Here is a 111088-nt window from a genome sequence, read left to right as displayed (position 1 = left end):
AAGCGGCCAAGTCCATCGGCATGCCACGCCTGCTGGCGCTGCGCCGCATCATCCTGCCGCAGGCCATGCGCGTGATCGTGCCGCCGATCGGCAACGAGTTCGTCGGCATGATCAAGCTGACCTCGCTGGCCAGCGTGATCCAGTTCGCCGAGATGCTGCACAGCGCGCAGAACATCTACTACGCCAACGCCCGCGTGATCGAGCTGCTGATCGTCGCCGGCATCTGGTACATCGTGGTGGTGACGGTGCTGTCGCTGCTGCAGTCGCGCGTCGAAGCGCGCTTCGCACGGGGCGCCGGTCGCGCCTCGGCCCGGCAGTGAACGCGATGGAAAACACCATGGCCCCCATCGTCCGCGCGGTCGACCTGCGCAAGAACTTCGGCGACTTCGCCGCGCTGCAAGGCATCACGCTGGACATCGCCGCCGGCGAGGTGCTGTGCGTCATCGGCCCGTCGGGCTCGGGCAAGAGCACCTTCCTGCGCTGCATCAACCAATTGGAGACCGTCACCGGCGGCGCGCTGTGGGTCGACGGCGAACTGGTCGGCTACCGGCGCGCCGGCAACAAGCTGCATGCGCTGTCAGAAAACGAGATCGCACGCCAGCGGCTGAAGACCGGCATGGTGTTCCAGCGCTTCAACCTGTTTCCGCACCTGACGGTGCTGGAGAACGTCATCGAAGGCCCGCTGCGCGTGCAGCGCCGCCCGCGCGACGAGGTCGTCGCCGAAGCGCGGGCGCTGCTCGAGCGCGTCGGCCTGGCGCACAAGAGCGACGGCTTCCCCATCGACCTGTCGGGCGGCCAGCAGCAGCGCGTGGCCATCGCCCGTGCGCTCGCCATGCGGCCCCAGCTGATGCTGTTCGACGAGCCCACCTCGGCGCTCGACCCCGAGCTGGTCGGCGAGGTGCTGTCGGTGATGCGCGACCTGGCCACCAGCGGCATGACGATGGTCGTCGTGACGCACGAGCTGGGCTTTGCCCGCGACGTGGCGACGCGCGTGATGTTCATGGACAAAGGCCAGGTCGTCGAGACCGGCGTGCCCGCCCAGGTCCTGTCCGACCCGCAACACCCGCGCACCCGCGAGTTCATTTCCGCCGTTCGCGGCTGAGCCTTCTCTTCACTTTCTTTGACCCACCGGAGCCTCCCCATGACCTGCAGCACCACCCCTGTGTCGATCCGTCTCGGCCTTCTCGCCGTGGCCCTGGCCGCCGTCCTGCCCGTGGCGCAGGCCCAGACCGGCCGCGCCAAGGGCGCGCCCATCACGGCGGCCGTGGTGTCCAACTACCCGCCGATGGAGTTCAAGGACCCGGCCACCGGCAAGCTGACCGGCTTCGACATCGACATCGGCGAAGCGCTGGCCGCCAAGGCCGGCACCACGATCAAGTGGGAAGAGACCAGCTTCGACCAGATGCTCAGCTCGCTGGCCACCGGCCGCGTCGACATCATCCTGTCGGGCATGACCGATCTGCCGGCCCGCCGCGAAGCCGTGAAGTTCATCGACTACCTGAAAACCGGCCCGCAGTTCTACGTGATGAAGGAGCGTGCAGCCGACTTCCCCAACATGGCCGCGCTGTGCGGCAAGAAGGTGGGCGCCAGCCGCCGCACGTCCTTCCCCGCAGAGATCACGAAGTGGAGCGACGAGCAGTGCGTGAAGGCCGGCAAGGCGGCCATCGTGGTGACCGGCACCGACGGCTCGGCCGATGCGCGCACCCAGCTGCGCCAGGGCCGGCTCGACGCCGCGGTGCAGGGCGGCGAAACCATGCCCTACATCATGGGCCAGGAGCCGAACACCTACATGACCGTGGGCAAGACCTTCGCCTTCCAGTACGTGGGCCTCGCGACCAACCGCAAGGACGAGGCCATCGCCGCCGAGCTCTCCGCCGCCATGACCAAGCTGATCGCCGACGGCACCTACGCGAAGATCGTCGCCAAGTGGGGCCTGGCCGACTTCGCGGTCACCAAGCTGATCATCGACAGCGCCGACTGAGCACCGCCCGGCGAGCGCGATGAACGACAGTCTCTGGCCGACGGGCGTGCAGTCGGCGGTCGCCCTGGCCTTCGACGTCGACGGGCCCACCGGCGGCGCGATGCTCGATGGCTCCATCTGGCGCAACCCGTCGTTCTTCACGCTCGGTGCCTACGGGCCCTGGCGTGCCGTCGGCTACCTGCTGGACCTGCTCGACGACCACCGCATTCCCGCCACTTTCTTCGTGCCGACCTGGGTGCTCGAGACCTGGCCGGCGCAGATCAAGGCGATCGTCGACCGTGGCCACGAGATCGGCTACCACGGCCACCAGCACGAGGCCTTCTGGCAGCTCACACGCGAGCGCCAGCAGCAGGTGATGGCACAGTCGCTCGCGCTGTTCCAGCGGCATCTCGGGCTCGCGCCGGCGGGCTTTCGCACGCCGTCGGGCGACTGGGGCGACGACACCATCGAGGTGCTGCTCGACGCCGGCGTGACCTGGTCGAGCTCGATGCGCGGCGACGACCGGCCCTACGTCATCGACCACGCCGCGAGTGGCCGCCAGCTGGTCGAGATCCCCGGCAAGTGGGAGCTCGACGACTACGCGTCGCTGGCCTACCAGCGCAACCCCGACTACCCCGCCGGACTCGACCGCATCGCGAGCTACGACACCACCTTCGACAACTGGCGGCGCGAGTTCGACGGCTCGCACCGCGACGGCCTGTGCCTGACGACGCTGTTCCACCCCAAGGTCTCGGGCAGACCCGGCCGCATCGGGCTGCTCGACCGCCTGTGCGCGCACATGCGCGCCCAGGAGGGCGTGTGGTTCGCGCGTTGCGGCGAGGTGGCGCAGTGGTGGCGCGAACGGCACCTGTCTGTGGAAGGCACGTCATGAGCACGACCCCGGGCCGCTGGCCCTCCGGCAAGCGCATGGCCTTCGTCGTCACCGTCGACTTCTTCGACGACGCCGCCATCCTCGTGCAGGAGCCGCGCATGGCCGGCCGCGAGAAGAGCCTGTCGGTGTGGCAGTACGGCGCCAAGCGCGGTGTCGACCGGCTGCTCGACCTGTTCGACGAGCTGAAGCTGCGCACCAGCTGGTTCGTGCCCGGCCGCGTGGCGCAGACGCATGCGTCGCTGGTGCAGCGCATCCACCGCGCGGGGCACGAGATCGGCAACGCCACCTTTGCCTGCGAGAACTTCGACACGCTGACGCTGGCGCAGCAGGGCGACAGCCTGACCCGCGCACAGGCCGTTCTGGCCGACCTCATTGGCGAGCGGCCCGCGGGCTTCCGCGCGCCCTTCGGCAACTGGGCGCCGGGCTTCACGCAGCAGCTGCGCGAGGCGGGCATCGACTGGTCGTCGTCGTGGCGCGGGGACGACCTGCCCTACGTCCATCCCGGCGCGGCGGATGCGTCCCCACTGATCGAACTGCCGCTGCACTACGAGCTCGAAGACGAGCCCTACTTCGCCTTCAACCTGTTCCCGCCCATCCCCGTGGGCCAGCCGCGCATCGCGTCGTACCGCGAGGTGCTGGGCAACTGGCAGCAGGACTTCGCGGGCTTCCACCGCTTCGGCCTGTGCCTGCCGCTGCGGCTGCACCCGGAGGTGATCGGCACGGCCGGCCGGATCGACCTGCTGCGCGAATTCCTCGTGGGCACGATGGCGCGTCCGGACGTGTGGTTCGCCACCGGCGGCGAGGTGGGCGCCTGGTGGCGCAGCCAGCACGTCGGCAACGCACCCGGCCATCCGGTCGACGTGCTCGCACCCCTTCACCAGCCCAGCGTTTCATGACCGACAGCACCGCCCTGCGGCTCGCCCGCTTCTGCGCCGACACGCGTTTCGACGACCTGCCCGACGACCTGGTGGCGCGCGCCCAGCGCCACATCCTCGACACCGTCGGCGCCACGCTGGCCGGCAGCGCCGCGGCCGAACCGCGCGCGGTGCTCGGCATGCTCAGCGCCGAACGCAGTGCCGGCAGTGCGCCGGTCTGGGGCACGGCCGAGCGGCTGGGCATGCGCGACGCGGCCTTCGCCAACGGCGTGGCCGCGCACGCGCTGGAACTCGACGACACCGGTGGCTGCGACCACTCCGGCGCCGTGGTGCTGCCGGCGGCCCTCGCCGCGCTCAGCGCGCCGGGCCACGGCGGCGTGCCGGTCAGCGGCCGCGACCTGATCACCGCCGTCGTGCTCGGCTACGACGTCGGCCGCCGCGTGCTCGAGGCCTGCGGCGGCTACTCGCCGCACAACGGGCAAGGCTGGCATTCGACCGCCACCTGCGGCACCTTCGCGGCGGCCGCAGCCGCAAGCAAGCTGCTGCAGCTCGACGCAGCGCAGACCATGGCCGCCTACGGCCACGCCGCCAGCGCCAGCGGCGGGCTCTGGGCCTTCATCCACGACGCCTCGCAGACCAAGCGCCTGCATGCGGGCCGCGCGGCCGAAGGCGGCCTCACCGCGGCGCTGCTGGCAGGGCGCGGCATCAGCGGGCCGAGCCGGGTGTTCGACGACGTGTGGGGCGGCTTCTTCAACGCCTTCGCACCGCAGTCACGCCAACCCGAGGCCTTGCTGGCCGACCTGGGCAGCCCCTGGAAGCTGATGCGCTGCTCGATCAAGCCCTACGCCTCGTGCCGCAGCAACCACGCCACCATCGACGCGGTGCGCGCGCTGATGGCCGCGCACCCGGGTCTGGCGCAGCGGGTCGCGCGCATCGACGTGCGGCTGAGCCCCTTCGTGATGGACATGTGCGGCGGCCGCGACCTGTCGACGCTGTCGAGCGCGCAGATGAGCATGCCCTACGCCGTGGCGCTCGCCTGGGTGTTCGGCGACGCGGGCCTTGCGCGCTACCTCGCACCGGCCCGGCGCGATGCACGGCTGACTGCCGCGATGTCGCTGGTGCACCTGCACGCCGACCCGGCCATGCCGGCGCTCGAGGAGCCGAGCGTGACCATCACGTCGACCACTGGCGAGACGGTGTCACACCACGTGCCGGTGGCGCTCGGCGCGCCGGCCCATCCGCTGGACGACGACGCCCTGCAGCGCAAGTTCGCCGAACTCGCCGGCGTGGCGCTGCCGGCCGATGGCGTCGCCACGCTCGCCGAATCGCTGCTGCACCTGGACCGCCTTGCCGACGCGCGCGCGCTGCTGCCCCTGCTGGCGGGCCAGGCTGCGCTGCACGAGCTCCTCTGCTGATTCCCCCTCCCCCACGTCCTCGAACTTCCCCTCCGGAGCCCTCCCTTGACCTTCCTTCGCACCCTCGCGCTCGGCGCCCTCGTCGCCGGCGCCACCCTCGCGGCCCAGGCCCAGACCCTGCCGGAACGCATCGCCAAGACCAAGACGATCAAGATCGCGGTGAACGCCATCTACCCGCCGATGGAATACAAGGACCCGGAGAGCGGCAAGCTGATCGGCTTCGATGTCGACCTCGGCAACGCGCTGGCCAAGGAGCTGGGCGTGACGCTCGACTGGCAGGAGTCGGCCTTCGAACAGCTCATCCCGTCGCTGCAGACCGGCCGCGCCGACATGATCCTCAGCGGCCTCAACGACCGCCCGGCGCGCCGCGAGACGATGGACTTCGTCGACTACCTCAATTCGGGTGTGCAGTTCTATACGCTGGCCTCGCGCAGCACCGTGAACCAGCCGCTCGACCTGTGTGGCAAGACCGTGGGCACCAGCCGCAGCACCGCCTTCCCGGCCGAGATCAAGACCTGGAGCGACGCGAACTGCGTGGCCGCCGGCAAGCCGCCGATCACGGTCGAAGGCACGAGCGACAACGCGGCCGCGCGCGCGCAGCTCAAGCAGGAGCGCTTCGAAGGCGGTGCGCAGGGCAGCGAGACCGTGCCGTACGCGATGACGCTGGAACCCGGCGTCTACAAGCCACTGGGTGCGCCCTTCGGCGGCGCGCAGCAAGGCATCGCCTTCGCCAAGGCCGACACGCAGCTGCGCGACGCGGTGCTCGCGGCCTTCAAGAAGCTGATCGCCGACGGCACCTACGCATCGATCGTCGCCAAGTGGAAGCTGCAGGCCAGCGCCGTGAAGCAGGCGGCGGTCAACGGCGTCGCCGTGCCCTGAGCGACGGTCTGGCAGCATCGGCGGCCCGACACTTCTCGAAAGGCCCAGCCGATGTCCTGGCGATCTCCTTCACCGCCGGTGAGCGCGGACGCCCCCCGCCTGCGGGGGCCATCGATGTCCGCCGAAGGCCGTCGGCTGGTACTGCTGCTGAGCCTGAGCTACGCCGTCTCCTTCGTGGACCGGGCTCTGGTCGCGGTGGCCGGCGCGCCGATCAAGCAGGCCTTCGCGCTGAGCGACACGCAGTTCGGCCTGCTGCACGGGCTGGCGTTCGTCGCGATGTACTGCCTGTGCGGCATCCCCTTCGGCTGGCTGGCGGACCGGGCGGACCGGCGGCGCATCCTGGCCGGCGGCCTGCTGTTCTGGAGCCTGATGACGGCGGTCTGCGGGCTGGCGGACTCCTTCGCGCTGTTCTTCGTCGCGCGCATCGGCGTCGGGCTGGGCGAGGCCTGCCTGGTGCCCGTGGCGATGTCGATGCTCGGAAGCGCGATCCCGCGCGAGCACATGGCGCGGTCGGTGACGGTCTTCCTGATGGGCGCCACCCTGGGGAACGCCGCGGCGCTGATCGGCGGCGGGCGCCTCTTGGCATGGATGGCCGACAGCGCGGCCTGGGAGGCGTGGGTCGCCGCGCCGGACGCCTGGCGCGTGCTCTTCGTGGTGGCCGCCGTGCCGGGCGTGCTACTGGGGGTCCTGGCGCTGTGCATGGCCGAACCACCCCGCACGGCGGACGCGCCGCAGGCTTCGGCGGACGGCGGGCTGGCGGCCGCGGCCCGCCACCTGCGATCGCACGCATCGGCCTACTTCTTCCTCACCGCCGCCACGGCGTGCAGCGTCACGCTGGCGCAAGCACAGGCCGCCTGGATGCCGATGTTCTTCTCGCGGCGCTTCGGCTTCGGCAGCGGAGAGAGCGCCATGATGGTCGGCCTCATCTTCCTGGCCACGGCCCCTACGGGGCAATGGGTGGGCGGCCGCGTGCTCACGCACCTGCAGCGCCGCGGCGCGCCCGCGCCGTCGAACCTGCTGCTCGCGGCGGCCGCCCTGCTGTGCCTGCCCGCGGCCGCGGTCTTCTGCCTGGCCGACGACCCGGACACCAGCCGGGCCGCCTATGCCGTCTTCAACTTCCTGGTGTTCTCCGCCACGCCTGCGGGCCTCACCGGTTGGCAACTGCTCACGCCCGACCGGGTGCGCGGCGTGCTCATCGCCCTGCTCGTGTCGGTGGTCACCCTGGTCGGCGTGGGCATCGGCCCGGGCGCCGTCGGCCTGCTCATCGATCGCGGCTTCGGAGACCCTCAGGCGATCAACCTGGCGTTGCTGTCGGTGATCTCGCTCGCGGCGCTGGCGTGCGCCGTGACCGCACTGGCGGGCCTGCGCAGCGTGGCGCAATCGTCGCGACGCCAAGAGTGAAGCACGGGGCGTGAAGCAGCCGCGCCAAGCGCACTAGCGCTGGCGCAGGCGCCGCCAGTTGCCTGGCGTGTCGCCCACCAGTCGCGCGAAGACGCGATTGAAATGGCTCTGATCCGCGAAGCCGCAGAGCGCTGCGATGGCCGCCAGGTCGACGCGTTCGCCCAGCAGCAGCGCCTGGGCGCGATCGATGCGGTACTGCTGCCGCCATGCGTGCGGCGTCAGCCCGGTGGACAGCTTGAAGGCCTTGCCGAAATGGCTGCGCGACAAGCCGCATGCCTGCGCCAGGTCGTGGATGGACAGCGTCTCGGCGACATGGGTCGCCAGCAGTTCCTTGGCGCGCGATGCCATGGCAGGCGACAGTCCGCTCGCGGCCGGCAACAGGGCATTGCGCTGCCCGCCGTAGTGGCCGGCCAGGTGCGCACAGACCGACAGGCACACCTGGTCGATGAACAGCGAATTCGCGACCTCCGGCATGGCGAGCGTGGCGGACAGCGCGCCCGCCAGATGTCCGACCACCGGATCCACGAGCCCCGGTTCGCACGCCAGATGCCCGACGCGCGCGAGGCCCGCATCGTCGGTGAAACCATCGAGCGCCAGCCGCGGAATATGGAAGACGAGGGTCTCGTGCGGTTGCAGCAGGTTGGCGGCGTACTCGTCCTGCAGATTGACGATGCGCATCGATTGCGCGGCGTAGCCTTGCCTGAGCACTGGACGGCCGCGGCTCCAGAGCTCGTGGTCGGCGAGATCGTGCAGATAGACCGCCACGACGAAAGCGTCTTCGGCGGGCACGGGCCGTGTCAACCCGAGGCGGTCGGCCCCGATCGACAGCCGGCTGACCGTCATGCGAGATCCCTTGATCGGCCGTGTGGACAGGGACGACGCGGTGTCCAGCCCGATGCTTCGGGCAATCGGGTCCCGAGGGGCCGGGCCCCGCCTGTCGCTCCGCTCCTGCGCAACGCGATCGGGGTCCGCTCGGACGGCGATGCGGGTCGGGAGCGTGTCGCTGTAGCGCTGCATCATTTGATCATTGCACGGGAGTCCATGCCCCGAACGCCGTGAGGCAATACCGACGTTCAGCGCTCGGCGACGCCCAGGTAGCGACGCACGTCCTTGGCCATCACGCCGGCCGCCGCGACGGCCGACCGAAGCTTCTGTTCGGTCACGCCGAAGACACGGGTCCAGTAGCGCATCTCGTACGCCTCGTTCACGTTGATGCGTGCCGCGTCGGCGGGGCCGCGCTCGGCTTTGTCGTCTGCCATCGGTTTCTCCTGATTTGAAGACCTCAGCGTCGCACTCCCCCACCGCACGCGAGGACGGACAGCGACGACGGCCGATGCAGGAAATCGACGGCCCGGCGGCACGTTGCGCCGTTGGCGCGCAAGCGCCATCGCCCCCGGCTGACAAGCCGTCATGCGACGCGCCGCGACAGTCCTGTCCATGACGCACTTCTTCGCCACCGTCCTCGCCTCGCTTGCCGCGGCGGCCGTGTTCACCCTGTCGATTCCCGCCGACGCCGCCACGGCCGAGTGGGAATTGCCCTTCTCCGCGGGTCGCTGAACGACGGTCATCGCTGCGCGGTGCCATGGCCCGGGTCATCCGGCCGGGCGGGAACAGTGTTGTCGGCGCCTGACAGCGGCCTTTGTGCATGTCCGCCTATTGCGCAGGTGCCGATGCTGTGCAAGGGTTGCCCCCTTGTTTTTTGGAGTGACGATGGGCGTGCAACTGTATTTATCTGCCGGCTTGATCGGCCTGGTCTGGCTGGTCTGGATCGCCATCAACTACCACGGCCGCGAAGCGATGCGGATGGCGCGCGAAGTGGACGACCGGCTGCGCAAGTCGGCCGAATTGCTCAGCACGATCCCCGGCCATCTTCGCCGTTGACGCGGCGTCGGTCGGCGCCACCGCGAGGTCATCCACCGCACGGGCGGTGGGTCGCCGTCAGCGCCGGCTGACGACCACTTCGAGGTACTCGCTCGGCACCACCAGCGCGCCGGGGCCGGCGCGGTTGAGGCGCTCGAGCAAGGCGGTCAGGTCGCGTTCCAGGGCCTGGGCCCCGTCCGGCGGCAGCGCGGCGAAGGCCTTGTGCACCGGCCCGTACCAGGTGCGGAACACCTCGATGAAATGCGCCGCCGACCGGTAGCGAAACTGAAAGAGCCGGCGCGTCACATCGATCTTCGCGGCCTGTTCGCCGAACAGCGCCTGCAGGTGCGCCTCGGTGCCCCAGAGCGACGGCGGCTGCACGCCGGCCGGCGGCGGCATGTGGCGGCCCAGCACCTTGAAGACCTGGCCGATGAAGCCCTCGGGCGTCCAGTTGGCCAGGCCGATGCGCCCGCCCGGCCTGCACACGCGCGCAAGCTCGCCGGCGGCGCGTGCGTGGTCGGGCGTGAACATCACACCGAAGGTCGACAGCACCACGTCGAAACTCGCCGGCTCGAAGGGCAGCGCCTCCGCGTCGGCGGTCTGGAACTGCACGTTGAGCCGCTCGGCGCGGGCACGCTCGGCGCCGCGCTCGAGCAGCGCGCCCACGTAGTCGGTCGAGGTGACGCGGCAACCGCGCCGCGCGGCCGCCAGCGTGGCGTTGCCGTTGCCGGCCGCGACGTCGAGCACGCGCTCGTCGAAGCGCAGGTCGCAGGCCTCGGCGAGCTGCTCGCCGACGATCTGCAGGGTGGTGCCGATGACGGCGTAGTCGCCGCTGCCCCACGCGGCCATCTGCCGCTTCTTGAGGGCCTCGAGGTCGGTGGCGGGAGCGGTGGTGAGGGTGTCGGTGGGCATGGTGATCGTCTCCTGTCGAGTCGTTGGATGGAGACCGGACTGTCGCGCCGCCGCGCGCTCGCGTCCTGTCTGCGCGTCGGCGATGCTTGCCCCATCGTCCAGGCGCGCGCCGCCACACGGCATAGCCCGGCACGGCATTGCATCCGCCAAGCGGCCTAGCCCGTTTCGGCCGTGGCCGCGAGGCGATGCGCGTTTCAGAATGCGGGTTTCAGCACGACCCCGGAGGTGCCCCCCATGGCCCATGACATCGCCGACGCCCTGCAGCGCGTGGCCTCGGTGCTGGAACGCCGGCCCGAAGCGGGGGTGCACGACGACGCGCCGGCCAGCGTGCGCTGGGACGGCGGCACGCGCTTCGTGGCCCGCCACCCGAACGGCGCCGAGGTGCCGACCGACATGCCGCGCGAGTTCGGCGGCGGCGGCGCCGAAGTCACACCCGGCTGGCTGTTCCGCGCCGGGCTCGCCAGCTGCGCGGCCACCTGCATCGCGATGCTCGCCGCACGCGAAGGCGTGGTGCTGCGCGCGCTCGACGTGCGGGCCGCGAGCCGGTCCGACACGCGCGGCATCCTCGGCCTGCGCGACAGCGACGGCGGTACCGTGCCGGCCACACCGCAGGACCTGCAACTGCAGGTCCGCATCGCCGCCGACGGCATCGCGCCCGCGCAGCTGCGCGACCTGGCCGAGCGCGCCTGTCGGCAGTCGCCGGTGCCCTGCGCGGTGCAGACCGCGCTGCCGCTCGACCTGCGCATCGCCGCGGGCGGCTGAACGCGAGGATGCGCCGATGGATGCGTTGTCGGAGACGCTGCGCGTCGTGCGCCTGGTGGGTGCTATCTTCATCAACGCGCGCTTCACCGCCCCGTGGTGCTACCAGTCGCCGCATGCCGACCAGGCCGCGCCCTTCCTCGAGCCGGGCGCCGAGCGCGTCGTGATCTTTCACCTCATCACCGAGGGCGAATGCTTCGTCGAGATGGGCCACGCGCCGCCGACACGGCTGGCGGCCGGCGACGCGTTGATTTTTCCGCAGGGCCATGCGCACCGCATGGCGTCCGAACCGGGGCTGCCGCCGGCCAGCGGCGCGCGGCTCGATGCGGTGCTGGCGCGCCGGCCGCGCACGCTGGCCTACGGTGGCGGCGGGCCGACCACGCGGCTGGTCTGCGGCTACCTCGCCTGCGACGCGCGGCTGGCGCGGCTGCTGCTGGCCGGCCTGCCCTCGCTGATGAAGGTGAACGTGCGCGGCTCCCCGGCCGGGGCCTGGCTCGAGGCCTCGGTGCGCTACGCGCTGGCCGAAGCACGGTCGCCGAACCGCCCCGGCGGTGCGGGCGTGCTCGCGAAGCTGGCGGAGGTGCTCTTCATCGAGGTGCTGCGGCTCTACATGAACGAACAGGCCGAAGGCCGCACCGGCTGGCTGGCCGGCGTGAACGACCGCGTCGTCGGCGCCGCGCTGAAGGCGATGCACGCCCGCCCCGGCCACCCGTGGACGCTGGACGAACTGGCGCGCACCGCGAGCAGCTCACGTTCGGTGCTGGCCGAGCGCTTCCAGCAGCTGGTCGGCAGCTCGCCGATGCAGTACCTCACGCAATGGCGCATGGTGATTGCGGCCAACCTGCTGCGCGGCAGCAACGCGCCGCTGGCGACGATCGCCGAGGACGTGGGCTACCAGACCGACACGGCCTTCAGCCGCGCCTTCCGCCGCGAGTACGGTGCACCGCCGGCGGCGTGGCGGCGCAGCCAGCTGCAGGTGGCGCGCTGAAAGAAGGGCTCAGGCCGCTGCCAGTTGCGCGGGCGCTGCGGTCACGGCCTTGCGCTGCGCGTCGATCTGCTCGGCCAGGTACGCCGCATCCCGCGCCACGCCCGAGAAGCGCCCCGAGCCCCAGGTGTGCAGCCACGGCAGGCCGAGGAAGTACAGGCCCGGCACCTGCGTCACGCCGCGCAGATGCACCGGCTCGCCGCGGCCGTTGAACACCGGCGCGTCGACCCAGGCGAAGTCGGGCAGGAAGCCGATGCACCACACGACGCTGGTGATGCCCGATTCGCGCAGGCTCAGCGTGGTGCGCTCCTCCTGCGGCTCCCACACCGGCTCGTACACGCCGCCCGGCGGCGCGTCGATGCCGTTGGCCGCGATGAACTTGTCGATGGACGCGTTGATGCCGTTGAAGATCTGGTCCGCATGGTCGAGGTTGGCGCGCAGGTTGGGCTGGAACTGCAGCGTGTCGCCGTCCAGCCCGGTCATGAGGCCATAGAGTTCCATGCCTTCCAGCGCGAAGCGGCGCAGGTCGATGTCGCGCCCGCCGTCGCGCCCGGTCACGTAGTGGTTCGTGTTGTCGCGCACGCCTTCGCGCAGCGGGTGCTGCGTCACCGGCATGTCGTAGTAGTTCATGTCGGCCAGCCAGTCGACCACGTCCTTGCCGCGGTAGAAGCGTGCGCAGCGCGGCGCGTTGCCGGTGGCGAGGAACACCTTGCGCCCCGCCAGGTGCAGGTCTTCGGCGATCTGCGCGCCCGACTGGCCACAACCCACCACCAGCACCGCGCCTTCGGGCAATTGCGCCGGGTTGCGGTACTGCGCCGAGTGGTACTGCACGATCGACGGCGGCAGCCGCTCGGCCATGCGCGGCACCACCGGCTTGTGGTAGCCGCCCGAGGCCACCACCACCTGGTCGGCCGTGAAGCGGCCGGCGCTGGTGTCGACGGTGTAGTGCGCGGCCTCACCCGCCTTCGACACCTTCTCGACCGTCACGCCCTCGATCGCCGGCGCCTGCACCTGCTCGACGAAACCGGCCAGCCACGCGTTGATCTCGTCCTTCACCATGAAGCCATGCGGATCGCTGCCGCTGTACGACCAGCCCGGCAGCTTGCACTGCCAGTTGGGCGTGACGAGGCAGAACGAATCCCAGCGCTGGCTGCGCCACGAATGCACCAGCGTGCGCTTCTCGATCACGAGGTGGTCGATGCCGCGCTGCTGCAGGCAGTGGCTCAGCGACAGGCCGGACTGGCCGCCGCCGACGATGACGACGCTGTAGTGGGTGGTCTTGGGGGTCATGGGGTGTCCTTGAAGGGATGTCAGTCGAACGCGACGACGGTGACCTGTGCGTCGGGCTGGTCGGTGAAGCGGGTGGCGATCTGCTCGATCTCCGCGAGCTGGTCCATCGCCTGCGAGCAGGCGAAGCCGAACTTGGCGCGCACCCGCTCCGACGCGATGCCCAGCGCCTCGCGCGTGCGGCCCAGGAAGTCGGGCAACGCGTAGGCCTGGCCGGGCGTCAGGAAGTCCTGCACGACGAGCGAGGGCGAATAGCAACGGGTCTCGCTCTGGTCGGGCCAGCGGACGTGGAAATGCATGACGGGCATGGGAGGGGTCCTCAACGCAGGTGGGTTCGTGCAACACCCACGGTGGCGCCTTGCGACAGGCCCTCGCGGTAGAGCTGCACATGACAGGTCGCACTGGCGGCCCAGCTGAAGGTCTCGCCGAGACGCGCGGCGCTTGCGGCGATGCGCGCCGACGAACGCGCCGCGAGCGCGGCCCGCAAGGCCTCGGCGATCGAGGCCGACTTCAACGGGTCGGCCCAGTGGCAGTCGCCGTCGCGCAGGTACTCGGTGAAGGGCGCGATGCGCGAGACGACGATCGGCACGCCGCTGGCCAGCGCTTCGAGCGTGACCAGCCCGAAGCCTTCGTTGAGCGAGGGCATCGCGACCACGTCGGCCAGGCGGTAGAGCGCGGGGATGTCGTCGTCGGGCAGCGCGCCGGTGAGCACGATGGGTGCGCCGGGGCCGATGGGCAGATCGCTCGCCTGCGCCAGCGCCGCGAAGTCGCGCCCGTACTGCGCATGATCGAGCAGGCTGGCGCCGCCGGCGATGACGAGCTGTGCATCGGGCCGATGCGCACGCAGCAGCACGAAGGCCTGCAGCAGCCGCAGCGTGTTCTTGCGTTCCTCCACGCCGCCGAGTGCCAGCACCACGGGTGCGCCGGTGCGGATGCCCAAACGCTGCGCCAGCAACGCATCGCCGGGCTGGCGCTCGGGGCTGAAGCGTCCGCGCTGCACGCCGTTGCGCACCTGCGCGGCGCGCACGCCATGCTTCGTCGCCAGCAGGTTCTGCCACAGCCGGCTCACGCAGAACACCTGCCGCGCGGCCCGGAAGCCGCGCGCCTGCCAACGCATCAATTGCACGTCGGCGAACACCTCCAGGTGGTGGACCGTGCGCACGAAGCCGTCGATCAACCCGGCCTCTTGCAGGTTCGCGAGCGCGTTGCCGCCGATGGGGTCGTGCGTGTGCAGCACGTCGAAGCGCGTGGTCGCCATCAACTCACCGATGGACGCGGTGAGCGCGTCGATGCGCGATCCCACCATCTCGACCGTGTCGCGCGGCGTGGCGCCCACCGGGATCAGGCGCGTGGCACAGCGCACCGGACGGAAGAAGCGCTGGCCGGCCGAGGCGGGTGCCATCACGGTCACGTCGTGGCCCGCGTCGTGCAGCGCATGTGCAAGTTCGAGCGTGTGGACCACGCCGCCGCGTGGGTTGACCGAGTGCGTGAGCAGCCCGATCTTCAGCGGCCGTGACGCAACCGACTCATGCATGGTGGACCTCGCCGGCCTCGCCGATGAACGCGTCGGTGTTCAGGTCCCACAGCAGCTGGCGCTCCTCACCCTGGCGCAGCACCAGCGTGCGGCTGTCGTCGACCTGGCCGACGACGTTGCAGGCGATGTCGCGCGCGGCGAAGCGGGTGAGCACCTCGCCCAGCGCCTCGGGCCGAACGCTCAGCACGAAGCCGAAGCTGGGAAAGGACGTGAGCCAGCGCAGCAGCGGCACGCCCTCGGGCCGCGGGATGGCGTCGAGGTCGATGGTCGCGCCCACCTTCGAGCACTCGAGCAGCATCAGCGCCGTGCCGATGGCACCGGCCATGCTGATGTCCTTGGCCGCGTCGCACAGGCCGGCCTCGGCCAGCGCGGGCAGCACTTCGAGGTCGGCGCGCAGGCGGGCGCCAGGCGCGGTGGTCGAGGCGTTCCAGTACGGAAAGGGCTCCTGGTAGGCGCCGCGCAGATCGACCGCCATCACCAGCAGGTCGCCCGGCCGCGCGGTGAAGCTGGTCAGCAGCTTCTTCGCATGGCCGAGGATGGCGACGGCGAGCTGCGGGCGCACGCTGCGGTTGTTGCTGTGGCCGCCGACGATCGGCACGCCGTATTTCGACGACGCTTCCGCCATGCCCTTGAGCATCTCGTCGGCCGGCCGCATGCCGGCGCTCCACAGCGCATCGACCACGGCGGTCGGGCGGCCGCCCATCGCGTAGATGTCGCTCACGTTGACCATCACGCCGGCATAGCCGGCGAACCAGGGCATGCGCTCGATGAAGTCTTCCACCAGCCCTTCGATGGCGAAGAGCAGATAGCCACCGTGACCGTCGGGGATGGCCGCGCAGTCGTCGCCCACCGGCACCGCCTGCGCCAGGTCGGCGCCACCACCGGGCAGCGACTGGCCCAGCGCCGTGACGATGTCGCTGATGTCACGCTTGTGCGCGAAGCCGCGGCTGTCGCGCAGCGCGGTGGTGAGCTCGGCCAGCGTCATGTGCGGCTCCTGGCGCGCGAGACGAAACCGCTCACCGGGTCGTGGCACGGCGGATAGAAAGCGAAGTCCGGCTGCATCTCGACATGCGGGCGGCCGTGGATGGCCAGCGTGCCGGTCGTGCGCCAGTGCAGCTTGTGGAACAGCGCCTCGTTCTGCGCCTGCACGTGCGCCATGAAGGTGTGGGCGCCCTGCGCATGCGCGCGCGTCACCGCCAGCCGGATGAGCGTCGCACCCAGGTGCCCCTGGCTGCGGAAGGCCGCATGCACCGCGAGCCGGGAGCCCCACCACACGCCCGGCGATGTCTCGTGGATGCGCACCGTGCCCACCACCTGGTCGGGCATGCCGCCGATGCAGGACATCGCGACCAGCAGTTGCGCGTCGTCGTCGATCGCATCGCGGTCGTCGCCGACGAAGAGGCCCTGCTCGATGCAGAACACCGCGCGGCGCAGCGCATGCGCCTCGTCACGCTCCCAGGGCTGCGCGGCCTCGCGCACCAGGAAACCGGCCGGCGCGTAGTGCACGACCGGGTCGACGACGTCGTCGATGCAACTCATGGCTCAGCTTTCGTAGACCGAGAGCGAGGAGCAGGCGCCGCACTTGCCGCACCCCGCCTTGATGTCGCTCGAGCGCAGGTGGGCCGCAGCCACCCGCTGGCCCAGCGGCTCGAGGATCGACTGCATGAACGCGGGCGTCGGCGCGGGATGGTCTTCCAGCGGCGTGCCGCTGATCGGCACGAAGGGCACGACGAAGGGGTACACGCCCAGCGCCAGCAGCTGGTCGCAGATGTCGAGGATGGCTTCACGCGTGTCGCCCAGCCCGGCCAGGATGTAGGTGCTGACCTGGCCGCGGCCGAACACGCCGACGGCCGCCTCGAACGCGCTCATGTAGCGCGCGATCGGCACGCTGGCCTTGCCCGGCATGATCTTCTCGCGCACCGATGGCGTCACCGCTTCGAGGTGCATGCCCAGCGTGTCGATGCCGGCCGCCTTCATGCGGTGGAACCACTGGTCGTCGTCCGGCGGCTCGCACTGGCCCTGGATGGGGATGTCGACCGCGGCCTTGATCGCGAAGGCGCTCTCGCAGAGGATCTGCGCGCCGCGGTCGGTCGCGTTGGGCGTGCCGGTGGTCAGCACCATGTGCTTCACGCCGTCGAGCAGCACCGCGGCACGCGCGACTTCGGCGAGCTGCTCGGGCGTCTTGCGCGCGATGGTGCGGCCGGCCGCAAGCGACTGGCCGATCGCGCAGAACTGGCAGGTCTTCCGGCGGCTCTCGTAGCGGATGCAGGTCTGCAGCACGGTGGTGGCGAGCACGTCGCTGCCGTGCAGCGTGGCGATGTGCGAATAGGGCACGCCGTCGAAGGTCTGCATCTTCGTGAAGCGCGGCTGCTTCGGGAATGTGATGCTGGCGATGGGAATGGTGCCGCGCGTGATGGTGCTGTTGCCCATCGCGTCCGGCGCCTGTGCCGTGAAGGGCGAGTTCCATGCGGTCGAGGTGTGCACCGGCACCATGATCGTGTGGCCGTCCACCGTGACGGCCTTGTGGTCCGACGGCCCCGCGCCGCCGCGGCGGCTGGCCGCGCCGGCGGAAGGGTCAACCAGCCGCAACCCGAAGGACTGCAACTCGGTCATCAACTGACGGCTGGACGGCGAGGCTGTCGTGGTCATAAGGGGTGCTTCCGGTTGTGGATGAAAGAGGCGCGCCGGCCGGCATCGCGAAGGTGGTCGCGGCGGGGCGTTCGTTGATGGCCAGGCTCAGCAGCTCGGGGCGCGCGTAGTGGCCGACCGAATCCATCATTCGCTTGCGTTTGGTGATGAGCGCCATGTCGAGGTCGGCGACGACCATGCCCTCGCCGTCGGTCAGCGGCGGCGCGAGGTGCTTGCCTTCCGGCGAAATGATTGCTGTGTGGCAGCCGCCGCGCAGCGCCTTCTGCAGCCCCGCATCGGGCGTGATGGCGGTGATCTGTGCATCGGTGAGCCAGCCGGTGGCGTTGACGACGAAGCAGCCCGATTCGAGCGCGTGGTGGCGGATGGTCACTTCCATCTGCTCCGCGAAGATCGGCCCGACCAGCGAGCCCGGGAACTGCGCGCAGTGGATCTCCTCGTGCTGCGCCATCAGGGCGTAGCGCGCGAGCGGGTTGTAGTGCTCCCAGCAGGCCAGCGCGGCGACGCGGCCGACCTTGGTGTCGACCACCTTCAGGCCCGCCGCATCGCCCTGGCCCCAGATCATCCGCTCGTGGTACGTCGGCGTGATCTTGCGGCGCTTGAGCAGCAGGCTGCCGTCGGCATCGAATACGAGTTGCGTGTTGTAGAGACTGCCGTGGTCGCGCTCGTTCACGCCGAGCACGACCACCATGCCGTGGGCCCGCGCCCGTTCGGCCACCGCCAGCGTGACCGGCCCCGGCACCACCACCGCGCGCTCCATGAGGCGGAGGTGGGCCGGGCCCTGCAGCACCGGCGGCTGCACGAACGAGAAGTAGGGGTAGTACGGCAGGAAGGTCTCCGGGAAGACGATCAGCTGCACGCCCTTCGCGCCGGCCTCGTCGATCGCCGCGCACACCCGGTTCAGGGTGCCGTCGACGTTCTCGAAGTCGGGCGCGATCTGGACGGCGGCGGCGCGGACGATCCGGCTCATGTCAGAGGGTCCAGGTGTCGAGGATGACGGCGCCGGCCTTCTTGTGCAGCAGCACGATGTCCAGCACGTCGAGCGGGTTGATTGGCGTGATGCCCGGGATCAGCGCGCCTTCGCCGTGGCCGTACAGGGCCTGCAGCGCGAAGCGGCAGGCGTAGACCTTGCCGCCCTCTTCCATGAACTTGACGATCTGCTTGTTGAAGTTCTGGTGACCGGGGAAGGCTTCGTCGCCCAGCGTGGGGAAGCCGCGCTGCACGCCGAGCGTGACGCCGGGGCCGTAGAGCAGCACCGAGGTCTCGTAGCCCTTGCGCTTCAAGCGCGTGGCCTGCAGCAGGTTGACGAAGCCGATCGAGCCTTCGAAGGCCACGGTGTGGAAGGTGACCAGCGCCTTCTCGCCGGGTTCGGCCTTCACGTCCTCGAAGACTTTCTCTTCGTAGTCGACAAGGTGTTCGCCGGCGACGTTCGGGGCTTTGGTGACTGCGGGCATGGGGGACTCCAGTTGAAAAACGTTGGGGATGGTTGATTGCGCGCCCTTCTCCTTCGCATGCGATGTGCCACCCCGCAGACGCCTGCGTGCGATCAATGCACGATCAATCAGCAGGCATGCGCCGCGCGGGCTCGAAAAAATAGTTGCGACACCCTGCGGGGCGTTTTCCGATGGGCGCGGTCGTGGCTTTTCGCACCCGATTGATGCGCCGGACGTGCAATCAATGCACCCGATCAATGGGTTTGAATGCACGCGATCAATGCATGAACCCTCTCCGTGGCCGGCATGCTTCATGCGTCCATCCATCGATACCGATGCAATCAATGGATGCGATCAACTTCCCATGATCAAGATCACCCAGCCCTGGCAAAAGCGCCTCGAAGCCAGCGACAAGCCGGCCTACCTGCTGCTCGCCGACCTCATCGCCGAGGACATCCGCACCGGCCGCCTGACGGCCCGCGACAAGCTGCCCACGCTGCGGGACCTGGCGGCCGAGCTAAGGCTGAACTACACGACGGTGGCGCGTGGCTATGCCGAGGCGCGCAAGCGCGGGCTGATCGATTCGCGCGCGGGGACAGGAACCTTCATTCGCGGCACCAGCCCGGCCGTGCCGCTGCGCGGCGGCGGTGGTGCCGAGATGACGATGAACCTGCCGCCCGAACCGCAGGACACCGGCCTGCTCGACCGCATGAAGGAGAGCGCGGCGCGCGTGATGGCCGACACCGACCCGTACGACCTGCTGCGCTACCAGGACTTTGGCGGCACCGTGCGCGACCGCGAGGCCGGCATGGCGTGGATTCGACCGCGCATCCCCGATTGCCGGCTCGACCAGATGCTGGTGTGCCCCGGCATCCACAGCGTGCTGGCCGCGCTGTTCTCGCAGCTCGCGCGGCCGGGCGAGCTGATCTGCGTGGAGGCACTCACCTACCCCGGCGTGAAGGCGATCGCCACGCAGCTCGGCGTCCAGCTGCACGCGCTGCCGCTCGACGAGGAAGGGCCGATGGGCGAATCCTTCGAGCATGCCTGCAAGACGCTCAAGCCCAAGGCGCTGTACGTCAACCCGACCATCAACAACCCGACCACCGCGACCATCTCGCGCGCGCGGCGCGAAGCGCTGGCCGACATCGCGCTGCGCTACGCCATCCCGATCATCGAGGACGATGCCTACGGCCTGCTGCCGCGCCAGATGCCGCCCACGCTGGCGTCGATGGCGCCCGACCTCACCTACTACATCACCGGCTTCTCGAAGACGCTGGGCGCGGGCCTTCGCAATGCCTACGTACGCTCACCGAGCGCGCGGCAGTCGCAGCGGCTCGCAGGTGCACTGCGCGCGACCACGGTGATGGCTTCGCCCATCACCAACGCGCTGTCGACGCTGTGGGTGGAAGACGGCACGGCCGATGCGATGCTGCAGGCCATCCGCACCGAATCGAACGTGCGCCAGGCGATGGCGCAGAAGCACCTGGGCGCCTACGGCATGGCTGCGCCGAGCGAGAGCTTCCACCTCTGGCTGCCGCTGTCATCGGCCTGGAGCATGGTCGAGTTCGCATCGTTCCTGCGCACGCAGAACGTCGGCGTGGTCGCGAGCGCGGCCTTCTCGACCGACGGCAACCCGCCCGAAGCCGTGCGCGTCTGCCTGGGGGGGCCGATGTCGCGCGACGACTGCGACCAGGCGCTGCGGCTCATCGCCGACACGCTGGCGCACCCGCTGCATCCGCACGCGACCGTGATGTAGCGGCCGGCGGCTGTAGGCAGGGGACCACGCCATTGCCGTGTCTTCTCCCGCAGGCCGCACGACGACCGCGCGCCTAGGCTGGAGCCTCACTCATTCAAGGCTCGGAGGCCATCATGAAAAGCATCATTCTCTGGCTGTGCGGCGTCCCCCTCGTCGCCATCATCGCCCTGAAGATCTTCGGCATCCTCTGAGCCGACCCGGTTGGGAAGATCCCTCCTCGCGGCGCCGCAAGGCGTCGTTCTACAGCGCCCTTCGGGGCGCTTTTTTTGGGTTTGGCAACGGCACGGTGAAAGGCTCTAGAGTTCCGCCATGCCCTTCGACTCGCTCCAGACTCTCGACACCCCCGCCGCCCTCATCGCGCTGCCGCGCATGCAGCGCAACATCGCGCGCATGCAGCAGCAGGCCGACGCACTGGGCGTGCGCTTCCGCCCGCATGTAAAGACCACCAAGTGCGCGCCGGTAGCGGCCGCACAGATCGCAGCCGGCGCGCGCGGCATCACCGTGTCGACGCTGAAGGAGGCCGACCAGTTCTTCGCGGACGGCGTGACCGACATCCTCTATGCGGTCGGCATGGCGGCGCACCGGCTGGACCACGCGCTGGCGCTGCGACGGCGCGGGTGCGACCTGAAGATCATCACCGACAGCCTCGAAGGTGCCCGCGCCATCGCCGACTTCGGCCGCCGCCACGACGAGGCCTTCGAGGTGTTGATCGAGATCGACACCGACGGGCACCGCTCCGGCATCCGCCCCGGCGAAGACGCCCTGCTGGACATCGGCCGCGTACTGCACGACGGCGGCATGCGCCTGGGCGGTGTGCTGACCCATGCGGGCTCGAGCTACGAACTGAACACGCCCTCCGCGTTGGCCGCATTGGCCGAACAGGAACGCGCCGGCTGCGTGCGAGCCGCCGAGCGGCTGCGCGCGGCCGGGCTGCCTTGCCCGGTGGTCAGCGTCGGCTCCACGCCCACCGCGCTGGAGGCCACCCGCCTGGACGGCGTGACCGAGCTGCGCGCCGGCGTGTACGTGTTCTTCGACCTGGTGATGCACAACGTGGGCGTGTGCCGCACCGACGACATCGCGCTGAGCGTGCTCACCACCGTGATCGGTCACCAGGCGGAGAAGGGCTGGGCGATCGTCGACGCCGGCTGGATGGCGATGAGCCGCGACCGCGGCACCGCGCGCATGGGGCAGGACTTCGGCTACGGCCAGGTCTGCACCGTCGACGGCGCGCTGCTGCCGGGCTACCTGCTGTCGGGCGCGAACCAGGAACACGGCATCGTGTCGCGCGAAGGCACGCCCGAGCCCGACGTCACCACGCGCTTCCCGATCGGCACGCGCCTGCGCATCCTGCCCAACCACGCCTGCGCCACCGGCGCGCAGTTCCCCGAATACCACGCACTCGCCGACGACGGCACGGTGCAGACCTGGAGCCGCTTTCATGGCTGGTGATGCATCGACCGACCTTCAAGCCATCGACGTGCCGGCGCTCGCGCCGCCCGGCGGCCACTACAGCCATGCGACCGTGGGGGCGGGGCTGGTGTTCGTCTCGGGCCAGTTGCCGGTGCGGCCCGACGGCACCCGCCTGACCGATGCGCCCTTCGAGACGCAGGCGCGCCAGACGCTCGCCAACCTCGCTGCGGCGCTCGCGGCCGCGGGCAGCGGCATCGACCGCCTGCTGCAGGTGCGGGTGTATGTCGACGACATCGCCAACTGGCCGGCTTTCAATGCGATCTACGCCGAATGGGCCGGCACCGCGCGCCCGGCCCGGGCGGTGATGCCCACCGGCGCGCTGCATTTCGGCCTGAAGGTCGAGGTCGAGGCGATCGCGCTGGCGTCAGCCTGAGGCGGCGCCGGCCTGCTCGAACACCAGCACCGCCGCCGCCAGATCCTCCAGCGCCGTACCCACCGACTTGAAGACGGTGCGGCCGTCGCCATCGCGCCGGCCTGGCACGCGCCCGCTGCACAGGTCGGCCAGCGTGCCGGCCACGTCCGCGGCCGCGAACACGCCGCGTGCCATCGGGCCGAGCAGCTCGCCGCTCTTGTGCAGGGCCTCGGCGGTGTCGACGACCAGGCGCGCACCGCCGCCGAAGCAGGCGTCGTCGGCCTCGCGCATCGCCGGCGTGAAGCTGCCGATCAGGTCGAGGTGGCTGTCGGGACGCAGCCAGGCGCCGTGCATCACCGGCTCGGTCGCGAGCGTGGCACAGCTGACGATGTCGGCCTCGCCCGCAGCGGCCGGCAGATCGATGACCGCACGGGCGTCGATGCCCTCGGTGCGCCACTGCTGCGCCAGCGCCTCGGCCTGCACTGCGTTGCGCGCCCAGACGCTCACGCGCTCGATGTGCCGCACGGCCCGGTAGGCCGCCGGCAGCAGCGCCGACACCCGGCCCGCCCCGACCACCAGCAGGTGCCGCGCATCGGCCCGCGCCAGGTACGACGCCGCCAGTGCAGAAGCCGCCGCAGTGCGGCGCGAGGTGATCTCGTTGCCGTCGAGCTGCGCCAGCGGCACGCCGGTCTGTGCGTCGAACAGCAGGTAGGTCGAATGCAGGCCCGGCAACCCGCGCTGCGCGTTGCCCGGGAAGATGCCGACCGTCTTGATGCCCAGGTACGCGCCCGGCTGCCACGCCGGCATGATCAGCAGCGTGCCGGCCGTACCGCCCTCGGCATCGCCCAGCGTGTGCGTGTGCCGCGACGGCACCTCGCAACCGGCGACGAACAGGGCGCGCAGCGCGGGGATCAGGCGGTCGAAACCGAGCGCTCGCCGGGTGGAATCGCTGTCGACGAAGCGCATCGTCACGTCAATGCGTCACGCGCCCGCGCATCGCCGCCGGGTGCCCGGCCAGGCCGAAGGACTTGCCGGTGTCGACCAGCATGTCGCCGTCGACCCGCAGGATGCTCACGTCCTGGTCGATGAAGTTGCCCACGTAGAGGTACTTGCCGTCGGCACTGAACACCGCGCCCTCGGGCAGGCCGCGCACCACGACCTCGTTGCTGCGCGTGACCTTCTTGCCGTCGATCTTCAGCGCCACCACCGAGCCATTGCGGTTGTAGAAGTACGCGCTCTTGGACGAATTGCTGCCGCGCAGAAGCACGGCCACCGCCAGCTTGCCGGTCGGGCTGACGGCCAGGCCTTCAGGGCCGTCACCGACCACCACCTTGTCGATCACGCGTGGCGGCGTGGCTTCAAGGTCGATCACGCTCACCGTGTCGACCTGGCCATCGGACGCGCCCGAGTTGCCGTTGTCGGCCGTGAGCGCCAGCTTGCCGTCGGGCGTGACGTCGACGTTGTACGGCCACAGGCCGGCCGCGAGGTCGACCTTGTTGTACGTGACCTTCTCGCCGTCGACGTCGAGCAGCGCGATCTTGTGGCTCGGGAACTTGGCCGCCAGCGCGCGGCGCCCGTCGGGCGTGAAGCGCACATGCGCCACCGATTCACCGATGACCACCGTGTCGATCAGCGTCACCTTCTGTCCGGCGATGCGCAGCACGCTCACCGAGTTGTCGGCCCGGTTGGCCACCAGTGCCAGCGTGCCGGCCCTGTTGATCGACAGACCCGACGGCTGCTTGCCGATGGCCAGCGTGTCGATCAGCGTCGGCGGGTTGGCCTTCAGGTCGATCACGAAGAGGCGGTTGTCGGGCACCTGCTTGCGCACGCCGTTCTCTTCCACAACGTTGAGCGAATTGGCGACCAGCGCCAGCGTCTCGTCGGCGTTGATGGCCAGGTTGGTCGGCGGGCCGGCGATGGTGTTGTCCAGCGCGAGCGTGCCGACCACCTTCGGCGCCAGGGGGTCGGTGCCGATGTCGAGGATCTGCAGGCTGTCGCGGCCGCGCGGCGCGAGCACCACGGCGCCGGCGTCGGTCCACGACTGCTTCTCGTCGTTGGCAACCAGCATCAGCTGGCGCTGCGCGCCCGGTGGGGGCATGCCGCCGCAGCCGGCGAGGAAGGCCGTGGCCGCGAGGGTGGTCAGGCCAAGGCGAAGAAATGGCTTGCGCATGAAGGTCGTCTCCTGTTGTTGTACGTTCGTGCGGCACGCGCCGCGCACGCATCCTAGCCGCGCGACCGCAGCATCGACAGGGGTCTAACCAGCGATGCGCGTGGCGTCACGCAGCGCCACCACGTCGGCGTGCAGCGACTGCGCCCAGGCGCGGCGGTCGCGGTCGGCCGCGGGCTGCGGGTCGCCGAAGCGCACCACCGCCAGGAGCGGCGGTGCCGTGAGCGTGCGCCACAACGAACCGACCAGGCTGTCGTCGCCCACGTAGAGCGGGGCCGGGCTGGTCTCGCCCGTGGCGGCGTCGGCGAAGCGCAGCGCGGCCGGCAGCACCGGCGCGCCGGAGACGATCGCCGCCTGCAGCAGATTGGCGTGGAAGGGCAACACGCCCCGGCCGTCGCTGGTGGTGCCTTCGGGGAACACCGCCACGAGGTCGCCGTTGCGCAGAGCCTCGGTCATGTGATGCACCACGCGCAGGGCATCGCGCCGGCTCTCGCGCTCGATGAAGAGCGTGCCGGCGCCGACGGCCAGCGTGCCGACGATCGGCCAGTGGTGCACGCCGGCCTTGGAGACGAAGCGCACATGGCGCGCGGCATGGACGGCCACGATGTCGAGCCACGAGAGGTGGTTGCACACCACCAGCGCCGGCCCGGTGGCCGGTGGCGTGCCTTGCACCTCCAGCCGGATGCCCATGATGGCGAGCATCCGTTCGGCCCACCGCTGAACACGGGCGTCGCGCTCGGGCTGCGACAGCGCGGCGAAGCCGAAGCGGATGGTCCACCAGCCGCCCACCATGTGCGCGACGGCGCGCAGCAGCTTCCAGCAGGCGAGGAGCGAACGCATGGCGTCAGTCGGCGCTGATGGCCTCGTGCACGACGCGCCCGCCCACCAGCGTGAAACGCGCGCGGCCCTGCATCGCGTAGCCGATGAAGGGCGTGTGCTTGCCCTGGCTGCGCAGTGCGTCGGCGTCGACCTGCCATTCGATGGCGGGGTCGATCACGCACACGTCGGCGGCAGCGCCGGCGGACAGTGCACCGACGCCGGGTGCGCCGATCAGCTTCGCGGGCGCCGAGGTCACGACCTCCAGGGCACGCGCCAGACCGGCGCCGCTGCGCTCGCCCCACTGCAGCGCGAGCGGCAGCAGCAGTTCCAGGCCGGTGGCGCCCGGTTCGCTCTCGGCGAAGGGCAGCGTCTTGGCGTCGGCGTCGACCGGCGTGTGGTCGGACACCAGCACGTCGAGGGTGCCGTCGGCCAGCGCGGCCGACAGCGCGTCGCGGTCGCGCTGCTGGCGCAGCGGCGGGTTCAGGCGGGCACGGCTGTCGAAGAAGCCGATGTCGGTGTCGGTCAGGTGCAGCGAGTTGATGCTGACGTCGCAGCTCACCGGCAGGCCCTCGGCCTTGGCGGCGCGCACCAGCGCCACGCCGGCCGCGCTCGACAGGCGGCACAGGTGAACGCGGGCGCCGGTGCTCTTCATCAGTTCGAAGATGGTGAAGAGCGCGATGGTCTCGGCCGCGACCGGCACGCCGGCCAGACCGAGGCGCGTGGCGAGCGCGCCGCTGGCGGCCACACCCTTGCCCAGGTCGCGGTCCTGCGGACGCAGCCAGATCGTGTAGCCGAAGGTGGCAGCGTACGACAGCGCGCGCTGCAGCACCTGCGTGTTGGTCAGCGGCACGTCGGCCTGGCTGAAGCCGACGCAGCCGGCTTCGGTCAGCGCGACCATCTCGGTCAGCACCTCGCCGGCCAGGTTGCGCGTGACGGCGCCCAGCGGAAAGAGGCGCGCACGCTGCAGCTTCTCGGCGCGGAACTTCAGCATCTCGACCAGGCCGGGCTCGTCGAGCACCGGGTCGGTGTCGGGCGGGCAGACCAGGCTGGTCACGCCGCCGGCCACCGCGGCAGTCATCTCGCTGTCGAGCATGCCCTCGTGCTCGTAGCCCGGTTCGCGCAGGCGCGCCGCCAGGTCGACCAGGCCGGGGGCAACGATGCAGCCCGATGCGTCGAGCGTGCGCTCGGCCCGGAAGTCGCTCGGCGTGCTGCCAATGGACAAGATCTTGCCGTCGGCGATGGCAACATCGCACAGCCGGTCGAGGCCCGAGGCCGGGTCGATCACCCGGCCATTCGTGATGAGGAGGTTCATGCTTCGTTCCCGGCCACGATGCTCATCACGGCCATGCGCACGGCGATCCCGAAAGTGACCTGCGGCAGGATCACGCTCTGCTTGCCGTCGACCACGGCCGAGTCGATCTCGACGCCGCGGTTGATCGGGCCCGGGTGCATCACGATGCAGTCGGGCTTGGCCAGTTGCAGCTTCTCGGGCGTGAGGCCGTAGGTCTTGAAGAATTCCTGGCTCGACGGCAGCAGCGCGCCGCTCATGCGCTCGTTCTGCAGCCGCAGCATGATGACGACGTCGCAGTCCTTGATGCCCTCTTCGAGCGTGTGGCACACCCGCACGCCCATGCCGGCCATGTCGCCGGGCACGAGCGTCTTGGGGCCGACCACGCGCACCTCGGCACAGCCCAGGGTCGTGAGTGCATGGATATCCGAGCGCGCCACGCGCGAATGCACCACGTCGCCGACGATCGCGACCGTGAGGTTCGAAAAATCTTTCTTGTAGTGCCGGATGGTGAACATGTCGAGCAGCCCCTGCGTCGGATGCGCATGGCGGCCGTCGCCGGCATTCACCACGTGCACGTGCGGTGCCACGTGCTGCGCGATCAGGTAGGGCGCGCCCGACTCGCTGTGGCGAACGACGAAGATGTCGGCCGCCATCGCCGAGAGGTTGGCGATGGTGTCGAGCAGCGACTCGCCCTTGCTCGCGGACGAGCGCGCGATGTCGAGGTTGAGCACGTCGGCCGACAGCCGCTTGGCCGCGATCTCGAAGGTGGTGCGGGTGCGCGTCGAGTTCTCGAAGAACAGGTTGAACACGCTCTTGCCGCGCAAGAGCGGCACCTTCTTCACCTCGCGATCAGAGACGCTGGTGAAGTTCGCGGCCGTGTCGAGGATGTGCGTGAGGATGCTTTTCGGCAGGCCCTCGATCGAGAGCAGGTGGATCAGCTCGCCGTGCTGGTTGAGCTGTGGATTGCGCTTGTAAAGCACCTCAGACCTCCTTCACGTCGAAGCTGAAGGCGCCGCTCTCGCTGCGCGCCAGGGCCAGCGATTGCGTGGCCGGCAGCGTGAGTGTCGCCGCCGCGAAATCGGCCGCCACCGGCAGCTCGCGACCGCCGCGGTCGACCAGCACCGCCAGCCGCACGCACGCCGGCCGGCCGAAGTCGAACAGCTCGTTGAGCACGGCGCGGATGGTGCGGCCGGTGTAGAGCACGTCGTCGAGCAGCAGCACGTCGGCGCCGTTCACGTCGAAGGGCAGTGCGGTCTGCGCGCTCGACGACAGGCCGCGGCGCGCGAAGTCGTCGCGGTGCATGGCGGACGAGATGACGCCGGGTGCACCCGCCAGGCCCAGGTCCTTCTGCAGGCGCTCGACCAGCCAGGCGCCGCCGGAGGTGATGCCGACCAGGCGGGTGTCGGGCCGCATCAGCGCGGTCACGCCGGTCAGCAGGTCGCGGTACAGCGCCTGCGCTTCGGGGATGGCGTTCAAGGAAGGCTCCTCAGGAATTGCTCAAGGATGATGCAGGCCGATGCGGCGTCGGCGTCGCGAGCGCCGGAGGCGAGCGCCTCGGTCGTGCTGTAGCGTTCGTCGACCTCGTACACCGGCAGGTTGAAGCGGCCGCGCAACTGACGCGCGAACTTCTGTGCGGCGCGGGTGTTGTCGTGGGCGGCGCCGTCGGGATGGAAGGGCACGCCGATCACCAGCGCGTCGGGCTGCCACTCCTTGATGCGCACGGCCACCTGCACGAAGCGCGCGTCGCCCTCGGCCTTGATGGTCGGCTGCGGCGACGCGGTGCCGAGCAGCCGGTTGCCGGTGGCGACGCCGGTGCGCTTCTGGCCGTAGTCGAAGGCCAGGAAGCTCTGGAAATGGGGCGGGACGGGAGCGGTAGGCGCAGGAGCGGAGGCAGACACAGAGGCATCTGGCATGACGGCCTTCATGCGTGGCCGGCGTCCGGCGACAGCTTCCAGGCCTCCAGCCCCAGCAGCAGCAATGCCTTGTCGTAGCGCTGCTCGACGGGCGTGTCGAAGATGACGGCCGGGTCGGCACCGACGGTGAGCCAGCTGTTCTCGGCCAGTTCGCTTTCGAGCTGGCCCTCGCTCCAGGCCGAATAGCCGAGCGACACCAGCACCTTGCGCGGACCGGCGCCGGTGGCCAGTGCCTCCAGCACATCCTTCGACGTGGTCATCTCGAGGCCGCCGGGGATCGTCATGGTCGACGCATAGACCGATTCCTCGGGCTTGTCGGCGTCGGCGAAGACCGGCTCGTGCAGCACGAAGCCGCGCTCGGTCTGCATCGGGCCGCCCTGGAACACCGGCGCGTTGCCGAGCTCGGGGCGCGAGAGGTGCAACTCGATCTTCTCGAACAGCACCTTGAGGTTGATGTCGCTGGGCTTGTTGATGACGAGGCCGAGCGCGCCGCGCTCGCTGTGCTCGCAGAGGTAGACCACGCTTCGGTTGAACACCTGGTCCGCCAGCCCCGGCATCGCGATCAGGAAATGATGCGTGAGGTTCATCGGGGCAGAATCGGAAGACATGCCTCCGATTTTACTGGCCGTCGACAAAACCTATCCCAAAGGTCTCATGTGGTTCCGCCGGGACCTCCGCGTGGACGACAACGCGGCCCTGTGGCGCGCCCTGCGCACCTGCCGCGAAGTGGTCTGCGTCTTCGTCTTCGACAAGGCCATTCTCGACAGCCTTCCCCGCGCCGACCGGCGCGTGGAGTTCATCCGCGAATCGCTGGTCGAACTCGACGCGGACCTGCGTTCGCTGGGCGGCGGGCTCATCGTGCGGCACGCCATCGCCGAAGACGAGCTTCCCGAGCTGGCCCATGCGCTGGACGTGCAGGCGGTGTTCGCCAACCGCGACGACGAGCCCGCGGCCATTGCGCGCGACGCGAAAGTCTTCGGTGCGCTGGCGAATGCCGGCATCGCCTTCCACACGGCCAAGGACCAGGTGGTGTTCGAGCGCGACGAGGTGCTGACCAAAGTCGGCCAGCCCTACACCGTGTTCACGCCCTACCAGCGCGCCTGGTTGGCCAAGGTCGACGATTTCTTCCTCAAGCCCTACCCCTCGCGCGGGTACGCCGAATCGCTGATCGCACCGCCCGCCCGCTACGACGCGCCGGTGCCTTCCCTGCAAGACATCGGCTTCGAGGCGACCAACCTCCGGACGCTGGAGATTCCCACCGGCGCGCAGGGCGGTGCGGCGCTGTTCGAGGACTTCTTCGACCGCATCGACCGCTACGACGCGGCGCGCAACTTCCCGGCCGTGCGCGGGCCGAGCTACCTGAGCGTGCACCTGCGCTTCGGCACGGTGTCGATCCGCCAGCTGGCGAGCGTGGCGCACCAGCTGTCGCTGCAGGGGAACGCCGGCGCCGCGACCTGGCTGAGCGAACTGATCTGGCGCGACTTCTATTTCCAGATCCTGGCGCACAACCCACACCTCGCCGAAGGCAAGAGCTTCCGGCCCGAGTACGACAAGATCATCTGGCACCACGGCAAGCATGCCGACCAGCTCTTCGACGCCTGGTGCCAGGGGCGCACCGGCTACCCGCTGATCGACGCCGCCATGCTGCAGATCAACCAGAGCGGCTACATGCACAACCGCCTGCGCATGGTGGTGGCGAGCTTCCTCTGCAAGGACCTGGGGCTGGACTGGCGCCGTGGCGAGGCCTACTTCGCGCTGCACCTCAACGACTTCGAGCTGTCGTCCAACAACGGCGGCTGGCAGTGGGCGAGTTCCAGCGGCTGCGACGCGCAGCCCTACTTCCGCATCTTCAATCCGGTGACGCAGAGCGAACGCTTCGACCCCGAGGGCAAATTCATCCGGCGCTACCTGCCGCAACTGGCACCGCTGTCGAACAAGGTCATCCATGCGCCGTGGACCGCCTCGCCGGTCGAGCTCGAAGCGGCCGGCTTGACCCTTGGCGAGCACTACCCCAAGCCGATCGTCGACCACGCCGAGGCACGCGAGCGCACGCTGCAGCGCTACGGCGTGGTGCGCAAGGTGGCCGCGGGCCACTGAGGCCTAAACGCTGCAGGACGTCATCACTTTGGATGATGCCGTTGCAGCGCACAACTGAGACGCTCCGGGGCCACTGCGCGCCCATGTACGCCGATTCCTACATCCCCTGTTCGAGGGATTGACGGCGCACCGCGGGCGCGTAGGGTCCGTGCAGGGAGGCGACTGATCGAGGACAGCCTGCGGAGGTATTCGTGATCCAAGACCCCGTGCTCCATCGCACCCTGGAAGCGGCCCATCACCTGAGCGACGCCGTGCCGCCTTGGGGGGACGTGCTGGAGGGTGCCCGCCAGTTGATCGGCGGCGACAGCGCCAGCTTCGTCCTCTTCAGCCGCACCGGCGAGCTGCTCGACTGCCAGCAGCGCGGCATCTCGGCGGCCGCCGAGCAGGACTACGTGGCGCACTACCACGCCCACGACATCGTGACGCCCGCGACCACCGGATCGCCGGAGGGCACCTGGTTTGACACGGCGGAGCTGTTCAGCCCGAACACGCTTTCGCGCAACGGCTACTACGTCGACTTCATGTGCCGACACCGCATGCGGCAGATGCTCACGCTGCTCGTGGAACAGTCGCCGACCCGCCACGGCGGGCTGACGGTGCAACGCGCCGAGCCGCGCGAGACCGGGCGCCGGCAGCTCGGGCAGGGTGCGGGGGCGGCACTGGCGAGCGCCATCGGCCAGGCCGTGCAGCAGCGCCGGACCGCCACGGAGCATTGGTTCGCTGCCACCGAGTCGGCCTTCGACGGTTTCGAGGAAGCCCTCTGCGTGGTCAGCCGCACGGGGACCGTGCTGCGGCAGTCGCCGCGCGCCCAGGCCTGGTTCGCGCTGAACCAGATCCTGCGCATCCGGCAGGGCCGGCTGTGGCATGCCGCACCCGCCCTGCGCGAGGCGCTCTACGGCGCGCTGGCCAGCGTCGCCGAGCGCGACCGCCGGCTCACGCTGACCTTGCCGGACGAGGGTGAGGTGGCGGGTTGCCAGATCGACCTGGCGCCGGCGGCGCGGATCGCGCGACTGGGCAACGAGGCGCTCTTGCTGCTGCGCATCCGACCTGCACCCGATTCGATCGACGCCCGGCTGCGCACGCTCGGGCCGGCCTACGACCTCACGGCCGCCGAGCAGCGGGTGCTCGGTGCGCTGATCGCAGGCCAGTCGCCGGCGCAGCATGCAGAAGCGCGCGGCGTGTCCATCCACACCGTGCGCAAGCAGATCGCGATGATCAAGGACAAGATGGGCTGCAACCGGCAGGTCGACCTGGTGCGGGCCGGGCTGCCCACGTAGGGGCCCGCCCGACCCTCGGCCTTGCCGCGTCAGGCCGCGGCCGGGACCTCGACCTGCGCGTAGGTGCGCACCAGCCGGAGCAGTTCGTCTTCCGAGTAGGGCTTGCCCAGGTAGTGGTTCACGCCCAGTTGCGCCGCGTGTTCGCGATGCTTCTCGGCGATGCGCGAGGTGATCATGATGATCGGCAGATGCGCCAGCGCCGCGTCGGCGCGGATGTTGCGCGCCAGGTCGAAGCCGTCCATGCGCGGCATCTCGATGTCCGACAGCACCACCGCCGGACGCTCGGTCTGCAGCCGCTCCAGCGCCTGCAGGCCGTCGGCGGCGAGCGACACGCGGTAGCCTTCGCGCTGCAGCATGCGCTGGGTGACACGGCGCACGGTGATCGAGTCGTCGACCACCAGCACCAGCGGCGCCTCCTGCACCACCACCGGCGCGGCCGCTGTCTGCGCCCCGCCCGGTCCCGCGGCGGCAGCGGCGCTGCCCGCCTGCTGCATCGCCCGGGCCTGGTCGCCATGCACGGCGGCCAGCGCCACGGGGTTGTAGATGAGCGCCACCGCGCCGGACGCGAGCACCGAGATGCCCGCCATGCCCGGCAGCCGCGACAGCTGCGGGCCGAGGTTCTTGACCACGACTTCCTGGTTGCCCAGCACTTCGTCCACGTGCAGCGCCACGCGCTGGGCGGCGCTGCGCACCACCACGATCGCGTGCGTCTTGCTGCCCGACGCGTCGCTGCGGACGGACGACTGCAGCAGCGCGCCGGCCCAGTAGAAAGGCACGGGCGTGCCGGCGAAGAGGTACTGCTGGTTCGCGTAGGCCACGTCGAGCTCGGCCGCGCTCACGCGCTGCACCAGCTCGACCAAGTTGGACGGCACCCCGATCGACGTGCCGCCTGCGCGCAGCATCACCACGTGCGTCACGGCGGTGGTCAGCGGCAGCACCAGCTTGAAGCTCGTTCCCTGCCCCGGCGTGCTGTGCGTTTCGATACGGCCGCCGAGCGCTGCCACGTCGGCGCGCACCACGTCCATGCCGATGCCGCGGCCGGCCAGTTCCGACACCTGCTCGGCGGTCGAGAAGCCGGGCTTGAAGATCATCTCGGCCGCCGCTTCGGGCGACAGCACCTCGCCGTCGGCCGCGAGACCCAGGGCGCGTGCACGCTGCGCGATGCGTTCCAGGTTGAGGCCACCGCCGTCGTCGCGGAAGCTGACCGAGACGTCGTTGCCTTCCTGGTGCAGCTCGATGGCGATCAGGCCGCTCGGCTCCTTGCCGGCCTGCTCGCGCGCCGCGGCGCTCTCGATGCCGTGGGCCACGCTGTTGCGCAGCAGGTGCTCGAACGACGGCGTCATGCGTTCCAGCACGCCGCGGTCCATCTCGATGGAGCCGCCGACGATGTCCAGGCGCACCTGCTTGCCGGTGTCCTTCGAGGCCTGGCGCACCACGCGGTAGAGGCGGTCGGAGATGCCTTCGAATTCCACCATGCGCGTGCGCAGCAGGCCGCGCTGCAGCTCGCGTGTCTGACGCGCCTGGGCCGACAGGTCGTCTTCCGTCGCCTGCACCGTCTTTTGCAGCGTGCGCTGCACGGTGGCCACGTCGTTGACCGACTCGGCCATCATGCGGGTGAGTTCCTGCACGCGGGTGAAGCGGTCGAACTCGAGCGGGTCGAAGCCCTGCTGCGAGTCCTTGGCCTGGGCCAGGCGCGACTGCATCTGGCTTTCGGCCTGCACCTCGATGTCGCGCAGCTGCTGGCGCAGGCGGTCGAGGTTGCCGGTCAGGTCGCCGAGCGAGCCGCGCAGCTGGTTGAGCTCGGCTTCCAGCCGCGAACGCGTGATGATCACCTCGCCGGCCTGGGCCACCAGGCGGTCGAGCAATTGCGTGCGGATGCGCACCGCCTGCTGCGAGGCGCTGCTGCGCAGCGGCACGAGCATCGACGGCAGCGGCACGGCGACGGTGCCGGTGCGCACCGCCGGCGCTGCCGCTGGCGACTCGTTGGCGGCGGTCGTCTCCGGGCTCGCGACACGCGTCGCGGCGTCGACCACCGGTGCGGCCACCGGCGTCGGCGCCACGAAGGGCGCGTCGTCCGGCGGTGCGTCGCCGTCGCCGATGCCGCGCAGCCCATCGAAGGTGGACTGGAGGGCGTCGAAGCGGGCGAGCAGTGCCTCGACGGCCATGCGGTCGGCGCCCTGGGCACCGATGGCCTCGATCTCGGACTCCATGCGGTGCGCACGTTCGCCCAGGCGCATCGCGCCGGCCAGCCGGGCACTGCCTTTGAGCGTGTGCAGCGTCCGCAGCACCGACGCCCGCGGCGCATCGCTGGCGGGGTCGGCCAGCCAGTCGCGCAGCGCGCCGCCCAGCTTGGGCATCAGTTCGGCGGCCTCTTCCTCGAAGATCGGGAACAGGTCGACGTCGACCGAATCGGCCAGGTCGTAGGCGTCGTCGGAATCGTCCAGCAACACGTCGGCGCGGGTGGCGGCGAAGCCCAGCGGCGCCGGGCCACTGTCCGGTGCGTCGGCCGGCAGTTGCGACGCGGCGACGTCGCGCAGGTCCTGCAGCGTCTCGTCCGACGGATCACGCAGGAAGCCCGCGGCGAACTGGTGCAGCAGGTAACGCACCTCGTCGGCCGCCGCCACCAGCACGCGCCCCTGCTCCGCCGTGCCGCGGCCTTGCCGGTGCAGGTGCTGGAGCGCGGCTTCGAACAGCCGGGCCATGCCCGACAGGCCCTGGAAGCCGACCGTGGCCGAGCTGCCCGCCAGCGAATGCGCCAGCGCGACGGTCGAATCGCCGATGCGCAGGTGCGGCTCCAGCGCCCATTCGCCGACGTCGGTGGCGAGCTGGCGCGACCACTCGTCGGCTTCGTTGAGGTAGACGTTGTAGAGCGCGATGCCGATGCGCAGCGGGCCGATCGCCTTGACGGCGTCGTCGGCGCTGGACGCGGCGGGTTCGGGCGCCGGCTCGACGTCAGGGATGCCGAGCGCGTCGGTTGCCGGCACTTCCACCGGCGCATCGACGGGTGCCGCCGGCGCGGCCAGCAGGCTGGCGAGTGCGTCGAGTTCTTCCTGGGCCGCATCGGGCTCGTCCGGCGTCTCGGCAGGTGCCGATGCCGGCGTCGCGAAGGACAGGTCGGGCAGCGGCGGCAGCACGGCCGGTGCCGGCGTGGCGCGCGGCCCGACGGGGGCTTCCAGCGGTGCGGACTCGCTGAGGTCGAAGTCCAGCGTCATCGTCGGCACGCGGAACGGGTCGATGGACGCGTGCGCGGTCTCGAAGAAATCGATGTCCTCGCCGCCGACGGGCGGTGGCAATTCGGCCGCCGGCGTCACGTCCCGCGGTGCGAAATCGAGGAAGTCGGTGGACGCGAAGTCGTCGTCCATTTCGCTGGCGCGGCGCGCGTCGGGTGCGGGTGCCTCCGCGACTGGCGCCTCGATGACGGGCTCGGGCGCAGCTTCTTCGACCACCGGCAGTGGTGCGGGCGGCGCTTCGGCGGCGATGTGGCGCGCCGCGACGGCCAGGGCATGGGGCGCGATGGCCGCGGGCGGCGGCAGCGGATCGCCGCTGCGCAAGGCCTCGGCCACACGGCTGAAGGCCGAGGGCTCCCAGTCGTGCGGCTGGCCGGCGGCGATGGCGCCGACCCAGGCGGAGAAGTCCTTCAGCGCGCGTTCGGTGGCACTCAGCAGCTCGGGCGTGGCCGGGCGCTGGTCGGCCAGCCAGGTGTTGAACACCTGCTCGAAGGACCAGGCGGCGTCGCCGAAGGCCGTGAGGCCGACCATGCGCGAACTGCCCTTGAGCGTGTGGAAGGCGCGCCGCAGGACGGTGAGCTCGCTCACGTCGGTCGGGTCTTCGGCGAGCAGCGACACGGCGGCGTCGCCGTTCTCCAGCACCTCGCGCGCCTCGTCCAGGAAGATGTTCTGCAGGTCGTCTTCGTCGAGTTCGTTGACCTCGGTGTCGGGCAAGGCCGTCGGCCCGACGATCTTGGCGGTCCAGCTGTCGGCGGCGCGGCTGAATTCCTCGATCGGGGTGGCCGCCTTGCGGCTCGGTGCGGCCAGCGCCGCGAGCTTGGCGGCGATCTGCGCGTCGACTTCCTCGACGCTCAGCACCGGCCCGGCGGCAGCCGCCGCGGACGTGGCGGCGGTGGCATCGGGCACGCTGGCGTCGGCCGCCGCGGCCTCCGCGCTGCGGCCCATCAGCGGCTTGAGTTCGCCCAGCTCGGCGTCGAACACGAAGAGACGCTTGGCCAGGGCGGGCTGGTAGCCCAGCATGTCGATCAGGAAACCGAGGGCGCCCAGGTTGTTGCCGAGCGAGTCGAAGTCGCGGGCCTCGTCGGTGGGCGACGAGGTCTCCAGCAGGTGGTCGACGTTCTCGCGCATGCGCTGCACGGTCTGCGCGGCCTGGTCGAGGCCGAGCACGGAAAACACGCCACGCATCTGCAGCAGCTGGCTCGGCACGGTGCGCAGCGCGCTGCGCTCGTGCGGGCGGCGGAAGAACTGGTCGAGCGACTTTTCGAGCTCGCCGAGGTGCGCGCGCAGTTCGTCGACCACGGTGCCCATGGACTGGCGGTCGCTGACGCGGCGGTACAGCTCTTCCATCCACGGCTCGAGCGGCTCGGCCTGGCCGCCGTCGCGCACGCGTTCGATGCGGCCGGCCAGTTGCACCGTGCGTGCGGTGAGCTGGCGGTCGTGCGGGTCGAGGTCTTCGAAGGCGGCCTCGAGGTAGAGCACGGCCGTCGCCACTTCGAGGCCGAGTTCGGTGCTCGGCGGCACGCCGGAGCGCAGCGACGCATCGACCGCGTTGTTGAGCGCCTGCGCCATCGGCAGGCTCGGCGGATGCAGCTTCTGCAGCGATTCGCCCAGCTGCACGAAGGTGTCGGCCACCTGGCGGGTGCGCGAGACGTCGCCGGCCGAGAGCGCCGACCACATCTCCTTGGCGGCTTCGATGCGCTTGCGCGCCTGGACCAGCACCAGCGGGTCGAAGCGGCCGAACTGCTCGACGGTGTAGTCGACCGTCGGCTCGTCGTCGGCGATGCCCCAGGCCTGGCGCACCTGGCGCAGGGTCGCAACCTCGTCGCGCGCGGCGGGCGCGGCCTGCGCGCAGAAGAACAGCAGGTCCTGCCCGAGGCGTTCGGACACGGCCGAGTCGCCCCGCGCCAGCGTGGCGTACTGCAGCAGCACGCGCGAGGACGCACGCTTCACGTAGACGTCGACCGGCAGCAGCGCGGCGCCCAGCGCCTCGAAGAAGCCGGCGGCGAGCGTCCAGAAACTGACCACGCGCGGCACCGACGAGCCCCGGGCCAGGCCCAGGCAGAGCTCATACAGGCGGCGGGCGGCGCGGTCGTCGCCGCTCTTGACGATCTTGAGCACTTCGCGGTCGAGCTTGGAGCGCACGGCCGGGTCGTAGACCAGCGCGGTCTGCGTGGGCGACGGCTTGATCTCGGCCCAGCGCCAGGCGTGGGTCCAGAGGTCGGCCGGGTGCACGCGGTCGCTGCTGGCCATCTCGAGCACGTCGCGGTACTGCGGGAACAGCCCGACCGAGGACACCTGCTTGCCGCCGAGCAGCGCATGCAGGTAGTCGGCCACGGCGAAGCCGGCCCGGTCGAGTTTCAGCACCGCCGCTTCGCTGCAGCCGGCCGGTTCGTCGATGTAGCGCTGGACTGCGAACTCCATCGCGCCCACCACCAAGGCCGGCGCCTTGTGGCCGACCATCGTGAGCGCGCCCACGGTCTGGTGCAGTTGCTGGCGCGCCAGGCGCAACGGGCCGGTGTCGGGCTCCGCGGCACCCTCGCGGGCAAAGCGGCGCAGCGCCTTGCCGGCGCCGTCGAGCGTCTTCTGGATTTCGTCGATGACCCAGGCCAATGGCCCGAGATCCTGGGTGGCCGGCGACGTGCCGGGGTTCGGGGCGTTGGCGGGCACGGGCATCGGCACGTTGGGCGCTCGGCGGGTCAGGCGATCTTGAAGCGCGCGACCGACTGGCGCAGCTCCTCGGCCATGTGCGAGAGCTCCCGCACCTGCTGGGCCGTGGTGCGCGTGCCCTCCCCGGTCTGCTCGGTCACCGCGAAAATGTGCTGGATATTGGCGGCCACCACGTTGGCCGAATCGGCCTCGCGGGACGCCGACTGCGAAATCTGCTCGATCAGCTCGGCCAGACGGCGCGACACGCGGTCGATCTCGGACAGCGCGGTACCCGCGGTGTCGGACAGCTTGGCCCCTTCGACCACCCCCTGCGTGGAGCGCTCCATGGCGCCCACCGCGTCCTGCGTGTCGGTCTGAATCGCCTTCACCAGCGCCGAGATCTGGCGCGTGGCGTCGGCGGAGCGTTCGGCCAGCCGCTGCACTTCTTCGGCCACCACCGAGAAGCCGCGACCGGCTTCCCCGGCGGAGGCGGCCTGGATGGCGGCGTTCAGCGCCAGCACGTTGGTCTGCTCGGTAATGTCCGAGATCAGCTCGGTGATTTCACCGATCTCCTGCGACGATTCGCCCAGGCGCTTGATGCGCTTGGAGGTTTCCTGGATCTGGTCGCGGATGGCGTTCATGCCGCCGATGGCGTTCTGCACCGCCTGCAGGCCCGACGAGGCGGCCTTCAGCGACTGGCGCGCCACCGTGGCCGATTCCTGCGCCTGCGAGGACACGCCGTTGATGCGCTCGGCCATGGTCAGCACCGACTGGCCGGTTTCGCGAATCTCGCGCAGCTGTTCGGTCGAGGCCGCCAGCAGTTCGGTCGAGGTGTTTTCCACCTGCGACGTGGTGTGTGCCACCCGGGTCGCCGTGTTCTGCACGTTGCCCACCAGCAGGCGCAGTTCTTCCACCGTGTAGTTCACCGAGTCGGCGATGGCGCCGGTGATGTCCTCGGTCACGGTGGCTTCCTGCGTCAGGTCGCCTTCGGCCACCGTCTGCAGTTCGTTCATCAGCCGAAGAATGGCGGCCTGGTTGGCGCTGTTCACGCGGCTGGCTTCTTCGCTCAGGCGCTCGGCCTCGACCCGCTCCTGCTCGGCGGCCAGGGCACGTTCGCGGCCTTCGCGCACCTGCACGAAACCGATGCCGCCGGCCAGGGCCAGCGCGGCCAGCGACAGGATGAACAGGGTGGCGATGGTGCCGACACCCAGACCGGTGCGCTCGGACAGCTTGACCTGCAGCTCGCCCAGCGCCAGGCGCAGCGGTTCGCTGTCCGCCAGGATGGTGGACTGGCCTTCGCGGGCGGTCACCAGACCCTGCAGGTTGCCCAGGATGGCGCCGGCCTGCGTGCGGGTCTGTTCGTAGGTCTTGAGGATGGCTTCGAGCTGCTGGCGGGCCTGCGCGTCGCGCGTGCCCGGCAGGCGCTGCTGGGCATTGCCGTCGAGCAGGCCACGCGAGACCTCCTGGAAGGTGTTCAGGTCCTTGCCGAGCAGGAACACGGCGTCGGGGCTCACGCCTTCGACCGTCAGGAACTCGTTGGCCGACTTGCCGATGCGCTGCGTCAGCATCACGAGCTGACCGGCGGCGGCGATCTCGGGGATGGTGGCGTTCTGCTGCATCTTGATGGAGGCGACCGTCTCGGCCATCTCGAGCAGGTCGGAGGACTGGCGGTTGATGTCGCGCAGCGCGGCGCCCACCTGCGTGAGGATCTGCTGCTGCGCGAGCACCGCCTTGGCGCTCTTGTCGGCCCGCTCGACCAGCGGCGTGATCTTGGCGAGGTCGGCGTCGTACTGGCCGCCCACGCGCTCCAGGTTGAGCGCGTCGTCGCCGTTGGCCAGGCCCTGCACCCGGCGGGCCAGGTCGTCCGAACTGTCGCGCACTTCGGCGAAGGCGGCCGCGTTGCCCACCAGGGCCTGCGACACCGACTTGGCAAGGCGCTGCGACTGCATCAGCGACTGGCCGGTCGATGCCACCTGCTGCGCCAAGCGGTCGGCGCGCAGGATGGCGGAGCCCGCCACCAGCAACAGCAACAACACGACCACGGCCAAGGCGATGGCGAAGATGCGCTGCTGCCTGGCGGGGCTGAACCTCGAGGGCGCAGCGGCTGCACCGGCATCGCCGCCGCCGCTCGCAACGGGCGCCTCGACAAGCGGCGGCATCGGCTCGTTCATGGCCGGCGCGTCCAGGACGGCTCCGGTCGGGAAGGCATCGTTCTCCGTACGCGGGAAATGCACCGTTCGCTCCTCGGGGGGTTGCATGGTTTCCACATTGTCCAGCGACAACGTCGAATCGCCGTGCACGCGGACGCTCGCGTTGTCGTCGTTGGCGGGCAGGTACTTCTTTAACTTGTCGGCGATCGAACTCACGGTCGGTCCTTCACGTTGATGTCAACGCCCGGCAAGCCCTCAGGCGCCGATGCTCAGAAAACGGGATTGCTGCGAGAGGAATTGCAGGTTGATTTCCTGCCATTGCTCCCCCGCCGCGTCGATGTAGGCATGCCCGAGCCAGGCCGGCGCGTCGGCGGCCGGGGCGCGGGAATCGGTGAAGGCTTCCACGCCGCGCAGCCCGACCAGACGATCGATCAGCAAGGCGCAGTTGACTTCGAGCAACTCGTTGAGGGCCACCAGGCGCGACTGGGCGCGAACGCCTTCGACGGCCGGGGCCGCCGCGGCCGGCGCCCGGCCGGTGGCGAAGGTCGACAGCTGCACCACGCCGTACAGGCCGCCGCGCAGGTTGGCGACGCCCAGGAACCAGGGCTCGGTGTAGGGCACGGGCTGCGGCGGCGTCCAGGGAAAGATCTCCCCGGCGTGGCCCAGCGGAAACAGGTACTTGCCATCGCCGGCCTCCACGGCCAGCCACGAGGCCGACACGTCCGAGGTGCGCGCCGCTTGCAGACGGGAAGCGAGCCGGGACTGGAAAGCGCGGAGAGCGTCGCGGTTGGCCATGGGCGGCGGGTGTCGCTCAGGCGAGCGCGTTGATCTTGGCCATCAGCTCGGCCGCGTTCACCGGCTTGACGATGTAGTCGCGCGCGCCCTGGCGCATGCCCCAGACGCGGTCGGTCTCCTGGTTCTTGCTGGTGCACAGGATGATCGGCACGCTCGCGTACTGCGGGTTGCGGGCAATCGCGCGCGTCAGCTGAAAACCGTTCTGGCCGGGCATCACCACGTCCATCAGGATCAGGTCGGGCTGCTCTTCCTCCAGGCGGCGCATCGCGTCGTCGGCGTTCTCCGCCGTCTTGACCGAGAAGCCGTTCTTCTGCAGCAGGTCGGTCAGGAACACCAGTTCGGTTTTCGAGTCGTCGACCACGAGGACTTTGTGGATGGGCATTTACTGCACTTCTTTCTGCTGGACGATGCCGAACTGCTGCACGGCCTGCAGCAGCTGGTCTTTGGTGAAAGGCTTGGTGAGGTAATCCTGGGAGCCGACCATGCGACCGCGCGCCTTGTCGAACACGCCGTCCTTGGACGACAGCATGACGACCGGCACGTTGGAGAAGTCGACGTTGCGCTTGATGATGGCGCAGGTCTGGTAACCGTCCAGGCGCGGCATCAGGATGTCGCAGAAGATCAGGTGCGGACGATGGTCGTTGACCTTGGACAAGGCGTCGAAGCCGTCCTCGGCCAACAGCACTTCATGGCCGCCTTGCTTGAGGAAGATTTCGGCGCTGCGCCGAATGGTGTTGCTGTCGTCGATGACGAGCACCTTGTACCCGGACCCATTCGTGCTCATTGCCACACGCTCCTCGTTAGAGACTTCCGTCGACCACCGCACATCGACCCGTGCGGCGGGTGTCACCCTATGCCATGCTTCAGATCTCGACCATTTCGAAGTCTTCCTTGCGCGCTCCGCATTCCGGACAGGTCCAGTTCATCGGAACGTCCGCCCAGGCCGTGTTGGGCGCAATACCATCTTCAGGTACCCCAACCGCTTCGTCGTAGATCCACCCGCAGATCAGGCACATCCAGGTTTTCGTATTCATCGCAGCTTAAAGTCCCTGTTCATAGAATGCAACGATTGTATCTAGACGTATCACTTAATTGTGGGGCGACCGTCTCACATCTGCCACCATGGCCCCGGCTTGGAACGGCGTTTGACAACTTACCTATTACCCGCGGAAGGCGCCTGCAGCATGGGTGATCTTAACGAACCGAATCTCGACGACATCGCCGCCGCAGAGGCCGACCTGAATCCGCCCTGCGTGCTGGTGTTCAACGCCAGCGACCCGAGCGGTGCCGGCGGACTGGCCGGCGACACGCTGGCCATGGCGTCAGTCGGCGCTCACATGTTGCCGGTCGTGACCGGCGCGTATGCACGCGACACCGCCGAGATCTTCGACCACTTCGCCTTCGACGAAGAGGCCGTCGCCGAGCAGACGCGCGCCATCCTCGAGGACGTCGAGGTGCAATTGATCAAGGTCGGCTTTGTCGGTTCGCCGGAGACGCTCAGCACCATCGCCGAGACCGCCACCGACTACCCCGACGTACCGGTCGTGGCGTACATGCCCAACCTGTCGTGGTGGGACGAGAACCAGATCGAGGCCTACCTCGATGCCTTCCGCGAACTGTTGCTACCGCAAACCACCGTACTGGTGGGCAACCACAGCACGCTGTGGCGCTGGCTCCTGCCCGACTGGGCCGGCGACAAGCCGCCGACGGCGCGCGACATCGCCCGTGCGGCCGGCGAGCAGGGCACGCCCTACACCCTGGTCACCGGCATCGTGCTGCCCGACCAGTTCATCGACAACGTGCTGGCGTCGCCGCAGGCGGTGCTGGCCAGCGAGAAGTACGAGCGCCTCGAGGCCGTCTTCGCCGGCGCGGGCGACACGCTGTCGGCCGCCCTGGCGGCGCTGCTGGCCAGCGGCACCGACCTGGTCGCAGCCACCTCCGAAGCGCTGAGCTACATGGACCGCTGCCTCGACGCGGGCTTCCGCCCCGGCATGGGCCATGTGCTGCCCGACCGCCTGTTCTGGGCCCAGCCCGAGGACGACGACGAAGACGATGGCGCCGACGTGCCGCCCGACTTCGCCCTGCCACCCCACGACACCCGCCACTGATTTCATGACCATCGACATCGACAACAACCAACGCCTCTTCGAACGCGCCCGCGCCGTCATCCCCGGCGGCGTCAACTCGCCCGTGCGCGCCTTCAAGGCCGTGGGCGGCACGCCGCGCTTCATCACCCGCGCGCAGGGCGCCTACTTCTGGGACGCCGACGACCAGCGCTACATCGACTACATCGGCTCCTGGGGACCGATGATCCTGGGACACGGCCATCCGGCCGTGGTGGAGGCCGTGCAGAAGGCCGTGACCGAGGGCTTCTCGTACGGCGCGCCGACCGAGCGCGAGATCGAGCTGGCCGAGGCCATCCTCGCGCTGGTGCCGTCGATGGAGATGGTGCGCCTGGTCAGCTCGGGCACCGAGGCCGCGATGAGTGCGCTGCGCCTGGCACGCGGTGCCACCGGCCGCAAGTACATCATCAAGTTCGAAGGCTGCTACCACGGCCATGCGGATGCGCTGCTGGTCAAGGCCGGCTCGGGCCTCGCGACCTTCGGCCATCCGACCTCGGCCGGCGTGCCGCCCGAAGCCGTGCAGCACACGCTGGTGCTCGAGTACAACAACATCACGCAACTGGAAGAAGCCTTTGCGCTGCATGGCCACGAGATGGCCTGCCTGATGATCGAGGCGATTGCCGGCAACATGAACTTCGTGCGCGCCACGCCCGCCTTCGCTCAACGCTGCCGCGAACTCTGCACGCAGCACGGCGCGCTGCTGGTGTTCGACGAGGTGATGACGGGCTTTCGCGTCGGCCTGCACGGCGCGCAGGGCGTGCTGGGCATCACGCCCGACCTCACGGTGCTCGGCAAGGTCATCGGTGGCGGCATGCCACTGGCGGCCTTCGGCGGGCCGCGCGCCATCATGGAACAGCTCGCGCCCATCGGCGCGGTCTACCAGGCCGGCACGCTGTCGGGCAACCCGGTGGCGACCGCCTGCGGCCTGGCCACGCTCAAGGAGATCGCCAAACCCGGCTTCTACGAAGCGCTGTCGGCCAAGACCCGCGCGCTGGTCGGCGGGCTGAAGGCGGCCGCGGCCGCCGAAGGCGTGCCCTTCAGTGTCGACAGCGAAGGCGGTATGTTTGGCTTCTTCCTTTTCAACGAACTGCCACAGAACTACGCCACAGTCATGACCACGGACAACGCGACCTTCAACACGTTGTTCCATGGCCTGCTGGACCGCGGCGTCTACATCGCGCCGGCGCTGTACGAAGCGGGCTTCGTGAGCGCGGCGCACAGCGACGACGACATCGCCGCGACGATCGACGCGGCCCGGCAGATCTTCAAGACCCTCTGACCCCTGCAACCCATGCGACTGCGTTCCCTGCTGCCGACCACCCTCCTGGCCTTGAGCCCGATCCTCACGTTCGTGCCGGGCGTGGCGGCAGCCCAGTCCGAACCCAGCCGGCTCTGGCTGAACCCGGGCTTCTATTCGTACCATTTCGATCGCCACAAGGGCCTGGAGGACGTGAACCCCGGGCTCGGCGTTGAGTGGACGCTGGATTCCACGTATTCCCTCACGGCCGGCATCTTCCGCAACAGCGACCGCGAGACCTCACGCTACCTCGGTGTGTACGTGATGCCCTTCGAGCTCTACGGCGTGAAGCTGGGCGCAGTGGTCGGCGCGTTCGACGGCTACCCCAACTTCCGTAACGGCGGCTGGTTCCCTGCGCTGATTCCCACGGCGGCCATCGAAGGGCGCAACTGGGGCCTGAACATTGCCTTCATCCCCAGCTACAAGGACCGCCTCTATGGCGCCTTGAGCTTCCAGCTCAAGTACCGCTTCGGCGGTGATTGAGCAAAGGCCGCGCTCAGTGACGGAAGTGACGCACGCCTGACAGCACCATCACCACACCGCGCTCGTCCGCCGCATCGATGACTTCCTGATCACGCATCGAGCCGCCGGGCTGGATCACGCAGCTCGCGCCCGCATCGACCACCACGTCGAGGCCGTCGCGGAAGGGGAAGAAGGCGTCGCTCGCGACCGCCGTGCCCTGGAGCGACAGGCCCGCGTGCTCGGCCTTGATGCTGGCGATGCGCGCGGAGTCGAGGCGGCTCATCTGGCCGGCGCCCACGCCCATCGTCATGCCGTCGGCGCAGAAAACGATCGCGTTGCTCTTCACGTACTTCGCGACCTTCCAGGCGAACAGCAGGTCGTCGAGCTGCTGCGGCGTCGGCTGCTTCTTGCTGACCACCTGGAGGTCGCTCGCGGCCAACTCGTGGTTGTCGGCGGTCTGGATCAGCAGGCCGGAGCCGACGCGCTTGACGTCCATCATGTTGCGGCCGTTGTCCCAGTCGGTGGCGCCACCCTTGGGCAGGGCGATCTCGAGCACGCGCACGTTGAGCTTGGCCTTGGTGGCCTGGAAGACCTCGAGCGCCTCGGGCGTGTAGCCCGGCGCCATCAGCACTTCGACGAACTGCTTGGCGATGGCCTGCGCCGTCTCGGCATCGACCGGGCGGTTGAAGGCGATGATGCCGCCGAAGGCCGAGGTCGGGTCGGTCTTGAAGGCTTTCGAGTAAGCCTCGGCCGCGTCCTTGCCGATGGCCACGCCGCAGGGGTTGGCGTGCTTGACGATCACGCAGGCGGGCACGTCGAAGCTCTTCACGCATTCCCACGCGGCGTCGGCGTCGGCGATGTTGTTGTAGCTCAGTTCCTTGCCCTGCAATTGCTTGGCACTCACCAGCGAACCGGGCGCCGGATACAGGTCGCGGTAGAACGCGGCCTGCTGGTGCGGGTTCTCGCCGTAGCGCAGGTCCTGGATCTTCACGAAGCGTCCGTTGCTCTGCGCCGGGAACAGCGCGCGCTTGGGCGCGGGCTGGCCGATGCTGGCGTCGAAGTCGATCGCCGAGAGGTAGTCGCTGATCGCGCCGTCGTAGTCGGCGATGCGGTTGAACGCCGCCACGCTGAACGCGAACTTGGTCTTGTCGCTGAGCTTGCCGTCGGCCTTCAGCTCAGCCAATGCGACGGCGTACTGCGACGCGTCGGTCAGCACGCCGACGTCCTTCCAGTTCTTGGCCGCGCTGCGGACCATGGCCGGGCCGCCGATGTCGATGTTCTCGATCGCGTCCTCGAGCGTGCAGCCGGGCTTGGCCACGGTGGCTTCGAAGGGATAGAGGTTGACCACCAGCAGGTCGATGGTGTCGATGCCGTGCTCCTTGATGGCCGCGACGTGCGCGGGCAGGTCGCGCCGTGCCAGCAGGCCGCCGTGGATCTTCGGGTGCAGCGTCTTCACGCGGCCGTCGAGCATCTCGGGGAAGCCGGTGTGGTCGGCCACCTCGGTCACCGGCAGGCCGGCGTCGGCCAGCAGCTTGGCGGTGCCGCCGGTGGACAGCAGCCGGATGCCCAGCGCGTTCAGCGCCTGTGCGAATTCGAGGATGCCGGTCTTGTCGGAAACGGAAAGGAGTGCGGTCAGGGCCATGGGGGTCTTCGTCATTTCAAAAGTTTGTGTTCGACCAGCTTCTTGCGCAGGGTGTTGCGGTTCAGGCCGAGCCATTGGGCCGCCTTCGACTGGTTGCCTTCGGCGCGCGCCATGACCACGTCGAGCAATGGCTTCTCGACCACGCGCACCAGCATGTCGTACATGCCGTCCGGCTCGGTGCCGTGCAGGTCGCGGAAATAGCTCTCCAGACTGTTGCGGACACAGTCCTCGATGTTCTTCTTGCTCATGACGCTCTCTTGTTGTCAATGCGCGGCGGTGGCCGCTTTCTCGTCCTCGCCGCCGTTCCACCCGTCCTGCACGTCGGCAGGTTCGCGGTGCGCAGGGATGCGGTCCATCCCCTCGGCCAGCCCCTCGAAATAGTCGGACACCGCACGCAGCTGCTGCGCGCAGTCCTCGATCGCGTTCATGCGTCCGCGGAAGTCTTCGCCCCCCGGCAGTGCACGCACGTACCAGCCGATGTGCTTGCGTGCGGTGCGCACGCCGCTGTAGTCGCCATAGAGCCCGTAATGCTCCTGCAGATGGTCGAGCAGGAGGCGCCGCACTTCCGCCACCAGCGGCGGTGCAAGGTGCGTGCCCGTCGCCAGGAAATGCGCGATCTCGCGGAAGATCCACGGCCGGCCCTGCGCCGCGCGGCCGACCATCACCGCGTCGGCGCTGGTGGCGGCGAGCACGTCGCGCGCCTTCTCGGGGCTGGTGATGTCGCCGTTGGCCACCACCGGCACGCGCACCGCGGCCTTCACGGCGGCGATGGTGTCGTACTCGGCAGCGCCTTTGTAGCCCTGCTCGCGCGTGCGGCCGTGCACGGTGAGCATCTGCACGCCGGCCGATTCGAAGTCGCGCGCCAGCTTCACCGCGTTGCGGTGGTCGGCGCTCCAGCCGGTGCGCATCTTGAGCGTCACCGGCACGCCGTGCGGCGCGGCGGCGGCGACCACGGCCTGCACGATCTCCAGCGCCAGCGGCTCGTCGCGCATCAGCGCCGAACCCGCCCACTTGTTGCAGACCTTCTTGGCCGGGCAACCCATGTTGATGTCGATGATCTGCGCACCCCGGTCGATGTTGTAGTGCGCGGCCTCGGCCATCATGGCCGCATCGGTGCCGGCGATCTGCACCGCGATGGGGCCGGGCTCACCGGCGTGGTCCGCCCGGCGCGAGGTCTTGAGCGTGTTCCACAGCTCCTTGCGGGAGGTCACCATTTCGCTGACCGCGTAGCCCGCGCCGAGCGATCGGCACAGCATGCGGAACGGCCGGTCCGTCACGCCGGCCATGGGCGCGACGAACAGGCGGTTTTCCAGCGCAATGGGGCCGATCTGCATGGTGAGGGAAGAGGAGGAGCGAGCGCGTGGCTGCTGAAAAATGAGGCACGATTGTAGCCAACCCGCATTTCAGGCGCTGAAACGAATGGCGTAGGGGCATTGCCTCTTGCGCGATGCGTGGCGGCGTCCTATCCGACGAGACGGACCGGCGCGCTTTCCTATACTCCGGCGCACATGCAAGCCTGGCTCGACTCCCTTCTGGCGCTTCTCGCACTGCCCCAATACGGGCTGTCGACCGTCTTCATCGCCGCTTTCGTCTCGGCCACGCTGCTGCCCGTCGGCTCGGAGCCGATCCTGTTCGGGCTGCTGAAGCTCAACCCCGACATGTTCTGGTCGGCCATCGGTGTGGCAACGCTTGGCAACACGCTGGGCGGCGCGCTCGACTGGTGGATGGGCTACGGCGCGCACAAGGTGGCAGACAAGTACGCGCATTCGAAACACCACGTGCGGGTGCTGGCCTGGCTCGAACGGCTCGGCCCCAAGGCCTGCCTGCTGAGCTGGTTGCCGCTGGTGGGCGACCCGCTGTGCGCCGTTGCGGGCTGGCTCAAGCTGCCCTTCTGGCCCTGCCTCGTCTACATGGCGATCGGGAAGTTCGCGCGCTACCTCACGATGACGGTGGCGCTGCTCTACATCTGGCCGGCCTGACGGGCCGGCCCTCGGCGCCTCAGCTCAGCAAGCCGTACGGGCCGCCGCGCGCCAGCGCGCGCTGGTAGGCCGGGCGCGCATGAAGGCGGGCGAGCCAGGCCATCAGTCGCGGTCGGCGATCGTCGAGCCCGCCGCGGGCCTGGGCGGCTTCGATCGGGAAGCTCATCTGAATGTCCGCCCCCGTGAAGTCAGCACCTGCAAACCATTCGCTCTTCGCCAGTTCGCCCTCCATGAAGTCGAGCTGCGCGTTGATGTTCGGCATCACGAAGCCGGCCTTGGCCTTGCCGGCAATGCCCTTGGCGATCGGTCGGATGAAGAAAGGCATCTTCGCCTGCTCGATCTTGTCGAAGATCAGCTTGAGCAGCAGCGGCGGCATGGCCGAACCCTCGGCGAAATGCAGCCAGTAGCGGTAGCGCAGCGCCTCGGCGCTGCCCGCCGCAGGCGCCAGTCGGCCTTGGCCGTAGCGCTCGATCAAGGTCTCGACGATGGCACCCGACTCCGCCAGCACGAGGCCGTCGTCCGTCGTCACCACCGGCGACTTGCCCAGCGGATGCACTTTGCGTAGCTCCGGTGGCGCCAGCATCGTCTTCGGATCGCGCTGGTAGCGCACCACCTCGTAAGGCAGCCCGAGTTCTTCGAGCAGCCAGAGGACGCGCTGCGAGCGCGAGTTGTTGAGGTGGTGGACGGTGAGCATGGCGGCGATCGGCCGTTCAGGAACTGAACAGGAAGTTCATCACGTCGCCATCCTTGACGACGTACTCCTTGCCTTCGGCGCGCATCTTGCCCGCGTCCTTCGCGCCCTGCTCGCCCTTGAAGGCGATGAAGTCGTCGAAGGCGATCGTCTGGGCGCGGATGTAGCCCTTCTCGAAGTCGCCGTGGATCACGCCGGCCGCCTGAGGGCCGGTGTCGCCGATGTGGATGGTCCAGGCGCGCACTTCCTTCACGCCGGCGGTGAAGTAGGTCTGCAGGCCCAGCAGCTTGTAGGCGGCGCGGATCAGGCGGTTCAGGCCCGGCTCGTCCTGGCCGATCTCGGCGAGGAACATGGTCTTGTCCTCGTCGTCCATCTCGGCAAGCTCGGCTTCGATCTTGGCGCAGATGGCGACCACGGGTGCGCCCTGCTTGGCGGCGTATTCGCGCAGGCGGTCGAGGTAGGGGTTGTTCTCGAAGCCGTCTTCCGACACGTTGCCGACGAACATCGCAGGCTTGGCGGTGATGAGGGTGAACGACTTCACCAGCGGCTGCTCTTCCTTGGTGAACTCGAGCGCGCGCACCGGGATGTTCTCGTTGAGCGCGGTCTGGCAGCGCTCGAGCAGGCCGACCAGCTTCTGCGCGTCCTTGTCGCCCGAACGCGCGACCTTGGTGTGGCGGTGCAGCGCCTTCTCGACCGTGGCGAGGTCGGCCAGGCAGAGCTCGGTCTGGATCACCTCGATGTCGGAGATCGGGTCGACCTTGCCGGCCACGTGGATCACGTTGTCGTCGTCAAAGCAGCGCACCACGTTGACCGTGGCGTCGGTTTCGCGGATGTGCGCCAGGAACTTGTTGCCCAGGCCTTCGCCGGTGCTGGCGCCTGCCACCAGGCCGGCGATGTCGACGAACTCGACGATCGCCGGGACGATGCGCTCGGGCTTGACGATCTCGCTGAGCTGCGCCAGCCGCGGGTCGGGCACCTCAACCACACCGGTGTTGGGCTCGATCGTGCAGAACGGATAGTTTTCCGCCGCGATGCCGGCCTTGGTCAACGCATTGAAAAGGGTGGATTTACCGACGTTGGGCAGGCCGACGATGCCGCATTGCAAACTCATGGAGGTCCTCTGGAATCAACCGGCGATTTTAGGGCCGGGGGTGTTGGTCGCTTATTCGAAGCGGTAGTTGGCGCCGACCGGCTGGCCGACCTTGAGCAGGTGGTCGATGCCGTCGACCACGATGCAGTTCATGCCGAAAGTGATCGCGCCGTCGACGCGCGCGTTGGCGCGGTAGCTGCGCAGCGCGTCGCCGACCTCGGGCGTCGAGATCGCCGTCGCCGGGTCGATGTCGGGGATCGGGCAGCGCGGGCAGGGCTTGGCCGGCTCGATCTGCGCACCGCCTTCGGCCGTAGCGATGTGCATGGTTTCGACACGGTCCTCGTCCTGCGCCTCGATGCCCGCAAGCACGATGTTCGGGCGGAAGCGCTCGATGCCCACCGCCGCGTGGCCCCCCGCGACCAGCTTCTCGTTGAGCTCGTCGAGCGACTTCTCGCTGGTCACCAGCAGCGGGAAGCCGTCGGAGAACTGGTTGGGCGCCTCGACGCCTTGGGTCCAGGTCATGTTCGACAGGCGCTTGTGCTCCGGGTCGAAGCGCACCAGGCGCAGGGCCTGCGGCTTGCCCGGCTCCGACAGGAAATCGCTGAACCATTGCGCCGCGATGTCGCCCATGTCGTAGGCCGCGACCTCGTCGCGCCAGACCTTCACGCGCACCGGCTTTTCCACGCGGTCGAAGGCGATGTGCAGCGCCAGCATGCCGGGCGCGCGCAGCACCATCTCCATCTGCTTCATCTGCGGCTGGATGAGCGCCATGCGCGGCAGCTCGCGCTGGCTCACGAACACCCCGTCGGCGCCGACCACCATCCAGGCGCGGTCGAACTCGAGGCCGGTTTCGGTGAGCAGCACTTCGGGCAGCTCGACCCCGGCGCAGGACTTGATGGGGTAGACGAACAGGCGGGCGATGGTGGCGTTGAGATCAAAAACAGAATCGGTCACGGTCGGGTCCTCGGCGGCGAAGCCGCGATTGTCCTCGGTCCGCCGCCGGCCGGGAGGCGGCTCCTACAATGCCCCGATGGCCCTTCCCCCCGAGGTTTGCATTCGCGGCGCCGGCATCGTCGGCCGCACGCTGGCGCTGCTGCTCGCCCGTGAGCGCATCCGTGTCGCCCTGGTCGCACCGGCGACGGCCGCCGCCCACGAAGACGTGCGCGCCTACGCCCTGAACGCCGCATCCAGAACCCTGCTCGAATCCCTGCGCGCATGGCCCGACGCGGCCCACGCCACGCCCGTGCGCGAGATGCGCGTGAACGGCGACGAAGGCGGCCGCGTGTGCTTCAGCGCCGCCATCCAGAAGGTCGAGGCCTTGGCCTGGATCGTCGACGTGCCCGCACTCGAAAAGCAGCTGGCCGATGCCGTGCGCTTCCAGCCGCAGATCGACATGGTCGATGCGCCCGTGCCGGCCACGCTCACCGTGGTGTGCGAAGGCAAGGCGAGTGCCACCCGCGACGCGCTGGGCGTGAGCTACGCCGTGACGCGCTATCCGCAGCACGCCATCGCCGCGCGGCTCGACGCCGAGCGCCCGCACGACGGCACGGCACGCCAGTGGTTCAACGACAAGGGCGACATCCTGGCGCTGCTGCCGCTGGGCGGCCCGGGCGGGCGATCGGTGGCGCTGGTGTGGTCGGTCGACCAGTTCCGCGCACCGGACCTGCTGGCATTGAGCGCCGACGACTTCCAGGCCGCCGTGCGCGAAGCCAGCCACGACGCGCTGGGCGCCCTTACCCTGACCAGCGAGCGCGCCGCGTGGCCGCTGCAACGCGCCATCGCCGACCGCTGGACCGGACGCCTCCCCGACGGCAAGAGCTGGGCGCTGGCCGGCGACGCGGCGCACACCGTGCACCCGCTGGCCGGCCAGGGACTGAACCTCGGCCTGGCCGACGTCGCCGCACTGGCCGACGTGCTGAAGACCCGCGAGTACTGGCGCAGCGTCGGCGACCCGCGCCTGCTGCGCCGCTACGAACGCGCACGCCGCACCGACGTGCTGTCGATGAGCCTGGCCACCGACGGCCTGCAGCAGCTGTTCTCTCACGGCACCGACCCGCTGCCGGCGCTGCGCAACTGGGGCATGCGCGGTTTCGATCGCACCCGTGTTTTGAAGCAATTTATCGTCCGCCAGGCCATGGGCCTGAACTGAACCCGATGACCATGAACACCCTTCGCCTCTTCCTCGCCGCACTGGCCCTGGGCAGCACGCTGGCGGCCAACGCCGGCGAAGCCGAGATCCGCAAGAACCTGGCGGCACGCGTGCCGATGCTGGCCAACGTCGACGAGGTGCGCAAGGCGCCGATGCCGGGGCTTTGGGAAGTTCGCCACGGCTTCGACATCTTCTACACCGACGAGCAGGGCAACTACCTGATCCAGGGCAACCTGATCGACGTGCAGGCGCGCAAGAACCTTACCGAAGAGCGGGTCGAAAAACTCAGCGCAGTCGACTTCGACAAGCTGCCGATGAAGGACGCCTTCAAGATCGTGCGCGGCAACGGCAAGCGCAAGCTGGCGGTGTTCGAGGACCCGAACTGCGGCTACTGCAAGCAGTTCGAGCGTGAACTGAAGACCATCGACAACGTGACGGTCTACCTCTTCCTCTACCCGGTGCTGGGCCCCGATTCGAACGTCAAGTCGCGCGACATCTGGTGCAGCAAGGACAAGGCCAAGACCTGGACCGACTGGATGACCGCCGGCGTCAAGCCCGAGACCGGCAACTGCGATGCCGCGGCGCTGCAGCGCAACGTCGAGTTCGGCCGCAAGTACAACATCACGGGCACGCCGACGCTGATCTTCACCGACGGCACCCGCACCCCCGGCGCGATCCCCGCCGCGCAGATCGAAAAGCAACTCACCGCCGCCAACTGATGACGGGCACCGCAGCGATCCATTACCGCGTCGAATGCGCGGACCGGCATGCCCACCTCTTCGCCGTCACGCTGACCATCGAATCCCCCTCGGCCCTGCAGCGCGTGGCGCTGCCGGTGTGGATTCCCGGCAGCTACCTGGTGCGCGAGTTCGCGAAGAACCTGCAGAACCTGCAGGCCACACAGGGCCGGCGCAAGGTGCCGGTGACGCAGCTCGACAAGCACAGCTGGCAGACCGGCTGCGCGCCGGACAAGCCGCTGGTGCTGCGCTACGAGGTCTGCGCGTACGACCATTCGGTGCGCACCGCCTGGCTCGACGCCGGCCGCGGCTTCTTCAACGGCACCAGCCTGTGCCTGCAGGTCGACGGCCATGCCGACGCACCGCACGCGATGGAGATCGTCGCACCCAAGCCGGTGGCCGGCGAAGCGCGCTGGCACTGCGCGACCGCGCTGCCGCCGGTGAAGGTCGATGCGCACGGCTTCGGCCAATACCTCGCATCCGGCTACGACGAGCTGGCCGACAGCCCGGTCGAGATGGGCGCCTTCTGGAGCGCCGACTTCGAGGCCGGCGGCGTGCCGCACCGCTTCGTGGTGGCGGGTGCGCCGCCCTCCTTCGACGGCGAGCGGCTGATCGCCGACACGCAGGCGATCTGCGAGACGCAGATGCGCTTCTGGCACGGCGACAAGGTCGGCAAGCGCGGTGGCGGCAAGCCGCCGCACGACCGCTACGTCTTCATGCTCAACGCGGTCGACGACGGCTACGGCGGCCTCGAGCATCGCCATTCGACCGCGCTGATCTGCACCCGCCACGACCTGCCGCAGCGCCACGCCAAGAAGCAGCCCGAGGGTTACACGACGCTGATGGGCCTGATCAGCCACGAATACTTCCACACCTGGAACGTGAAGCGGCTGCGGCCCGCGGAGTTCGCGCGCTACGACTACACCCAGGAGAACTACACGCGCCTGCTGTGGTTCTTCGAGGGCTTCACCAGCTACTACGACGACCTGCTGCTGCGCCGCGCCGGCCGCATCGACGACGCCACCTACCTGCGGCTGGTCAACAAGACCATCAACCAGGTGCAGCAGGCGCCGGGCCGGCTGGTGCAGTCGGTGGCCGAGGCCAGCTTCGACGCCTGGGTCAAGTACTACCGCCAAGACGAGCAGACGCCCAATCAGACCATCAGCTACTACACCAAGGGCGCGCTGGTCGCGATGTGTCTCGACCTCACGCTGCGGCGCGAGGGCAAGGGCTCGCTCGACGACGTCATGCGCCTGCTGTGGACGCAGAGCGACGGCGGGCCGGTCGATGAAGACGACGTCGCCGCCGCGCTCGAGACGGTGGGCGGCCGGTCGTACGCCACCGAGCTCGCGCACTGGGTGCATGCCGCCGAAGAGCTGCCGCTGTCGGACCTGCTGCGCGCCCATGGCGTCGCCGCGCTGGACGACCCGGCGCAGCGCGCACAGGAACTCGGCCTGCGCGTGGCCGAGACCAACGGCAGCGTGCAGGTGAAGATGGTGCTGCGCGGCGGTGCCGGCGAGAAGGCCGGCTTCTCGGCCAACGACGAATGGGTCGGCATCGAGTTGCCCGCCACCAAGGGCCGCCCGGTACAGGGTTGGCGCCTGTCGAAACTCGACGACCTCGCGTTGTACCTCGGCGAGCACAAGAAGATCACGGCGTTGATCGCCCGCGACAAGCGGCTGCTGCGCCTGCCGCTCGCGCTGCCGAGCGGCGTGACCACTTGGCGGCTGTTCGCGCAGGACGCCTCGAAACTGTCCGCCTGGCTGGCCTAGGAACCGACCGCCGCGCCGCGCCGCACGATGCGGATTGGCTGCGCAACGTCCTGCCCCACCATCACGCAGGGCTTGCCGGTGCGGCGGCAGTGGTCCTGCACACGCCAGTAGGCGTCGTGGCTCAAGCAACCGGTCTGGCAGATCACCAGGTCGGCGGCGCGCAGGCTGGATTCGAGCGCGGCGGCATCGGCGTCGTCCTGGCCGTCGTGGTGCAGGTAGCGGCCGCCGGTGATCTCGACCAGTCGGCGTGCCATGCCCGACCTTTCCTCCACCCGGCCGACGCACAGCACCGACCGCTCGCGCACCATCGCCAAGGTCGAGTCGCGCACGATCAGCGCCGCGCGCAATCGCACGATCTGCGCGGCCTGATCGGCCAGCAGGCGCGAGCAGCGCTCCTGCGCCCGGGCATAGGCACGCAGCAGGACGGTGGTTTCTTCCATGGGCGACTCCATATCGAGCGGCCATTCTAGATGCGAATTATTCTCAACAAGCAAGCCATCCACCTGCTGCCGTGCTGGGTATAGTGGCCCGCATCCCCCGCATCCATCCACCCCTCACGGAGACACCATGAGCTACGAGAACATCGAAGTGCGCACCGAGGCCGGCAAGGTCGGCATCGTCACCCTCAACCGCCCGAAGGCGCTGAATGCGCTGAACGACGCGCTGATGACCGAGCTGGGCGAAGCGCTCAAGGCCTTCGACGCCGACCCTGCCATCGGCTGCATGATCGTCACCGGCAGCGAGCGCGCCTTTGCTGCCGGTGCCGACATCGGTGCGATGGCCAAGTACAGCTTCGTCGACGTCTACAAGGGCGACTACATCACCCGCAACTGGGAAACCGTTCGCAGCATCCGCAAGCCGGTGATCGCCGCGGTCAGCGGCTTCGCGCTGGGCGGCGGCTGCGAGCTGGCGATGATGTGCGACTTCATCATCGCGGCCGACAACGCCAAGTTCGGCCAGCCCGAGATCAAGCTGGGCGTGATCCCCGGCGCCGGCGGCACGCAGCGCCTGCCGCGAGCGGTGGGCAAGAGCAAGGCGATGGACATGGCCCTCACCGGCCGCATGATGGACGCCACCGAAGCCGAGCGCGCAGGCCTCGTCAGCCGCGTGGTGCCCTTCGAGAAGCTGGCCGACGAGGCATTGGGCGCTGCGCTGGTCATCGCCGACTTTTCGCAGGTCGCGGTGATGGCGGCCAAGGAATCGGTCAACCGCGCGTTCGAGAGCGGCCTCTCCGACGGCGTGATGTTCGAGCGCCGCCTGTTCCACGCGCTGTTCGCGACCAACGACCAGAAGGAAGGCATGGACGCCTTCACCGCCAAACGCAAGGCCGCGTTCACGCACAGCTGACGCGCCGCCGCCGACCCGGCCGTCGAACCCGGGTCAGCGGGCTTCTTCGAGCGCCTGGCGCAGCGACGACAACGCGCCCGCGCCGGGCTGGCCGGTGCCGGGCGGCACGCCCTTCTCGCGCCAGCGCACCTGGCCGCCGGCCAGTTCGAGCACCCCCAGCACTTCGCCGTCGCGCTCGAGCGCGATGCGCCAGTCGACCGCGCCCGCCAGCGGCTGCGAGCCCACGCCCGCCAGGGCCGCCGAGCCCACCAGGCCACCCAGCTCGCGCGCTTCGGCGCGCGGCAGCACGCGGCTGTCGGCACCGTTGCGGCTGATGCGCAGCTGGGTCCATTGCGCGAGTGCGTTGAAGGTCGGCTCGGGTGTCGGGCCGGGTGCCGGGGCCGCCGGCGCGGGGGCCGGTGCGGCCATGCCGGCTGCGCGCGATGGCACCGATGCCACCGGCGGCGCGGCACGCAGCGCCGCAGGCGGGGCCGCGCTGACGGATGGCGCAGCCGGTGCCACCAGTTCAGGCGCCGGTGGCCACTGCACGGGCGGTGGCAACGGCGGCTCTGCCTTCATCCTGGCCGCCTCTTCACGGGCCAGCGCCTGCTGGGCACGCTCGACCGCCTTGTCGGCCGCGAGCGTCGCCTCGCGGTCGGCGGCGGCCTGGCGCGCCTGGCGCTCGCGTTCGCGGTCGCGCTCGTCGAGCGCGCGCTTGGCCGATTCGGTGACCGCGCGCGATTCGGCCAGCGCGGTGTCAAGCACGCTGGGCGCTGGCGGCGGCGGTGCTTCGGCAGGCTTTGATGCGGGCGCTGGCGTGACGGGCGTCGGCGGCGCTGCCGGCACCGGTGCGGCCTGACGCTCCTGCATGGGTGCATCCGGCGCGGCACCGGGCACCGGCTCGCGCTGCCACATCACCGTGACCAGCACGCCGACCAACACGGTCGCGAAGGCGGCGTTCCACGGCATGCGCGACCCCGCGCCGCCGCCGATGCCGAGCAGGCGCTGCCACCACGGCCGCTCTGCACCGACCGGGCCGGCGGGCAGCGACGGCGCCACCGCCTCATGCGCGAGCACGCGGATCGACTGGCGCAGCGCGGTATCGGGCGTCGCCGCCTGGTCGGGCGCGTGGTCGAGCACCTGCTGCAGCAGCGGGTCGTGCAGCGCGCCGTCGTCGTCGCGGCCCAGATCGTCATCCCAGTCCTCGTCGGGCATCTTCGGATCGCTCATGCGCCTTCCCCCAGCACCGACAGATAGCGCTCCATGCAGCCGCGCAATTTCTTGAGCCCATAGCGCAGACGGCTGCGGACGGTTTCGAAGCCGACGTCGAGCGCCGCGGCCATCGCCTCGACGGTGAAGCCGTCTTCGTGGTGCAGCAGGAAGGCAGCACGCTGGTCGTCGGGCAGTTCGTTCAGGCAGGCCAGCAGGCGCCGGCCGGCCGAGCGCCAGAAGGCCTCGTCTTCGGCCGACGGGTGCGCCGCGTCGACCGGCTGGCCCTGGCCGTTGAGCAGCCGACCGCTGACGCGCTGCACTGCGTCGAGCCCTTCGTCGTCATCGTCGTGCACATGCACGACCATCTGCCGGCCGCTCGCGCGCAGCCGGTCCATGGCCAGGTTGTGCGCGATGGTGAAGGCCCAGGTGCGCCAGGCCGCGCCCTGCGGCGAGAACGAATCGCGCGCCGTGATGATGCGCACCCAGGTTTCCTGGAACACCTCGTCGACCTCGGCTGACAGGCGCAGGCCCAGCAGGCGCCGCACGAAGCGGAACAGCGCGCCCTCGTGGCGCGCGTAGAGCACGTCGAAGGCGTTGGTGTCGCCGCCGGCATAGGCCAGCATCAGTTGGTCGTCGGGCATGGCATCGGGCATGGCGTCAGGGACTTCGGCGGGCTCGGCAACGTCGACAGGCACGGGGGAAAGCATGGGCAGATTCTCACCTCAGCTTGTACGGCCACCGATCGGGATCGGGGTTAGCGACCCTCGGTTTTCTTTTTCATCGACGAACCCCGCGGCCCGATGCCGGCCGTATCAACCTCCATCCACCACCACGGAGTCGTCGATGACCCAAGCCCCTGCCCCCGCCTCTTCACCGGCCGCACACACCGTGCGCCGCCCGCGCGCACTGATCGCCGTCCTGTGCGCGCAGCTGCTGCTCAGCGCCTGCCATGCGACGAGCGCCGCACCCACAGGCGGTCTATGGCCCGAGCCGATGCCGCAGCCACCCGAGCCCACGCGAACGGCATCGCCCTGGCCCACGAACGCGGTGGCACGCACCGTGCCGAACTTCCAGGCGCCGTCGGCCACGCATTGCGCGCGGCCCATCCAGACGCGTGAAGTGCCCGGCATGGATCCACAGCAGCCGGCGTCGAATCCGATGCGCGGCCATCTTGCGGAAAGCCGCATGGAACGGCTGCGCGAAGCACACAGCAAGCGTGCCGACGCCGGTGCCACCGCGGACGCCATGCCCATGCCGCCGCCCGCCCCCGTGGCCGCATCACCCATCGCGCGCGATACCGAGTCCGCATCGATTCTTCCCATGCCGCCGCGCCAGCGCCCCGCGCCCACGCAGGCGCAGGCGTTGCCCGTGACCGCCGGCATGGTCGACGACAACGCCGACTTCGGCGAGTACCTGCGCTTCCGCGAACGCACGCAGGTCGCCCACCGTGCCCGCGACGTGCGCGAGCGCTACCTGCTGCAGGTGCGCAACGCGCGCGGCACCGTCGTGCCCGACGCCGAAGTCGCCGTGACCGCCCCCAACGGCGCCGCGCTGTGGGCCCGCACCGACGCCGGCGGCCGCGCCTGGCTGCACCCCGACGCCGTCGACACCACCCGCAGCGCGATCTACGAAGTGGCCGTGCGCAAGGACGGCCGCGAGGCCAGCGCCTTCCTGCGCCGCGGCCAGAAGAGTGCCGTCGACGTGGTGCTGGCCGACGGCGCCGCCCCGGCACGGGCGCGGCTCGACCTCGTCTTCCTCATTGACGCCACCGGCTCCATGGCCGACGAGATCGGCCGCCTGAAGACCACGCTGCGCAGCATCGCGAACGATGTGGCGCAACTGCCCAGCCGCCCAGACACCTGCTTCGGCCTGGTGGCGTACCGCGACAAGGGCGACGCGTTTCTGCTGCGCAGCCACGACTTCACCAACGACCTCGGCGCCTTCCAGGGCGTGCTGAACGCGCTGCAAGCCAACGGCGGCGGCGACTACCCCGAAGCGATGAACGAGGCCCTGCACGACACCGTGCACCGCCTGAGCTGGCGCGGCACCGGCGCCACCCGCATGGTCGTGCTGCTGGCCGACGCGCCGCCGCACCTGGACTACGGCGGCCCGCAGTACGACGACGACATGCTCGCGGCGCTGGGCAAGGGCATCAAGATCTTCAGCGTGGGTGCCAGCGGCCTCGACAAGCAGGGCGAGGTCGTGCAGCGGCAGATGGCGCAGTACACCGGCGGGCGCTTCGTCTTCCTCACCTACAAGGAAGCCGAACGCCCCGCGAGCGGCCCCGGCCGCGAGACCGTGCACGACGTGAGCAACTACTCGGTGCAGACGCTGGACCGGCTCATCGTGCGGCTGGTGACCGAGGAGTTGGCCCTGTTGCCGAAAGGCGGTTGACGGGCCTGCCGCCGACCGGGCTATAATCTCGGGCTCGGCTCTTTAGCTCAGTCGGTTAGAGCGATGGAATCATAATCCACAGGTCCGCGGTTCGAATCCGTGAAGAGCCACCAGTCAAGAAAGCCTTGCAAGTCAACGACTTGCAAGGCTTTTTGTTTTTCAGGGGTGCCGCTTGAGGGTGAATCGCCCCGGTTTTGAACTGCCCTAGAAGTTGGACAGTCACGATCCCGCCGATCAGACGGTGCTTCTCAGCCGGTACCGCTTCAGACATTGGCTGTTGGTGCGCCGAACCGATCCGAAGCATGGATCGAGCAAGCCCTGTTATAACGCGAAAACCTCAGCTCTTCGGAGTTCAAAAGAGGTGCGTTCTAGGGAGTGAAAATGATCGGACAACGTCCTTCTCACGCCGCACGTCGGATATGCGGTCTTCTGGCGACTTGCGCCGCGCTGGTCGCCTGTAGCGGCAACGCGACGCTTCCGAATGCGGAAGGCGAGACCAAGGAACAGGCGTTGCGCGCCGAGTTCGAGCAGCTCGAGCAAATGCGTCTCGCGTCTATGGTCATGTTGTTGAAACACGCGCTCGAGAACGGCAAAGCGGTCGTGGTGTCGCCGCTGTTCAATAGCACCGAAAAGACAGCGCGCCCCGGCATCACGTACAAAGACTACAGCCGCACGGTGCAGTGGCAGAAGATCGGCGATCCCAAGTCAACCTTCACGATCGGCTGGGACAAGAGAATTCTGCGCGTGACGCTGGGTGAGATGCACCAGATCGACGTCATCGAACCCGGCAACTACCGCGTGGCGAGTGCGAGCTTCGATGTCCACAACCAAAAGCTGCCGGACGTCGCCGTAAAGCGCGGGTTGCGCGCCCGTGGCGTCGGCAGGGTGGCTTACGTCCAGACTGAATTCCAGGAGCAGCGCTATGTGAAGCAATGGCGCGATCCCACCTACGGCACGGAACGCGTGCAATCGAGCTACTGCTTGGTCGCGCATGTGAGCGGCCACTGCGTCTCATGGGGCACTCGCAGCGACGATGTGACGCGGCAGACCTCCGGCGGCGGCTACTACGACAGGCTTCAGAGGTCAATGGAGCCGGGCGTGCAGGTCACTGCCAGACCTTCAAAAGAGTTTGCATCCTTCACGGTGCAGCCGGGTGAGCTGGTTCTGCTCGATGCTTTCTTCGTCAAGACACCCAACGTGAGCTTTCACCGCGACGAGTGCGAGCGTGCCGCGGCGCAACAGATCGACTGCGAACTCAGCGGCTTCGCCCTGCAACGGATACCGTCGAACGTGGATGACTTCAAGCGACGCATCACCACCCTTGCGAGCAGTCCCCAACTCGTCGAATTGCTGGCGAAGACGCAGTATCGAGCCCCAAAGATCACCGCCCTGGCAGGCTGGTCCGATCCGCACTGGGGCCAGAACTACTATCTCAGGGCGCCTCAGTAAATTCCAGGCCACGTTGGGCCCGCCAGGCGCCATTCAGAACGTCAGCGCTTGCGGTGTAGGGCCGCACTCGTGGGTGAGCAGGCGGCCGTTGCTCGGAGAGAGCGCATCAGCCTGCACCAGGACATCCCGCAAGATCCCCGGCAACTCAAACACCGCCCGGTTGTGCATCTGCTGCGTCGCCGCCCGGTAGCGTGGCAAGTCCCTCACCAGTTCCGCCACGGCGCGGTCGACCTTCGCGAAGCTCGGCAGCACCACGCCGACGCCGTTCTCCTGCACCCACTGCGCGTTGTAGCGCTCCTGCGGCAACGTCCAGCGGTTGCGCACGACGATCACGGGCAAGTGCATCTGCACCGCTTCGCTCAGGCTGCCGGGGCCGGGCTTGCCGATGAAGAAGTCGGCCAGGTGCATGGTGCGCGCGACGTCGGGCGTGAAGCCCAGCACCAGCCGCGGCGCGCGGGCGGGCAAGGCGCGCAGAGCGTCGGCCAGCGCGGTGTTGTGGCCGCAAGCGAGGATGAGCTGCGTGTCGGGCAGGCGCTTGGCGATGCCGAGCATGGCCTTGGAGCCCTGCCCGCCGAACAGCACGATGCCGGTCGGGCGGTCGGGGTCGAGGCCCACGCGGCGGCGTTCGCCGGCGCGGTCGGCCGGGGGCGGCGCGTAGAAGTCGTCGCGCAGCAACATGCCGGAGCTGGCATGGATGTGCGTGGCGGGCAGGCCGGCGTCGTGCGCCTGCTGCACCGCGTGGGCCGAGCCGCAGACGACGTGCTGGTCGATGCCCTTCTCGATCCAGAAGCGCGGCGGGTGGTCGGCCAGGTCGGTCAGCACGGTGACGAAGGGCACGCCGGGCAACGCGCTGGCCAGCGACTCGCGCAGGCCGCGGTTGAAGTTCGGGATCATCGAGACGACGAGGTCGGGCTCGGTGGCCAGCCAGTGCTGCTGCAGCAGGCGCACGGTGGGCCCGTGCCACCAGCGGACCATGGCCTGCAGCAGCTTCAGTTCCTGCGCGAGGCCGACGGTCCAGCCGCGGGCGATGCGCTTGTTGTAGTAGTCCTCGGGCTCCATGCCCGTCATGCGGCGAAAGCGCTGCGCGGGGTCGAGCACTTCGCGCAGGTTGACGAGCCGCACGGTCCACGGCAGGCCGGCGCGCGCGATGGCGCCTTTCAGCGCGATGGCCGATGCGCGGTGGCCGCCGCCGGCGTCGAAGTAGACGAGGTCGACTGTGCGTGCGCCGCTCATGCAGGCACCACGCGCTTGCGGTCGGCGCGTCGCACACGCGCGACCACGGGCATGTGCTCGGCCCAGCGCACGATTTCGAGCGTGCCGTCGGCCGCCTCGCCGAGTGCCGTGAGGCTTTCGACCCAGTCGCCGTCGTTGCAGTACAGGATGCCGTCGATGTCGCGCATCTCGGCGTGGTGGATGTGGCCGCACACCACACCCTGCACGCCGCGCTTGCGGGCCTCGCGCGCCACGGCGGTTTCGAAATCGCCGACGTAGCTGACGGCGCGCTTCACCTTCAGCTTGAGGTACTGTGACAGCGACCAGTACGGCAGGCCCATGCGGGCGCGCATCGAGTTGAGGTGGCGGTTGAGCCGCAGCGTGAATTCGTAGAGCGAGTCGCCGACGTGGGCCAGCCACTTGGCGCACTGGATGACGCCGTCGAACAGGTCGCCGTGCATCACCCACAGCTTGCGGCCGTCGGCGGTCTCGTGCACCCAGTCTTCCACCACCTCGATGCCGCCGAAGTCGTGGTTGACGTACTTGCGGGCGAACTCGTCGTGGTTGCCCGGCACGAAGATCACGCGGGTGCCCTTGCGCGCCTTGCGCAGCAGCTTCTGGATCACGTCGTTGTGCGCCTGCGGCCAGTACCACTGCCGCCGCAATTGCCAGCCGTCGATGATGTCGCCGACCAGGTAGAGCGTCTCGCACTCGGTGTGCTTCAAGAAGTCGAGCAGCGCGTGCGCCTGGCAGCCGGGTGTGCCCAGGTGCAGGTCCGAAATCCACAGCGTGCGGTAGCGCAACGGCGGACGCGTCACTTCATCGTCGCCCGTGTCGTGTGACAGGGCCGTGGTGTCGCGCCATGCGCGAAGAAAGGCGTCGTCGCGTTGCATGGGAAGGTAGCGTCATCGACGCGCGTGTCGGTGGCGTGGCGACGGCGTGACGCTTCGGTGACGTGGTGCGCAGGCTACGCGGCCGGTGATGGCGGCGCGCTGGGCTCGGCTTCTTCCTCGAGCCGGAGGTACTGGATGTTCAACGTGATCGCCTCGGCATAGCGCAGCACGAAGTAGTCGCCCTCGACCGGGTAGAAGCGCTCTTCGCCGGCCGGGTCGCCCGGCGCAGCATCGAGCGCCTTGTCGCCGCTGAGCGGGCGACGGCCGACGCCCTGCAGCACCAGTCGGTCGAGCGAACCGTCGGGCGTGAAATAGAAGTCTTCGAGAAAGCCCTGGTAGACCACGGCTTGGCCAGCGACGTCGACCACGGCGGCCACCTTGATCAGGTCGGGCAGCTCGGCACGCTCGAAGTCGGCGCCGGTGAGCAGGTAGTACCAGGGCGCGTCGTGGAAGCGTGCCACGGGCGCCAGCCAGTGGCCGAGCCGGTCGAAGCGCCGCCAGGTGATCAGCGAGCGCAGCAGCATGGGCGCCACGACGCTCGCGGCCAGCAGCGTGCCGAAGTAGCGCGCCACCGGCCCGGCCAGCGCGCCGACGCTGGTGACCGCCGCAGTCTGCGTGGCCGGGCTGGACGAAAGCAGGCCCAGCAGCAGATCGAAGCGAAGGATTTCACCGAAGAAGAGCCAGGCCCCGAAGAGCCAGAGCCCGTGCAGCAGGCAGGCCCAGAGCACGGCTTCGGCGACGACCCGGCCGAAGGGCGCGTAGTCGAGGGCGGTGCGTTCGGCGCGCTTGAAGCGGCTGCGAAAGACGAAACCGGGAAGGACGAGCAGGAAGATGACCAGCGCCGGCAGCGCGACATTCATCGCTGTCAGCGGGCGGCGTCAGGCCGCCTTGGGGACGACCACGGCGGTCAGGCGGCGCACCGTGGCGCCCTCTCGCAGCAGGATGGTCTGCTCGCTCGCGTCGGGCTCGCCGCGGCGGCTCGCCAGCGACACGACCTGGCGCAGCTGCGTGCGCGCCTGGTTGTCGGCCAGGACTTTCTTCGCGAGGGGGCTTTGAAGCGCTTTCATGACGGTTCCGTTCGATGAGGGCAGCAATGGGCCGGATAGTGCCAGAAGCGAGGCTCTCTCACCACTGGCAAGGGCCTTCATGCTCGGGTCATGCGCCGGAGATGGCACCGCCCGCGCCGAAAGCAAGTGTCGGCTCGTCGCCGGCACAGCGCTGGATCTCGACGGTCGAATGCACGATCTCCTCGTGCATCGAGAAGGTCGCACGCACCGCTGCCGCGTCGAGCGTCGGCGAGTGGGTCACCACCGTCAGCGCGCACGAATAGGCGTTGCGCCCGACGCGCCAGACATGCAGGTCGGCCACGCGGGTGTGCGAGTCGGCCAGGCCGTGCTCGACGCCTTCGCGGATCTCGTCGACAACCGGGTGGTCCATCTCGCGGTCGAGCAGCACGCGGCCGGTCCGCAGCAGCAGGCCTTTGGCCCACACCGCCACCAGCACGGCCCCGACGATGCCCATCGCCGGGTCGAGCCAGCGCCAGCCCATCAGCCAGCCGCCGATCAGCGCCGCGATGGCGAGCACCGAGGTGGCGGCGTCGGCAATGACGTGAAGGTAGGCAGACTTCAGGTTGAGGTCTTCGCCATGCGCGTGACCGTGGTCATGGTCATGGTCATGGTCATGGCCGTGTTCGTGCGCATGACCATGGTCGTGCCCGTGGTGCGCGCCGCCCAGCAGCCGGGCGCAGACGAGGTTCACCAGCAACCCGATGACGGCCACCACGATCGCCTCGCGGTAGTGGATGGGCTCGGGCGACCACAGCCGCTCGAGCGAGCCGACCACCATCAACGCCGCAATGCCCAGCAGGAAGAGTGCGCTGGCGAAGCCGGCCAGCACCTCGATCTTCCAGGTGCCGAAGGCGAAGCGCGGGTCGGCCGCGTAGCGCCGCACCGCCGCATAAGCGAAGGCGCTCAGACCGATGGCGAAGGCATGCGAGCTCATGTGCCAACCGTCGGCCAGCAGCGCCATCGAGTTGAACCACCAGCCGGCGCCGATCTCCAGCACCATCGTGGCGGCGGTGATCCACATCACCAGCCGCGTGCTGAGCTCGGCGCCGTGGCTCTCGGTGTCGAAGCGGTGGTGGTGTTGCCAGCGGCTCAGGTCATGGGTGTGCATGGCGGGCCTTTCAGGTGCCGAACATGTCGCCGTCGCGGGTCGGCGGCGCGACGCCCAGGTGCCGGTAGGCCGCCAGCGTGGCGATGCGGCCGCGCGGCGTGCGCTGCAGGTAGCCCTGCTGGATCAGGTAAGGCTCGATCACGTCCTCGATCGTGCCCGACTCCTCGCCGATGCTGGCGGCGATGTTGTCCAGGCCGACCGGGCCGCCGTCGAAGCGATGGATGACCGCCTCCAGAAGTTTCCGGTCCATCAGGTCGAAGCCCTGCGGGTCGACGTCGAGCATGGCGAGCGCCTTGTGCGCGATGTCTTCGGTGATGCGGCCGTCGCCCTTGACGTCGGCGTAGTCGCGCACGCGGCGCAGCAGGCGGTTGGCGATGCGCGGCGTGCCGCGCGAGCGGCGAGCGATCTCGAAGCCGCCGGCCGGATCCATCGGCGCGTTGAGCAGGCCGGCGCTGCGGGTGACGATGCGGCCCAGCTCTTCGGCCGTGTAGAACTCCAGCCGCGAGACGATGCCGAAGCGGTCGCGCAGCGGGTTGGTCAGCATGCCGGCGCGGGTGGTGGCGCCGACCAGGGTGAAGGGCTGCAGGTCGAGCTTGATGCTGCGGGCCGCAGGGCCTTCGCCGATCATGATGTCGATCTGGTAATCCTCCAGCGCGGGGTAGAGGATTTCCTCGACGACCGGGCTCAGCCGGTGAATCTCGTCGATGAAGAGCACGTCGTTCGGCTCGAGGTTGGTCAGCAGCGCGGCCAGGTCCTTGGGCTTCTCCAGCACCGGGCCGGAGGTCTGGCGCAGGTTCACGCCGAGCTCGGCCGCGATGATGTGGCTGAGCGTGGTCTTGCCCAGGCCGGGCGGGCCGAACAGCAGCACGTGGTCGAGCGCCTCGCCGCGCTTGCGGGCCGCGCCGATGAAGATCTCCAGCTGCTCGCGCACCTTGGCCTGCCCGACATAGTCGTCGAGCAGCTTGGGCCGCAGCGCACGCTCGATGGCCTCTTCCTTGGGCGAAGCGGGCGCGGCGGAGACCACGCGTGGCGGGGCGGGGGCGAAGTCGTCGGTCTGGATGGTCATGGCAGGCTAGGCTGAAGGAACAGTTTAGTCGGCCGAACGGCCGCGACGGGGTCGTCTGCAGCCTGGGGCCACGGCACCCTCGGGCAGAATGCCCCTCCCAAGGAGGGAGCCGTCCACGTGTCCATCTATGAACTGAAGCCCCGCTTCCAGGCGCTGCTGCGCCCGCTCGTGGTGCGACTGCACGCCGCGGGCGTGACCGCCAACCAGGTGACGCTGGCGGCGTGCGTGATCTCGGTGGCGCTCGGGCTGTGGCTCTTCTTCGCGGCGCCGCGTGCCGGCTTCTTCGCCCTGATCCCGCTCTGGATGTTCCTGCGCATGGCCTTCAACGCCATCGACGGCATGCTGGCGCGCGAGCACGGCCAGCAGAGCACCTTGGGCGCCTTCCTCAACGAACTGACCGACGTGCTCTCCGACGCCGCGCTGTACCTGCCCTTTGCGGCGGTCGCGCCTTTCCACCCCTTCTGGGTCGGCACGGTGATCGTGCTGGCCGGCCTCAGCGAATTCACCGGCGCGCTCGGCCCCACGGTCGGTGCATCGCGTCGCTATGACGGCCCGCTGGGCAAGAGCGACCGCGCCTTCGTCTTCGGCGCGCTCGGGCTCTATGTGGCGCTGGGCTGGCCGCTGCCGGTCTGGGCCGGCTGGCTGATGCCGCTGCTCGCCGCGCTCGTCGTCTGGACCATCGCCAACCGCATCCGGCGCGCGCTGGCCGAAGCCGGCGCGCGCCCCACTCTCTGAATCGAACCTCATGACCCAGCCTCGCGTTCCGCACGAGCACCACTTCACCACGCACGACGGCGTCTCGCTGTTCTACCGGCACTGGCCGGCCACCGGCACCACGCGGCGCGGCGCCATCCTGCTGTTCCACCGCGGCCACGAGCACGGCGCGCGCATGGCGCATCTGGTCGATGAACTCGACCTGCCCGACTTCGACTTCTTCGCCTGGGACGCCCGCGGACACGGCCAGTCGCCCGGCCCGCGCGGCCACAGCCCCAGCTTCGCGACCTCGGTGCGCGACGTGCAGACCTTCGTCGACCACATCGGCAGCGCGCACGGCGTGCGGGAGCGGGACCAGTACGTCGTCGCGCAGAGCGTGGGCGCGGTGCTGATCTCGACCTGGGCGCACGACTACGCGCCCAAGGTGCGCGGCCTCACGCTCGCGTCGCCGGCGTTCAAGGTCAAGCTGTACGTGCCCTTTGCGCGCGCCGGCCTCGGGCTGATGCACAAGCTGCGCGGGCTGTTCTTCGTCAACAGCTACGTGAAGCCGAAATTCCTCACGCACGACCCGGAACGCATCGCCAGCTACGAGCGCGACCCGCTCATCTCGCGGCCGATCGCGGTCAACATCCTGCTCGACCTGTACACGGCGGCCGACCGCGTGGTGGCCGATGCCAACGCGATCACGCCGCCGGTGCAATTGCTGATTTCGGGCGCCGACTGGGTGGTGCACCACAAGCCGCAGCACAGCTTCTTCGACAAGCTCGGCAGCGCGATCAAGACCAAGACGGTGCTGCCCGGCTTCTTCCACGACACGCTGGGCGAGCGCGACCGCGCGCCGGTGGTGGCATCGATCCGCGAATTCATCCTTGAGCGCTTCGACGCGCCGACGCCGCCGGTCGACCTGCGCGAGGCGCACCTGCAGGGCGCGACCGCCGACGAGTCGCGTGCGCTCGCCGCCCCGCTCTCGCCCTGGTCGCCGCGCGGCGCCTACTGGGCCATGACACGCGCCAGCCTGCGTTTCGGTGGTCTGTTCTCCCGCGGCGTGAAGCTGGGGCACGACACCGGCTTCGATTCGGGCAGCACACTTGACTATGTATACCGCAACGCGCCGGACGGCAAGGGCGCGCTGGGCCGGTCGATTGACAAGACGTATCTGAACTCCATCGGCTGGCGCGGCATCCGCCAGCGCAAGGTCCATGTCGAAGAGCTGATCCGCGAAGCGATGGAACGCCTGGCCGAGCAGCACCGCGAGGTGCGGGTGATGGACATCGCCGCCGGCCATGGCCGCTACGTGCTCGACGCGGTGCAGGCCAGCCCGGTGAAGGCCAGCTCGATCCTGCTGCGCGACTACAGCGACATCAACGTACGCGACGGCACCAAGCTGATCGCCGAGAAAGAACTGCAAGACGTCGCGAAGTTCGTGCAGGCCGACGCCTTCGACCGCATCAGCCTCGCGACCGTGACGCCGCGGCCGACGCTGGCCGTGGTGTCGGGCCTCTACGAGCTGTTCCCCGACAACGCCATGGTGCGCCGCTCGCTGGCCGGCGTCGGCGACGCGGTGGAAGACCGCGGCTACCTGGTCTACACCGGTCAGCCATGGCACCCGCAGCTGGAGATGATCGCGCGCGCCCTCACCAGCCACCGTCGGGGCGAAGCCTGGGTGATGCGCCGCCGCACGCAGGCCGAGATGGACCAGCTGGTAGAAGAAGCCGGCTTCCGCAAGATCGCCCAGCGCGTGGACGAATGGGGCATCTTCACGGTGTCGCTGGCCATCCGCACCGTTCAGTGAGATGAAGCGCTGGTTCGCGCAACGGCCGTGGCGGCGCGCCATCGCCTGGCTCGTGCTGCTGGGGCCGCTGTTCTACGCGACCTATGGCTTCGCGAACTGGTGGGCCGCGTCGCGTGCCGCGGTGCCGACGCTGGCCTTCGGCTGGGAACGTGGCATTCCTTTCTGGCCGTGGACCATCTTCCCGTACTGGACCATCAACGTCTTCTACGCCCTGTCGCTCTTCCTCGCGCGCGACCGACACACGATGGACCGACACGCGCTGCGCCTGGTCACCGCCACCGTCATCGCGGTGAGCTGCTTCGTGGCGTGGCCGCTGCGCTTCAGCTTCGGCCAGCCGGCGGTCAGCGGCGCGCCGGCCTTTCTCTTCGATGCGCTGCGCGGCTTCGACCAGCCCTTCAACCAGGCGCCGTCGCTGCACATCGCGCTGGCCGTGATCCTGTGGGACTGGTACCGGCAATTCATCCGTCCGCTATGGGCGCGACTGGTGTTGCACGTGTGGGCCTTTGCCATCTGCGCGTCGGTGCTCACGACCTGGCAGCACCACTTCATCGACATCCCGACCGGCGCGTTGCTCGGCCTGGTGTGCGTGTGGCTGTGGCCGCTGGAACGGGTGGCGTCGATCCGGCAGGGATGGCGGGTCACGCGTGATCCGCAGCGCTGGAAGCTGGCAAGTTTCTACGGCGTCGGCGCGCTGATCTTTCTCGTCGTCGCACTGGCTATCGGCGGGTTCGGCTTGTGGCTGTGCTGGCCCGCTGCGTCGCTCGCCCTGGTCGCGCTCAACTACGTGGCCCTCGGCGCACGCGGCTTCCAGATGGACGGCCATGGCCGCATGCGCTGGGCGGCGCGTTGGCTGTTCGCGCCTTACCGGCTCGGCGCGGCGATCAACGCCTGGGCCTGGACGCGGCGCCTGCCGGCCTCGGTCGAGGTGGCGCCGGGGCTGCGGCTGGGTCGCATCCCGACGCGCGAAGAATGGATCTCGGCCGGTCAGCCTCGGCTGGTGAGCCTGTGCGCCGAGTTGCAACTGCCGCGCATCGACGGCGCGCGCTGTGTGCCGATGCTCGACCTGGTCGTGCCGCCGCCGCATCGCCTGCGCCGCGCTGCCCACGTCATCGAGGCACAACGCCGCGCCGGCCACACCGTGTGGGTGTGCTGCGCACTCGGCTTCTCGCGCAGCGCCGCGGCCACCATCGCCTGGCTGCGGCTGCATGGCGGCGCGAGCAGCGTGGTCGATGCCGAAGCGCAGGTGCGCCGCGCGCGGCCGCAGATCGTGCTGCGCAGCGCGTGGCAGCAGGCACTCGACCACGCGACACGGCACACTCGCACGCCATGACCGACCACGAACGCGCCCTCTGCACCGCCACGGCTCGCCTGCTGCAGGCGGCCGGCGTCATCGCGGCCTGGGGGCTGGGGCTGAGCCTGGTCTCGCTCGGTGTGCTGGCGTTGACGGGACGATCGCTGTCGATGCTCTCCTGCATGGGTTTCGGCGCGGTCGCGATCATCGGCATCTTCGAGCGCTACATGGCGCTGCGGCTGCGGCTCGACGTGGGGCTGTTCGATGGGTTGGCGAGCGGCGCGATCCCGTCGCTGAGCACGCTCGACGTGGCCCTGCAGAAGCTGGACCTGCGTCAGGCATCGGAGGCACCCGACGCGCCGCGCGCGCTGGCCGATCGGGTGCAGGGCGCGCGCCAGTTGATGCAGCGCCACGGCATCGCCGTCGCCTGCCAGAGCGCGATGTTCCTGCTGGCCCTGCTCACGCAGGACTTGCGCTGACCCCTCCTCTCTCCCTCCCAAGAAGAAGCTTCGTCACCATGAGTTCCCTTCCTCGCAGCGGCCTGCGCCACGCGGCGGCCGTCGTCTCGGCCTGGTCGATCGTGCTGGCCGCGCGGCTGCTGACCGGCGTGCGCGCCATCTGGTCGGGCACCACACCCAAGGCCGAGCAGACGCTCTACTTCGCCAACCACACCAGCCACGGCGACTTCGTGCTGCTGTGGGCCACGCTGCCGGCCGACCTGCGCGCGCTGACGCGGCCGGTCGCGGGTCAGGACTACTGGGAGGCCTCGTCGATGCGGCGCTTCATCGGCGTCGACGTGTTCAACGCGCTGATGATCCGGCGCGACGGCGGCACCACGGCGGGTGCGCCCAACCCGGTCGAGCAGATGACCGAGGCGCTGCAGTCGGGCGACTCGCTCATCATGTTTCCCGAAGGCACGCGCAACACCGGCGACGACATCCTGCTGCCGCTCAAGAGCGGGCTGTTCCACCTGGCGCGCGCCTGCCCGCAGGTGCGGCTGGTGCCGGTGTGGATCGAGAACCTGAAACGCGTGCTGCCCAAGGGCGCGCTGGTGCCGATTCCGCTGGCCTGCACGGTGCGCTACGGCACGCCGCTGGTGCTGGCCGAAGGCGAGGACAAGAACGCCTTCATCGCGCGCGCCCGCGCCGCGATGCTCGACCTGCGCCCCGAATACGACAAGGCGGAAGACTGAAGCCCATGAACATCTCCGCTTCGACCCACACCACGCTGATGCTCTTCGGCGGCGTCTTCGGGGTGCTCGTGCTCGCCTCGGCCATCGGCGCCCTTCTGAAGTGGCGCGTGGCACACGGCCAGCCGCATTCGGTGATCGACAACCTCAACGCGCGCGTCAATGCATGGTGGGTGATGGTGGCGGTCATCGGCCTGTCCTTCGCCTTCGGCAAGGGCGGCGTGATCGTGCTGTTCTACTTGATCTCGTTCTATGCGCTGCGCGAGTTCATGAGCCTGGCCTACACCCGGCGCGGCGACCACGCCGCCATCGCGGTCGCCTTCTTCATCGCGCTGCCGGTGCAGTACTTCCTCATCTGGATCGACTGGTACGGGCTGTACGCGATCTTCATCCCGGTCTACGCCTTCCTCGTGCTGCCCATCCTCGCGGCGGTGGGGGGCGATACGCAGCGTTTTCTGGAACGCACCTCGAAGATCCAATGGGGGCTGATGGTGTCGGTGTTCTGCATCAGCCACGTACCGGCATTGCTCACGCTGCAGATCCCCGGCTTCGAAGGCCGCAACCTGCTGCTGATCGCCTTCCTGGTGATCGTGGTGCAAGGCAGCGACGTGCTGCAGTACGTGTGGGGCAAGCTGCTGGGCCAGCGCAAGGTGGCGCCCGAGCTGTCGCCGTCGAAGACCTGGGAAGGACTGATCGGCGGCGTGGCAAGCGCCACGGCACTGGGTGCCGCGCTGTCCTGGGCCACGCCCTTCACGCCGTGGCAGGCCGCGCTGATGGCGCTCACCATCTGCCTGATGGGCTTCTTCGGCGGGCTGGTCATGTCGGCCATCAAGCGCGACCGCGGCGTGAAGGACTGGGGCCACATGATCGAGGGCCACGGCGGCATGCTCGACCGGCTCGACTCGGTGATCTTCGCTGCACCGGTCTTCTTCCACGCATTGCGCTACTGGTGGGTGCCATGAAAGACGGACGGTCCGCGAAATCCGTGCTGATGGTGGCCGCGCTGGGGGTGGTGTTCGGCGACATCGGCACCTCGCCGCTCTACGCCTTCAAGGAATGCCTGAGCCCGGCGCATGGCGTCGCGCTGGACCGGGGCGCCGTGCTCGGACTGTTGTCGCTGGTGCTGTGGGGGCTGATGCTGGTCGTCACGCTGAAGTACGTGGTATTCGTGCTGCGCGCCGACCACGACGGCGAAGGCGGCATCCTGGCCTTGCAGGGCCTGGCCGGCCAGGCGCTCGAGAAGGGCGGCGCACGGCCCTGGGCCTGGAAGGCCATCGCCGCGCTGGGGCTCGTCGGTGCCGCGATGTTCTACGGCGACAGCCTGATCACACCAGCCATCTCGGTGCTGTCGGCGGTGGAGGGCTTGGAGGTCGCCACGCCCGTCTTCAAGCCCTACGTGGTGCCGATCACGCTGGTGGTCCTCATCGGGCTCTTCCTGGTGCAGCGCAAGGGCACGGCATCGGTCGGCCGCGTCTTCGGCCCGGTGATGCTGCTGTGGTTCGGTGTGCTGGCCGTTTCCGGCGTCGCCCACATCAGCCGGAACCCGCAGGTGCTCGAAGCCATCGACCCACGCTGGGCGTTGCAGTTCCTGCTCACGCACCGGGCGCAGTCGCTGGGCGTGCTGGGCGCGGTGTTTCTGGCCTTCACGGGCGGCGAGGCGCTGTATGCGGACATGGGGCACTTCGGCGCCACGCCGATCCGCATGGCCTGGACCTTCATCGCGCTCCCGGCACTGGTGCTCAACTACTTCGGCCAGGGCGCCCTGGTGCTGGCCGACCCGACGGCCATCGACAACCCCTTCTTCCGCCTCTTTCCCGCCTGGGCCACGCTGCCGATGGTGGCGCTGGCGGCCTGCGCGACCGTCATCGCCTCCCAGGCGGTGATTTCCGGTGCGTTCTCGATGACCGCGCACGCGATGCACATGGGCTACCTGCCGCGCATGCGCATCGTGCAGACATCGGTCTCGGCCATTGGCCAGGTCTATCTGCCGACGGTGAACTGGTTGCTGATGGCGGGCGTCCTGCTGTTGGTACTGGCCTTTCGCAGTTCGGGGGCACTGTCCGCTGCCTATGGCATCGCGGTGTCGGTGACCATGCTGACCACCACGCTGCTGGCAGGTGTGGTGGCGTGGCGCCTCTGGCGCTGGAACCGCGTGGCCGTGGGCATCGGCGTGGGCCTCTTCGCCTTGGTCGACCTGACCTTCATCATGGCCAACAGCCTGAAGATCGCGGAAGGCGGCTGGCTCACGCTGGTGGTGGCGGCGGCGGTGATGGTCGTCTTCACGACCTGGGCCAAGGGCCGGCACGTGACCGAGCAGGCTGCGGCCGAGGAGCGCATCGCACTGACCCCCTTCATCGACGCGCTGGCCGCCGACATGCCGCACCGCGTGCACGGCACCGCCGTCTTCATGACGGCCGACGCGAACAGCGTGCCGCATGCGTTGCTGCACAACCTGAAGCACAACCAGGTGCTGCACGAGCGGGTGATCGTCCTGTGCGTGCGGACGCGCCCCGTGCCCCGCGTGTACCCCGCCGACCGGCTGGAGGTCGAGCAGCTTGCACACGGCTTCTGGCGCGTGACGGCCCACCATGGCTTCATGGAAGACCCCGCCGTTCCCGAATACCTGCGGCTGATGGCCTATCAGCGCGGCTTGAGCATCGAGTCCATGTCGACCTCGTACTTCACCTCGCGCGCGTCGCTGGGCCTGGGCCGGCTCCCGGGGCTGGGCGTGCTGCGCAGGGCGCTCTTCGGCATGCTGCAGCGCAATGCGGCGCGGGCGTCCGACTATTTCGGCCTGCCGGACAACCGCCTGCTCGAGATTGGCCGCCGCGCCAATTGACGGTGGCCGGCCGATGCGGTGCGCCTATTTCGCGAGCGCCCGCAGCGCCAGCTTGATGCCGTCGCTCACGCTCGCGTCCTTCGGCAGGGCCTTCAGCGCGGCCGAGGCTTCCTTGTCGCTGTAACCCAGCGCGATCAGCGCCTGCAGGATGTCGGCCTGCGCATCGGTCGCGGCGTGCGCGGGCAGCGCGATGTCGGCGCCCAGCTTGCCCTTGAGTTCGAGCAGTAGCCGCTCGGCGGTCTTCTTGCCGATGCCGGGGATCTTCACCAGCCGGCCGGCGTCCTGCAGCGTGACGATCTGCGACAGCTCGCCGACGCTCAGGCCCGACAGCACGCCCAGCGCCATGCGCGGGCCGATGCCGGAGATCTTGATGAGCTGGCGGAAGGCGGCACGTTCCTGGTGGGTGCCGAAACCGTAGAGAATCTGCGCGTCTTCGCGCACCACGAAGTGCGTCAGCAGCGACACGCGCTCGCCGGTGTGCGGCAGGTTGTAGAAGGTGCTCATCGGCACGTCGACCTCGTAACCGACGCCGTTGCAGTCGACCACCACCTGCGGTGGATTGCGTTCGGCCAGCGTGCCGGTCAATTTGCCTATCATGGGTGTCCCTTCAAGAGCCGGAATTATCCTTTGATCGTTCGCCACACCTTCAAGCCCCTCAACAACGTGCGCCTCGGCCACCTGTGCGGGCCGCTCGACGAGCACCTGCGCCGCATCGAGGACACGCTGGGCGTGACGATCGCGCACCGCCACGAGCAGTTCAAGGTCGAAGGCCCGAAGGCCATCGCCGACCAGGCGATGGAGGTGCTGCAGGCGCTGTACGAGATCGCCGAGCGGCCGATCGACCCGGCTGTCGTGCAGCTCACGCTGGCCAGCGACTCGGGCATGACCGAGAACGGCGAGGCCGGCCCGATGCTGGTCACGCGCCGTGCCGACCTGCGAGCCCGCACGCCGACCCAGGCGGCCTACCTCGACCACATCGCCAAGCACGACATCACCTTCGGCATCGGCCCGGCGGGCACGGGCAAGACCTACCTTGCCGTGGCCTGCGCGGTCGATGCGCTGGAGCGCAGCGCGGTGCAGCGCATCGTGCTGACCCGCCCGGCGGTCGAGGCGGGCGAGCGGCTCGGCTTCCTGCCGGGCGACCTGAACCAGAAGATCGACCCCTACCTGCGCCCGCTGTACGACGCGCTGTACGACCTGATGGGTTACGACAAGGTGCAGAAGGCCTTCGAGCGCAACGCGCTGGAGATTGCGCCGCTGGCCTTCATGCGCGGGCGCACGCTCAACAACGCCTTCGTCATCCTCGACGAGGCGCAGAACACCACGCCCGAGCAGATGAAGATGTTCCTCACGCGCATCGGCTTCGGCGCCAAGGCCGTCGTCACCGGCGACGTGAGCCAGATCGACCTGCCGAAGTCGCAGTTGTCGGGGCTGATCGACGCCGAGCGCGTGCTCAAGCGCGTGAAGGGCATCGCGATCACGCGCTTCAGCAGTGCGGACGTGGTGCGGCATCCGCTGGTGGCGCGCATCGTCGATGCCTACGACGGCCAGCGCAAACGCGCGGGAGCCGAGTGATGGCGCTGCCGGCGCTGTCGCTGTCGCTGCAGTTCGGGCGCTTCACCGGCGTGGAGCGGCACCGCGCCGCGCTGCCACGGCACCGCGTCACGCGCTGGATCCGGCATGCGCTGGACATCGACGGCGAGATCACCGTGCGCATCGTCGATGCGGCAGAAGGCCAGCAGCTCAACCGCGAATTCCGTGGCAAGGACTACGCGACCAACGTGCTGACCTTCGACTACGCGCAGGCGCCGGTGGTGATGGCCGACCTGGTGCTGTGCGCGCCGGTGGTGGCACGCGAGGCGAAGGAGAACCGCAAGACGCTGGCCGACCACTACGCACACCTGCTGGTGCACGGCACGTTGCACGCACAGGGCTGGGACCATGAGACCGGCGATGCCGACGCCGACGAGATGGAGGCCTACGAGATCGAGATCCTCGCCGAAATGGGCATCCGCAGCCCCTACGGCAAGTAGACGCGACGGCGCTACGCCGTCATCTGCAGCGGGATCGTCACGGGGCCGTCGTTGACCAGGTGCACCTGCATGTCGGCGGCGAACACGCCGGTCGCCACGACGGGATGCGCAGCGCGCGCCTGCGCCACGAACAGGTCGTAGAGACGCCGCCCTTCATCGGGTGCGGCCGCCTGCGTGAAGCTCGGTCGGTTGCCGCCGCTCACGTCCGCGGCCAGGGTGAACTGGCTCACGACGAGCAGGCCGCCGCCGATGTCCTGCACGCTGCGGTTCATCTTGCCGGCGTCGTCCGAGAAGATGCGCAGCTTGAGGATCTTGGCGAGCATCCGGTCGGCCACCGCATCGGTGTCGCCGCGCTCGGCGCACAGCAGCACCAGCAGGCCTGCACCGATCGCGCCGACGGTTTCGCCGGCGATCTCCACCCGCGCTTCGCGCACGCGTTGCAGCACGGCTTTCATTCATGCTCCCCCATGCGCACCGCGCGCGCTTCCATGTTGAGCGGCAGCAGCTGGATGGTGACGCGCAGGCCCGGCACCGCATCCATCAGCGATTGCTCGAGCGCATCGCGCAGCCCCGCCGCGCGCTGCAGCGACCAATCGCCGGGAACGTGCATGTGCAGGTCGGCAAAACGGCGGCGTCCCGCGCTGCGTGTGACGATGTCGTCGAAGCGCAGCTGCGCGCCGTCGGCCTGCTCGGAAAAGCGCGCGAGCGCGGCGTCGATCGCGGCGAGCGACGGCGCATCCAGCGCCTGGTCCATCAGGCCTTGCGACGAACGCCAGACCAGGTGCGCGCCCTCGCGCACGATGTTCAGCGCGACCCCGATGGCCAGCAGCGGATCGAGCCACAGCCAGCCGGTGAAGTGCACCGCGACGATCCCGATCACCACGGCGGCCGAGGTCCACACGTCGGTGACCAGATGCCGGCCGTCGGCTTCGAGTGCGATGGATCGGTGCGCGCGCGCCGCACGGAACATCGCGACGGCCAGCGCCGCGTTCAGCATCGAGCTGACGATCGACAGCGCCAGGCCCCAGCCGAGTTGTTCGATGGGCTGCGGCGACATCAGCCGCACGATGGCCGCCCACCCGATGGCCAGCGCCGCACCGATGATCAGGATGCCTTCGAAACCGGACGAGAAGTACTCCGCCTTGTGATGCCCGTACGGATGGTCTTCGTCCGCCGGGCGGGCGGCGATCGTCACCATGGCCAGTGCAAACATCGCGCTGGCGAGGTTGACGAAGGACTCCATGGCGTCCGAGATCAGGCCCATGGAATTGGTCACGTAGCCCGCCGCCCCTTTGAGCACGATGGTCACCAACGCAACGGCGACCGAGACGCGCAGCAAGGCCTTGGGGCTCCAGCGAAGAGATGAAGAAGGTGCAGGAGCAGGCATGGGCAGAGGGAAAAGCGGTACTAGACCGCACAAGGGAGCTGAATTATCGCGACCTGATCAACGCGGCGATGCGGTCGCGTACCATGCCGGGCCTCGCCTCGTGGCGACACCGTTCCAGGAGTGACCATGAACCATCGGATCCCGACCCTTCTGTGCATCCTTGCCCTGGCCAGCGGCGCCGCGTTCGCGCAGGCGACGGCCACACCGCCCGAACTCCAGGCCGGCACCATCAAGGCGGTGCGCGGCGACGTGCAGTTGCTCAGCGCCTCCGGCGCCCAGCGCGCCGCATCGCCCGGCGACGTGCTGATGCCCATCGACCGCGTGCTCACCGGTACGGACTCGGCCGCGAGCGTGGTGCTGCGCGACGGTACGACGATGGTGGTCGGCCCCTCATCGCGGCTGGACGTGAAGGAATTCCATTTCGACGCCACCACCCAGGATGGCGGCCTGTTGGTGTCCCTGCTGCGCGGCTCGATGCGCATGATCACGGGCCTGATCGGCAAAAAGCAGCCTGATGCGGTCCGCGTCGAGACCCAGACGGCTACCATCGGCATCCGCGGCACCGACTTCATCGTGCAGGCCGACGCCCAACCGTGACCTTCCACCGACTCGCTACCACTGTCTTTACCAGCTTTCTGATCGCGGCGTGCTCGTCCAGCGGCACCCGCGTCGTGCTCCTTCCGCAGGCCGATGGCCGACCATCGGCCGTGGTGGTCCGTTCCAATGGCGGCGAAGAGGTACTGGGCAAGCCGTATCAGCGAGCCACCGCCAGCCGCAACAACACCGGTGCGCCGGTGGTCGACCAGGCCGATCCGGCGCGCATCGAAGCTGAAAATCGCAGCCTGTTCGACATGGTGCCGCCGCCGCCCCAGCGCTACACCCTCTATTTCAGTGCCGGCGAAACGGCTCTGACGCCCGAATCGCAAGTCACGATGAGCGAAGCGCTGGCCGCCGCCGCCGCGCGCAACGGCGGTGAAATCGTGGTGACCGGCCACACCGACACGATGGGCACACTGGAACGCAACGATGACCTGTCGCGCCGACGCGCCCAGGAAGTGCGTCAGATGTTCGCGGACCGCGGTTTTCCCGCCAGCCGCATCCAGGCGGTCGGCCGGGGCGAACGCAATCTGATCGTTCCGACCGCCGACGAGGTCGAGGAGCCGCGCAACCGGCGCGTGACGATCGAGGTCCGCTGAGCGCCGGTGCGCTTCAGCCCAGCAGCACCCGCGCGAACTTGCGCTTGCCGACCTGCACCACGTAGCTGCCGGCCGGCAGCTTGAGGCCCTTGTCGCTCACGACGGCCGAATCGACGCGCACGCCGCCGCCATCGATCAGGCGGTTGCCTTCCGAGGTCGACGGCGCCAAGCCGGCCTGCTTGAGCAGTTGCGCAATGCCCAGCGGGGCACCCGACAGCGTCACCTCCGGAATCTCGTCGGGCACGCCGCCCTTGCTGCGGTTCGCGAAGTCCTGTTCGGCAACTTCCGCCGCGGCCACGCTGTGGAAGCGCGCGGTGATTTCCTTCGCCAGGGCCACCTTCGCGTCCTTGGGGTTGCGGCCCCCGGCGATTTCGGCCTTCAGCGATTCAATCTCGGCGATCGAACGGAAGCTCAGCAGTGTGTACCAGCGCCACATCAGGTCGTCGGAAATCGACAATACCTTGGCGAACATGGTGTTCGGCTCCTCGGTGACGCCGATGTAGTTGCCCTTGCTCTTGGACATCTTCTCAACGCCGTCCAGGCCCTCCAGCAGCGGCATAGTGAGTATGCACTGCGGCTCCTGGCCGTATTCCTGCTGGAGATGTCGCCCGACGAGCAGGTTGAACTTCTGATCCGTGCCGCCGAGTTCCAGGTCCGACCTGAGCGCCACGGAGTCGTAGCCCTGCATCAGCGGGTACAGGAACTCATGCACCGAGATCGACTGGCCGGCCTTGAAGCGTTTGGTGAAGTCGTCGCGCTCCATCATCCGCGCCACGGTGTACTTGGCGGCCAGCTGGATCATGCCGCGCGCCCCCAGCGGGTCGCTCCACTCGGAGTTGTAGCGAATTTCTGTGCGCGCCGGGTCCAGCACCAGGCTGGCCTGGCGGTAGTAGGTCTGGGCGTTGGCCTCGATCTGCTCGCGGGTCAACGGCGGACGGGTGCTGTTGCGGCCGGACGGGTCGCCGATGGTGCTGGTGAAGTCGCCGATCAGGAAAATGACGGTGTGGCCCAGATCCTGCAGCTGACGCAGCTTGTTCAAGACCACCGTGTGACCGATGTGGATGTCCGGCGCCGTCGGATCGAGCCCCAATTTGATGCGCAAAGGGACGCCGCTGGCCTCGGCACGCTGCAGTTTGCGCACCCATTCCTCTTGGGGGAGCAACTCGTCAGCCCCCCGCAGGGAGATGTCGAGCGCACGTCCTACAGCATCGGAAAGACTTTGGCTTGTAACAAACTCGGGCTTCATTGGGTTTTTTTGGCAGTTTTGCGTATGGCCGAAGCTATACTCAGCCCGACTTTCCAAGCGTCGGATTCTAAGCGGCGCTTTTCTTCCGCTCCGTCCTACAGCCTCGCCACGCGAGTTCAGTGCTGAGGACCCGCCGAACCGAAACAGGGCTTTAAGACGTTGATCAACGCCATTCTCGCTGCCGAGGAGCTGCTGGCTTCCCGTGTCGCACATACCTTCCGCACCTATCCGAAGCAGATCAGTGCCGCGATTGGCGCGCTCCTGCTGTGTGCAGGTGGCGGCGCCTTCGCCGTGGCATCGCTCGGCCCGGACGTGGCCGACCTGCCGGTCCGGCAAGTGCTCGAAGCCGTTCAGCCTCTGGCCTATGCCGATCAGGTCGAGGCGCTCGACACACACGACTTCACACTTTTCCGCACGGAACTGACCCGGGCCAGCGACACCATCGACGCGCTGCTCAAGCGCCTGGGCATCGCCGACCCGGCCGCGGCGGCCTTCGTGCGCGGCAATGCCGAAGCACGGGGTGCCTTGTTCAACCGGACCGGCCGCTCGGTGACGGCCGAAGCCGCCCGCGACAACACCCTGCAACGCCTGAGCGCACGCTGGATTCCCGACGGTGATGGCGGCTTCAAACGCCTGGTGATCGCCCGCGACACCAGCGGCAAGGGCTTCACAATCCGCACCGAGGCCGACCGGCTCACGGCCGCGAGCCGGCTCGCCAGCGGCGTGGTGCGCAGCTCGCTCTTTGCCGCGACCGATGAGGCCCGCATCCCCGATGCGGTCGCCAGCCAGCTGGCAGACATCTTCTCCGCCGACGTCGACTTCCGCGCACTGCGCAAGGGCGACCGTTTCGCCGTGGTCTACGAAACCTTCGAGGCCGACGGCCAGTCGCTGCGCAGCGGCCGGGTGCTGTCGGCCGAGTTCGAGAGCAACGGCAAGATCTACCAGGCGATGTGGTTCCAGGAACCCGGCAAGAAGGGCGGCTACTACCGCCCGAACGGCGACAGCCTGCTGCGCGCCTACCTGTCGTCGCCGGTCGAGTTCTCGCGCATCTCGAGCGGCTTCGCGATGCGGATCCACCCCATCCAGAACACCTGGCGCCAGCACAACGGCATCGATTTCGCGGCACCGACCGGCACTGCGGTGCGGGCCGTCGGCGACGGCGTGGTGGAATACGCCGGCCGGCAGAACGGCTACGGCAACATCATCATCGTCAAGCACCGCAGCAACCAGGAAACCGTCTATGCGCACCTCAGCCGCATCGACGTGAAGGTTGGTCAGGCCGTAAGCCAGAGCCAGTTCATCGGCGCGGTCGGGTCCACCGGCTGGGCCACGGGCCCGCATCTGCACTTCGAGTTCCGTGTGAACGGCGAGTACACCAACCCGGCCAACATCGCGCAGCAAGACGGCGGCACGCCGATCAGCGCTGCGGTGCGCCCGGTCTTCGAGCGCCAGGCGATCGCCACGCGCCGCGAGCTGGCCGCCGCCTTCTCGGTGGTCCAGGCGAGCGCCGACTGAGCCGCTCCCCGACGCCTCGCTGAGCGCGCATGGCCGAACGCTTCATCGGCCTGATGTCGGGCACCTCGCTCGATGGGGTCGATGGCGTCATGGCCGACTTCGGCGGGGGGTGCATCGCCGTGCTGGCGCATGCCAGCGCGCCCTTTCCCGACGATCTGCGTGCCGAATTGCTGGCGCTCAACACGCCGGGCCAGAACGAATTGCACCGCGCGGCCCTGGCAGCCAACGGCCTGGCGCGCCTCTATGCCGACGTGGTGCGGCAACTGCTGGACGACGCCGCCTGCTCGCCCGCCGACGTCACGGCGATCGGCGCCCACGGCCAGACCGTTCGGCACCAGCCCGGCGTGGTCGACGGCGTCGGCTACACGCTGCAGCTGAACAACCCCGCCCTGCTCGCCGAGCTGTGCGGCATCGAGGTGGTGGCGGACTTCCGCAGCCGCGACCTGGCGGCCGGCGGTCAAGGCGCGCCGCTGGTGCCCGCCTTTCACCGCGCCGTGTTCGGCCAGGCGCACCAGACCCTCGCGGTCCTGAACATCGGCGGTATCTCGAACCTGAGCGTGCTGCCTGCCGACGGTGGCACGGTGCTCGGTTTCGACTGCGGCCCCGGCAACGCCTTGATGGACCACTGGTGCCGCCTGCACACCGGCCGGCCTTTCGACGACGGCGGCCGGTGGGCGGCCAGCGGCCGCGTCGACCCGCTGTTGCTGGCGCGGCTGCGCGCCGAGCCCTTCTTCGCGCAACTGCCCCCCAAGAGCACCGGCCGCGACCTGTTCCACCCTGGCTGGCTCGACGCCGTGCTGGGCGACACGGCCCTGGCCCCGGTCGACGTGCAGGCCACGCTCACCGAGCTCACGGCATCCGCGTGCGCGCACGACGTGCGCCTGTACGGCGGCGACGCGACGGCACTGATCGTCTGCGGCGGCGGCGCGCTCAACGACCACCTCATGGCGCGCCTGGCCGCCCTGCTGCCCAAACTGATCGTGTGCGCCTCCGCTGAACGCGGCCTGCCGCCGCAGCAGGTCGAGGCCGCGGCCTTCGCCTGGCTGGCCCGGGCCACGGTCCGGCGGGAGCCCGGCAACCTGGCGAGCGTGACCGGCGCGCGGGGCGCACGGGTGCTGGGCGCGCTCTACCCCGCCTGACGCCCTGCTGCAGGGCGCTCAGCCGTGCCCCGAGACCTCGGGCTGCGGAGGCTGCACGGCTCGCGCTTCGGGTGGCAGGTGCCAGAAGATCAACGCCGAGGCGAGTGTGATCAGGCCCATGGTCGCGAACGTGGCCTGGAAGGCATGCAGGGTATCGACGGGCGCGGCACCGCCGAAGATGCCCGTATAGCCGCCGAGGACCGAGCTGGCGGCCGCCACGCCCAGGCTCATCGCCAGCATCTGGACCATCGACAGCAGGCTGTTGCCGCTGCTGGCCATGCTGCTGTCGAGATCGCGCAGCGTGACGGTGTTCATCGCCGTGAACTGCAGCGAGTTCACGGCCCCGAAGCAGAGCAGCAGGACGATGTGCAGCGCGACCGGCTGCCCCGGCGCCGTCAGCGCAAAACAGCCCATCGTGACGCCGACCAGCGCGGTATTGGCGACCAGCACCCGGCGGTAGCCGAAGTGCGTGATGAGCGGCGTGGTGAAGCGCTTCATCGCCATGCCCGCCATTGCGATGGGCAACATCATCAGGCCCGCGTGCAAGGGCGAGTAGCCCATCGACACCTGCAGCAGCAGCGGCACGAGAAAGGGCATGCAGCCGCTGCCCAGGCGAGAGAACAGGTTGCCGAGCAGGCCGATGCTGAGCGTCGGCACCTTGAACAGCACGGGCGAGAACAGCGGATCAGGCTTGCGCGCCGCCTGCAGCCAATAGGCCGTCAGGCTGGCAAAGCCGAACACCAGCAGCACAAACACGCTCACCTGCCGAAGCCCGAGTTCAGCCACGCCGTCGAGCGCGAGCGAAATCGCCACCATGCCGAACGCCAGCATGGCATAGCCGGTGGCATCGAAACGCCGGAGCACGGCGCCGCGGAGGTCCGGCATGAACCGCAGCGTCGCGATGCAGCCCAGCAGGCCGACCGGCACGTTGATCAGGAAGATCCAGTGCCACGACGCGTACTGCACCAGCCAGCCGCCCAACGTGGGACCGAGCAGTGGCCCGATCAGCCCGGGGATGGCGACAAAGCTCATCGCCTGGAGGAAGTCCGCCCGGGGCACCGTGCGCAGCAGTGCCAGGCGCCCCACCGGCAGCAGCAGCGCGCCGCCGAGCCCCTGCACCACCCGGGCGGCCACGAGCTGGCCGAGGCCTTGCGAGAGCGCACAGGCGACCGAGCCGAGGACGAACAGCACGATCGCCGAGAAGAAGATGCGCCGCGTGCCGAAGCGATCGGCGATCCAGCCCGATGCCGGGATCAGCATCGCCATGGTCAGCGAATAGGCCACCACGACGGACTGCATGCGCAGCGGGCTGACGCCCAGGCCGGCGGCCATGGCCGGCAGGGCCGTGTTGATGATGGTCGCGTCGAGCGTCTGCATGAAGAAGCCGACGGCGACGAGCCAGAGAAGGCTCTTGCGGACGGGGGCGACGGGGATGGCCTCTGGCGTCATGAGAAAGCAGGAAGATGGGAAGAACGACGGGCAGCAAAAAGCCGCCCGGAGGCGGCTTATCGAGGACGCTGGGTCAGCAGCATCCAGCCATCAGGCCGAGAAGCTCGAGCCGCAGCCGCAGGTGCTGGTGGCGTTCGGGTTCTTGATCACGAACTGCGCGCCCTGAAGGTCTTCCTTGTAGTCGATCTCGGCGCCGACCAGGTACTGGTAGCTCATCGCATCGATCAACAGCGACACGCCGTTCTTGGTCATGGTCGTGTCGTCTTCGTTGGTGATCTCGTCGAAGGTGAAGCCGTACTGGAAGCCGGAGCAACCGCCGCCCTGCACGAACACCCGCAGCTTGAGCTCGGGGTTGCCCTCTTCGGCGATCAGATCGGCCACCTTGGCGGCCGCGCTGTCGGTGAAGACGATCGGCTCGGGCATCTGGGTCGGGATCTGGATGGTTTCGGCAACAGCGCTCATGGCTTACTCCTGTGGGGGGTGGGCCGATTCGGGCGGCCAATGACTTCAATGCTACTTCAATAGCAAGAAAGCCGCCCCGAGGGGCGGCTTTCAGCACGTACGAAGTGCGGATATTCGCGTCGCGAGCCGCTGCAGGGCAAGGCGCAAACCGGAGCCGGACTCCCGTCCGGCGAGGATTTGCAACGCCGCCATGCAGTGGCGCAGCAGCGAAGATCAGCGCTTCGAGAATTGCTTGCGGCGGCGGGCAGAGTGCAGACCGACCTTCTTACGCTCGACTTCACGCGCATCGCGCGTCACGAAGCCCGCCTGGCTCAGCACCGGCTTGAGCGTCGCGTCGTAGTCGATCAGGGCGCGGGTGATGCCGTGGCGCGCTGCGCCGGCTTGGCCCGATTCGCCGCCGCCGGCCACGTTGATCATGATGTCGAAAGCTTCGACGTTGTTCGTCAAGAACAGCGGCTGCTTGGCGATCATGATGGACGTCTCACGGCCGAAATAGGCCTGGATGTCCTTGCCGTTGACCGTGATCTTGCCGGTGCCCTTTTTCATGAACACACGGGCGACGCTGGATTTGCGACGGCCGGTGCCGTTGTTCCATTCACCGATCATTTGGCGGCCTCACGTTGGGCATTGGTGGACAAGCCTGCGATTTCCAGGACCTTGGGCTGTTGTGCGGTGTGCGGATGTTCCGCGCCGCCGTACACCTTGAGCTTCTTGATCATGGCGTAGCCAAGCGGACCCTTGGGCAGCATGCCCTTGACGGCCTTTTCCAGGGCACGGCCCGGGAACTTGTTCTGCATGTCGCGAAAGTTGGTGGCACTGATGCCGCCCGGGTAACCCGAGTGACGGTAGTACACCTTGTCGATCGACTTGGCGCCGGTGACGCGCAGCTGGGCTGCGTTGATGATGACGATGAAGTCACCGGTATCGACGTGAGGCGTGTAAATGGCCTTGTGTTTGCCGCGCAAACGGAGAGCAACTTCGCTGGCTACTCGTCCGAGGACCTTGTCGGTCGCGTCAATCACAAACCACTCGTGCGTCACGTCAGCGGGTTTTGCGCTGAACGTTTTCATGAGTATCTTTCGACTTTGGTTTGCCCAACCGGAGTTGGTGTGGCTGTGCCCTTTTCCACGGTCGGTTTTCCTCTGGTGGGAATCTCTTAGGTGGGGGATCGCGAACCGGAACCGGCTCGCACACTTCGCCGCGGGGCTGCCAAAACGCTGCGAAGCCCGCGATTCTATGACGAAAGGCGGGCTCCGGGCAAGTTCCCTGCCAGCCCGGGGCCAGCGGGACCAGGCAACGGTCAGAAGCGGTGGCGCATGCCCAGGCCGACGCTGTTGCCGTGGCTCCGGTCCGTGATCCGGTCCTGCATGAGCACCGCGTACAGGTCGGTGCGCTTCGACAGAAAGTAGTCGTAGCCGACGCTGCCCGTCGTGCGACTGCCGTCGTAGGCGCCTTCGACCTTGGTGCGGGCAATGGCCGCCAGAATGGCGCCGGCGCCCACCGGCACCGACACGCCCAGCGATGTCGTCCTGGCATCGTAGTCGGCGACCTCGGTCTTGGCACCGCCATACGTCACGAAGAACTTGGCGAAACCGGGGTCGTACGACCCGCCGACCATCCAGTCCTTCTTGGTCTCCGGCACGGCCATGCCCGCCACGACGGTCGTCAGCGGCGCCGAAGTGCCCGAGTTCGACACCTGATCGCGCTCGTAATAGGCCGTCGCCGACCACGGGCCGTTGAAATAGAGAACGCTCAGACCGACATTCTTCTTGCCGTCGTTGCCCGTGGTGCTGAGCTGTTCGCCGAACTGGTACTGGAGCGTCGCCGTCAGGCCGCCGAATCGGGGGGTCGTGTACAGCATCTGGTTCCCCCAGCCCGTGTCCGAAGGCGTGGTGCGGTGCAACCATGCGGCGTTGTTCACGTTCGCATGCAACACCAGCGGCGAGAACGCGGAGGTATCGCCGAAGGGATTGGTCAGGATGGTCGGGATGAAATTCGGTGCCGCGGCACGGCCAAGCCGCAACGACCCCAGGCTGCCCGAGAGGCCCACGTTCGCGTCACGCGTGAAAAACGGGTCGCCATTGAAACGGCCGGATTCGCCGGTGTCGATCCGCATGAAAGAGGCCAGGACGAAGGTCGCGGACAACCCACCACCGAGGTCTTCGACACCCCGCATGCCAAACCACGAAGTCGTGAGGCCGCCGCTCCCCACCTGGTCGACGCGCCCGGGCGCACCCGCCATCCGGATGGAGCCGATGAAGGCGTCGGCCAGCCCGGACAAGGTAACGGTGGACTGTGCCTGGGCAGGCATGGCCGCGATCAATGCGGAGGCAGTGGCGATGAGCGCCAGCTGGCGATGAAGGAAGGGCATCGTGCGAATGTTGGAAATGTTGCACCCGATGCTAATCGCAGGCCAGCGGCCTCAGCCGGCCCGCGCACCGGTGTTCAGCGCAGCACGCGGACCAATTCGAAGGTTTCCCTGGAGGGTGTCACGCCGGTCCGAGTTCGGGATTCGAAGCGCACCACGCGACCGAGCACCGGGCTGTACAAGAGTTCGCCGGACAACGGAACGCCCGCGCGAACCGAAAAGGTTCCGAACTGCGGGTAGATCCATCCCTCGAAGGAGATCTGCAGCAAGCGCAGCTCGACCCCCTCCATCGTCTTCGAGCGCTCACCGACAACGGTGAAATCCAGATCATGGCGCCACTTTCCGCCTTGAGAAGGCACATAGTCCGCATGCCACCGCATGCCAGGACGCACGTCTTTCCGCACCCAACCGCCCGGCGGCGTGGACGCATCGTAGAAGCCGCCTGCTGGCGCTGTGATCGACACGACCCGCCCATCGGACTTCTCGACCCGACTGCCGCCGTTGAACAGCAGTTCGTCTCCGACGATGCGGTCGAGCCGGTACACCACGGAGGTGCTTTGGCCCGTCAGGTAGTCGGTAAGACGGTATTCGAGCGCCTGCCCCGGTCGCAAGGCGTCGGTCAGCTTCTCGGCGGCAGGGCGCGACGGCTCGATCGCCGTTGCAGCGGCCGTGCCGGCCGCTGCTGGCGACGCTGCGCGCGCTTCGAGTACCGCGCGTGCGCGCGACGGCAAATCGGCCACGAACTCTGCTGGAATGGCCGAGCCCGTCGGCACGCCGGGAGACGTGTCCGCCACCAGGATGCCCAGCAATCGACCTTCGCTGTCGAACAGGCCGCCACCGCTTGCGCCGGGGGCGGCCGTGACGGTGGTCTGCAGACGCCGCGTCTCCTCACCCTCACCGGCGCGCAACGCCGACAACAGGCCTTCCGACAGCGTGTTCTCCAATCCTTTCGGATTGCCGACTGCGTACACCCGCTGACCCGGCCGCGCCAGCCCGGGCGGTGCGAAGGAGACCGACGGCGCGGGAAAGCGCGCCACGCTGAGCTGGCACAGATCCCGCACCGGGTCGGGAAATTCGAGCGTGGCGCCGTAGCTCACATTGTCCTGCCGCACCACGACACTGCTGGCCTTGGCCAGCACACGGCAACTGGTGACCAGGCGGCCTGGCCCTACCACTACCGCACTGCCGGTTTGCAAGGGGCGCTCCTGTGCGTCGAGCGTGCGCACCGACCAGACGCTGGGCGCAACGCGGGCGAAAAGCACATCGGGCTCCAGCGCAGTTGCGCTGCCGCCGGTACCCCCGCAAGTGAGCAGCAAGGCCAGGCTACGGAGGGCAGCGGATTGGCGTACGCGGCTCATGGCTTGCTCGGCAGCAAGCCGCGGAGATCGTCGATGGACACATGCGGTGTGGAGGAAGTGTTGGCGGCGACGGGCGTGGCCGCAGAGCCCCCCGGAGCGGCGGCTGCAGGTAAGGCGGCTGCTGGCGCAGCGGCCAGCGCGGTGGTGCCGACACGAACGCCCGCCAGTGGCTGCTCGCCAACCTGTGCTCCGCGGTCGAAGGTGCGCACCTCGCCGAAGACCAGTTGCATCCAGCTGGGATAGTTGAAGCCCGCACCGGTGCCCGAATCGATCGCCGCGCCCACCAGCCCGCCGAGAACCACGTTGCCGACCATGCCGCCGTTGATGCGCGAGGTCGCCTGACCGCTGGCCGGCAGGTAGCCGGCCTGTTTGCACTCGATGTTCAGCGTACCGCCCGAACGGCGCACCAGGGCGCTCGAGCCCGACAGCGCAACGGTCTCGGCCTTGTCGTTGGCGACGTTGCATTCAGCCCCTTCGATCATCTTGCCGTCGGCGGTCAAGGTCTCGATCGTCACCGCCTGATTCGTCCCGTGCACCACCGAGGCGCAGCCTGTGAGAATGGAGAGCAGACACAGCCCCGCACACAGGCCCCAAAATCGCCAGTTCGAAATCGCCATCCCGACCCCTTGTATTCGAATGTTACGAGCGGTCGAGTCTAGCGATCGCCCTCCTTCTCTCCAGGCACTATTTCACATGTTCAGCTACCGCCACGCCTTCCATGCCGGCAACCACGCCGACGTGCTCAAGCACACGGTGCTGATCGCCACGCTCGAGCATCTGCTCGAAAAAGACGCGGCGCTCACCGTGGTCGACACCCATGCCGGTGCCGGCCTCTACCGGCTCGACGGCGACTACGCCGACACCAGCGGCGAGGCCACGCAGGGCGTGCTGCGGCTGCTGGAGCCACCTGTCGCTGCCGTCGTTGCGGCGAAGAAGGCGGCCGCGACAACCGACGCGCCCCTGGCCGATGCCATCGCCCGTTACCTCGGGGTGATCGGCGACTTCAACCCCAAGGGCGGCGCCAAGGTCTACCCCGGTTCGCCCTTCATCGTGCAGCACCTGCTGCGCGAGCATGACCGGCTCAAGCTCTTCGAGTTGCACCCGACCGATTCACGCACGCTCAACGCCAACATCGCACAGCTCGAGGCAGGCCGGCAGATCGCCGTGTTCAGCGAAGACGGCTTCGGCAGCGCCACCAAGTTCCTGCCGCCACCGTCGCGCCGCGCGCTGGTGCTGTGCGATCCGAGCTACGAGCTGAAGACCGACTACGGCCGCGTGCTCGACTTCGTCGGCGAGGCGCTCAAGCGCTTCGCCACCGGCACCTACGCCGTCTGGTACCCGATCATTCCGCGGCCCGAGGCGCACGACCTGCCGCGCCGACTCAAGACGATGGCCACCAAGGCAGGCAAGTCGTGGCTGCACGCCACGCTCACCGTCAAGTCGAGCAAGATCGTGACGGCGCCGACCGGCGAGACGCGCCGGCCCGGGCTGCCTGCCAGCGGGATGTTCCTGATCAACCCGCCCTACACGCTGAAGGCGCAGATGGCGGCGGCACTGCCGCAGTTGGCCGAACGGTTGGGCCAGGACCGCAACGCCACCTTCTCGCTCGACGCGGGCGGCTGAACGCCGACGCTAGCTAGCTAGTTGCGGCGCCGCGCCGCGACCTCGCGCTTCGGCCTGGGGGCAGGCGGCGGCGCCTTGGCTTGCACACGCTCGGCATCGGGGTTGGGCTGCAATGCCGTCACGTCGGCCACGGCGCCGTTGCAACGCATGCCCGGCTGGTCGACGACGTGCAGCGCGACTTGCTTGATGCCGGTGCTGACCATGTCCAGCGCCTCCGCCGCGGCCCGGCTCAGGTCGATGATGCGGCCCGAGGAGAAGGGTCCGCGGTCGTTGACGCGCACCAGCACCTCGCGGCCGTTGACCAGACTCCGCACGCACACGACGGTGTTGAAGGGCAAAGTGCGGTGCGCCGCGGTCATGGAGCTCATGTCGAAGCGCTCGCCGTTCGCGGTCTTGCGCATGTGAAAGCCGATGCCGTACCACGAAGCGCCTCCGCGCTGGTAGATGGTGCGCGGTGCGTCGTCGCCCGGCACACCGTCGTCGGGGCCGAGCTCGTCCTGGCCCGAGGAGGCCAGGTCGTAGCGCGCGGCCGGCACGGCCGAACGGGGACGGGCCCCGGCCGGCACCGACAGATCGCGGGTCAGCGGCCGCAGGCCTGGCGCGGCAGGCGCCGACGGCCGGGCCTCATCGCTCGATGGCGGCGCAACGCAGCCCACCAGCAGGCCGGCCAGCAAGACTGCGAAGCCCGCCCGCCAGGGCACACCGCCGGCGCCGCAGAGCGTCATGCGCGCCTGCCGAGCCGCTCCAGCAGGGCGAGCGTGGCAACGGATTGGTTCATCGTGTAGAAATGCAGCGCCGGTGCGCCGCCGTCGCGCAGCTGCTCGCACAGGCGCGTCACCACGTCGAGGCCGAAAGCCTTGATCGACGCAACGTCGTCGCCGTAGCTCTGCAGCCGCAGCCGGACCCAGCGCGGAATCTCCGCGCCGCAGGCGTCGGAAAAGCGCATGAGCTGCGTGGAACTGGTGATGGGCATCACGCCCGGCACGATCGGCGTCGCGATGCCCCGACGCTGCGCCTCGTCGACGAAGCGGAAGTACGCGTCGGCGTTGAAGAAGTACTGGGTGATGGCCGAATCGGCACCGGCGCGCACCTTCTCGGCAAAAGCATTCAGGTCCGACTCCGGCGAGCGCGCCTGCGGATGCACTTCGGGGTAGCACGCCACCTCGACGTGGAAATAGCGGCCCGTCTCCTCGCGGATGAAGGCCACCAAGTCGCTCGCGTATTGGAACTCGCCGCCGGCGCCATAGCCGCTGGGCAGGTCGCCGCGCAGGGCCACCAGGCGCTTGACGCCCATGGCCTTGAGCTCACCGAGTTGGGCGCGCACCGTGGCCTTGGTGGCGCCGATGCAGGAGAAGTGGCTGGCGGCATCGCCACCCTCTTCCAGGATCTCGCGCACCGCCGCGAAGGTGCCGTCGTGCGTGGAACCGCCGGCGCCGTAGGTCACCGAGCAGAACTCGGGCTGCATCGCATAGAGCTGCTGGCGAACCGCGCGCAGCTTCACCGCGCCTTCGGGCGTCTTGGTCGGAAAGAATTCAAAGCTCAACGGAAGTTGCATGGGCAGCTCCGGCAGGGCCGTCGTCGCGGACGGCGTGAATGAAGAACTCGCGGTTGCCGTCGCCCCCGGCGATCGGGCTGTCGAGCCAGCGCACCACGCGCAGGCCGAGCGCGGCACAGGCGTCGCGCAGGCGTTGCTCGACGATCGGGTACATCGCCTCGTCGCGCACGATGCCGCCCTTGCCGACCTGGCCGGGCTGCAGCTCGAACTGCGGCTTGACCAGCATCAGCAGGTCGCCGCCGGCCGCAAGAAACGGCACCACGGCCGGCAGCACCAGCGTGAGCGAGATGAAGGACAGGTCGCCGACGATCAAGTCGAACGCAGGGTCCTCGTCCTCGGGAAAATCATCGGCCGTCAGCGCACGCGCATTGACCTTCTCGATGGCGGTCACCCGCTCATCGGCCCGGATGCGGTCGTGCAGTTGGCCGTGGCCCACGTCGATCCCGACCACATGCACGGCGCCGTGCTGCAGCAGGCAGTCGGTGAAGCCACCGGTCGACTGACCGATGTCGAGGCAGCGACGGCCGGCCGGGTCGACACCCGTCGCGGCCAGCGCGCCGTCGAGCTTCAGCCCGCCGCGCGACACGTAACGCGACTCGGCCGCATCGTCCAGTTCGAGCTCGGCAGATTCTGGAATGTCGTCGCGGTTTTTGCCCACGATGCGCCAGTCGGCGCCGCTGCCGGCGTCGCGCCAACGCAAGCCACCCGCGATGAGGCGGACGGCTTGGGAGCGCGAGGCGGCGAGGCCGCGTTCTACGAGCAATTGATCGGCACGCAAGGTGCGCCGATCAGTAGCGGTACGTGTCCGCCTTGTACGGACCCGCTTTGTCGACACCGATGTAGGCGGCTTGCGCGTCCGTCAGTTCGGTCAGCATCGCGCCGACCTTCTTCAGGTGCAGGCGTGCAACCTTCTCGTCGAGGTGCTTGGGCAGCACGTAGACCTTGCCGACTTCGTACGCGTCGGGCTTGGTGAAGAGCTCGATCTGCGCAATGGTCTGGTTCGCGAACGACGACGACATCACGAAGCTCGGATGGCCCGTGCCGCAGCCCAGGTTCACCAGACGGCCCTTGGCCAGCAGGATGATCTTCTTGCCGTCCGGGAAGGTGATGTGGTCGACCTGCGGCTTGATCTCTTCCCACTCGTACTTCTCGATCGACGCGACGTCGATCTCGTTGTCGAAGTGGCCGATGTTGCAGACGATCGCCTGGTCCTTCATCGCAGCCATGATGTCGTGCGTGATGACGTCCTTGTTGCCGGTGGTCGTCACGAAGATGTCGGCCTTGTCGGCGGCGTATTCCATCGTCACGACCTTGTAGCCTTCCATCGCGGCCTGCAGGGCGTTGATGGGGTCGATTTCCGTGACCCACACCTGGGCCGACAGCGCGCGCAGCGCCTGGGCCGAGCCCTTGCCCACGTCGCCGTAGCCGGCCACGACCGCGACCTTGCCGGCGATCATCACGTCGGTGGCGCGCTTGATGCCGTCCACCAGCGATTCGCGGCAGCCGTACAGGTTGTCGAACTTGCTCTTGGTGACCGAGTCGTTGACGTTGATCGCGCGGAACTGCAGCGTGCCCTTGGCGGACATCTCGTTCAGGCGGTGCACGCCGGTGGTCGTCTCTTCGGTCACGCCGATGATCTCTGCCGACTTGCGGGTGTACCAGGTCGCATCGATGGCGAGCTTGGCCTTGATGGCGGCGAAGAGGATGGTCTCTTCTTCGCTGGTCGGCTTGGCCAGCACGCCCAGATCCTTTTCAGCCTTCTGGCCCAGATGCATCAGCATCGTGGCGTCGCCGCCGTCGTCCAGGATCATGTTCGGGCCTTCGCCCTTCGAACCCTTGGGGCCGAAGTCGAAGATCGCGTGGGTGTAGTCCCAGTAGTCCTTCAGCGACTCGCCCTTGATCGCGAACACCGGCGTGCCGGCGGCGGCGATGGCGGCGGCAGCGTGGTCCTGCGTCGAGAAGATGTTGCACGATGCCCAGCGCACTTCGGCGCCGAGCGCTTGCAGCGTCTCGATGAGCACGGCGGTCTGGATCGTCATGTGCAGCGAACCGGTGATGCGCGCGCCCTTGAGCGACTGCGCCTTCGCGAATTCGGAGCGGATGGCCATGAGGCCGGGCATTTCGGTTTCCGCGATGCGGATTTCCTTGCGGCCCCAGGCGGCAAGGGACAGGTCGGCGATCGCCTGGTCGGCGGTGGCAACGGGGGTGGGCTTGAGAACAGCGCTCATGAGAACTCCAAGGCAAGTTGAAAACTGCCGCTGTGTTCGGGTCGACCGGAAAGGGGACTCACCGCGAGAACAGCGGATGAGCGTGGTTGCGATGGGGTCCGAGCCTCACGCCTGATGGCGCTGCAACGCTCCTCGGAGCCGACATTCTAAATGTTCGGCGTCACAAGGCAGCCACCGTCACATTCATTTTCCTTTCATCCAGTAACATTTACGCGGGCGCCGCCAGGGCACGGCCAGGAGGCGATTCTCAAAACACAGCGCAAAAAGCGCGAAAGGGAGTTGGATATGCGAGGAATTTCGAGGGCGCTCTGCGGATCGTTGCTGCTGAGCATGCTGTTGGCCGGTTGCGGAGGCGGCGGCGGTGACAGCGGTGAAAGCGCAAGCGCCAATCTGTCGAACGGCGGCACCACCCCGGCGCCGGCGGAGGCGCAGCTGACCGTCAAGGTGACCGTCAACGGCGCGCAAGCCGCGCCGGACGCGTCTGGCACTTACGCCGTGAAGCCGGGCGATGCCGTGGTCGTGACGCCGAGCCAGGCGTCCAGCTGGACGTCGACCAACGGAACGGCGAGCGCGATCACGCTGCGCAACCCCAGCATCTCCGGCAGCCAATGGGCGTCGCAGTTGGTAAACACGCTGACCGCTACAGCGCTCTACACGGTGACCGCCAGCGTGGGCACCACACTGAGCGCCACGGTCGCCTTCAGCGTGGCCGCTGGCGACGCGCGCAATGGCACCTACAAGGTCTTTGCGACCAATGGCACGCAGCAGACGCTGACACTCAACGTCGACACGAAGACCTACGAAATGCGCGAGAACGCCACCGCGGCGGAGTCCGGGTCGATCAGCGAGGACGCCAGCGTGACCGGCACCTACATGTTCGGCAGCAGTCGCATCACCACGGTCGCCAACACGGCGCGCTTCAGGTTTGCGCAGGACACTGTCGTCGGCGCGTTCCCGTTCACCGTCACCCAGGCTGCAACGACCAGCTACGCCGTCCAGCCCTTCGTGGCTTCTCGCGCCTTGGAAACGAGCGCGAGCGCACTCGACGGCGTGTACAACCGCTTCGGCATCGACGTTGCGCCAGCATCGGCCTCGTCGACCATCTCGCAATTTCAGATCGCAGGCAGCGGCACCACACTGGTTCGCTGCGTAGACAACACGATCTACCGCATTGACCAGTGCCCCGCCTTGTCGCTGCAAAGCTGGACTGTCTCGCAAGGTTCGTCCGCCGGCACGTGGGTGATGACTGAAGTTGCCAATCCGAGCAACTACTCGACCTTCGGAGTAGCGCGCCTCGGCGGCGAGAAGGTCTTCCTGATCGCCGGCAAGCTGGTCGGCAATCCAATGGCGTCCGTGTTTCGCATCGGCGTGACCGAGAGCAACGCCTGGCCGACGGGTTCCGGTTACGGCAGCAGCACGTCCGGCTCGTGGGGCTCGGTGAACGTCCAGGCGACGACTTCCACCCGCGCCGCGCTCGCCATCGACGGCACCACATCGACCGCCCAGAACACCTTCGGCCCCATGAATGCGCTCGGCCCGCTGGGCATGCGGGAGATCACCAACGGCGCCGGTGCGGGCGACTACTACTTCGCGATGCAGGGCGCCAAGCTCTTTGCGATCGTCGGCGCTGACAACCCATCGACTGCCGGCTATCTGCAGATCAATCTGATCGACTGACCCAGGCAGGCCCACTGACGGCGCGCGCCGTCAGTGGGCTCGCTAAAATCGTCGGCTTTGCGTAGCCGCCGCGCCGTAAGCGCCACGCGCTCATCGTTCTTCGCGCGCCCCGCGTTCACGCCATGACCTTCGAATCCGAAACCCGCCGCCGTCGCACCTTCGCGATCATTTCCCACCCCGACGCCGGCAAGACCACGCTGACCGAAAAGCTGCTGCTGTTCTCCGGCGCGATCCAGATCGCCGGCTCGGTGAAGGCGCGCAAGGCCTCCCGCCACGCCACGTCGGACTGGATGGAAATCGAAAAGCAGCGTGGCATTTCGGTGGCCTCGTCGGTCATGCAGATGCTGTACCGCGACCACGTGATCAACCTGCTCGACACGCCCGGCCACAAGGACTTCTCGGAAGACACCTACCGCGTGCTGACTGCCGTCGACTCGGCGCTGATGGTGATCGACGCCGCCAACGGCGTGGAAGCACAGACGCGCCGCCTGATCGAGGTCTGCCGCCAGCGCGACACACCCATCATCACCTTCGTCAACAAGATGGACCGAGAAGTGCGCGAGCCGCTCGACATCCTCGACGAGGTGGAACGCGAGCTCGGCATGCCGTGCGTGCCGATGACCTGGCCGGTCGGCCAGGGCAAGAGCTTCCGCGGGATCATGAACCTGCGCACGCAGGCGATGACGGTGTTCGAGTCCGGCAAGGAACGCCTGTCGGACGATTTCGAAACCATCCCGCTGAGCGACCGCGACACGCTGACCAAGCGCTTCGGCGCCGACTTCGAATCGGCCATGGACAGCATGGAACTGGCCACCGGCGCTTCGCCCTCCTGGGACCGCGAAGCCTTCCTCGCCGGCAAGCAGACGCCGGTGTTCTTCGGCTCCGGCGTGAACAATTTCGGCGTGATGGAAGTGCTCGACGCGCTGGTCGACCTCGCGCCGCCACCGCAGTCGCGCATCAGCACGACCATGGTCAACCGCCAGCCGGTCGTGAAAGAGGTCCTGCCCGAAGACAAGGACTTCGCAGGCGTGGTCTTCAAGGTGCAGGCCAACATGGATGCCAACCACCGCGACCGCATCGCTTTCGTGCGCATGGCCTCGGGCAAGTACACGCCCGGCATGAAGTTGAAGGTACAGCGCACCTCGAAAGAGCTGCGACCCACCAGCGTTGTCACCTTCATGAGCCAGCGCCGCGAGGCCGTGGAAGAAGCCTACGCCGGCGACATCGTCGGCTTCACGACGCACGGCGGCGTGCAGCTGGGCGACACCATCACCGACGGTGCGAACCTGATGTTCACCGGCCTGCCCTTCTTTGCGCCGGAACTCTTCATGACGGTGATCTTGAAGAACCCATTGCGCACCAAGCAGCTGCAACAGGGCCTGGCGCAGCTGGGCGAAGAAGGCGCGATCCAGGTCTTCCGCCCCGAGATCGGCGGCCCGATGCTGCTGGGCGCAGTGGGGCAACTCCAGTTCGAAGTCGTGCAACACCGCTTGAAGGCCGAGTACGACGCCGACGTGCGCCTCGAAGGCTGCCAGTACACCGGTGCCCGCTGGATCACCGCCGACACGCCGGCCGAGCTGCGCGAGTTCGTCAACGCCTACCCGGCGCGCATGGCGCTCGATGCGGCGAACACGCTGGCTTACCTCTGCACCTCGCCCTATGACGTGCGGCTGGCGCAGGAGCGCTTTCCGAAGATCCATTTCCATCCGTTGCGGGAGCATGCGGGGCTGGCGTTGCAGTCGGCGGGCTGACAAGCGGGCCGACATGAACAAGCTTGGATTTTTGCTGGGGCAGTACAGCGCGATCGCTTTGGTCGCGGCGGCATGTTGGGGGTGGGGTGAAGCGCTGTTGCACCGCTTGAAAATCGATCGCGATCCTTTCAGCCGCATCGGCGCCCCGCTGGCCATCGCGCTGGGTCTTGGAATCGGCATCTGTGTTCTGCAAGGCCTCGCCATCGCCGGGCAACTGACGGTGCTTTGCGTGAGCGCCCTGATTGCGACCGGGGTGCTTCTGGGCGCGTGGCAGGCGTTCGCGTCAAGAACCGTGCTCCGACGACCTTCGTGGCGAGCCCAATGGCAGGCAACGCCCGCTTCTGAGCGCTGGGGTTTGGCGGCGCTTGCGGTCGTCTTGCTCTCAACGCTGACCACGCCATTGTCCCCACCGACGCAGTGGGACGAATTGATGTATCACCTACCGCATGCGCGGCAGTGGGCCGAAAGCGGTCACCTAACGGTGAACGAATGGCTGCGGTACCCCTGGTTTCCCTACGACTTCGATCTGCTGTACGCCGCTGCCCTGCTCTTCGACAACGACGTGCTCCCGCACCTTCTGCATGCCTTGGCAGGCTGGCTCGTGGCATGGCTGATCTATCGACTGGCTGTTCAGCATCTGGACCGGCTGACGGCCTGCGTGGCCGCATCGCTGTGGGTGCTGCTGGCCGCCGAGGAGTTTGCCCGCGCCTATATCGACATGGGTGTGGCTCTCTTCGTGCTGGTTGCGGGCATTGCCTACCAAGCCTGGCGATCCACCGACGATCGTCGATGGCTGCTGCCCTGCGCCTTCGCGTTGGGGCTCGCCGTGGGCTCGAAGTACCAGGCGCTGACACTGTTGCCGTTGTTTGCCGTGGGTTTGATGTTGCACGATCGACGCCCAACGACGTGGCTGCTCGTCGTCGGCGCCTTGCTCATTCCGTGCATCTACTGGTATGGCCGGAATGCCTTGCTGACGGGTGATCCGTTCAGCCCCGTGGGAGGACGGATTTTTGGCTTCACGGACTGGAATGCCGCCGACTATCAATGGCAATTCGAAGACCTTCGACGGGCGCGCGGCTGGCCCGCCTGGCCCTTGTGGCCGGCGCTCGTGGTTCCCTTCATTCCGGCACTGAGACGCAGCGTTGCTGTGCGCCGCGCGCTGATCATGGGCGGCTACATGACCGGGGTCTGGGCAGTCAGCGTGCCTTACCCCCGCTACCTGTTGTCTGCTTATCCCGTGCTCGCGTTGCTGTCGGCTTCAGGCAGCGTGTACCTGATCCGTTTTGCGTCCACGGTATGGCCGCTTCTGCGCAAGCGCGCGGTCGTGGTTGCCGCGGCGTCCCTTTTGCTGCTCTACCTGGCACTGGCAGCGACCGCGGAAGTGGTCCGGTACTGGAAGCGGATATCGCCGACTCCCGAAGCACGCACGGCGCTGCTGACGCAGCGTGTGCCCGCATATGCGATGTGGTCGTATATCCGGACACACCCGGTCGGCCGCATCTATCAGTTGGGCAATGAAGACTCGCTCTTCTACGCGCCGCAGCCGGTTTGGGGTGAAATTTTCGGCCCCTGGCGCTACCAGGACTATGCATCGCTGAGCGCCGCAGACCTCTACAAAAAACTGACTGCAGAGCATTTCGACGCGTTGGTTGTCCATACAGAACGGTTTCCACAGGTGGCGATACAGCCAGAATTTGCACGCTATTTCGACAGCGCAAGGACAGAAGGATCCGTGAAGCTCTACAGATTGAAGTCGGAAGGTACGCCATGACCGCCCCCCATGCCGATGCCCGCATCGGCCCCCGCATGGCATTCATCCTTCCCTGTTTCAATGAAGCCGGCGCCATTGCGACCGTGATTGCGGATTGCAGAGCCGCTTTGCCTCAGGCGGCGATCCATGTCTTCGACAACAACTCCACAGACGACACCGCGGCCATTGCCCGCGCGCATGGCGCGAGAGTGACGCATGTTTCGTTGCGCGGCAAAGGCAACGTGGTGCGCCGCATGTTTGCCGACGTCGAAGCCGATGTCTATGTGATGGTCGACGGCGACGCCACCTACGACGTTTCGAACACCGCGAAGATGGTCGATCGCCTGGTGAACGAGAACCTCGACATGGTGGTGGGTGCGCGGTTCGACGACGGCCGCAACCCGCAGACATATCGCCCCGGGCATCGGCTTGGAAACACGCTATTGACATCGGCGGTGAGTGCTCTGTTCGGTGGACGCTTCAAAGACATGCTGTCCGGCTATCGTGTGTTCTCGCGACGCTACGTCAAATCGTTTCCGGCCGCAGCCCATGGCTTCGAAACCGAAACCGAACTCACGGTCCATGCACTCGAATTGCGCATGCCTTACCTGGAGGTACCCACCGCCTACCTGGCTCGGCCCGAAGGCACCCAGAGCAAGTTGTCCACCTTCCGCGACGGATGGCGCATTCTCGGCACGATCCTTCGTCTGTTCGTCAGCGAGCGGCCGCTGGCCTTTTTCACCGTTCTGGCAAGCCTGCTGGCCCTGCTTTCGGTGGTATTGGCCACACCGCTGATGATCGAGTACCTGCATACGGGGCTGGTTCCTCGCCAGCCGACCGCACTGCTGTCCGTCGGCATCATGCTGTCGGCTATGCTGACTCAGGCGAGCGGCGCGATCTTGCACACCGTCACGCTTGGCCGGCAAGAAGCCAAGCGTCTGATCTACCTCTCGATTCCGGCACCGCTCTTTTCGCTCCATGCTGAAGACGGTTCTTTCTAGCCGGTTTGTTCGTTTCGGTATGGTCGGCGTTGCCGGCCTGCTCGTCGATTTGGCCGTGCTGCACTTGTTGGCGCCGTGGCTGGGCTGGTTGGTGGCGCGTGTCGTGTCATTTTTAGCGGCGGCGTCCAGCACGTGGTGGCTCAACCGGTCCTTCACCTTTCGAGGTGCATCGGCTTCCCACGCGGGAATGCCCATCGGCCGTGAGTACCTGACGTACCTTTCCTCGATGCTCGGCGGCGCGGCCATCAACTACACGGTGTACGCCCTGACCTTGCACTGGATGCCCGGTGCCGCCGCGCCGACCATCGGCGTGGCATTGGGCAGTTGCGCCGGCCTGCTCTCCAACTTCACCGCCGCACGAATGCTCCTCTCACGCCACCCCACCAAGGAACGCATGCTGCCCCTGGCGCAATGGCCCGCCGCGTCGCGCGCACCGCTCGTCGGCGTCTTCACCGACATCGACGACACCCTCACCACCGAAGGCGCGATCACGCCGGACGCCTTGCAGGCCCTGGCCGCGCTGAAGGCCGCCGGCCTGCAGGTGGTGGCGATCACCGGCCGGCCGGTGGGCTGGAGCGAGCCCTTCGCCACGAGCTGGCCGCTGGACGCGATCGTGGCCGAGAACGGTGCGGTCGCGCTCGAGCGGCAGCCCGACGGCACGCTGCGCAAGCGCTACCAGCAGGACCTGGCCACGCGCACGGCCAACTACGCGCGCATGCAGCAGGTGCTCGGGCGCATCGAGCGCGAGATGCCCGGCGTGGTGCGCGCCACCGATTCGGCCGGGCGCGAATGCGACATCGCCATCGACCACAGCGAGTTCGCGCATCTGAGCCAGGCGCAGATCGACGAGGTCGTGCAACGCATGCAGGGCGAAGGCATGCATGCCACCGTCAGCAGCATCCACATCAACGGCTGGTACGGCGACCACGACAAGCTCGTCGGGGCGCGCTGGATCGTGCGCGAGCTCTGGGGACGCGACCTCGATGCCGAGATGGACCGCTGGGCCTACGTCGGCGACTCGACGAACGACCAGCTGATGTTCAAGACCTTCGCGCACAGCATCGGCGTGGCCAACGTGGCGCGCTTCGTGCCGCAACTGAAAGATTTTCCGCACTATGTCGCGCAGGGCGAGCGTGGCGCCGGCTTCGCGGAAGTGGCCGCCGCCGTTCTGGCCGCACGCTGACGCGTTCGCGGCCGTTGGCGTAGCATGTCGGATCGGCCCCGCGCCGATGCTGCGGCGGCGACTCCGCCGATCCCACCCCCACCTCTTTCCATCCTCCGTTGTCCGACGAAAGACGCCTCATGACCACTTCCTATCCCTCGACCCAATTGCTCATCGCCAACGAATGGGTCGATGCCAAGAGCGGCAAGACGCTCGACGTGCGCAACCCCGCCACCGGCCAGGTGATCGGCCAGGTCGCCCACGCCGGCATTGCCGACCTCGACCGCGCGCTCGCCGCCGCGCAGAAGGGCTTCGAAGCCTGGCGCGACGTGCCGGCCAACGAGCGCGCCGCGATCATGCGCCGCGCTGCCGGCCTGATCCGCGAACGCGCCGACCAGATCGCGCCGCTGCTCACGCAAGAGCAGGGCAAGCCGCTGGCCGAAGCCCGCGGCGAGGTGCTGGCCTCGGCCGACATCATCGAGTGGTTCGCCGACGAAGGCCGCCGCGTGTACGGCCGCATCGTGCCCTCGCGCAACCTGGCCGCGCAGCAGCTGGTGATGAAGGAGCCGGTCGGCCCGGTCGCGGCCTTCACGCCGTGGAACTTCCCGATCAACCAGGTGGTGCGCAAGCTCGGCGCCGCGCTGGCCGCCGGCTGCTCGTTCCTGGTGAAGGCGCCGGAAGAGACGCCCGCATCGCCGGCGCAACTGATCAAGGCCTTCGTCGACGCCGGCGTGCCGGCCGGCACCGTGGGCCTGGTCTTCGGTGACCCGGCCGAGATCTCGAACTACCTGATCCCGCATCCGGTGATCCGCAAGATCACCTTCACCGGCTCGACCCCGGTCGGCAAGCAGCTGGCCGCCCTGGCCGGCGCCCACATGAAGCGCGCGACCATGGAACTGGGCGGCCATGCGCCCGTGATCGTGGCGGAAGACGCCGACGTCGCGCTGGCCGTGAAGGCTGCCGGTGCCGCCAAGTTCCGCAACGCCGGCCAGGTCTGCATTTCGCCGACCCGCTTCCTGGTGCACAACAGCCTGAAGGCCGAGTTCGCGCAGCTGCTGGTGAAGCACGCACAGAGCCTGAAGCTCGGCGACGGCCTGGCCGAAGGCACGACGCTCGGCCCGCTCGCCAACGACCGCCGCCTCACGGCCATGGCCAAGGTCGTGCAGGACGCGCAAGCCACCGGCGCCAAGGTCGCGACCGGCGGCGAGCGCATCGGCAGCACCGGCAACTTCTTCGCGCCGACCGTGCTGACCGACGTGTCGCTCGACTCCGACGTGTTCAACAACGAACCCTTCGGCCCGATCGCCGCCATCCGCGGTTTCGACACGCTCGACGAAGCCATCGCCGAATCCAACCGCCTGCCCTTCGGCCTGGCCGGCTACGCCTTCACCACGTCGATCAAGAACGCGCACCAGCTGGCGCGCCGCGTCGAAGTCGGCATGCTGTGGATCAACCAGCCCGCCACGCCGTCGCCGGAGATGCCCTTCGGCGGCGTGAAGGATTCGGGCTACGGCTCGGAAGGCGGGCCGGAGGCCGTCGAGGCGTACCTGAACACGAAGGCCGTGTCGATCATGGCCGCCTGATTGGCGACCGACTGAGAAGAGCGGGCCTTGTGCCCGCTTTTCTCATGCCTCACCCGAATTCTTCAGCGGCCAGGCGTTCAGCCTGTTCCAGCACCAACGTGACCGCGGCGTCCTGCTGATCCGGCGGGTACTTGTACTTTCTCAGGATCCGCCGCACCAGAAGCCGCAATTTGGCGCGCACGCTTTCGCGCTTCGACCAATCCACGCTCAGGTTCTGCCGAAGGCTTTCGGTGAGTTCATGCGCGATCTTCTTGAGTATGTCGTCGGTGAGTTGAAGCACCGCCGACTCGTTGCTGGCCAATGCGTCATAGAAGCGCACCTCGTCTTCGGTCAGCCCCAGCGTTTCGCCGCGCGATGCCGCTTCGCGAAACTTCTTCGCCATCGCGACCAACTCCTCCATCACCTGCGCGGTCTCGATGGAGCGGTTCTGGTAGCGCTTGATCACATCCGCGAGCAGCTCCGAGAACTTGCGGTCCTGCACGATGTTGCCGGAGAAGCGGCTTTTGATCTCGCCTTCGAGCAGGCGCTCCAGCAATTCCACCGCCAGATTGCGCTCCGGCAGCTTGGCCACCTGCGCCAGAAAGTCGTCGTCGAGCAAACCGATGTTGGGCTTGTCGAGGCCCACGGCGTCGAAGATGTCGACCACGCTGTCCGACACCACCGCCGAGCCGATGATCTGGCGGATGGCCAGCTCGCGCTGTTCGTCCGTTCGCTTCTTCGCCGTCAGCTCCTTCTTGGTCAGGATCACCTTCACGCCCTGGAAGAAAGCGACCTCTTCACGCACGGCCTTGGCCTCGTCGAGCGTGCAACACAGCGTGAAAGCCTTGCTCATGGCCAGCGCCACGTCGGCGAAGCGCTTTTTGCCGTCCTTGATGCCGAGCACGTGGTTCGCCGCACCCGCAAGTGTCTTGTGGCCGCCCTTGAGAAAGCCGCTGTAGTCGAAGCCATGCAACATGGCACGCAGCACATCGATCTTCTCCGCGAGCAGGCTGTAGGCCTCGTGCGCGTCGACCGTCGGCCGGCCACGGCCCTGGCTGGCGGTGTACTCCTTCATCGCGGCCTTCAGCTCGTTGCCGATGCCGATGTAGTCCACGACCAGCCCGCCTTGCTTGTTGCTGAAGACCCGATTCACTCGCGCGATCGCCTGCATCAGGTTGTGGCCCTTCATCGGCTTGTCGACGTAGAGCGTGTGCACGCAAGGTGCGTCGAAGCCGGTCAGCCACATATCCCGCACGATCACCATCCGCAGCGGATCGGCCGGGTCCTTGAAGCGCTTCTCGAGCCGCTTCTTCACCTGCGCGCTGTAGATGTGCGGACGCAGCAGCGCCTTGTCGCTGGCCGAGCCAGTCATGACGATCTTGATGGCGCCCTTCTCCGGGTCGGCGTCGTGCCAGTCGGGGCGCAGCCTGACGATCTCGTCGTAGAGGTGCACGCAGATGTCACGGCTCATCGCGACCACCATCGCCTTGCCGGTCTGCGCCTTGTTGCGTTCCTCGAAGTGCGCCACCAGGTCGGCCGCCACGCTCGTGATGCGCGGCCCGGCACCCACTACTTTTTCAAGCGCCGCCCATTTGCTCTTGAGCCGGCTCTGATCGCTCTCTTCTTCGTCTTCGGCCAGCTCGTCGACCTCTTCGTCGATCTGTGCGAGGTCGGCTTCATTCAGCCGCAGCTTGGCCAGCCGCGACTCGTAGTAGATCGCCACGGTGGCGCCGTCTTCACGCGCCTGCTGCATGTCATACACATGGATGTAGTCGCCGAACACGGCCCGAGTGTCGCGGTCTTCGCTGCTCACCGGCGTGCCGGTGAAGGCCACGAAGGTCGCGTGCGGCAATGCATCGCGCAGGTGCTGCGCGTAGCCGACCTGGTAGCGCTCCACAGTGCCCGCGCCATACGTTGGCGGCGCAAAAGCCGCGTGGTGCGGCGTCGGCGCTCCGTCGCCGGTCGCAAGCGGCGTCGATGCGGACCGCCGCGTCTTCAACTTCGCCTCGAAACCGTATTGCGTGCGGTGCGCTTCGTCGGCGATCACCACGATGTTGTGCCGCGCCGAAAGCTCGGGGAAGCTGTCTTCGTCCTCGCCCGGCATGAACTTCTGGATGGTCGCGAAAACGATGCCGCCCGAGGGCCGGTTGGCCAGCAGCGCGCGCAGCTCCTGCCGCGTGCGCGCCTGCACGGGTTGCTCCCGCAGCAGGTCCTGCGCCAGGCTGAACACACCGAAGAGCTGGCCGTCGAGATCGTTTCGATCGGTGATCACCACGATGGTCGGGTTGGCCATCGCCGGCTCCTGCATCACGCGTGCGGCGAAACAGGTCATGGTGATGCTCTTGCCGCTGCCCTGTGTGTGCCACACCACACCGCCCTTGCCTTGCACACCGCTCGCGGCATCGGAGCGGGACGCGGCCACCACCTGCGCGATGGCCGCGCGCACCGCGTGGAACTGGTGGTAGCCGGCGATCTTCTTGACCAGCGTGCCGTCGTCCTCGAACAGCACGAAGTAGCGCAGGTAATCGAGCAGGTACGCCGGCGCCAGCACACCGCGCACCAGCGTCTGCAGCTCGTTGAACTCGCCCAGCGGGTCGAGCGTGACGCCGTCGATGGTGCGCCATGCCATGAAACGCTCGCCATTGGCCGAGAGCGAACCCAGCAAGGCCTCGGTGCCGTCCGAGATCACCAGCAACTCGTTGTACTGAAAGACGTCAGGGATCTGTTGCTTGTACGTCTGAAGCTGGTCGTAAGCCTTCCAGATGTCGGCGTTCTGATCGGCCGGGTTCTTGATTTCGAGCAGCACCAGCGGCAGGCCATTGACGAACAGCACGATGTCGGCCCGCCGCGTGTGGTGCGGCCCGCGCACGGTGAACTGGTTGACCGCCCACCATTCGTTGCGCGAGGCATCCGCCCAATCCACCAGCCGCACGAAGTCGCCACGTGTCTCGCCATCCTTCTGGTACTGCACCGGCACGCCCGCCACCAGCAGCCTGTGGAACTGCCGGTTGGCGGACAGCAGCACCGGCGTGCCGAGTTCCAGCACCTGCTTGAGCGCGTCGTCCCGCGCCGCGGCCGGCACGTCGGGGTTCAACCGGTCGATGGCTTCACGCAGCCGGCCCGCCAGCACCACCTGCCGGTAGCTCGCCCGCTCCGGCGACGGGCCGTCGTGTGCGATGTCGGGGCCGTAGCGGTGCGTGTAGCCCACGTCGACCAGCCAGGCCAGGGCTTCCTGTTCGAGCTGGTCTTCGGTCATGAGGCCTGGCTTTCTTATTAACGAAATTAATAACGATCTCGGTTCGGACATGTCGCCCGAATCGACACGTCATCCGAACATGTTTAAAAAACAGATGAAAATCGACATATTAGGTCAACATGTCGATTGGATCGACTTGTCCATTTCAGGCCACCAGTTCGGAAAAAAGCGCATCGTTGATGTAGTACTTCTCGCGCCCGTGCTTGCTTTCGCGCAGCACGCCCAGCTTCGCCAGTGCCTGCAGATAGCCCGAGGCCGTCTGCCGCTTCGCAATGCCGGCATCCACCACGAACTGGATCTTCGTGTAGGGGTGCCGGAAGATCACTTCGACCAGATCCTTGCTGTAGACACCCGGCGCCTCCCGCTGCACGCGCTCCCGAACTTCTTCCATCAGATTGCGTATGCGCGTGACCTGATCGAAGGTTTGCTGGGCCGTGCTCTCCACGGCGCGCAACATGAACAACAGCCAGTTCTCCCATTCCTGGAGTTCCGTCACGCGGCGCAGACCGTCGTAGTAGTCCGCCTTGTTCGCAATGATGTAGCGCGACAGAAACAGCACCGGGATATCCAGCAGCCCCTTGTCGACCAGAAAAAGCAGGTTCAGGATGCGCCCCGTCCGCCCATTGCCATCGGGAAACGGGTGAATCGCCTCGAACTGGTAGTGCATCACGGCCATCTTCAGCAGCGGATCCAGGTCGTCGTCGGCGTGTATGAACTTCTCCAGATTGGCGAGCTTGTCGCGGATCACCGCCTCACCGACCGGCGGCGTGTAGACAACCTCGCCACGCCCGTTCTTCAGCGCAGTGCCCGGCAACGCACGCACGTCGAACTCGATCTGCTTGATGCGCTGGGCGATTTCGATGAACAGGTTGGTCGCCATCGGCCGGGTCTTCAGCGCGTCGAAGCCGTGGTACAGCGCCTCGCGGTAGCGCAGGACCTCCTTGGTGTGCGCATCGGTGTTGCCATCGGCGTCGGCATCGGCCCGGTACAGCTCGTCATTGGTCGTGACGATGTTCTCGATCTCGGACGACAGCCGCGCTTCCTGCAACACGATGCTGCTGATCAGCACGGCCTGATTCGGAATCTGCGCGGCCAGACCGCGCAGATTGGCCAGTACCCGGTTGGCGGTGATCGCCTGCTTGAGCACCACCTTGCTTTCAAGCTCGACCGATGGCGGAAGCAGCGGCAAGTCATTGAACGGCTGGGCACGATCAAACGGCATTCGGAGTTCCTCGGTGGCGCAGAGACCGAATTCTGCGCCATCTCGCGTCGAACATGTTTAAAACTTATGTTTTTTTAAACATATCGCCCAGGACATACATAAAAATCGCCACTTTTTATGCATGTCGCAAGAAAGCCCTCCTCACAAGCTCGCGGCATCCTCCACTTTCTGCCGCTTCAACGCATCCAGCGTCCGCCCGGCCGAATCGCGCCATTCCATCCAGCCGTTGGAACTGCGCCCCAGAACCACATCCGATGCACCGCTCGGAGAGCGGAAAAGCACATCCCGCTGGAACACGTAGCTCCCGCCCTCCAGCACCAGATCGCCAGCGTCGATCAATCGCTGGCGGTGCTTGCCGGCCGACATCGGAATCAAACTGGCCACGGCTTCGCCACGCCCACGCGACCCTTTCAGCACGACCATGCCTTCTTCGGTGTACTGCCCCGTGGCGTCGGCGCCCTGCGGCCCGGAGCACCGAAACACCTGCACGACCGCCGGCAGCGTTGCGTTCTCAACGACACCGGCGCCCACAACAGGCAAGACCGGATCGGCCCGCACCGCGAGCGGCTCGAACACCTGCTGCCCGAGCGTGGACACCAGCGTGCGGATCGTGTCGAAGATCTCCTGGCAATCCGCCTCCAGCCAGGCCGGCGTGTGCGGCCGGGTGCCGACCGTGCCGTTCTCCACCGTGTAGCGCTGCGCAGCATTCGCCTGCTGAATGCTGCGCCACTCCAGGTACATCGCATGCGTCTGCGTGAGGCTGTGCGTCAGCGAGATGGCGACCAGCGCGCGGTTCCAGAACTCGCGCTTGGGGTCCAGATCGTGCTCGCTCAGCCGCTTGCCCAGCGAACCGGTCTGGCCGACATAGACGGCGAGTTGGTCCTTCTCTTCGTCATCGCCGATCAGGTAGTACACGCCCACCTGGCGCGACTCGGGCATCTGCAGGAAGTCCGAGAGCAGCGGGCGGGGCACCTCGATGACCTGCACGATGCTGGTCGTCAACGCCGCGACCTGGATGCCGCGCGGATCGCCGGTGGGGAGGAAGATTTGGATGGTGCGAGGGCGGGCGGTCATGGCTGTGGGGTGGAATGGGTGCGGATTCAGAGACTGCTGGCACCGACTTCCTCGACCAACGCGTCCCTGTTCTCGGGCAGACGCAATTCGCCGGAGATCAGGCGGGGGAGGAGCGTATCGCGGAGCGTGGCGAGGGTTTGGGCCTGCAACTCGTTTGCGATCTTGGCATCTAGCATTGCCTCGAACGTCTCTCCAATCTTGCAAATCAATTCAATCGAGGGCACCAAGACTTTTGCCTGAGTCAGATGCGCCCGCTGTATGTGCCCCATCGTCGTGGCTTTGCTCGCCGCGATTTGGCGAAAGCTCTCAAGGTGATGCCGGGTCCAAAGAAAGTAGAACCACTTTGGATAATGCTCCGAAGTGACTTTGAACAAATGCTGATTCAACGCACCCTCTCCGCCACACCAAACCTCGACTTCGAGACTGCCCGACCATGAAAAGAGAACGTCCCCATCGTGGATCACGTACTCGGGCTTCAAGTTACGACCCGCTCGGTCAGCACCGACTGTGTCACCCTTTCGAAGTTGAGCGATCTTGACGACCGGTAACCACGAATGCTCGCTTGGTGGAAACTTCTGCAGCGCCAGACCGTTTAGAAAGTTGGCGATTCCATCAAGCGAGCGGACACTCCACCCCTTCGGCACCAACCCCAACTCCGAGTCCTCGAACCCATCCGGAAACAGCGCCGCCGTGGCCTCGTCCATGCCTTCCGGGGCGCGGCCTTCTATCTTGGCGCGCACAGGGTCGAAATCGACGAACCACGACTTGAACAGCGCTTGAGCGATGGCTTCGAGCGTGGCGTTGGTTTCGCGCAGGAGGGTGATGCGGTCGTCGAGGGCTTGTAGAACCTCAACGATTGCATCTTGCTCAGCCCGCGAAGGCACCCGAACTGGGATTGAATAGATGAAGTTGCGATTCAGCGAAGGCTGGGCGCTGCCGGAGTTGTACGCGGCTAGGGTTAGCGTCTGCAGCAAGTAATAGGCGAATCGCGGATGGTTGCCAAGAAAGTCAGTTACGTACAGGCAGGTGTTATGCGGCCAATAGGCCACGTCTGAGAAATGAACTCGCCCAACAGAAGCGCCGCTACGACCAACCACTACACCTGGGCCGGCAGCGAGAGACTCGGCGTGAGTGCCGTTTTGACCGGCTGAGCCCATTACTGGGACACTGCCGGGCCGCTGCTCAGATGCAGTGAGGTCGTGCCCCCGTTGCAGCCGAATAAACTCTCCAAGAGTGCGCTCGGCCCAATCAGAACTCATACCCAAGCCCCCCCAGCTTCTTCCGGATCAGCGCATCCAGTTCCGCCCCCTTCGCCATCTGCTCGCCCAACGTCTCCGTGAGCTTTTGCATCTTCTCGGCGAAGGCCTCATCGTCATCCTCGACCGCTTCGGCACCGACGTAGCGGCCGGGCGTGAGCACATGGCCGTGCTGCGCAATCTCTTCGAGCTTCACGCTGCGGCAGAAGCCTGCGATGTCTTCATAGGCAGGCAGTGAGCCATCACCGCGCCACGCAGCCACGGTGTTGGCGATGCGATCGATCACCGCATCGGTCAGCTCGCACTGCACGCGGCTGATCATGGTGGCGAGCTTGCGGGCGTCGATGAACAGCACCTCGCCCTTGCGCGCGGGCGCCTTCTTCTTGGCCAGGAACCACAGGCACGCAGGGATCTGCGTGTTGAAGAAGAGCTGGCCGGGCAGCGCGACCATGACCTCGACCACATCGGCTTCGACCATGGCGGCGCGGATCTGTGCCTCGCCGTTCTGGCTGCTGCTCATGCTGCCATTGGCCAGCACGATGCCGGCGCGTCCGTCGGGCTTCAGATGGTGCAGCATGTGCTGCAGCCAGGCGTAGTTGGCGTTGCCTTGGGGTGGGTCGCCATACACCCAGCGCGCGTCGCCCTCCAGGCTGCCGTGCCACCAGTCGCTGATGTTGAAGGGCGGGTTGGCCAGCACGAAGTCGGCGCGCAGGTCCTTGTGCTGGTCGCGCACGAAGCTGTCGGCGGGTTCGCGGCCCAGGTCGAAGTCGAGGCCGCGGATGGCGAGGTTCATCGCGGCCAGGCGCCACGTCGTCGGGTTGGCCTCTTGCCCATAGATGGACACGTCGCCGCGCTTGCCGCCGTGCGCCTCGATGAACTCTTCGCTCTGCACGAACATGCCGCCCGAGCCGCAGCACGGGTCGTACACCTTGCCGTGGTGCGGCGCAAGCACGGCGACCAGCGTCTTGACGATGCTGCGCGGCGTGTAGAACTGGCCGCCGCGCTTGCCTTCGGCGTTGGCGAACATGCCGAGGAAGTATTCGTACACCTGCCCGAGCACGTCGCGCGCCTGGGCAGCATCGACACCGAAGCCGATGGTCGACACCAGGTCGATCAGCTCGCCGAGCTTGCCGTCGGGCAACTGCGCGCGGGCGTAGCGCTTGTCGAGGATGTTCTTGAGGCTGGGGTTCTCGGCCTCGATGAGCGTCAGCGCATCATCGATGCGCTTGCCGATGTCGGGCTGCTTGGCGGCAGCGCGGATGCTTTCCCAACGCGCGGCTTCGGGTACCCAGAAGACATTGGCGGCGCGGTAGTAGTCGCGCTGCTCCAGCTCGGCAGCTAGGTCATCCGGCGTGGCGTCGGCAAAGTGGTACTCGTCCGCCGGGTCGGCAAACCGCGTGACCAGTTCCGCCCGGCGTGCAGCGAAGGTGTCGGAGATGTACTTGACGAAGATGAGGCCGAGCACCAGGTGCTTGTATTCGGCGGCATCCATGTTGGCGCGGAGCTTGTCTGCGGTCGCCCAGAGG

Annotated in this window: 106 protein-coding genes, 1 tRNA gene and 1 riboswitch (2 of these 108 running past the window's edge); of the genes, 47 read left to right on the top strand and 60 right to left on the bottom strand. The window is 68.2% G+C overall.

What is annotated here, in order from left to right; genetic code table 11:
- The 8 genes from ACSFA2_RS20740 to ACSFA2_RS20705 form a co-directional block, all read left to right on the top strand.
- Window positions 1-320: the final stretch of an amino acid ABC transporter permease gene (locus ACSFA2_RS20740; protein WP_435457213.1), read on the top strand. 553 nt of this gene lie to the left of the window's left edge; only the last 320 of its 873 coding nucleotides appear in the window; its start codon lies off the left edge, out of view; the stop codon is at window positions 318-320.
- 17 nt (window positions 321-337) lie between these two features.
- A complete protein-coding gene (locus tag ACSFA2_RS20735; protein ID WP_435457212.1) occupies window positions 338-1102 on the top strand; it encodes an amino acid ABC transporter ATP-binding protein in 765 nt (254 codons plus the stop codon).
- Between the two features lie 39 nt (window positions 1103-1141).
- Entirely contained in the window at window positions 1142-1981 is an 840-nt protein-coding gene (locus tag ACSFA2_RS20730) for an ABC transporter substrate-binding protein (RefSeq protein ID WP_435457211.1), read from the top strand.
- 19 nt (window positions 1982-2000) lie between these two features.
- Window positions 2001-2852, top strand: a complete 852-nt coding sequence (locus ACSFA2_RS20725; protein WP_435457210.1) for a polysaccharide deacetylase family protein — start codon at window positions 2001-2003, stop codon at window positions 2850-2852.
- Entirely contained in the window at window positions 2849-3748 is a 900-nt protein-coding gene (locus tag ACSFA2_RS20720; RefSeq protein WP_435457209.1) for a polysaccharide deacetylase family protein, read from the top strand. The genes ACSFA2_RS20725 and ACSFA2_RS20720 overlap by 4 nt, the downstream gene beginning before the upstream one ends.
- A complete protein-coding gene (locus tag ACSFA2_RS20715) occupies window positions 3745-5142 on the top strand; it encodes an MmgE/PrpD family protein (RefSeq protein WP_435457208.1) in 1398 nt (465 codons plus the stop codon). Before ACSFA2_RS20720 ends, ACSFA2_RS20715 begins: the two co-directional genes overlap by 4 nt.
- Before the next feature lie 45 nt (window positions 5143-5187).
- Window positions 5188-6021, top strand: a complete 834-nt coding sequence (locus ACSFA2_RS20710; RefSeq protein WP_435457207.1) for an ABC transporter substrate-binding protein — start codon at window positions 5188-5190, stop codon at window positions 6019-6021.
- Window positions 6022-6135: 114 nt separating this feature from the next.
- Entirely contained in the window at window positions 6136-7422 is a 1287-nt protein-coding gene (locus tag ACSFA2_RS20705) for an MFS transporter (RefSeq protein ID WP_435457206.1), read from the top strand.
- A gap of 33 nt (window positions 7423-7455) precedes the next feature.
- Here the strand turns inward: ACSFA2_RS20705 and ACSFA2_RS20700 are convergent, their stop codons facing one another.
- Both ACSFA2_RS20700 and ACSFA2_RS20695 read right to left on the bottom strand, forming a co-directional pair.
- The gene (locus ACSFA2_RS20700; RefSeq protein ID WP_435457205.1) at window positions 7456-8439 is read right to left on the bottom strand and encodes a helix-turn-helix domain-containing protein; all 984 of its coding nucleotides are present in this window, start codon (window positions 8437-8439) and stop codon (window positions 7456-7458) included.
- A 56-nt stretch (window positions 8440-8495) separates the two neighbouring features.
- Window positions 8496-8681, bottom strand: a complete 186-nt coding sequence (locus ACSFA2_RS20695) for a DUF3606 domain-containing protein (RefSeq protein WP_435457204.1) — start codon at window positions 8679-8681, stop codon at window positions 8496-8498.
- 451 nt (window positions 8682-9132) lie between these two features.
- On the opposite strand from ACSFA2_RS20695, the gene ACSFA2_RS20690 reads away from it, so the two are divergent.
- Complete coding sequence (locus ACSFA2_RS20690; protein WP_435457203.1) at window positions 9133-9303, top strand: hypothetical protein; 171 nt, start codon at window positions 9133-9135, stop codon at window positions 9301-9303.
- A gap of 57 nt (window positions 9304-9360) precedes the next feature.
- On the opposite strand, the gene ACSFA2_RS20685 is transcribed toward ACSFA2_RS20690, so the two are convergent.
- Window positions 9361-10194, bottom strand: a complete 834-nt coding sequence (locus ACSFA2_RS20685) for a class I SAM-dependent methyltransferase (protein WP_435457202.1) — start codon at window positions 10192-10194, stop codon at window positions 9361-9363.
- Window positions 10195-10428: 234 nt separating this feature from the next.
- Here ACSFA2_RS20685 and ACSFA2_RS20680 point away from each other — a divergent pair, with 234 nt between their 5' ends.
- Window positions 10429-10956, top strand: a complete 528-nt coding sequence (locus ACSFA2_RS20680) for an OsmC family protein (RefSeq protein ID WP_435457201.1) — start codon at window positions 10429-10431, stop codon at window positions 10954-10956.
- 16 nt (window positions 10957-10972) lie between these two features.
- Window positions 10973-11941, top strand: a complete 969-nt coding sequence (locus ACSFA2_RS20675; protein WP_435457200.1) for an AraC family transcriptional regulator — start codon at window positions 10973-10975, stop codon at window positions 11939-11941.
- Between the two features lie 9 nt (window positions 11942-11950).
- On the opposite strand, the gene ACSFA2_RS20670 is transcribed toward ACSFA2_RS20675, so the two are convergent.
- Genes ACSFA2_RS20670 through ACSFA2_RS20635 form a run of 8 tightly spaced genes read right to left on the bottom strand, consistent with a single transcriptional unit; the run spans window position 11951 to window position 18859 of the window.
- On the bottom strand, window positions 11951-13228 hold the full coding sequence (locus tag ACSFA2_RS20670; protein WP_435457199.1) for an MSMEG_0569 family flavin-dependent oxidoreductase: 1278 nt from the start codon (window positions 13226-13228) through the stop codon (window positions 11951-11953).
- 20 nt (window positions 13229-13248) lie between these two features.
- A complete protein-coding gene (locus ACSFA2_RS20665) occupies window positions 13249-13533 on the bottom strand; it encodes an MSMEG_0570 family nitrogen starvation response protein (protein WP_435457198.1) in 285 nt (94 codons plus the stop codon).
- Window positions 13534-13544: 11 nt separating this feature from the next.
- Complete coding sequence (locus tag ACSFA2_RS20660; protein ID WP_435457197.1) at window positions 13545-14759, bottom strand: MSMEG_0565 family glycosyltransferase; 1215 nt, start codon at window positions 14757-14759, stop codon at window positions 13545-13547.
- Window positions 14752-15744 carry a sll0787 family AIR synthase-like protein gene (locus tag ACSFA2_RS20655; protein ID WP_435457196.1) on the bottom strand — a complete coding sequence of 331 codons (993 nt, stop codon included), beginning with the start codon at window positions 15742-15744 and terminating at the stop codon, window positions 14752-14754. Before ACSFA2_RS20655 ends, ACSFA2_RS20660 begins: the two co-directional genes overlap by 8 nt.
- On the bottom strand, window positions 15741-16298 hold the full coding sequence (locus ACSFA2_RS20650; RefSeq protein WP_435457195.1) for an MSMEG_0567/Sll0786 family nitrogen starvation N-acetyltransferase: 558 nt from the start codon (window positions 16296-16298) through the stop codon (window positions 15741-15743). Before ACSFA2_RS20650 ends, ACSFA2_RS20655 begins: the two co-directional genes overlap by 4 nt.
- A gap of 3 nt (window positions 16299-16301) precedes the next feature.
- Complete coding sequence (locus ACSFA2_RS20645; protein WP_435457240.1) at window positions 16302-17372, bottom strand: MSMEG_0568 family radical SAM protein; 1071 nt, start codon at window positions 17370-17372, stop codon at window positions 16302-16304.
- On the bottom strand, window positions 17335-18375 hold the full coding sequence (locus tag ACSFA2_RS20640; RefSeq protein WP_435457194.1) for a Nit6803 family nitrilase: 1041 nt from the start codon (window positions 18373-18375) through the stop codon (window positions 17335-17337). The genes ACSFA2_RS20645 and ACSFA2_RS20640 overlap by 38 nt, the downstream gene beginning before the upstream one ends.
- A 1-nt stretch (window position 18376) precedes the next feature.
- Window positions 18377-18859 carry an MSMEG_0572/Sll0783 family nitrogen starvation response protein gene (locus ACSFA2_RS20635; RefSeq protein ID WP_262073568.1) on the bottom strand — a complete coding sequence of 161 codons (483 nt, stop codon included), beginning with the start codon at window positions 18857-18859 and terminating at the stop codon, window positions 18377-18379.
- A 343-nt stretch (window positions 18860-19202) separates the two neighbouring features.
- Here ACSFA2_RS20635 and ACSFA2_RS20630 point away from each other — a divergent pair, with 343 nt between their 5' ends.
- The 3 genes from ACSFA2_RS20630 (at window position 19203) to ACSFA2_RS20620 (ending at window position 22437) form a co-directional block, all read left to right on the top strand.
- Window positions 19203-20594 carry an aminotransferase-like domain-containing protein gene (locus tag ACSFA2_RS20630; RefSeq protein ID WP_435457193.1) on the top strand — a complete coding sequence of 464 codons (1392 nt, stop codon included), beginning with the start codon at window positions 19203-19205 and terminating at the stop codon, window positions 20592-20594.
- Between the two features lie 309 nt (window positions 20595-20903).
- On the top strand, window positions 20904-22043 hold the full coding sequence (locus ACSFA2_RS20625) for a DSD1 family PLP-dependent enzyme (RefSeq protein ID WP_435457192.1): 1140 nt from the start codon (window positions 20904-20906) through the stop codon (window positions 22041-22043).
- Window positions 22033-22437 (top strand): RidA family protein, encoded by a 405-nt coding sequence (locus tag ACSFA2_RS20620; protein WP_435457191.1) that lies wholly within the window; start codon window positions 22033-22035, stop codon window positions 22435-22437. The genes ACSFA2_RS20625 and ACSFA2_RS20620 overlap by 11 nt, the downstream gene beginning before the upstream one ends.
- Here the strand turns inward: ACSFA2_RS20620 and lhpI are convergent.
- The 8 genes from lhpI to ACSFA2_RS20580 form a co-directional block, all read right to left on the bottom strand.
- A complete protein-coding gene (lhpI, locus tag ACSFA2_RS20615; RefSeq protein ID WP_435457239.1) occupies window positions 22429-23382 on the bottom strand; it encodes a bifunctional Delta(1)-pyrroline-2-carboxylate/Delta(1)-piperideine-2-carboxylate reductase in 954 nt (317 codons plus the stop codon). The genes ACSFA2_RS20620 and lhpI overlap by 9 nt on opposite strands.
- 7 nt (window positions 23383-23389) lie before the next feature.
- Complete coding sequence (locus ACSFA2_RS20610; protein ID WP_435457190.1) at window positions 23390-24586, bottom strand: YncE family protein; 1197 nt, start codon at window positions 24584-24586, stop codon at window positions 23390-23392.
- Window positions 24587-24670: 84 nt separating this feature from the next.
- Window positions 24671-25423 (bottom strand): lysophospholipid acyltransferase family protein, encoded by a 753-nt coding sequence (locus ACSFA2_RS20605; protein ID WP_435457189.1) that lies wholly within the window; start codon window positions 25421-25423, stop codon window positions 24671-24673.
- A 4-nt stretch (window positions 25424-25427) separates the two neighbouring features.
- Complete coding sequence (locus ACSFA2_RS20600; protein WP_435457188.1) at window positions 25428-26714, bottom strand: dihydroorotase; 1287 nt, start codon at window positions 26712-26714, stop codon at window positions 25428-25430.
- The gene (locus tag ACSFA2_RS20595; protein ID WP_435457187.1) at window positions 26711-27673 is read right to left on the bottom strand and encodes an aspartate carbamoyltransferase catalytic subunit; all 963 of its coding nucleotides are present in this window, start codon (window positions 27671-27673) and stop codon (window positions 26711-26713) included. Before ACSFA2_RS20595 ends, ACSFA2_RS20600 begins: the two co-directional genes overlap by 4 nt.
- A 1-nt stretch (window position 27674) precedes the next feature.
- Entirely contained in the window at window positions 27675-28169 is a 495-nt protein-coding gene (gene pyrR, locus ACSFA2_RS20590; protein WP_435457186.1) for a bifunctional pyr operon transcriptional regulator/uracil phosphoribosyltransferase PyrR, read from the bottom strand.
- On the bottom strand, window positions 28166-28618 hold the full coding sequence (ruvX, locus tag ACSFA2_RS20585) for a Holliday junction resolvase RuvX (protein ID WP_435457185.1): 453 nt from the start codon (window positions 28616-28618) through the stop codon (window positions 28166-28168). The genes pyrR and ruvX overlap by 4 nt, the downstream gene beginning before the upstream one ends.
- Window positions 28615-29214, bottom strand: a complete 600-nt coding sequence (locus ACSFA2_RS20580) for a YqgE/AlgH family protein (protein ID WP_435457184.1) — start codon at window positions 29212-29214, stop codon at window positions 28615-28617. Before ACSFA2_RS20580 ends, ruvX begins: the two co-directional genes overlap by 4 nt.
- On the opposite strand from ACSFA2_RS20580, the gene ACSFA2_RS20575 reads away from it, so the two are divergent.
- The gene (locus ACSFA2_RS20575; protein WP_435457183.1) at window positions 29213-30703 is read left to right on the top strand and encodes a cryptochrome/photolyase family protein; all 1491 of its coding nucleotides are present in this window, start codon (window positions 29213-29215) and stop codon (window positions 30701-30703) included. The genes ACSFA2_RS20580 and ACSFA2_RS20575 overlap by 2 nt on opposite strands.
- A 206-nt stretch (window positions 30704-30909) precedes the next feature.
- The gene (locus ACSFA2_RS20570) at window positions 30910-31980 is read left to right on the top strand and encodes a helix-turn-helix transcriptional regulator (protein ID WP_435457182.1); all 1071 of its coding nucleotides are present in this window, start codon (window positions 30910-30912) and stop codon (window positions 31978-31980) included.
- Window positions 31981-32009: 29 nt separating this feature from the next.
- Here ACSFA2_RS20570 and ACSFA2_RS20565 read toward each other — a convergent pair whose 3' ends face one another.
- The 6 genes from ACSFA2_RS20565 to ACSFA2_RS20540 all read right to left on the bottom strand — a co-directional run bounded on the left by ACSFA2_RS20565 (window position 32010) and on the right by ACSFA2_RS20540 (window position 41832).
- Window positions 32010-37880: a hybrid sensor histidine kinase/response regulator gene (locus tag ACSFA2_RS20565; RefSeq protein WP_435457181.1), complete on the bottom strand. Its 5871-nt coding sequence runs from the start codon at window positions 37878-37880 to the stop codon at window positions 32010-32012.
- Window positions 37881-37903: 23 nt separating this feature from the next.
- Window positions 37904-40024, bottom strand: a complete 2121-nt coding sequence (locus ACSFA2_RS20560; protein WP_435457238.1) for a methyl-accepting chemotaxis protein — start codon at window positions 40022-40024, stop codon at window positions 37904-37906.
- Between the two features lie 234 nt (window positions 40025-40258).
- Window positions 40259-40798 (bottom strand): chemotaxis protein CheW, encoded by a 540-nt coding sequence (locus tag ACSFA2_RS20555; protein WP_435457180.1) that lies wholly within the window; start codon window positions 40796-40798, stop codon window positions 40259-40261.
- 16 nt (window positions 40799-40814) lie between these two features.
- Window positions 40815-41180 (bottom strand): response regulator transcription factor, encoded by a 366-nt coding sequence (locus ACSFA2_RS20550; RefSeq protein WP_262073552.1) that lies wholly within the window; start codon window positions 41178-41180, stop codon window positions 40815-40817.
- Window positions 41181-41582, bottom strand: coding sequence for a response regulator (locus ACSFA2_RS20545; protein WP_262073551.1), 402 nt, complete (start codon window positions 41580-41582; stop codon window positions 41181-41183).
- A 79-nt stretch (window positions 41583-41661) separates the two neighbouring features.
- Window positions 41662-41832, bottom strand: coding sequence for a rubredoxin (locus ACSFA2_RS20540; RefSeq protein ID WP_262073550.1), 171 nt, complete (start codon window positions 41830-41832; stop codon window positions 41662-41664).
- 150 nt (window positions 41833-41982) lie between these two features.
- On the opposite strand from ACSFA2_RS20540, the gene thiD reads away from it, so the two are divergent.
- Genes thiD through ACSFA2_RS20525 form a run of 3 tightly spaced genes read left to right on the top strand, consistent with a single transcriptional unit; the run spans window position 41983 to window position 44701 of the window.
- Window positions 41983-42906 (top strand): bifunctional hydroxymethylpyrimidine kinase/phosphomethylpyrimidine kinase, encoded by a 924-nt coding sequence (thiD, locus tag ACSFA2_RS20535; protein ID WP_435457179.1) that lies wholly within the window; start codon window positions 41983-41985, stop codon window positions 42904-42906.
- A gap of 4 nt (window positions 42907-42910) precedes the next feature.
- Entirely contained in the window at window positions 42911-44200 is a 1290-nt protein-coding gene (gene hemL, locus ACSFA2_RS20530; RefSeq protein WP_435457178.1) for a glutamate-1-semialdehyde 2,1-aminomutase, read from the top strand.
- Window positions 44201-44212: 12 nt separating this feature from the next.
- The gene (locus tag ACSFA2_RS20525) at window positions 44213-44701 is read left to right on the top strand and encodes a hypothetical protein (RefSeq protein WP_435457177.1); all 489 of its coding nucleotides are present in this window, start codon (window positions 44213-44215) and stop codon (window positions 44699-44701) included.
- Between the two features lie 13 nt (window positions 44702-44714).
- On the opposite strand, the gene purH is transcribed toward ACSFA2_RS20525, so the two are convergent.
- The 3 genes from purH to dusB are packed head-to-tail and all read right to left on the bottom strand — an operon-like array spanning window position 44715 to window position 47656.
- Entirely contained in the window at window positions 44715-46322 is a 1608-nt protein-coding gene (gene purH, locus ACSFA2_RS20520) for a bifunctional phosphoribosylaminoimidazolecarboxamide formyltransferase/IMP cyclohydrolase (RefSeq protein WP_435457237.1), read from the bottom strand.
- Between the two features lie 11 nt (window positions 46323-46333).
- A complete protein-coding gene (locus tag ACSFA2_RS20515) occupies window positions 46334-46570 on the bottom strand; it encodes a Fis family transcriptional regulator (protein WP_435457176.1) in 237 nt (78 codons plus the stop codon).
- 15 nt (window positions 46571-46585) lie between these two features.
- Window positions 46586-47656: a tRNA dihydrouridine synthase DusB gene (gene dusB, locus ACSFA2_RS20510; protein ID WP_435457175.1), complete on the bottom strand. Its 1071-nt coding sequence runs from the start codon at window positions 47654-47656 to the stop codon at window positions 46586-46588.
- 174 nt (window positions 47657-47830) lie between these two features.
- On the opposite strand from dusB, the gene ACSFA2_RS20505 reads away from it, so the two are divergent.
- Complete coding sequence (locus ACSFA2_RS20505; protein WP_435457174.1) at window positions 47831-48301, top strand: YqaA family protein; 471 nt, start codon at window positions 47831-47833, stop codon at window positions 48299-48301.
- A 19-nt stretch (window positions 48302-48320) separates the two neighbouring features.
- Here the strand turns inward: ACSFA2_RS20505 and ACSFA2_RS20500 are convergent, their stop codons facing one another.
- From ACSFA2_RS20500 to ACSFA2_RS20490, 3 genes are read right to left on the bottom strand one after another with little or no spacing between them, the layout of a single operon-like run.
- Window positions 48321-48995 carry a glutathione S-transferase gene (locus tag ACSFA2_RS20500; RefSeq protein WP_435457173.1) on the bottom strand — a complete coding sequence of 225 codons (675 nt, stop codon included), beginning with the start codon at window positions 48993-48995 and terminating at the stop codon, window positions 48321-48323.
- A 16-nt stretch (window positions 48996-49011) separates the two neighbouring features.
- Window positions 49012-50103 carry a redox-regulated ATPase YchF gene (gene ychF / locus ACSFA2_RS20495; protein WP_435457172.1) on the bottom strand — a complete coding sequence of 364 codons (1092 nt, stop codon included), beginning with the start codon at window positions 50101-50103 and terminating at the stop codon, window positions 49012-49014.
- Window positions 50104-50154: 51 nt separating this feature from the next.
- Window positions 50155-51036, bottom strand: coding sequence for an MOSC domain-containing protein (locus ACSFA2_RS20490; RefSeq protein WP_435457171.1), 882 nt, complete (start codon window positions 51034-51036; stop codon window positions 50155-50157).
- A gap of 76 nt (window positions 51037-51112) precedes the next feature.
- Between ACSFA2_RS20490 and ACSFA2_RS20485 the strand changes: the two genes are divergently transcribed.
- From ACSFA2_RS20485 to ACSFA2_RS20475, 3 genes are read left to right on the top strand one after another with little or no spacing between them, the layout of a single operon-like run.
- Entirely contained in the window at window positions 51113-52231 is a 1119-nt protein-coding gene (locus tag ACSFA2_RS20485; protein WP_435457170.1) for an FAD-dependent monooxygenase, read from the top strand.
- 11 nt (window positions 52232-52242) lie between these two features.
- Window positions 52243-52950: a DsbC family protein gene (locus tag ACSFA2_RS20480; RefSeq protein WP_435457169.1), complete on the top strand. Its 708-nt coding sequence runs from the start codon at window positions 52243-52245 to the stop codon at window positions 52948-52950.
- On the top strand, window positions 52950-54740 hold the full coding sequence (locus ACSFA2_RS20475; RefSeq protein ID WP_435457168.1) for a M61 family metallopeptidase: 1791 nt from the start codon (window positions 52950-52952) through the stop codon (window positions 54738-54740). Before ACSFA2_RS20480 ends, ACSFA2_RS20475 begins: the two co-directional genes overlap by 1 nt.
- Here ACSFA2_RS20475 and ACSFA2_RS20470 read toward each other — a convergent pair.
- Window positions 54737-55180 (bottom strand): DUF2325 domain-containing protein, encoded by a 444-nt coding sequence (locus ACSFA2_RS20470; RefSeq protein WP_435457167.1) that lies wholly within the window; start codon window positions 55178-55180, stop codon window positions 54737-54739. The two genes, ACSFA2_RS20475 and ACSFA2_RS20470, sit on opposite strands and share 4 nt — an antisense overlap.
- 127 nt (window positions 55181-55307) lie before the next feature.
- Here ACSFA2_RS20470 and ACSFA2_RS20465 point away from each other — a divergent pair, with 127 nt between their 5' ends.
- Window positions 55308-56087: an enoyl-CoA hydratase gene (locus ACSFA2_RS20465; protein WP_435457166.1), complete on the top strand. Its 780-nt coding sequence runs from the start codon at window positions 55308-55310 to the stop codon at window positions 56085-56087.
- 33 nt (window positions 56088-56120) lie between these two features.
- On the opposite strand, the gene ACSFA2_RS20460 is transcribed toward ACSFA2_RS20465, so the two are convergent.
- On the bottom strand, window positions 56121-57296 hold the full coding sequence (locus tag ACSFA2_RS20460; RefSeq protein ID WP_435457165.1) for a hypothetical protein: 1176 nt from the start codon (window positions 57294-57296) through the stop codon (window positions 56121-56123).
- Window positions 57293-57985: a sigma-70 family RNA polymerase sigma factor gene (locus ACSFA2_RS20455; protein ID WP_435457164.1), complete on the bottom strand. Its 693-nt coding sequence runs from the start codon at window positions 57983-57985 to the stop codon at window positions 57293-57295. The genes ACSFA2_RS20460 and ACSFA2_RS20455 overlap by 4 nt, the downstream gene beginning before the upstream one ends.
- Window positions 57986-58121: 136 nt before the next feature.
- On the opposite strand from ACSFA2_RS20455, the gene ACSFA2_RS20450 reads away from it, so the two are divergent.
- From ACSFA2_RS20450 to ACSFA2_RS20440, 3 genes are all read left to right on the top strand, one after another.
- Complete coding sequence (locus tag ACSFA2_RS20450; RefSeq protein ID WP_435457163.1) at window positions 58122-59672, top strand: vWA domain-containing protein; 1551 nt, start codon at window positions 58122-58124, stop codon at window positions 59670-59672.
- A 36-nt stretch (window positions 59673-59708) separates the two neighbouring features.
- Window positions 59709-59785: transfer RNA gene (locus tag ACSFA2_RS20445), tRNA-Met, on the top strand.
- Window positions 59786-60053: 268 nt separating this feature from the next.
- Complete coding sequence (locus ACSFA2_RS20440) at window positions 60054-61121, top strand: hypothetical protein (RefSeq protein ID WP_435457162.1); 1068 nt, start codon at window positions 60054-60056, stop codon at window positions 61119-61121.
- Window positions 61122-61154: 33 nt separating this feature from the next.
- On the opposite strand, the gene ACSFA2_RS20435 is transcribed toward ACSFA2_RS20440, so the two are convergent.
- The 6 genes from ACSFA2_RS20435 to ruvB form a co-directional block, all read right to left on the bottom strand.
- The gene (locus ACSFA2_RS20435) at window positions 61155-62354 is read right to left on the bottom strand and encodes a glycosyltransferase (protein WP_435457161.1); all 1200 of its coding nucleotides are present in this window, start codon (window positions 62352-62354) and stop codon (window positions 61155-61157) included.
- Window positions 62351-63226 carry a UDP-2,3-diacylglucosamine diphosphatase gene (locus tag ACSFA2_RS20430; protein WP_435457160.1) on the bottom strand — a complete coding sequence of 292 codons (876 nt, stop codon included), beginning with the start codon at window positions 63224-63226 and terminating at the stop codon, window positions 62351-62353. The genes ACSFA2_RS20435 and ACSFA2_RS20430 overlap by 4 nt, the downstream gene beginning before the upstream one ends.
- A 74-nt stretch (window positions 63227-63300) precedes the next feature.
- On the bottom strand, window positions 63301-64086 hold the full coding sequence (locus ACSFA2_RS20425; RefSeq protein ID WP_435457159.1) for a hypothetical protein: 786 nt from the start codon (window positions 64084-64086) through the stop codon (window positions 63301-63303).
- A gap of 18 nt (window positions 64087-64104) precedes the next feature.
- Window positions 64105-64293, bottom strand: a complete 189-nt coding sequence (locus ACSFA2_RS20420; RefSeq protein ID WP_435457158.1) for a hypothetical protein — start codon at window positions 64291-64293, stop codon at window positions 64105-64107.
- A gap of 88 nt (window positions 64294-64381) precedes the next feature.
- Window positions 64382-65401 carry a CDF family Co(II)/Ni(II) efflux transporter DmeF gene (dmeF, locus tag ACSFA2_RS20415; protein ID WP_435457157.1) on the bottom strand — a complete coding sequence of 340 codons (1020 nt, stop codon included), beginning with the start codon at window positions 65399-65401 and terminating at the stop codon, window positions 64382-64384.
- 10 nt (window positions 65402-65411) lie between these two features.
- Window positions 65412-66467, bottom strand: a complete 1056-nt coding sequence (gene ruvB, locus ACSFA2_RS20410) for a Holliday junction branch migration DNA helicase RuvB (protein WP_435457156.1) — start codon at window positions 66465-66467, stop codon at window positions 65412-65414.
- 117 nt (window positions 66468-66584) lie between these two features.
- On the opposite strand from ruvB, the gene ACSFA2_RS20405 reads away from it, so the two are divergent.
- Genes ACSFA2_RS20405 through ACSFA2_RS20375 form a run of 7 tightly spaced genes read left to right on the top strand, consistent with a single transcriptional unit; the run spans window position 66585 to window position 74292 of the window.
- A complete protein-coding gene (locus ACSFA2_RS20405) occupies window positions 66585-67202 on the top strand; it encodes a CDP-alcohol phosphatidyltransferase family protein (RefSeq protein ID WP_435457155.1) in 618 nt (205 codons plus the stop codon).
- A 10-nt stretch (window positions 67203-67212) separates the two neighbouring features.
- On the top strand, window positions 67213-68973 hold the full coding sequence (locus tag ACSFA2_RS20400) for a bifunctional alpha/beta hydrolase/class I SAM-dependent methyltransferase (protein ID WP_435457154.1): 1761 nt from the start codon (window positions 67213-67215) through the stop codon (window positions 68971-68973).
- 1 nt (window position 68974) lies between these two features.
- On the top strand, window positions 68975-70303 hold the full coding sequence (locus ACSFA2_RS20395) for a phosphatase PAP2/dual specificity phosphatase family protein (protein ID WP_435457153.1): 1329 nt from the start codon (window positions 68975-68977) through the stop codon (window positions 70301-70303).
- Window positions 70300-70743, top strand: coding sequence for a hypothetical protein (locus tag ACSFA2_RS20390; RefSeq protein WP_435457152.1), 444 nt, complete (start codon window positions 70300-70302; stop codon window positions 70741-70743). The genes ACSFA2_RS20395 and ACSFA2_RS20390 overlap by 4 nt, the downstream gene beginning before the upstream one ends.
- Before the next feature lie 38 nt (window positions 70744-70781).
- A complete protein-coding gene (locus ACSFA2_RS20385) occupies window positions 70782-71456 on the top strand; it encodes a lysophospholipid acyltransferase family protein (RefSeq protein ID WP_435457151.1) in 675 nt (224 codons plus the stop codon).
- Window positions 71457-71461: 5 nt separating this feature from the next.
- Window positions 71462-72415, top strand: coding sequence for a phosphatidate cytidylyltransferase (locus ACSFA2_RS20380; RefSeq protein WP_435457150.1), 954 nt, complete (start codon window positions 71462-71464; stop codon window positions 72413-72415).
- Window positions 72412-74292 carry a potassium transporter Kup gene (locus tag ACSFA2_RS20375; RefSeq protein WP_435457149.1) on the top strand — a complete coding sequence of 627 codons (1881 nt, stop codon included), beginning with the start codon at window positions 72412-72414 and terminating at the stop codon, window positions 74290-74292. The genes ACSFA2_RS20380 and ACSFA2_RS20375 overlap by 4 nt, the downstream gene beginning before the upstream one ends.
- 24 nt (window positions 74293-74316) lie before the next feature.
- On the opposite strand, the gene ruvA is transcribed toward ACSFA2_RS20375, so the two are convergent.
- Window positions 74317-74889 carry a Holliday junction branch migration protein RuvA gene (gene ruvA, locus ACSFA2_RS20370; RefSeq protein WP_435457148.1) on the bottom strand — a complete coding sequence of 191 codons (573 nt, stop codon included), beginning with the start codon at window positions 74887-74889 and terminating at the stop codon, window positions 74317-74319.
- Between the two features lie 30 nt (window positions 74890-74919).
- On the opposite strand from ruvA, the gene ACSFA2_RS20365 reads away from it, so the two are divergent.
- Together ACSFA2_RS20365 and ybeY are read left to right on the top strand one after the other, a co-directional pair.
- A complete protein-coding gene (locus tag ACSFA2_RS20365; protein WP_435457147.1) occupies window positions 74920-75867 on the top strand; it encodes a PhoH family protein in 948 nt (315 codons plus the stop codon).
- Entirely contained in the window at window positions 75867-76325 is a 459-nt protein-coding gene (gene ybeY, locus ACSFA2_RS20360; protein ID WP_435457146.1) for an rRNA maturation RNase YbeY, read from the top strand. The genes ACSFA2_RS20365 and ybeY overlap by 1 nt, the downstream gene beginning before the upstream one ends.
- 11 nt (window positions 76326-76336) lie before the next feature.
- Here ybeY and dtd read toward each other — a convergent pair whose 3' ends face one another.
- Both dtd and ACSFA2_RS20350 read right to left on the bottom strand, forming a co-directional pair.
- Window positions 76337-76780 (bottom strand): D-aminoacyl-tRNA deacylase, encoded by a 444-nt coding sequence (gene dtd, locus ACSFA2_RS20355; protein WP_435457145.1) that lies wholly within the window; start codon window positions 76778-76780, stop codon window positions 76337-76339.
- Window positions 76777-77712: a cation diffusion facilitator family transporter gene (locus tag ACSFA2_RS20350; protein WP_435457144.1), complete on the bottom strand. Its 936-nt coding sequence runs from the start codon at window positions 77710-77712 to the stop codon at window positions 76777-76779. The genes dtd and ACSFA2_RS20350 overlap by 4 nt, the downstream gene beginning before the upstream one ends.
- Window positions 77713-77838: 126 nt before the next feature.
- Between ACSFA2_RS20350 and ACSFA2_RS20345 the strand changes: the two genes are divergently transcribed.
- On the top strand, window positions 77839-78309 hold the full coding sequence (locus ACSFA2_RS20345; RefSeq protein WP_435457143.1) for a FecR family protein: 471 nt from the start codon (window positions 77839-77841) through the stop codon (window positions 78307-78309).
- Window positions 78306-78908 (top strand): OmpA family protein, encoded by a 603-nt coding sequence (locus ACSFA2_RS20340; RefSeq protein ID WP_435457142.1) that lies wholly within the window; start codon window positions 78306-78308, stop codon window positions 78906-78908. The genes ACSFA2_RS20345 and ACSFA2_RS20340 overlap by 4 nt, the downstream gene beginning before the upstream one ends.
- A 13-nt stretch (window positions 78909-78921) precedes the next feature.
- Here ACSFA2_RS20340 and tyrS read toward each other — a convergent pair whose 3' ends face one another.
- Window positions 78922-80154 (bottom strand): tyrosine--tRNA ligase, encoded by a 1233-nt coding sequence (tyrS, locus tag ACSFA2_RS20335; protein ID WP_435457236.1) that lies wholly within the window; start codon window positions 80152-80154, stop codon window positions 78922-78924.
- A 159-nt stretch (window positions 80155-80313) separates the two neighbouring features.
- Here tyrS and ACSFA2_RS20330 point away from each other — a divergent pair, with 159 nt between their 5' ends.
- On the top strand, window positions 80314-81669 hold the full coding sequence (locus ACSFA2_RS20330) for a peptidoglycan DD-metalloendopeptidase family protein (RefSeq protein ID WP_435457141.1): 1356 nt from the start codon (window positions 80314-80316) through the stop codon (window positions 81667-81669).
- Window positions 81670-81698: 29 nt separating this feature from the next.
- Window positions 81699-82808 carry an anhydro-N-acetylmuramic acid kinase gene (locus ACSFA2_RS20325; protein ID WP_435457140.1) on the top strand — a complete coding sequence of 370 codons (1110 nt, stop codon included), beginning with the start codon at window positions 81699-81701 and terminating at the stop codon, window positions 82806-82808.
- An 18-nt stretch (window positions 82809-82826) separates the two neighbouring features.
- Here ACSFA2_RS20325 and mdtD read toward each other — a convergent pair whose 3' ends face one another.
- The 7 genes from mdtD to ACSFA2_RS20290 form a co-directional block, all read right to left on the bottom strand.
- The gene (gene mdtD, locus ACSFA2_RS20320) at window positions 82827-84257 is read right to left on the bottom strand and encodes a multidrug transporter subunit MdtD (protein WP_435457139.1); all 1431 of its coding nucleotides are present in this window, start codon (window positions 84255-84257) and stop codon (window positions 82827-82829) included.
- A 90-nt stretch (window positions 84258-84347) separates the two neighbouring features.
- Complete coding sequence (erpA, locus tag ACSFA2_RS20315) at window positions 84348-84719, bottom strand: iron-sulfur cluster insertion protein ErpA (protein WP_435457138.1); 372 nt, start codon at window positions 84717-84719, stop codon at window positions 84348-84350.
- Window positions 84720-84932: 213 nt separating this feature from the next.
- Window positions 84933-85325 carry a 30S ribosomal protein S9 gene (gene rpsI, locus ACSFA2_RS20310; protein ID WP_162569459.1) on the bottom strand — a complete coding sequence of 131 codons (393 nt, stop codon included), beginning with the start codon at window positions 85323-85325 and terminating at the stop codon, window positions 84933-84935.
- Window positions 85322-85789, bottom strand: coding sequence for a 50S ribosomal protein L13 (gene rplM / locus ACSFA2_RS20305; protein ID WP_262073483.1), 468 nt, complete (start codon window positions 85787-85789; stop codon window positions 85322-85324). The genes rpsI and rplM overlap by 4 nt, the downstream gene beginning before the upstream one ends.
- Before the next feature lie 230 nt (window positions 85790-86019).
- Complete coding sequence (locus tag ACSFA2_RS20300; RefSeq protein WP_435457137.1) at window positions 86020-87090, bottom strand: porin; 1071 nt, start codon at window positions 87088-87090, stop codon at window positions 86020-86022.
- A gap of 74 nt (window positions 87091-87164) precedes the next feature.
- Window positions 87165-88445, bottom strand: a complete 1281-nt coding sequence (locus ACSFA2_RS20295) for a S1C family serine protease (RefSeq protein WP_435457136.1) — start codon at window positions 88443-88445, stop codon at window positions 87165-87167.
- Window positions 88442-89062 carry a hypothetical protein gene (locus tag ACSFA2_RS20290; protein ID WP_435457135.1) on the bottom strand — a complete coding sequence of 207 codons (621 nt, stop codon included), beginning with the start codon at window positions 89060-89062 and terminating at the stop codon, window positions 88442-88444. Before ACSFA2_RS20290 ends, ACSFA2_RS20295 begins: the two co-directional genes overlap by 4 nt.
- 76 nt (window positions 89063-89138) lie before the next feature.
- Between ACSFA2_RS20290 and ACSFA2_RS20285 the strand changes: the two genes are divergently transcribed.
- Window positions 89139-90068: a 23S rRNA (adenine(2030)-N(6))-methyltransferase RlmJ gene (locus tag ACSFA2_RS20285; RefSeq protein WP_435457134.1), complete on the top strand. Its 930-nt coding sequence runs from the start codon at window positions 89139-89141 to the stop codon at window positions 90066-90068.
- A gap of 17 nt (window positions 90069-90085) precedes the next feature.
- Here ACSFA2_RS20285 and ACSFA2_RS20280 read toward each other — a convergent pair whose 3' ends face one another.
- Genes ACSFA2_RS20280 through ahcY form a run of 4 tightly spaced genes read right to left on the bottom strand, consistent with a single transcriptional unit; the run spans window position 90086 to window position 93851 of the window.
- The gene (locus ACSFA2_RS20280; protein WP_435457133.1) at window positions 90086-90793 is read right to left on the bottom strand and encodes a septal ring lytic transglycosylase RlpA family protein; all 708 of its coding nucleotides are present in this window, start codon (window positions 90791-90793) and stop codon (window positions 90086-90088) included.
- Complete coding sequence (gene metF, locus ACSFA2_RS20275) at window positions 90790-91623, bottom strand: methylenetetrahydrofolate reductase [NAD(P)H] (protein WP_435457132.1); 834 nt, start codon at window positions 91621-91623, stop codon at window positions 90790-90792. The genes ACSFA2_RS20280 and metF overlap by 4 nt, the downstream gene beginning before the upstream one ends.
- Window positions 91601-92401 (bottom strand): TlyA family RNA methyltransferase, encoded by an 801-nt coding sequence (locus ACSFA2_RS20270; protein WP_435457131.1) that lies wholly within the window; start codon window positions 92399-92401, stop codon window positions 91601-91603. The genes metF and ACSFA2_RS20270 overlap by 23 nt, the downstream gene beginning before the upstream one ends.
- A gap of 10 nt (window positions 92402-92411) precedes the next feature.
- Window positions 92412-93851, bottom strand: a complete 1440-nt coding sequence (ahcY, locus tag ACSFA2_RS20265) for an adenosylhomocysteinase (protein ID WP_435457130.1) — start codon at window positions 93849-93851, stop codon at window positions 92412-92414.
- Window positions 93852-93922: 71 nt separating this feature from the next.
- Window positions 93923-93991, bottom strand: a riboswitch (S-adenosyl-L-homocysteine riboswitch).
- A 10-nt stretch (window positions 93992-94001) separates the two neighbouring features.
- Here ahcY and ACSFA2_RS20260 point away from each other — a divergent pair.
- From ACSFA2_RS20260 to ACSFA2_RS20235, 6 genes are all read left to right on the top strand, one after another.
- Window positions 94002-95528 carry a hypothetical protein gene (locus tag ACSFA2_RS20260; protein WP_435457129.1) on the top strand — a complete coding sequence of 509 codons (1527 nt, stop codon included), beginning with the start codon at window positions 94002-94004 and terminating at the stop codon, window positions 95526-95528.
- A gap of 122 nt (window positions 95529-95650) precedes the next feature.
- Window positions 95651-97279, top strand: coding sequence for a peptide chain release factor 3 (locus ACSFA2_RS20255; RefSeq protein ID WP_435457128.1), 1629 nt, complete (start codon window positions 95651-95653; stop codon window positions 97277-97279).
- Between the two features lie 13 nt (window positions 97280-97292).
- Window positions 97293-99050 carry an ArnT family glycosyltransferase gene (locus ACSFA2_RS20250; RefSeq protein ID WP_435457127.1) on the top strand — a complete coding sequence of 586 codons (1758 nt, stop codon included), beginning with the start codon at window positions 97293-97295 and terminating at the stop codon, window positions 99048-99050.
- Window positions 99047-100030 carry a glycosyltransferase family 2 protein gene (locus tag ACSFA2_RS20245; protein WP_435457126.1) on the top strand — a complete coding sequence of 328 codons (984 nt, stop codon included), beginning with the start codon at window positions 99047-99049 and terminating at the stop codon, window positions 100028-100030. The genes ACSFA2_RS20250 and ACSFA2_RS20245 overlap by 4 nt, the downstream gene beginning before the upstream one ends.
- Window positions 100008-101213 carry an HAD-IIB family hydrolase gene (locus ACSFA2_RS20240; RefSeq protein ID WP_435457125.1) on the top strand — a complete coding sequence of 402 codons (1206 nt, stop codon included), beginning with the start codon at window positions 100008-100010 and terminating at the stop codon, window positions 101211-101213. The genes ACSFA2_RS20245 and ACSFA2_RS20240 overlap by 23 nt, the downstream gene beginning before the upstream one ends.
- A 119-nt stretch (window positions 101214-101332) precedes the next feature.
- On the top strand, window positions 101333-102775 hold the full coding sequence (locus tag ACSFA2_RS20235) for an NAD-dependent succinate-semialdehyde dehydrogenase (RefSeq protein ID WP_435457124.1): 1443 nt from the start codon (window positions 101333-101335) through the stop codon (window positions 102773-102775).
- Between the two features lie 49 nt (window positions 102776-102824).
- Here ACSFA2_RS20235 and ACSFA2_RS20230 read toward each other — a convergent pair whose 3' ends face one another.
- The 5 genes from ACSFA2_RS20230 to ACSFA2_RS20210 all read right to left on the bottom strand — a co-directional run.
- Window positions 102825-106010 carry a type I restriction endonuclease subunit R gene (locus ACSFA2_RS20230; RefSeq protein WP_435457123.1) on the bottom strand — a complete coding sequence of 1062 codons (3186 nt, stop codon included), beginning with the start codon at window positions 106008-106010 and terminating at the stop codon, window positions 102825-102827.
- Window positions 106011-106155: 145 nt separating this feature from the next.
- On the bottom strand, window positions 106156-107232 hold the full coding sequence (locus ACSFA2_RS20225; RefSeq protein WP_435457122.1) for a Fic family protein: 1077 nt from the start codon (window positions 107230-107232) through the stop codon (window positions 106156-106158).
- 141 nt (window positions 107233-107373) lie between these two features.
- Window positions 107374-108306, bottom strand: coding sequence for a GIY-YIG nuclease family protein (locus ACSFA2_RS20220; protein ID WP_435457121.1), 933 nt, complete (start codon window positions 108304-108306; stop codon window positions 107374-107376).
- Window positions 108307-108332: 26 nt separating this feature from the next.
- Window positions 108333-109565 carry a restriction endonuclease subunit S gene (locus ACSFA2_RS20215; RefSeq protein WP_435457235.1) on the bottom strand — a complete coding sequence of 411 codons (1233 nt, stop codon included), beginning with the start codon at window positions 109563-109565 and terminating at the stop codon, window positions 108333-108335.
- A protein-coding gene (locus tag ACSFA2_RS20210) for a class I SAM-dependent DNA methyltransferase (RefSeq protein WP_435457120.1) crosses the window boundary here: on the bottom strand, window positions 109555-111088 show its 3' portion. 23 nt of this gene lie beyond the right edge of the window; 1534 of the gene's 1557 nt are visible here — the last part of the coding sequence; its start codon lies beyond the right edge, outside the window; it ends in the stop codon at window positions 109555-109557. Before ACSFA2_RS20210 ends, ACSFA2_RS20215 begins: the two co-directional genes overlap by 11 nt.

Source organism: Variovorax cryoconiti, from assembly GCF_051216395.1.
In the GTDB taxonomy this organism is placed as follows: domain Bacteria; phylum Pseudomonadota; class Gammaproteobacteria; order Burkholderiales; family Burkholderiaceae_C; genus Variovorax.
This window is presented reverse-complemented; position numbering and strand designations above follow the sequence as displayed.

Bases quoted from the DNA above. Each gene is read 5' to 3' on its own strand.
- ACSFA2_RS20735 (WP_435457212.1), top strand. From the start codon at position 338: ATGGCCCCCATCGTCCGCGCGGTCGACCTGCGCAAGAACTTCGGCGAC.
- ACSFA2_RS20730 (WP_435457211.1), top strand. From the start codon at position 1,142: ATGACCTGCAGCACCACCCCTGTGTCGATCCGTCTCGGCCTTCTCGCC.
- ACSFA2_RS20725 (WP_435457210.1), top strand. From the start codon at position 2,001: ATGAACGACAGTCTCTGGCCGACGGGCGTGCAGTCGGCGGTCGCCCTG.
- ACSFA2_RS20720 (WP_435457209.1), top strand. From the start codon at position 2,849: ATGAGCACGACCCCGGGCCGCTGGCCCTCCGGCAAGCGCATGGCCTTC.
- ACSFA2_RS20715 (WP_435457208.1), top strand. From the start codon at position 3,745: ATGACCGACAGCACCGCCCTGCGGCTCGCCCGCTTCTGCGCCGACACG.
- ACSFA2_RS20705 (WP_435457206.1), top strand. From the start codon at position 6,136: ATGTCCGCCGAAGGCCGTCGGCTGGTACTGCTGCTGAGCCTGAGCTAC.
- ACSFA2_RS20700 (WP_435457205.1), bottom strand. From the start codon at position 8,439: ATGCAGCGCTACAGCGACACGCTCCCGACCCGCATCGCCGTCCGAGCG.
- ACSFA2_RS20695 (WP_435457204.1), bottom strand. From the start codon at position 8,681: ATGGCAGACGACAAAGCCGAGCGCGGCCCCGCCGACGCGGCACGCATC.
- ACSFA2_RS20690 (WP_435457203.1), top strand. From the start codon at position 9,133: ATGGGCGTGCAACTGTATTTATCTGCCGGCTTGATCGGCCTGGTCTGG.
- ACSFA2_RS20685 (WP_435457202.1), bottom strand. From the start codon at position 10,194: ATGCCCACCGACACCCTCACCACCGCTCCCGCCACCGACCTCGAGGCC.
- ACSFA2_RS20680 (WP_435457201.1), top strand. From the start codon at position 10,429: ATGGCCCATGACATCGCCGACGCCCTGCAGCGCGTGGCCTCGGTGCTG.
- ACSFA2_RS20675 (WP_435457200.1), top strand. From the start codon at position 10,973: ATGGATGCGTTGTCGGAGACGCTGCGCGTCGTGCGCCTGGTGGGTGCT.
- ACSFA2_RS20670 (WP_435457199.1), bottom strand. From the start codon at position 13,228: ATGACCCCCAAGACCACCCACTACAGCGTCGTCATCGTCGGCGGCGGC.
- ACSFA2_RS20665 (WP_435457198.1), bottom strand. From the start codon at position 13,533: ATGCCCGTCATGCATTTCCACGTCCGCTGGCCCGACCAGAGCGAGACC.
- ACSFA2_RS20660 (WP_435457197.1), bottom strand. From the start codon at position 14,759: ATGCATGAGTCGGTTGCGTCACGGCCGCTGAAGATCGGGCTGCTCACG.
- ACSFA2_RS20655 (WP_435457196.1), bottom strand. From the start codon at position 15,744: ATGACGCTGGCCGAGCTCACCACCGCGCTGCGCGACAGCCGCGGCTTC.
- ACSFA2_RS20650 (WP_435457195.1), bottom strand. From the start codon at position 16,298: ATGAGTTGCATCGACGACGTCGTCGACCCGGTCGTGCACTACGCGCCG.
- ACSFA2_RS20645 (WP_435457240.1), bottom strand. From the start codon at position 17,372: ATGACCGAGTTGCAGTCCTTCGGGTTGCGGCTGGTTGACCCTTCCGCC.
- ACSFA2_RS20640 (WP_435457194.1), bottom strand. From the start codon at position 18,375: ATGAGCCGGATCGTCCGCGCCGCCGCCGTCCAGATCGCGCCCGACTTC.
- ACSFA2_RS20635 (WP_262073568.1), bottom strand. From the start codon at position 18,859: ATGCCCGCAGTCACCAAAGCCCCGAACGTCGCCGGCGAACACCTTGTC.
- ACSFA2_RS20630 (WP_435457193.1), top strand. From the start codon at position 19,203: ATGATCAAGATCACCCAGCCCTGGCAAAAGCGCCTCGAAGCCAGCGAC.
- ACSFA2_RS20625 (WP_435457192.1), top strand. From the start codon at position 20,904: ATGCCCTTCGACTCGCTCCAGACTCTCGACACCCCCGCCGCCCTCATC.
- ACSFA2_RS20620 (WP_435457191.1), top strand. From the start codon at position 22,033: ATGGCTGGTGATGCATCGACCGACCTTCAAGCCATCGACGTGCCGGCG.
- lhpI (WP_435457239.1), bottom strand. From the start codon at position 23,382: ATGCGCTTCGTCGACAGCGATTCCACCCGGCGAGCGCTCGGTTTCGAC.
- ACSFA2_RS20610 (WP_435457190.1), bottom strand. From the start codon at position 24,586: ATGCGCAAGCCATTTCTTCGCCTTGGCCTGACCACCCTCGCGGCCACG.
- ACSFA2_RS20605 (WP_435457189.1), bottom strand. From the start codon at position 25,423: ATGCGTTCGCTCCTCGCCTGCTGGAAGCTGCTGCGCGCCGTCGCGCAC.
- ACSFA2_RS20600 (WP_435457188.1), bottom strand. From the start codon at position 26,714: ATGAACCTCCTCATCACGAATGGCCGGGTGATCGACCCGGCCTCGGGC.
- ruvX (WP_435457185.1), bottom strand. From the start codon at position 28,618: ATGAAGGCCGTCATGCCAGATGCCTCTGTGTCTGCCTCCGCTCCTGCG.
- ACSFA2_RS20575 (WP_435457183.1), top strand. From the start codon at position 29,213: ATGCCTCCGATTTTACTGGCCGTCGACAAAACCTATCCCAAAGGTCTC.
- ACSFA2_RS20580 (WP_435457184.1), bottom strand. From the start codon at position 29,214: ATGTCTTCCGATTCTGCCCCGATGAACCTCACGCATCATTTCCTGATC.
- ACSFA2_RS20565 (WP_435457181.1), bottom strand. From the start codon at position 37,880: ATGCCCGTGCCCGCCAACGCCCCGAACCCCGGCACGTCGCCGGCCACC.
- ACSFA2_RS20560 (WP_435457238.1), bottom strand. From the start codon at position 40,024: ATGAACGAGCCGATGCCGCCGCTTGTCGAGGCGCCCGTTGCGAGCGGC.
- ACSFA2_RS20555 (WP_435457180.1), bottom strand. From the start codon at position 40,798: ATGGCCAACCGCGACGCTCTCCGCGCTTTCCAGTCCCGGCTCGCTTCC.
- ACSFA2_RS20550 (WP_262073552.1), bottom strand. From the start codon at position 41,180: ATGCCCATCCACAAAGTCCTCGTGGTCGACGACTCGAAAACCGAACTG.
- ACSFA2_RS20545 (WP_262073551.1), bottom strand. From the start codon at position 41,582: ATGAGCACGAATGGGTCCGGGTACAAGGTGCTCGTCATCGACGACAGC.
- ACSFA2_RS20540 (WP_262073550.1), bottom strand. From the start codon at position 41,832: ATGAATACGAAAACCTGGATGTGCCTGATCTGCGGGTGGATCTACGAC.
- thiD (WP_435457179.1), top strand. From the start codon at position 41,983: ATGGGTGATCTTAACGAACCGAATCTCGACGACATCGCCGCCGCAGAG.
- hemL (WP_435457178.1), top strand. From the start codon at position 42,911: ATGACCATCGACATCGACAACAACCAACGCCTCTTCGAACGCGCCCGC.
- ACSFA2_RS20525 (WP_435457177.1), top strand. From the start codon at position 44,213: ATGCGACTGCGTTCCCTGCTGCCGACCACCCTCCTGGCCTTGAGCCCG.
- purH (WP_435457237.1), bottom strand. From the start codon at position 46,322: ATGGCCCTGACCGCACTCCTTTCCGTTTCCGACAAGACCGGCATCCTC.
- ACSFA2_RS20515 (WP_435457176.1), bottom strand. From the start codon at position 46,570: ATGAGCAAGAAGAACATCGAGGACTGTGTCCGCAACAGTCTGGAGAGC.
- dusB (WP_435457175.1), bottom strand. From the start codon at position 47,656: ATGCAGATCGGCCCCATTGCGCTGGAAAACCGCCTGTTCGTCGCGCCC.
- ACSFA2_RS20505 (WP_435457174.1), top strand. From the start codon at position 47,831: ATGCAAGCCTGGCTCGACTCCCTTCTGGCGCTTCTCGCACTGCCCCAA.
- ACSFA2_RS20500 (WP_435457173.1), bottom strand. From the start codon at position 48,995: ATGCTCACCGTCCACCACCTCAACAACTCGCGCTCGCAGCGCGTCCTC.
- ychF (WP_435457172.1), bottom strand. From the start codon at position 50,103: ATGAGTTTGCAATGCGGCATCGTCGGCCTGCCCAACGTCGGTAAATCC.
- ACSFA2_RS20485 (WP_435457170.1), top strand. From the start codon at position 51,113: ATGGCCCTTCCCCCCGAGGTTTGCATTCGCGGCGCCGGCATCGTCGGC.
- ACSFA2_RS20480 (WP_435457169.1), top strand. From the start codon at position 52,243: ATGAACACCCTTCGCCTCTTCCTCGCCGCACTGGCCCTGGGCAGCACG.
- ACSFA2_RS20475 (WP_435457168.1), top strand. From the start codon at position 52,950: ATGACGGGCACCGCAGCGATCCATTACCGCGTCGAATGCGCGGACCGG.
- ACSFA2_RS20470 (WP_435457167.1), bottom strand. From the start codon at position 55,180: ATGGAAGAAACCACCGTCCTGCTGCGTGCCTATGCCCGGGCGCAGGAG.
- ACSFA2_RS20465 (WP_435457166.1), top strand. From the start codon at position 55,308: ATGAGCTACGAGAACATCGAAGTGCGCACCGAGGCCGGCAAGGTCGGC.
- ACSFA2_RS20460 (WP_435457165.1), bottom strand. From the start codon at position 57,296: ATGAGCGATCCGAAGATGCCCGACGAGGACTGGGATGACGATCTGGGC.
- ACSFA2_RS20455 (WP_435457164.1), bottom strand. From the start codon at position 57,985: ATGCTTTCCCCCGTGCCTGTCGACGTTGCCGAGCCCGCCGAAGTCCCT.
- ACSFA2_RS20450 (WP_435457163.1), top strand. From the start codon at position 58,122: ATGACCCAAGCCCCTGCCCCCGCCTCTTCACCGGCCGCACACACCGTG.
- ACSFA2_RS20440 (WP_435457162.1), top strand. From the start codon at position 60,054: ATGATCGGACAACGTCCTTCTCACGCCGCACGTCGGATATGCGGTCTT.
- ACSFA2_RS20435 (WP_435457161.1), bottom strand. From the start codon at position 62,354: ATGAGCGGCGCACGCACAGTCGACCTCGTCTACTTCGACGCCGGCGGC.
- ACSFA2_RS20430 (WP_435457160.1), bottom strand. From the start codon at position 63,226: ATGCAACGCGACGACGCCTTTCTTCGCGCATGGCGCGACACCACGGCC.
- ACSFA2_RS20425 (WP_435457159.1), bottom strand. From the start codon at position 64,086: ATGAATGTCGCGCTGCCGGCGCTGGTCATCTTCCTGCTCGTCCTTCCC.
- ACSFA2_RS20420 (WP_435457158.1), bottom strand. From the start codon at position 64,293: ATGAAAGCGCTTCAAAGCCCCCTCGCGAAGAAAGTCCTGGCCGACAAC.
- dmeF (WP_435457157.1), bottom strand. From the start codon at position 65,401: ATGCACACCCATGACCTGAGCCGCTGGCAACACCACCACCGCTTCGAC.
- ruvB (WP_435457156.1), bottom strand. From the start codon at position 66,467: ATGACCATCCAGACCGACGACTTCGCCCCCGCCCCGCCACGCGTGGTC.
- ACSFA2_RS20400 (WP_435457154.1), top strand. From the start codon at position 67,213: ATGACCCAGCCTCGCGTTCCGCACGAGCACCACTTCACCACGCACGAC.
- ACSFA2_RS20395 (WP_435457153.1), top strand. From the start codon at position 68,975: ATGAAGCGCTGGTTCGCGCAACGGCCGTGGCGGCGCGCCATCGCCTGG.
- ACSFA2_RS20390 (WP_435457152.1), top strand. From the start codon at position 70,300: ATGACCGACCACGAACGCGCCCTCTGCACCGCCACGGCTCGCCTGCTG.
- ACSFA2_RS20385 (WP_435457151.1), top strand. From the start codon at position 70,782: ATGAGTTCCCTTCCTCGCAGCGGCCTGCGCCACGCGGCGGCCGTCGTC.
- ACSFA2_RS20380 (WP_435457150.1), top strand. From the start codon at position 71,462: ATGAACATCTCCGCTTCGACCCACACCACGCTGATGCTCTTCGGCGGC.
- ACSFA2_RS20375 (WP_435457149.1), top strand. From the start codon at position 72,412: ATGAAAGACGGACGGTCCGCGAAATCCGTGCTGATGGTGGCCGCGCTG.
- ruvA (WP_435457148.1), bottom strand. From the start codon at position 74,889: ATGATAGGCAAATTGACCGGCACGCTGGCCGAACGCAATCCACCGCAG.
- ybeY (WP_435457146.1), top strand. From the start codon at position 75,867: ATGGCGCTGCCGGCGCTGTCGCTGTCGCTGCAGTTCGGGCGCTTCACC.
- dtd (WP_435457145.1), bottom strand. From the start codon at position 76,780: ATGAAAGCCGTGCTGCAACGCGTGCGCGAAGCGCGGGTGGAGATCGCC.
- ACSFA2_RS20350 (WP_435457144.1), bottom strand. From the start codon at position 77,712: ATGCCTGCTCCTGCACCTTCTTCATCTCTTCGCTGGAGCCCCAAGGCC.
- ACSFA2_RS20345 (WP_435457143.1), top strand. From the start codon at position 77,839: ATGAACCATCGGATCCCGACCCTTCTGTGCATCCTTGCCCTGGCCAGC.
- tyrS (WP_435457236.1), bottom strand. From the start codon at position 80,154: ATGAAGCCCGAGTTTGTTACAAGCCAAAGTCTTTCCGATGCTGTAGGA.
- ACSFA2_RS20325 (WP_435457140.1), top strand. From the start codon at position 81,699: ATGGCCGAACGCTTCATCGGCCTGATGTCGGGCACCTCGCTCGATGGG.
- mdtD (WP_435457139.1), bottom strand. From the start codon at position 84,257: ATGACGCCAGAGGCCATCCCCGTCGCCCCCGTCCGCAAGAGCCTTCTC.
- erpA (WP_435457138.1), bottom strand. From the start codon at position 84,719: ATGAGCGCTGTTGCCGAAACCATCCAGATCCCGACCCAGATGCCCGAG.
- rpsI (WP_162569459.1), bottom strand. From the start codon at position 85,325: ATGATCGGTGAATGGAACAACGGCACCGGCCGTCGCAAATCCAGCGTC.
- rplM (WP_262073483.1), bottom strand. From the start codon at position 85,789: ATGAAAACGTTCAGCGCAAAACCCGCTGACGTGACGCACGAGTGGTTT.
- ACSFA2_RS20300 (WP_435457137.1), bottom strand. From the start codon at position 87,090: ATGCCCTTCCTTCATCGCCAGCTGGCGCTCATCGCCACTGCCTCCGCA.
- ACSFA2_RS20295 (WP_435457136.1), bottom strand. From the start codon at position 88,445: ATGAGCCGCGTACGCCAATCCGCTGCCCTCCGTAGCCTGGCCTTGCTG.
- ACSFA2_RS20290 (WP_435457135.1), bottom strand. From the start codon at position 89,062: ATGGCGATTTCGAACTGGCGATTTTGGGGCCTGTGTGCGGGGCTGTGT.
- ACSFA2_RS20285 (WP_435457134.1), top strand. From the start codon at position 89,139: ATGTTCAGCTACCGCCACGCCTTCCATGCCGGCAACCACGCCGACGTG.
- ACSFA2_RS20280 (WP_435457133.1), bottom strand. From the start codon at position 90,793: ATGACGCTCTGCGGCGCCGGCGGTGTGCCCTGGCGGGCGGGCTTCGCA.
- metF (WP_435457132.1), bottom strand. From the start codon at position 91,623: ATGCAACTTCCGTTGAGCTTTGAATTCTTTCCGACCAAGACGCCCGAA.
- ahcY (WP_435457130.1), bottom strand. From the start codon at position 93,851: ATGAGCGCTGTTCTCAAGCCCACCCCCGTTGCCACCGCCGACCAGGCG.
- ACSFA2_RS20260 (WP_435457129.1), top strand. From the start codon at position 94,002: ATGTTCGGCGTCACAAGGCAGCCACCGTCACATTCATTTTCCTTTCAT.
- ACSFA2_RS20255 (WP_435457128.1), top strand. From the start codon at position 95,651: ATGACCTTCGAATCCGAAACCCGCCGCCGTCGCACCTTCGCGATCATT.
- ACSFA2_RS20250 (WP_435457127.1), top strand. From the start codon at position 97,293: ATGAACAAGCTTGGATTTTTGCTGGGGCAGTACAGCGCGATCGCTTTG.
- ACSFA2_RS20245 (WP_435457126.1), top strand. From the start codon at position 99,047: ATGACCGCCCCCCATGCCGATGCCCGCATCGGCCCCCGCATGGCATTC.
- ACSFA2_RS20240 (WP_435457125.1), top strand. From the start codon at position 100,008: ATGCTGAAGACGGTTCTTTCTAGCCGGTTTGTTCGTTTCGGTATGGTC.
- ACSFA2_RS20235 (WP_435457124.1), top strand. From the start codon at position 101,333: ATGACCACTTCCTATCCCTCGACCCAATTGCTCATCGCCAACGAATGG.
- ACSFA2_RS20230 (WP_435457123.1), bottom strand. From the start codon at position 106,010: ATGACCGAAGACCAGCTCGAACAGGAAGCCCTGGCCTGGCTGGTCGAC.
- ACSFA2_RS20225 (WP_435457122.1), bottom strand. From the start codon at position 107,232: ATGCCGTTTGATCGTGCCCAGCCGTTCAATGACTTGCCGCTGCTTCCG.
- ACSFA2_RS20220 (WP_435457121.1), bottom strand. From the start codon at position 108,306: ATGACCGCCCGCCCTCGCACCATCCAAATCTTCCTCCCCACCGGCGAT.
- ACSFA2_RS20215 (WP_435457235.1), bottom strand. From the start codon at position 109,565: ATGAGTTCTGATTGGGCCGAGCGCACTCTTGGAGAGTTTATTCGGCTG.